This window comes from Candidatus Tisiphia endosymbiont of Ceraclea dissimilis (genome assembly GCF_964030735.1).
Lineage (GTDB): Bacteria > Pseudomonadota > Alphaproteobacteria > Rickettsiales > Rickettsiaceae > Tisiphia.
This window is the reverse complement of record NZ_OZ034917.1, coordinates 634,387-749,729: the sequence shown is the minus strand read 5'-3', so window position 1 is coordinate 749,729 and position 115,343 is coordinate 634,387. Positions and strand designations below refer to the sequence as shown.

Here is a 115,343-nt window from a genome sequence, read left to right as displayed (position 1 = left end):
ATGAGCAAATGAAGAAAGTCCGAGCAATTGACTCTCCAGTATAGATAAGCCCAAGAGATGCTAAGGACATACCAGTTAATGCAGCATAAACCCAAAACAATACTTTAGTAGTTTCTAAACTCATCTTGCCAAAGCCCATAAAGAAGTACAAAGCAATCCCCAAAGGAGAAATCATTACCAACGTTCCCAAACCAGTATTGCCTATAAATTGTCCATTTGGTGCAGTCTGAAATAAAAGCCTGGTCAATGGATCGAATGATATAGTAGCAATAGCTGTTACTCCAGTTAGCACAAGAGCTAAAGCCATATAATTATAGACTTTTAGCATGTATTCTCTCAGTCCTGCATCATATGTTTTCTGAGTGGCGGTAAAAGTTTTTGTATAATCAACCATAAGAAACCCCATGAATATGTTATTATCTCTATATAATATAGTATAGGATGCAAACCTTTTCTTTTCAAGAAGAAAATTCTAAAATAAAAATTTAGTTTTAATCAAGTAATTTATTTACATAGTACAAATATCTAGCTATTTTACTGATTAGACATATTTAGCCTCTGTGGTGGAATGGTAGACACAGTAGACTCAAAATCTACAGCCCCAAAGGCGTGCTGGTTCAAGTCCGGCCAGAGGTACCAATATAGTTCTAAAAATCTATGCTATAGTCAGTTCAGGAGAATTTGGGGCTAGGAGCGATGCCTATAAGTAATAGGCAAGCATTGAGTGCATAGGCGTCAGTTTAAGAAAATAAAGTAGAAAATCGTCATTGCGAGCCACCGTAGGTGGCGTGGCAATCCATTTTTAATCACTTTTCTAGATTGCTTCATCGACCTTACGGTCTCCTCGCAATGACGATTTCTCAATTATTGTTTTCTTAAATTGACGCTTATGAGCTTTGAACGATGCCGTCACCAACTGCTCATCAAATTGACTATAAATAATAATTTTTAAAATAATCTTGTATACTCATTGATGTTTCGTGTATAAATTAAGTTTAAAAAACTTATCAAGTTCTATGATGAAATTAGCAAAATTATTATTTTATACAATCACTACCTGCTTAATCCTATCTGGTTGTAAAACTAAGAAGACGGACGAAGACTTAATAGTTCCAGCTCCAGAATTATACAATGATGGTCTTATTTTACTGGAAAAGCAACAATATTTGAAAGCTGCCGAAGAATTTTCGAGGATTTTTTATCAAGATCCTGGTAATAAAATGACTCCTCAAGCTGAGTTGATGCAGTCATATTCTTTATTCCTCGGAGGTCAGTATGAAGAAGCAGTAGATGTACTGGATAGCTTTATTAAGCTTCATCCAATGCATGAAGATATTGCATATGCCTATTACCTAAAGGCATTATCCTATTATATGCAAATCTCGAATGTACAACTTGATCAATCAAGAACCTTTTTAGCTAAAAAGAGTTTTGAAGATGTGATAAGACTTTTCCCAAAAACAAAATATTCAATTGATGCAGCTTTAAAAATCGATTTAGTAAATGATCATTTAGCTGGCAAGGAAATGGACGTAGGTCGTTATTATCTCATGCAGAATAACCCCATAGCTGCTATCAATAGATTCCAGATTATTGTAGATGATTATCAAACTACATCACATATACCAGAAGCACTTTATCGCTTAGTGGAAAGTTATTTAATGCTAGGTCTTAGCAATGAAGCAAAGAAATATGCCGCGGTACTCGGTCATAACTATCCGGACAGTACTTGGTATAAATATTGCTACTCACTAATTAATAACTCTTTAAAAGAATGAAATATAATGTTACAAAGTCTTTCGGTTAAGAACTTTATTCTGATAGACGAATTGGAGATAGAGTTTGAAAAGGGGCTATGTGTAATTACCGGAGAAACCGGAGCTGGTAAGTCTATTTTGCTAGATGCAATTTTGTTCTCTTTAGGTAACAAATTCTCTGATAATGTAATAAAACATGGGAGTGATTACTGTTCGGTTGCTACGACCTTTACTCTCAATGATGATTTAAAAAAGCTTTTGGAGCAATTTAATATTGAGTATGACCAGGAATTATTAATAAAACGTATTCAAAAACCTAACAACCGTAAGAAATTTCTTATTAATGATCAAGTAGTAACGATAAGTACCTTGCAACAAGTAGCAGATTATTTATTTGAACTTCATGGGCAAAATAGTCATACTTCTCTTCTTAGCCCTTCCTTCTACATTAACATTTTGGACGATTATGGAGGGCTTGTAAATTTAAGATCTGAATTATCAAAACATTTTGATATTTTACAGACAACTACCAAAGAAATCAATAAAGTTATCAGAGATAAAGATGCTATAGAACAAGAAATAGATTATTTAACCTTTGTTACCAAAGAATTAGAAGCTCTTGATTATCAAACAGGAGAAGAAGAAAAGCTTGTTACTATAAGGCGTAGTTTACAAAATCGTGATAAAGAAATACAAGTGATCCAAGATATATTATCATATCTTGAAGTCCCTGAAATTAATAAGTCAATTAATAATGCTCAACGTTTGATAAACCGTAATTTACAGCAAAACGAAGAATTTGCCTCTATTTCATTAAATTTAGATGATTGCTATAATAGCTTAGAAGAAGCACGTATAAAATTACAGAATATTATTAATAACATTGATAGAAATGAATTTAACTTAGACGAAGTGGAAGAAAGGCTATTTAAAATTCGTGATATAGCACGAAAATATAATATTTCTTGCGATAAAATACCTGAATTTTTTGATAATTCTAATCAACAATTAAATGCCCTTAAAAATAAAATCAATAATGTTAAAATCCTAGATATTAATAAGCTAGCAGAACATAAAAAATATTTTGAACTAGCTGAAGCTTTATCATGCAAGCGTTCTATTAGTGCAAAAAATCTAGAATTAGCTGTACAAAAAGAGCTTGAACAACTTAAAATGGAAAAGGCGATTTTTAAAGTAGAAATAGCACCTAAAAATAATCCTTCTAACCAAACCAATAATAAAAATTTTGCAGAATTAAACATAAGCGAGGAGTTTTTAGAAGAAACTAAGCAAAATACGGAAGGTAGAACTAGTCAGATGCTATTATGCAAGATGTCTGATGGTATTGATAATATACGTTTCGTTGCCTCAACAAATCCAGGTATGCAACTTGCACCTATTGATAAAATTGCTTCTGGTGGCGAATTATCAAGGTTTATGTTAGCACTAAAAACTTGTCTCTTTGATAAATCACTGAAAGACATTATTATTTTTGATGAGATAGATACCGGGATTGGTGGTATCGTGGCCGATAAAGTTGGAGAAAAACTTAAAAAGCTTAGCTCTATTGCCCAAGTGATTGTTATTACTCACCAACCTCAAGTAGCGGGTAAGGCAGATCAGCATATTATTGTCAACAAACTACAATTGGATGAAACTACTAAAATTACGGTAAAAAGCCTGAATCTTCAGGAAAGACAAGCTGAGCTTGCTCGCATGATTTCAGGAAAATCCATTACCGATGCGAGCCTAAAAGCAGCTAAAGAGTTGCTTAAGCCTTAGGAGGTTGCCTCCTAAGTGATGCACACAAAATTAATGAGATGTATTATATCTTAAAAGTCATTGCGAGAAGGCGTAGCCGACGAAGCAATCCAGGAAAGTAATTAGAAATGGATTGCCACAACCACTACATGGTCTTGCTAAAGACGTATATGCACCTTGCGAGATAGTTGTATCCTTCTTAAGCAACAACTTTTTTCTTATTTATTTTTTTAGTGTTTACTTGAAGTTTTTCTTTAATTCTAGCTGCTTTACCACTTAGGTTTCTTAGGTAATAGAGTTTAGCACGACGTACTACACCATATTTTACAACTTCAATTGCATGTACCATCGGTGAGAAAATCATAAATCGTCTCTCTACGCCTTCACCATGACTGACCTTACGAACTACGCAAGAAGATGCAACTCCACTATTTCTTCTAGCAATTACCACACCTTCATATGCTTGCAGTCTCTCTAACAATTTTTCCTTACCATCTTTCTCAACTGTTCGGTCAATTATCTTTACAGTAACCTTTACAGTATCTCCCGCCTTAAAATCAGGAATTTTTTTATTTTCGGTTAGTTTTGCAATTTGCTGTTGTTCAAATTGCTCAATAATATTCATCGCTTTAAACTCCTATAAAATTTAATAAATCTGGTCTACGTTTTTTAGTAATCTCCATAGACTGATTACTTTTCCAATCTCTAATTAACTGATGATTACCAGACAACAAAACACTTGGAACTTCTCTGTTTTTCCATTTTACTGGTCTCGTATATAAAGGACATTCAAGCAATCCAGCAAACTCACCATTTTTCTCAAAAGACTCTGATTGCAATGTATCTTGGTTTGCTAATACATTCGGAAGTAGTCTAATCAAACAATCGAGAATAGTAAGGGCTGCTACCTCGCCACCAGATAAAATATAATCCCCTATACTAATTTCTCTAACATTATACTCTTCAATTATACGTTCGTCAATCCCTTCAAATCGCCCACATAAAATTATTATTTGTTTTTCTTGTATAATTTGATGAGCAATATTTTGGTTAAATAATTTTCCTCTTGGTGATGGGTAATATATTGGGGTATTAGGACTTGAAGACAAAACATTATCTAAACAACTACCAAGTACATCCGGACGCATTATCAGTCCGCTACCACCGCCATAAGCTTCATCGTCAACATTTTTATGTCTAGTTAACCCAAAATCTTTTATATTAACCACATTATAAGACCAAATACCTTTTTTTAAGGCTTGCCCTGCAAGGGAATATTTCAAAGATCCAGGAAACATTTCTGGAAATATGGTTAATATTGATGCGTGTAATGAAGACATTTGATAAATATGATGATTTTTAAAACAAAAAAATTGATTTGAGTTATATTATAGTCTATATAATTAAACAATATCAATCTAACTTATAGTCAATTGATAAGAAATTGGGGACGTTGTCACTCGTCGCTTGCCTATTACTTATGGGCATCATTCCTAGCCCCAAATTCTCCTGAATTGACTATAACACTTAAGTACTAGGAGATTTTCGTTATCTTCGCCTCCTAGTACTTATTTTGATTTTTATCATTTATTCGGGGCATAGCGCAGTCTGGTAGCGCATCTGGTTTGGGACCAGAGGGTCGGGAGTTCAAATCTCTCTGCCCCGACCATCACTTATCACCTTTCCAGAGTTTTTTTGCTCTTACTAAAAATCTTAAATAATTAGAGAGAAGTTTGGGAAGTTGTTATTAGTCGCTCCTGCTACCCAATTCCCCTAAATTGACTATATATATAAATGGAACTATAGTTCATTTTTGCAATGAGGCTTTAATAGCTCTTTCTTTATTGCTAATATTATTTAGTTCATTCTTAAGATGCAATTTTTTTGCTTGATGTTTAGCTTTACTACAATAATCCAGAGCTTTGTTGAAGTCTCCCTTGCTAAAATAAGCATCTGAATAAGTTAAATAAAAACCCATTTTTATTATATCATCAGCTATTTGTTCAATTAAGTTATTATATTTACTAAACTCTACTATTACTTTATCAATTTGGTTGGTCAAAATAAGTAGTTTTCCATATAATTCTATTGATTGTAAAAAGTCTCTAGTGTTATGAACTTCCTTAAATAGAGCTATTGCTTCTTGAATTGATTTAATAGACGTTTCTATTTCTAGTTTATTTCTATCAATTTTATTTGCTTTTTTATTTTTGGCTAAGACAAGATTAGCTTTATGGTAAAATAATTTCGCCTTTAAACCTCTCACATCATTATTCTTTATTGATTTACCTACTTTTATATTATTATACCTTTTAATTGCTGTATTTATTTTTTGTTCTGCCTTTTGATAATTACCAATTTTACAAAAATATGCCGAATATACATATAGAATTTTACATTTTAATATTTCTAAGCCTTCAGTTTTCTGCAAATATTTATTAACCTTATCAACTATCTTTAGAAAATTTTCATATTTTTCTTGGTGAAAATAGACCGAAGAAATCATCAAGTCCATTGCAGCAAGATCTTCATTATATTTATTCTTAAATTTAGTTTTAAATTGTCGACTAGTTTCAAGAAGTTGTTGAAAAGAATTAGTTAGCTTAAACTCATGCTCATTATCTATAAAAAACCGCAATAATGACTCAAACCATCTTAAATTTAAGGTAGAACAAATATTATCCTTACTGTCTAACGATTGACTAAGTTGATGACGTAATACTGCCTGTACTAGGCGATGAATAGCGATATTATCATTGTCATCATAATTGATCATTGAATATTGCCACAATAGAGCAATATGTTTGTTTAACGTTAATTGTGGAGATGGTAAATGAGGATAAGCTGTTTGTAACCATTTGAGTAATAGTTTACGAGAGATTTTATTTGGTGCTAGGTAAGCACATACTGTTAAAAGCTCAATAGCTATAGGTGGTCTATTATTAATTTTAGTATCTCTAACAATTGCCTCTAAACTAATATTCCAGGTTATTGCTACTGGGTAATTATAGGTATTTGTTTCATCTAAAAAAGTGTTGTCCGATAGTAATTCTGTTTCATACTTTTTATAAAGATCCAAATATTCTAGAATAGTGATATGTTTTTGTTTAACGTAAGCACCAGCTTGCACCAATGCTAAGGGTAAATATCCTAAAACTCCAACTAATTCTTTTATAGTATTTTGTTCTTCTGCTATATTTCGCTGTATTAAGGTCTTTATTGTTTTGATAGCCTCCTCTTCTGTCATGATATCAATAGGCAACACTGAAAACTTTGTTGGCCAATAACGCTGACGAGTTGTTAAAATCACATATCCGCCAGATTCTGGTAAAAATGGTTCGATTTCACGATAATTGTTTACGTTGTCATAAACTAAAAGCCACCCTGGATTTTTAGCTAGCCATTGTTTAACATAAGCGATAATGCTTTCTCTTGTATAGATGACTTCTGCATGTCCTAATAACTTAGCAAATTCAACATATTTGTTATATAAATGATCAATATTTTCTGCAAGAAACCAAACTTTAAGTGTATAAGGATGCTCTGTATAATTTATATATTGCAAGGCTAATTGTGTTTTGCCTATTCCGCCAAGTCCAGCACATGCAGTAATTGCTAAATTACTTGTTACATCAGATGTATGATTGTAATGTAATTTATTATACAAATCCCTCAATAGTTTTTCTCTACCAATAAAAACATGATCTTGTCTAGGTATATTCCAGCTAGTTAGATTTTTAGGAAATATTATTGGATATTGTAGTTTAGACCATTGCACTTCTATTTCTTTACTCTTGACTGTTTTTTTAATAGTTAAATCAAACATTAAAAGATAAGTACTACAAATAATCAGAACCAATACACCAAATATTTGTAAGTAAATATTCTTGGCTTTACTTTTAATATTCTTATCTGTCAAATGAGGTTTAGGAAAAACTGAACAGGTATTATTCGATATAATATTATTATATCTTTCACTAAACTTAAGGATCATGTTGTCTATATTCTCATTAGAAAAAACTTTTGTGATAATTTCTAAAAAAATAAAATGATATTGTTTAGATGGTAAGAGATTAATATATTCAAAATTACTTTGTTTAGGTAGAAATTTTATACATTGCTCTTCCTGCGGTATAAGAAAAAATACCTTGGATATATTCTGCTCATTAGAAATAATAACATGATTATTACCTTGCTGTTGTTTAGCTATATTAGCTTCATTTACAGATAGAACATAGATTATACATTGTCTTGACTGTTTTTTGCCTTTGTTCTTGTGCTTTCCTAAAACTATATGAGCATCAAGATTTTCTCGCAGCTCTACAAAAACTGTTATACCTATAAGTTGTAAATCACTACGTATCTTATTGATCATCAAGTTTAAATCATTGTTTTCTGATCCATTATTTCTCAGGCTTTGTAAAACAATAAAAAATGATATAGCATCAGACTTTGTTAATATAAAAATTTCCTTCAAGATTTTTCTAAATTCTTGTTGGATTAATAAACTTAAATAATAACTTTGTACTAATTTGTATTTATCAGATTCTTCTATAAAATTTATAATACCTTCTCGAGAATTTGTGGCTACTTTCCGTTTGATATTAGAAATATGACTTTCAATAGTTCTCGTCTCGATCTGTTTATCCTCATTTGATAAAAAACTAGCTATTCCTTTTGCATTTTTCCCATGTACAATGCATGCTATTACATCTATTTCTCTTGATGTAAATCTGATATTGTTAATTATTAACAAATGTTTCTCATAAATCTCTTGTGGGTACAAGATATTCTTATTTTCCATAATATATATAATTTATTTAAACTACTATCATCCTATAAATCTTAAAAGATCATTTACTAAAGATTAGAGAATTGTATTTTAAATACAAAACATAATCGCTAATTTTCTGAATTATATCCATGTATTTTTTACTTACGTATAATACTTAATACTTTTTAACAATTGAAATATTTTACAACACTTAATATATTAAAATAATTTTAATATAGGTTTTAATATATTCTTTCAGGTTAAATATTAGCTAAGCTACAACTTAAATTATTAGACTTCCCGCATAAGTCAAAGAAGTCATAAGTATTTTAAACAAGTTCACTGCATTATAGTAGAGTATAATTATGCAAGATACAAATACTAACAACTTACGTAATATCATAGGTGATATTAGTACTAAACTATATAAAAATGATATAGTAGCTGAAATACATTACAGATTAAAAGATCCTTGTTCTGTTTTAAAGAAGATATTAAGAAAAACTATTACTTTAAAAGAATTAACTGATATAATTGCTTTTAGAATTATAGTTGATAAAAAAGAAGATTGTTACAAAGTATTGGCTATTATTTACAATCTCTATTCTGTTAATATCAAGAAGTCTAAAAACTATATTGATAATCCTAAGAATAATGGCTATCGTTCTTTGCATGTTATAGCTGTAGTTGATGTTTATGAACGTAACATAGAAATACAAATACGAACCAGAGAGATGCATAATATTGCAGAATTTGGTACAGCAAACCATGATGAATATAAAAAAACACAGGAAACAGAATTAATAAAAAAGTTATTATATAATGTAAGACTTAATACAGCTGGTATTAATAGTCAGATCAATAATGCATATAATATTTTCGACCAGTTTAATTGGACTATAGCGGAACTTATTGATTACGAGCAGGCAATTGAAAATGTTTGTCGTAATTTGCATGATGTACAATTGAATAAAGTTATTGAGTAACTTTTGGGCTTTGGACAAAAGCTAAAAAATTAAAAATATATAATTACTTTAGTTATTTTTGACATGTTCATAATATGTCTACGCAAGAATGAATGCCTCCTTTGTAGCTTTATTTTCTTTGTTAACAAACCAACTCGTCCATACATGACATTTTTTTATTTAAGCAAATGGACAAATACTAATCGGGTTAGCTATATTAAACTATGAAAGATATTAAGAGGCATTTTTATTTTCCAATAATTCATTAATTCTGGTAATAGCTAGACCCGTCATTTTCGCTACTTCCTCAATAGAACTGCCATTTTCTATCATCATTTTTATTAATTCAGCTTTACCTTCTACTCTACCTCTGACTTCACCAATTTGGATACCTTCTTCTCTACCTTCTTCTTTGCCTTCCCTCCGTGCTTTCTTGAGAGTGTTAGCTTCAATACGTAGCCATTTCAGGTGTTCTTCATATGAATCACGTTCTTCTTTAGTGAAATTCATCACATCCAGAACTGTCAGGGCTTTTTTTAGGCTAGCATCATTTAACTCTTTAGGTAAATTATCTTTGTTCAGCAAATCATGTCTAGTTAAAAAAGTACTCCATCTATCAAGAGAGGTTTTTACCTTCTTTACTATGTCCGTCAGCTGCTCCTTCGGATTATTAGTAAACTTATTTAGCTCAATAGTATGCAATTCTAAATCTTTGAAATATAACAAACCACTATCTTTTTCTACTATATGAAACACATTATGATATTTATTTTCATGTAAAATAGAGGTAAAGTTTAATATATGAATACCAATGGCTTTCGATAAAGTAGCATAATCTTCTGCATTCTTTAATTGCTCAGTATATAACTTTGCCCAATAATACAGAGCTCTTTTGTCATAATCATCCGCATCAGTAATTTGCATTTCGATATTAAATCTTTTGCCATCTTTTCCTTGAGCTTTAATATCTAAAATTGATAATTTATCGCTCTTGAAATTTTTTGGATTATATGGATTGAGAAGTTGTACTTCTGTTACTTGATCTTCTCTAGATACAATCGAATTGATCAGCGAAATAAGCAAATCCTTATTCTCTTCAACTCCGAAGATTTTTTTAAAGGCAATATCAACCCTAGGACTAATATTTGACATAAATCTAACTCTATATTTATTTTAACTAGTAATCATGACTTTTATACAATCTGCTAAAGGGTATTTTTCTCTTTGCAAACGTATATTATGTTCAAAATATCTGAACATCCCACCGTAACCTTCCATGATGATTTTTCCATCCATAAAATACGAGATTAAACTGTAACATAGGCAGATATGCTCGCTAAAGCCGTTGTCACGGATTACCTCTACATATTCAATTATTTGCTCAACTAACTGAAAATTAACAAAATGTTTATCTGCGGCTAATTTTATTATTTCTTCGCCGTTCTTAGTTTTTGTTAATTTTTCAATAACCTCTTGCATATTTCTATGTTTTTTACTTGTGTACATTTGGAATTGAGCATCTAGAAAATCCACTAGGTTTCCTTCAAGAGTTTGTGGTTTAATTTCCCAGTAATATCCGTCATTATCTTCACTATAATTATAATAATCAAGATTTAGTTCATCGTTTAATCGCCTGGTAATATGCTCAACTGTTATATCTGGATACTTTATGCGTCTCTTATCGACTGCAATATTTTGCACTATGCCAACGGTTAAATATGTTCCCATAAAATTCTCCTATAAAATTCATTTATAAATTAACTAATAAAGGTATTCATTACTTACTCGCCTTACGCATAAACCCCGTGGCAATTAAAAAATTGCAGAATTAAGTACAAGACACCATTACGAGACCACGCAAGTAGGTCGTGGCAATCCACATTCATTGCTTCGTCCACCACCAGTGGCACCTCGCTAATAGTGTCAGGTTGTTTTCCCTATGACTTTTAAATGCCATGCGTAAGGTGAATTATTTTAGCTAGTTTGGTAAATTACCAGTAAACATTAAAACACTTGATACTAACACCACCCAAAATAAAGTAAAAGGTAAAAATACTTTCCAACCTAAACGCATTAACTGGTCGTAACGATATCTAGGTAATGTCGCTCTTATCCATAAGAAACAAAATAATAACAACCCAACTTTTACTATAAACCAAATAAAGCCTGGCATAAAATTCAAGAATTTAATGCCAAAAGGCGGGAAATAACCACCTAAGAAGAATGTTGTGGTCATACCGCTAGCTAAAATCATATTAGCATATTCACCAAGAAAAAATAAGGCAAAACCCATCGAAGAATATTCAACATTATAACCAGCAACCAGTTCAGATTCAGCCTCTGATAAATCAAAAGGCAATCTATTAGTTTCTACAAGTACTGATATGAAGAATATTACTGCCATAGGTAACAACATCAAATCAACCCACCAAGGCAATAATTGTTGCCTTTCTATGATTTCTGAAAGATTAAGAGTTCCCGTCGTTAAAAGTACAGTAACAATCACCAACCCTATAGATACTTCGTATGAAATCATCTGAGCCGACGAACGAATAGCCCCAAGGAAAGCATATTTCGAATTACTTGCCCAACCAGCTATGATTATACCATAAACCCCCAATGATGAGATTGCCATAATATATAAAACACCAACATTGATGTCAGCTAATACCAGTTTTTTATCAAAAGGTATCACTGCCCAACCAATTAAACTAAGCACAAAGGTAACCATAGGAGCCAAGGTGAATAATATTTTATCAGCTTGCTTTGGTATAATTGTTTCTTTAAATAATAGTTTTACTGCATCAGCAATTGGTTGCAACAACCCAAAATATCCAACGACATTTGGACCTTTTCTTAACTGCATTAAACCTATTACTCTTCGCTCAGCATAGGTCAGATATGCTACACACAGCAAAAGAGGAATAGTGATAGATAGGACTTTCAATGCCACAATAATTAACGGCAATAGATATTGTTGAAATAACGATATCATGCAACTTTTTCCCTTTCTTGTTTTGATTCCAAACACTTTGCCATAGTAATAGATGCCCTACTAATTGAATCTGTCATGTAATAATTTATCGGTTTAGTAACTATATCATAGTTAAGTAATTTATCTGTAGAGGTAAATTTTATAAAGTCACCACTCATTATTTCAGAAATATTGTCAAATACTAGAAACTCTGCTGCCAACTTATTTCTTATTTCAACTAAATTATTCATACCAAGATTTAGCCCTAAACCACTGGCTAGGTTATTTATAATAAGCCAATCTTCTTTTGCTTGTCCTACTGGATTAGTTGCCGCCCTAGCATATTGTGGTCTTCCTTCAAAATTTAGGTAAATAGCATCTTTCTCTGTATAGCTACTAGCAGGAAAAATAACATCTGCTGCATTTGCTCCATTATCACCGTGATGCCCTTGATATACAACAAAAGATGATTTGATTTTACTCATATCAATCTCATCACTACCTAGTAAATAGACAAATTTGATATCACCTATTTCTGCCTTTTGTAAAATTTCATAAACCCCATTACCATCCCCCTTAGCACTAGAATTTTTAGGGCTAAAACCTATATCTAAACTACCGACCATTGACGCATGATTATGCAATATATTAAAACCATTCCAATCCTCTCTAACTATCTTATATTTATCCACCATCTGATGAATGAGTGCCAAAATAGCATAACCATCCTCCCGAGAATATACTCCATCACCAATGATTATTATTGGATTTTTTGCGGCTGCCAACTCCTTAGAAAATTGATGGTCTCCTGATATTATTGCTTTAATTATTTCAGGGCTAGCCCCTAATTCATTGATAGAATAAGTTTGATCGCTAATATTACCAATTCGAGCTATTTTTAACTTCCCCTCTCTTTGTAATATACCAATACTAGCATTAAGAACCGGAGCTATTTGCCTAATATTTGCCCCAATTAACAAAGCAAGATCAGCTTTTTTAAGTCCAGAAATCGTTGTGTTAAATAGATAGTTTCCCCTACTAGATCGGTCTATTTTATAATTAAATTGATTACTATCAAAATTATTACATCCTAGCTTCTGTAACAATGTTTTTAATAAAAACATTGATTCGGTACAGGCGAGTGTTCCAGCGATCGCCGCCATTTGATCACCGGCAAGCGATTGTAATTTTTGTGCTACTATGGCAATAGCGTCATTCCAAGAGGCTTCAACTAATTTACCATTTTGTCTGATATACGGAGAATCTAACCTTTGATATTTCAAACCATCATAAGCAAATCGTGCTTTATCGGATATCCACTCATCATTAATGTCATCATTAACCCTAGGTAATATCCTCATTACTTCCTCCCCCCTACTATCGATCCTGATATTACAACCTTGGGCATCAAATACATCTATTGATTCAGTTTTCTTTAATTCCCAACTACGAGCTTTAAAAGAATAAGGCTTTGAATTTAATGCTCCAACTGGACAAACATCGATAATATTGCCTGACAACTCTGAAGCAAGACTACGCTCAAGGTAAGAGGTAACTTCCATATGTTCTCCTCTATAAAGAGCTCCTATTTCCTCAATTCCAGCAATATCAGTGGCAAACCTTATACATCTTGTACATTGTATGCATCTAGTCATTTGGGTTTTAATCAAAGGTCCCATATATTTATCTTTGACTGTCCTTTTATTCTCCAAAAATCTAGAACGTGCTCCACCATATTTAAATGCTTGATCCTGTAGATCACACTCACCTCCTTGGTCACAAATAGGACAATCTAGAGGATGATTGATCAATAGAAACTCCATTACCCCTTCACGAGCCTTTTTAACGCCGATAGTATTAGTATGGATCACCATACCTGGGGCAACAGGCGTAGCACAAGAGGCGATAGGTTTAGGAGATTTTTCCATCTCTACCAGGCACATACGACAATTACCAGCAATTTTCAAACGTTCATGAAAGCAGAAATGGGGGATTTCTATACCAAGCTTGCTGCAGGCACGAAATACGGTTGTACCCTCTTCTACTTCAATTTCAATATCATCTATAGTAAGTTTTATCATTGATGTTCATATTATAGTTTTACATTATGTCAAAATTATATATTCTTCTATAGTCAATTGATAAGAAGTTGGTGACGTCGTCGATCCTAGCCCCAAATTTTCCTGAATTGACTATATAATTCAAATTATTTGAAGTATACCATATTATATACTACTCACTAATCTAAATTTTTCAATTTTGCAAAAATAACTTCTATAGCTAAGTAATTTCCTGGTTACGCCTAAACTCGAAGGTGATATAATCCCTCCTATGATATTCCTATAGTCAATTGATGAGAAGTTGGTGATGGCGTCAATCATCGCTCCTGCTACCTAATTTCCCTGAATTGACTATAACTCTATGGAGCTTTATAGAACTGCCTTATAGTTTTAAGCAATTCTTGATTTTTATATGGTTTGCGGATTATGTATGTTGCTTGCTCTTGTAAAAATTCTTGTATTTCCTGATGATTGCTAGACAAACCACTTTGGAAAATTATAGGAATATGAGCAAGATTTTTATCACTTCTTATCTGTTTATGCACTTCACAACCTGTCATATCAGGAAGAGAAATATCAAGAAATATTAGGTCTATTTTGTTAGTATGTATTTTAAATAAATCAATGCCTTCTTGCCCGGTATAAGCATTGATAATTCTATATTTCTGTTCATGACGTAGCACTAAATTTATCGCGTCATGGCAGATTGGTTCATCATCAACAAAAAGTATAGTAAATACTTTTATAATATTACACTTTGCCAACATTTTATGTCTCTTTTTCATCATATACAGGAATCATGAATTCTACCCTTGTTCCTTTTCTACGGTTATTTTCGGCATAAATATAGCCATTATGAGCTAATATAATTTCCCGGCAAATAGATAAACCAATGCCAGTACCAATAATAGAATTATCATTAGTTCGTGAGCTACGAGTAAATACTTCAAAAACATTTTCAAGCTCTGAGTCTGGGATTCCTATGCCTGTATCGATTAAGCTAAAGGACCAATAAGGCTTATCATCATAATTTTTTAAATTAATTATTGCCACAATTAACCCTTCTTTAGTATATTTGAGTGCATTATTAAATAAATTATTTAATAATTGACTGATCCTAATTTCATCCCCACTAATCATTGCTTTCGTAATCTTATTATTAATAAGAATAATATTGACTTTATCGTTAAATATATTTAATTCTGTAAATTGTTGCACAATATTTTTTATAGAAGATAATAAATCCATAGCAACAAAATTAAAATTCATCCTCCCAGTACTAAATTTAGATAGGTCTAGTAGATCATTAATTAATTTTATAATATGCTGATTATTCTTAGCTATTATACCAACATATTTTATATGCTCTTGCTCATCCATTTTATCCCAATTTTCATATAAAAATTGAGATATACTACTTCCGCCATGTATTGAACTCCTTATTTCATGAGTAACATGATTTAAAATATTATCTTGTTCTGATAATTTCTGTTCTAATGCTAATATTTTAGTCTTTGAATTACTTCTTAAATTGAACCATGAAAACATCGCATACCTGCAAATATAAAAAAATACAGGAATCAAAAATATAACTAAAATAGCCCAAAGAAGTTGGAGCATATGATTATTTTACCTAAAAAAATGATATATTGCTTTGTTTTTAAGAATCACTTTCTCATTTTATCATGAATTTACATGCTCACTAATCTTATTAGTGTTTAATATGTACTCACCATTCAAAATGGAATTCAATTCTTAAGATCAAAGTAGTATAGTGAGGGAAATATAAAATAACTAAGAAAAGGTTAAACTATTTAAATAATCATTTAACAATATATGTAAACAATTTATTATAGTAACCTTGAATAATTCATTAATAGAAGTTATCAAATTATATAACCAACACTTTATGTATAATACCTAATATTTTGATAAAATAAATAACTTTTAATAAATTATTCAAAAGGCTGTCTTAATGTTATTGCAGCAGATAGAGTTCCTTCATCCAAATAGTCCAGTTCTCCGCCTATTGGAATGCCACTAGCTAGTCTTGATATTTTGATGGTGGAATTTTTGAAATATTCAGTAATGAAATAAGCGGTAGTTTGACCTTCTAAAGTAGAATTAGTTGCAATAATTATTTCATTAATGTTCTTATCCTGGCATCTAGCTAATAATTCCGGTAGTCTTAGTGCTTTGGGGTTGTGACCATTAGAAGTTGATAAATTATGCCCTAGTACATGATAATGTCCTTTAAAAATACCACTACGCTCTATTGCCCATAATTCTGTCACTGTCTCAACAATTGCTATGATAGATTCGTTGCGATCATCAGATGAACATACTCTGCAAATATGATGAGAATCTATGTTACCACAAATATTACATTTGACAACATTACTATCTACACAACAAAGAACTGAAATTAGACTTTTTAGCCTAACATCTTTTTCTTGTAAAAGATGTAAGACTATACGCCTTGCTGATCTTTGACCAAGACCAGGTAGTTTAGAGAGAAGATAAACCAACTGATCTATTTCATTTAATTTATTCATAAACATACCTTCACTACTTTAAAAGTTGTTAAAACAACTTATTAACTTACCTTACACATAAACCCCATGACAATTTAAAAATTCCGGAAAAGTACAAAACGTCATTGCCAGACCATGTAATGGGCGAAGCAATCCATTTTTGCTCACTTTCTGGATTGCTTAAACCATTGCATGGTCTTGCCAATGACATTTATGCATTTCAAGCGTCATTGCGAGCCACCGTAGGTGGCGTGGCAATCCATTTCTAATCACTTTTGTGGATTGCTTCGTCGGCTACGCCTTCTAGCAATGACGGTTTCTCAATTATTGTTTTCTTAAACTTCTCCTCAATTGACTATATTAGCAAGGAGCTATAAGTGATGTTCTTGTGGTGATCAAACTTTAACTGGCATAATCACGAAAACGTCTTTAGGATTCTGAAGCGTTTTTAATAACATTGGCGATGATGCATCCAAAAAATATAGGTCAACTTGGTTTGCTTTAGTAGCATTTAATATAGAATTGAGGGCTTCAGTAAGATATTTAGGATTAAAACCTATAGACAAAGATTCTTCATGATCAAAAACACATAAATTATTTTCATCTAGTGAATGTGGTATAGTCTCTTTGGCTGCTCCCCTTGCTTCCCCAGAAGCCGTAATTTCAAGTAAATCTTTTGATAAAGTTAATTTTATTGCTTGAAATTTATCTATAGTTATTGTTGCTACTCTATCTATAACATCAGCTAGCAATTTGGTATTAATAGTAAGCTTATAGTTGTTTTCTACTGGAATAAAACCTTGGTAATCTGGAAAGGTTCCATCAATTAGTTTTGATACCATCATAATATCATTGCAAACAAATTTAACCCTATTCACACTTAGAAAAATTTCTACCTCTAATTGAATATTTTTAGGATCTTTTAATATTTTGACAATTTCTTCGAGAGTTTTTTTAGATAAAATAACGCCAAATTCGCTAACTTCATAGGTCATTTCCACTACTGACACTGATAATCTATGACCATCAGTACTAGCCATATAACATTCTTCATCTTTTACGTAAAAATAAACACCATTAAGATTATAGCGAGTTTCATCAAGAGATACTGAAAACAAAGTACCCTCAATCATCTTAACAAAGTCACGACAAGGTATTTTAAAAGTAGCTTCAACATTAATATCATCTAATGTGGGGAATTGGTCAGCAGGTAAAGTTAGAAGATTAAAAGCACAATTCTTTCCTACAATTTCAAGCTGCTCTGTTTCATTTGACACATTGAGTACTATATCTTTATCAGGTATCTTTTTTACTATATCATTTAATGTTTTAGTAGATACTGTTATTGCCCCCTCACTTATTACTTGAGCAGCTATTTTCTGGCTTAAATATATTTCCATATTAGTAGCCATTAACTCTAGTTTACCATCCTTCGATGATAATTTAATATGACTAAGTTCGGTAACTACATTACGTTTCTCTACTACAGAATTAGCAAAAGTCAGAGCATGAGTTAGGGTTTTGGTCTCAACTATAATCTTTAATTCGTTGTTTCCCATATCTTTAATTGCCTCTTAACAAATCATTTATAGATACTTTACTCCTAGTTCCGGCATCTACCTGCTTAACGATTACGGCACAATATAAACTTGGTTTCCCTGAATCAGCAGGCAAGCTACCAGGTACTACAACTGAATAGGCTGGAACTTTACCATAAATTATTTTGCCACTTTCTCTATCTACTATCTTCGTAGAAGCACCAATAAATACTCCCATACTAATTACGCTTCCCTCTTCTACTAAAACTCCTTCTGCTATTTCTGATCTTGCACCTATAAAACAATTATCTTCGATTATTACCGGATTATTTTGGATTGGTTCTAACACACCACCAATACCTGTTCCACCGGAAATATGACAATTCTTGCCTATTTGGACACATGAGCCTATAGTAGCCCAGGTATCAACCATTGTTCCCTCTCCTATATATGCCCCTATATTAATAAAAGAAGGCATAACAACAACGTTTTTTGCTAAATAGACCCCTGTTCTAATAATTGCTCCGGGAACAATACGACAGCCATCTGTTTGAAATAATTCTGTACTATAATCTGTAGAAAATTTGGGGGCAATTTTATCATACCACCTCATGCAATCTCCAGAGTAAATTTGTGGATCAGTTACCATCATATGTAATAAAATAGCTTTTTTTACCCAATGATTAACTTGCCAATCAGCCCCTTCTTTCTTACAAACCCTGATTACCCCTTGATTCAAACCATTAATAATATCCTGCAATATTTGTTTGGCATAATTAGTTTTTTCTGAATTTTGGGTTAATTTGTCGCGTATTTGCCAAAATTCTTCTATAGTATTAATATGTTTTTGCATAACATCCTTGCTAAATTATAAAAAAAATCATAATTTACTTTATCTTTAAGTCAACCTAATATACTAAAATAATTTGAGTATCTAAATTAGAGTACGTAAATGAGTATTTCTTGCCCAAGTTGTAACACTAACTTTATAGTTTCGAAAGAACAAATAGGTATGACCGGTAGGAAGGTCAAATGTTCACAATGTAACCATATCTGGTATCAGCAAGCAGAGCTTGATGAACAACAACCACCAATTATATCAAATCATCATACAGCAAAAAATGCTAGCACTAATGAAAATAATAAAATATTTTTGACCAAAGGTGCCAATTTACCAGTTTTATTACCACCAAAAACTCCCCAACATTCAAATATTTTACCTATATTATTGTTTAGCGTAATTATTCTTTTATTATTATTGTTATTTCAAGAAAAACTTAACATACCAGCTCTGTATAAAGAAAATGATAATATCCTAACTATAGGAAACATCCATGTTGAACAAAATAAAGAAATAGGACAAATTAAAGTTTCCTACCAGATAACCAATAACTCCGACCGTGATGTGACCATACCATTAATTAGAGTTAGACTGTTAGATAAAAAATATGTAACGGTAAAATCTTATATAATGCATCACAAAAATATCAAACTCCTACCTAAACAACATATTGATATTGCTACGAATCTTGATGTAGTGCCTCGTTCCAGTGAGTTATTAAATATTATGCTTGGTAATGGTTTGGATCTTATATTACATTAGACTTCTTTCGAAAGAGAATTTATAATATAGTCAATTCAGGAGAATTTGGGGCTAGGAGTCTATCGGAAATAATTATACAATATAAGCTAGAAAAAAAAATGAATAAACAAATTATATACCCCAAACTAGTTCCTAGGCTTTTTGCTTCTTGTCTAGATTCATTTTTGTTGTCAATTTTTACAACGCCAATCACTGCCTTTATTTTATCTAGACTATCTTTATTATTTTTTAAAGCTAATATGGCTGATATACTAATAATGGGTAGCAGAAAACCGGAATTACTCCAAAACATAACTGCTAGTGGTATTTTTACATTATTTATTTTAATGCTTATCATTAACTTTGCTCTAGTATCAACATATTTTATTGGTTTTTGGATTTATTGCGGAGCCACACCTGGAAAACTTATTATGCATATGAAAATAGTAGATGCAATAACTCTTGAAAAACCTAGTAAATGCCAATTAATTAAAAGATTTTGTGGATATGTATTAGTGCTAGTTGGTATTTGGTTTATACTATTTTCTAAACAACGCCAAGCTTTACATGACAAAATTGCTGGAACTGTAGTTATTAAGAGTTAAAAAACACTATAACTAATTACTCACCTTACGCATGGAATTTAAAAGCCATATGGAAAATAGTCTGGCGTCATTGCGAGCTGATGTATCCCCACGAAATTCTTGCTATTTTACGCGAGTTGCCAATTAAGTTAGCTCATAAAACCTAGATGTCAAGCAGTTTACGAACTATTTGACACGTGAAAAGTATAATCAAAACGCTATGTATTTTAAAAAATTTCTAATTTTGAGAATTTATTGCATTTTTTGACCTGATTAAATGTTCTTCAAACCTTGTGAAGTCTAGGGTTTACTAAAATCAATTAATTGGCAACTCGTGTTATTTTGCAACAATTTCGTGGGGATACATCAGCTCGCAATGACGCCAAGCTATTTTCTATATGACTTTTAAATACCATACGTAAGGTGACTATATTAAAAAAATACAAAATATTACAAAAATAATGAAAACAGCTATTAGTGGATTAAAAAAATCTGTTATATTATAGATATCAAAGATATTGGGTTTAATGTCACAACTATTAATAAAGCCTTGGTTGGCTGCATGCTGCTGTATGGTGGTTTTTATGATTTTTTGGGGTGGTCTTACTAGGCTTACTGATGCTGGTTTATCAATTGTTGAATGGAAGCCAGTATCAGGTATTGTCCCACCACTCAATAATGCTGAGTGGCAGGATGAGTTTAGTAAATATCAGCAATCAGTCGAATATAAGCAAAAAAATATTAATATGACTCTCTCAGAGTTTAAATTTATTTTTTGGATTGAATTTATTCATCGTTTTGCTGGGAGAGTTGTTGGTTTATTATATCTGATACCGTTGGTATATTTTTTGGTGACTAGGCAAATTGCTAGCAGATCACTACCAGTATATTTGGGGATATTGTTATTATTTGCGGTTCAAGGATTTATGGGTTGGTATATGGTAAAAAGTGGGCTAATTTTGCAGCCATATGTTAGTCATTTCCGCTTAGCTGGGCATTTGATTATAGCGATTATCATCTATAATTTATTGTTCTATCAGCTGATGAATAATAGTTTTGATATTTTACTAAATGAACAAACGATAAGTTTGAGTTCAGCAAAATTATGTTGTTTAGTAACTATTAGTATAGTTTATATACAGATTTTTTTAGGGGGGTTGGTTGCAGGTCTTGATGCTGGGCAGGTATATAATAGCTTTCCATTAATGGGTAATAATTTTATACCTGAAGAACTAACGTTTAAACTACTTACTATAGATAGTTTAAGCGACCCTGTGGTTGTTCAGTTTTTTCATAGAATGGGAGCATATATAGTTTGTATTAGTGCTGGATTTTTAGTAGTGAGCTTAATAAAAACTAAACACCCTAAATTAAATAAAGCAGCTTATTACATTGTTGGTATATTGCTATTACAAATGTTAGCTGGCATAACTACTATTTTATATTCAGTACCTGTATTAATAGCTTTATTCCATCAGATTTGTGCAATTATACTGTTATCTTGTATATTGTGGAGTTATTTTTTATTAAAGAGTGCATAAGTGGCAATATTAAATGTTGATCTAGAACTGCCTTGTAGGTTGGATCGTTACTTAAAAAAATTATATCCTAGTCTTACTCAAGGAGTGATTGAACGCGCCTTAAGGTTTAAGCAGATAATGGTTAATTCTTGTAAGGTAGCAGCCAATCTGCGAATAAATGTTGGTGATCAAATTTTTATAGAGGATAGTTTAAATTTACAAACTCTGAAAACTTCTGATAGGGTTTTTACCAGTTCAGCGATTAAACTAGCTGGTAAATTGTTGAAGGATTATCTAATTTACCAAGATGAGTGGCTTATAGCAATCAATAAGCCGTCAGGTCTTGCCACCCAAGGTGGTAGCAAGATAACTCTATCTATAGATGATGCATTGCAATATTTAAATGGTCGGGGGGCAGATTTTAAGTTAGTTCATAGGTTAGACAAAGATACTTCAGGAATATTGCTAATTGCTAAAAATTATGCAAGTAGTATAAAATTAGTTAAAGCCTTTCAGGAGAAGGATATTCAAAAAACCTATATAGCGGTAGTTTTAGGTAAGCTTCCACAATCCGAGGGAGAAATTAGTGGTATGATAGGTAAGAATAGGGGGGGGGCGTATGAAACTGTGCAAAATGATGAGGAAAATGGTAAATTATCGATAACCCGCTATAAATTCCTTAAGAAGTTAAATAATGATTTGACACTGGTTGAGTTTACTCCTCTTACTGGTAGAATGCATCAACTTCGATTTCATGCGAAAATGCTAGCTTGTCCTATAATAGGGGACAGAAAATACGGCACCTTAGAAGCAATAGCTTTATCCAGGGAAATGTTATTACATGCCAAAAAAGTAATCTTACCTGAGAAAGTACTTGGTAAAGAAATAATAATTGATACGTCTTTACCAAGTTACTTTAGTATTGGTTGTACTATAGTCAATTAATGAGAAGTTGGAGACGTCGTCACTCGTCTCTCGCCTATTACTTATAGGCGTCGCTCCATCGCTCCTAGCCCCAAATTCTCCTGAATTGACTATAATATCCCGCACCGAAGCATGATTCTCCTTGATTGACTATATCTGAAATCTTGGAAATATAGCTTCTGGCTGACTAATGATGCTGCCTGGAGTTAAACTAAACTCCTTGGTTAAATGTTTAAACATTCTCTGGTCCTCTGGCACAGCAAGCTGATCAAGCATTTTACTAGCTGAATCAGGGATAAATGGTTGTAACATTACAGCAATATATCTTAGTGTTTCAAGTAGCGTATATAGCACTTCCGCCATCTTTATAGGATCAGTTTTTTTTAACTGCCAAGGGGCTTCTCGATCTATGTAAATATTTGCTTCTTCAGTTAAAGTAATAATATTTTCTAACACCGAGTTCATATCAAATCTATCCATAAATATTAAATTTTCTGATATAATTTGTTGTGACGTTTTAATTAAAAATGATTCATAAATGCTATTGATAGATTCTTGGCTAATTAACGGAATTTTTGCATCATTATTCTTATAAACAAAGGCTAGAGTTCTTTGCAACAAATTACCAATTTTATTAGATAACTCACTATTGGTTCTATTAACAAAACCACTTCGAGAATAACTTCCATCTGAGCCAAATATTATCTCTCTCATCAAATAATATCTAACTGGGTCTAAACCAAATTCTTTTATTAACTGCAGTGGGTCAATTACATTTCCTATAGATTTCGATATTTTTTGTCCCTCATTAAGCCACCATCCATGTGCCATAATACATTTTGGCAACGGCAACCTTGCTGCCATCAAAAATGCTGGCCAGTATATTGCATGAAAGCGTAATATATCTTTACCAACCACATGCACATCAGCTGGCCAAAATTTATTATATTGGCTTGTATCATTTGGGTATCCTAAAGCTGAAATATAGTTTGTTAACGCATCAAGCCATACATATATTATATGCTGTTTATCATTTGGCACTTTAATCCCCCAGTTAAAGCTAGAACGCGATATAGAAAAATCATGCAGCCCTGATTTCACAAAGCTAATAACCTCGTTACGCCTGGTATTTGGTCTGATGAAATCAGGATTGGCATCGTAAAAATCCAATAATTTATCTTGCCATTTTGATAAAGAAAAAAAGTAACTTGGTTCTTCAAGCCATTCAACAGGAGCTTGAGTTGGAGCTAATCCGTCGGCTGTTAATTCTGATTCATTATAAAATGTTTCGTCACGTACAGAATACCAACCTTTATAGCTACCTAGGTAAATATCACCATTATCAAGTAATGTCTGCCACAAACTACTTACCGCTTGCTTATGCCTAGCTTCTGTGGTTCTAATAAAATCATTATTAGAAATGTTCATTGAATGCATTAATGTCCGAAAAGTTTCAGACAGCGTATCAGTAAATATTTGCGGCTCAACATTTTTGGCAATAGCCGATTTTTCTACCTTCTGACCATGTTCATCAGTACCTGTTAAAAACATTACATCTTTACCTGATAAACGCATAAATCTTGCTATTACATCAGATGCAACACTTGTATAAGCATGCCCTATGTGAGGTATATCATTGACATAATAAATCGGTGTAGTAATGTAATATGTATTTTTCATAATGGTCAATTTATAATAACATAAATTTGTTATAATTAATTATCCAAAAATTGGATAATTGCAATTAACCCGATTAACATTACTTTCAATTCACAACGTCATTGCGAGGAGCTACTTTAGTAGCGACGAAGCAATCCATTTTGGTTACTTTTGTGGATTGCTTCGTCTATCTAAGGTCTTTCTCGCAATGATGTTGTGAATTGAAAGTAATGTTAGTCGAGTTAGTTATATATATAAAAAAATCAAGTTTTTGTATTTATTATAGTGATTTTTGCTAAACTAGTATACTATAAAAATAGTTACAATTAGGGAATAATTATATGAAGCATTATACATTGTTAGAACAAGAATTAGAGCAAATCTTTCAAATTAATAACGTGATTAGTATACTCTATTGGGATATCGCAGTAAACATTTCGCAAGGATCGATTGATAGTAGAACAAACGAAATATCACTATTATCTTCCATAGCACATTCTAGATTAAAATCACCAAAACTCGGTGAATTAATACAGGCTGTTTCTGAAAACCAAGATATGCTAGATATTTGGCAATTAGCAAATTTACGAGAAACAAAAAGACGGATCGTAGAATCTAACTGTATAGATGATGATTTAAGAAAAAAATATGTTACTGCTAGTGCAAAATGTGAGTTAATCTGGCGAAATGCTAAAAAGAATAATGACTATCTATCACTTAAACCTTATCTACAAACAGTATTAGATTGTATACGGGAAATGGCTAAATCTAAAGCCAAAACCCTAAATTGTACTGAATATGATGCTTTACTTGAAACATATGACCCTGAGCGTAAACTAGATGAAATTAAAGTAGTTTTTAATAATATTAAAAAAACCATACCGCAATTAATTAGTCAGGTAGTAGAAAAACAAAGCAAAGAACATGTCCTACCTATAGTTGACACTATTAATAAAGAACAACAAAAACTAATTGCCAAAAGGCTTATGGCAATAATGGGGTTTGATTGCACTAAAGGTAGATTAGATGAATCGGCTCATCCATTTTGTCAAGGCACTCCTGATGATATTAGATTAACTAATAGGTATGATGAACGTAATTTTATTTCAGGGATCATGGGAATTATACATGAAACAGGTCATGCTTTATATGAACAAAATCTGCCTAGCAAATATAAGAACCAACCTGTAGGAAAGGCTAAAGGTATGGCTGTCCACGAAAGTCAGTCTTTATTTATGGAAATGCAAGTAGGTAGATCACGAGAATTCTGTGAATTTTTATCAATGCTACTTAAGGACGAATTCGGATTTAAAGGACAAGAATATTCTGGGGAGAATCTTTATAAATTAATGACTAGAGTATCCCCTAGTTTTATTAGAGTAGAAGCAGATGAAGTTACTTACCCAATACATGTAATAGTTAGGCTTGAATTAGAAGAATTATTAATTAGCGGAGAGCTAACTTTGGATGATTTGCCACATTATTGGAATAATAAGATGCAAGAATATTTAGGAATTACTCCACAAACAGATACAGATGGATGCTTACAAGATATACATTGGCCAATGGGCAGCTTTGGTTATTTCCCATCTTATACTAACGGAGCAATTATTGCTTCAATGCTGATGAAAAAAGCACAAGAAGTGAATCATAACATAAAAAAAGAAATCACCAGAGGAGAATTTAAAGGTATAAATCAATTCTTGAATAATAATCTTAGAAACTATGGCTCATTAAAAAGTACTAGTGAATTAATTAAAGACGCTACGGGTGAAGATCGAATTCAATCGGAAATATTTTTAAACTATCTTAAACAAAAATATTTATATTAGTGTCATCCCTGTTCGACTTAGTGTCACCCCTGCGTAAGCAGAGGTCTAGATTCCCGCCTACGCGGGAGTGACAAATTTTGCTTTTAAAGATAGATGTTGTGACTTGGATATATTCCGAACAACCTACTATTTATAATCCCTACAAAAAACTTGATTATCGAGTAATAAACGCACATTTACTATGGCTCAAATATTAATCAAGTTAGGTTAAAAAGAAAATTTGTGCTTTGCCCCTAAATAATTAAGCTGTTTGGTTGAAGAAGTTCTAACACAAACATTATCCGGTATTTCCCTAAGAAATCTAGAAGGAGAAGACCTTATTACTTCATGAAACATAAAACGACTTTCGGCATAAGTAATATACAGCTCTTTCTTTGCTCTAGTAATACCAACATAAGCAATTCTCCGCTCTTCTTCTAAACCTTTCTCTCCATCTTCATTTAGTGATCTTTGATGTGGAAAAACCCCCTCTTCCCAACCGGGCAAAAAAACTAAATCAAATTCAAGACCTTTGGCAGCATGTAGAGTCATAATACTAATAGACCCACCAAAATTTGATTCTAACGTTTCATTTTCCATTACCAAACTCGAATGTTCGATAAATTCTTGAATATTACCAAATTCTGCAATTGCTCTCAGCATTTCATTAATATTCTCAATCCTGCCAATTGCCTCGTCAGTCTTTTCTTCTTGTAACATTGGTAGATAACCTGATTCTTTTAATAAATCTTTTGTCACATTAAGTGCTGGCTCGTTTTGATATCGCAAATTCCAATTATCTATGTTAGTAATTAACTGATTTAAACTATCTTTGACCTTATTTTTAACAACTCCTTCTTGTAACATTTGACGAATAGCAATAAGAATAGGTATGTTATGTTCAGCTGCATAATCTTTTATTTGTTTTAATGTAGTATTGCCAATGGCTCTTCTTGGAACATTTATTATACGCTCAAGAGCAAGACTATCACTATGATTTAAAGTGATACGTATGTAGGAGAGTAGGTCGCGTATTTCCATTCGTTCATAAAACTTAAGACCACCGATTATTTTATACGGTAATGCATTACTAATCAGAACTTCTTCAAATGCTCTAGTTTGAAAACCAGCTCTAACTAATATCGCAACTAAACTGGCATTATACTTACCTTCTGTAACTAATTTGTCAATTTCAGATACAACAAATCTTGCTTCTTCTTTATCGTTCCAACAAGATATAATTTTGACTTTTTGTCCATCATTTTTATCAGTCCACAAGGTTTTACCATGACGATTGTTGTTATTGTCAATTACACTGGATGCCGCTGATAAAATTTCTGAACTAGACCTATAATTTTGTTCTAATTTTATTACTGTAGCATCTGGAAAATCCTTTTCAAAACGTAATATATTACCAATTTCCGCACCGCGCCAACCATATATAGATTGATCATCATCGCCAACGCAACAAATATTCTTTGTGCTACTCGCAAGCATCCTAGCCCAAAGATATTGGACAGCGTTGGTATCTTGATATTCATCAATTAAAATATATTGATATCGTTCCTGATAATGCTTTAATATTGCAGGATTTTTTATAAATAACTCATTATTGTATAGTAGCAAATCTCCAAAATCCACCACGTTAGATGCTAATAAATTTTGCTGATACTCGTCATAGATAGATTTAGCCACTTTATGAATCGGTAACTTAATGTCAGATTCCGAAAGTTTACACGGCAATAATCCTTGATCCTTCCAACGTGAGATAATAATATGCAATACTTTAGGAACATATTTTTTGGGGTCTATATTTTCTTGCTTAACTATGTCTTTAACCAATTTAAGCTGATCATCATGACTAATAATAGTAAATCTACTGTTTAAGTTAAGATTCAAATGATCTGCTTGTTGGCGTAAAATCTTGGCTGCTATAGAATGAAAGGTACCTATGTTCAACCCATAACAATCAATCATTTTACTGATTCGCTCTTGCATTTCTCTAGCCGCTTTATTGGTAAAAGTAACTGCTAAAATATTGCTAGGTGACGCTAAACCCTGATTAATTATGTTGGCTATTCTTGTTGTTAATACTTTAGTTTTACCAGTCCCTGCTCCAGCAAGCACAAGCAGAGAACCACGCACGTGTAGAACCGCTGCTAATTGCTGATGATTTAATGAATCTAGAAAGCTTTGTTGGGTCATTATCTAATGCCAATACCAATGGAAATGTTAATATCAGTGGGTAATGGATAGGTTTAATCCACAAAAAATATTCTAACACATCAATCGCATAACATCAAATATTAATCCTTTATAGCTAAGCCGAATAGGTTGTTTTGATATTAGACCTCTTGCCTACCCTAAAGATAATTGAGGAATTTTTAGGAAAAACGAAGTCGAGTACCGCAGCGTACTAAGATGTACGTGAGGAACGGAGACGAGTTTTGACAACAAAATTACCAATTAGATTAGGTTATGCAAGAGGTCTATTGTTATTGTACGTTCAAATTAAGAATAGCATGTTCTTTAGTAATTACTGGAAAAAATTGTTTGTTAAAAGGAAATAACTCTACTGTTTTATTGCTGGCAAACTCAATTTCAATAATATCACCGGCATTAAAATTAAAAATATTTATAATTTTTCCTATAACGACTAAATTGGCATCTAGTACTAATAAACCTTTTAAGTCTTCAATGTAAAATTCCTCTTCACCTAAGGAAGGAAAATCTGACCTATGACAAAAAATCTTACATCCCTTTAATTGTTCAGCAGAGGTTCTATTATTCACTTGGTTAAATCTACATATTATATCACCTTTAGAATTTTGACTAAGTAGTTTTAGAATAATTTTTTCTCCTAATTCATCAACTAAATTCATTTTAATGATATTAGTATTTGGCATAGTAAAAGATTTTACTATAACATTGCCCTTTATTCCTTGTGCTGATAGTACTACACCAACAAAAATTAAACCTTCTTTAGACATCATTTAACCATATAATACTACCTAATTCATTAAGAGAAACCATTTTTTCTTTTTAGGATAATTTCCAGTTGTTTTCTCTAATTTTTCAAAATGCAATATGCCAAAACTATATCCAATCATGATTGGAATTGTAATAATCAGCAATCCATAATTACCTAAATATTCTGTTAAATAAATAAGCCCAAAAGATGTGATAACATACATTACCGTACGTGACATAGCATGTATAAAAGCACAATAAGTAAAACGTTTAAAGATAGGGAAATATTTGTAAAAAATTGGTGTGGCTGGAACAACATGAATTGCAAAAAATATCATAAATGACTGAAGTAAAAGAATATCAAATGGCGTTCTAACATTATTTAATAAGTATGGATAAATCAAAATAAAACCCCAGAAAATTACTAATCTGATTTTTAAAATCACTATAGGATATATATAATAACTTAAGTATACCGATACCAGAGCTCCTAATATTTCTACCACTGAAACGCAAAAATTGTGATACATGACTTGTTCAACCTTATAGCCAAAATTATTTCTAAGAATTTCTCCACAATGAATAAATGTTAAATAAAAACATACCGGCCACATACAACTCATTAAAAACAAAGATAAGGCTGTGATTTTATCAACTTTCTTTGTCCAAATAGGGTCATTTTTTAGTATATCTTGTTCTTCATTAATATCTGCAAAAATTCTTTTCATTCGACGTTTTGCATCAATAAACTCTGGTGTTTCTCTTAAAGTCGTCCTAGCTACTGAACCAATTAACGCAACTGATGCACCAAACCAAAAAGCATAACGCCAATTGAAATTGTAAGAGATGGCCATAGATGCAATGCCTAAAGCAAATGTTCCCCCTAATGCAGATAAAAAAGCCAATAGTGATACAGCTGGATATTGTTGTGGTGGTTTTATAGTTTCGCTCAAATATAGTATTGCCCCTATTATTTCTCCCATGGAACTCATACCTTGCACAATACGACATATTGATACAATCACAGCAGCAGTGATACCTATCTCAGCATAAGTTGGTAAATTAGCAATGATAAGACAAGAAATTGCCATCATGAAAGTGGTGATAATAACGGTTGATTTACGACCTACATTATCACCAATCCATCCAAAAATTAATGCCCCTATAGGTCTCAATAAATATGTAGCACAAAAAGTAAAGGATAAAAGTAATTGTGCTGCATGCGGATCATATTTTGGGAAAAAAAGTTCATTAAGAACTACCATCATATGTATATAGAGCATCAGATCAAAATATTCTAAGAATGTACCGATTGAGAGTAACAAAACGACCTTTTTTTGTTTGTTAGTTAGATTGCTTTGAATATGTCCCCCTATTGCTATGTTCTTCCTATTCATCAACGTTAAGTAATTAGTTAAGTGCTTTTAAATTACCTTAATCCTAAACTTTAGGTTATAAGAGTTATTTACTTAACATAAATTCAATATAACAAGTTATTGCAAATTCGGTTATATCTATAAATATAGCAGATTTTTATGCTCCACTAATAGCTGTTTTCATTATTTTTTGGTATTGCTTATTTTTTTCATTCCATAACTCAGTATTACTATCTCACCTTACACATAAACCCCACATAAACGTTAGTTTAAGAAAATAATAATTTAGAAACCGTCATTGCGAGGAACCCGTAAGGTCGACGAAGCAATCCAGAAAAATGATTAGAAATGGATTAGCACGCCGCCTACGGTGGCTCGCTACAACTGTTGAAAGTTAGAAGGTAAAGCAGGTTTTAGATAGGTTTTCTGTCATTGCGAGACCACGCAAGTAGGTCGTGGCAATCCACTTTTGATTACTTTTGTGGATTGCTTCGTTGACCTACGGTCTTTCTCGCTAATAGACGTTGACCACATACGACTTTTAAACTATCCGGTCTAAAACCGCTTCCTCTTCTAACTTTCAACAGTTATGGGTGGCTCGCAATGACGCTAAGCTATTTTCTATATGACTTTTTTAAATGCCATGCGTAAACTATTAACCATATCTTTAAAAGGCTTATTCTTATACCAAATTGAGGTTACTTACCCCTCCCTAACTTCGAGTCAACTTTTTTTTGTTTTTTGCTTTAATATTTGTCACAATTTTAGTTGATTTTGTTCTTTTAATATATTTTTTTGATGGAACTTTTATCAATTTATTAGCCATTGTCTTATTATTGCTCGATTTATCAAAATGCGTATCTAATAGTTTTACCATTTGCAAATTTCTGGACTCAGCAGATCTGCCGCCAGTGACAATAGCAACCAATGATTTGTTTTTTCTAGTTGCAGCAGTAATCAAGTTATAACCAGCTGGAGTGGTATAGCCGGTTTTTAACCCTTCAACTCCTTCATAAGTTTCATTCACTTTATTATGCCCTCGTATAGTTTTACCTCTAAAAACAAAGTTATTTTTAGAAAAATAACTATAATATTTGGGAAAATCTCGCTTAATAGCTATAGATAGTTTAGCAAGATCCCGAGCAGTAGCTTTTTGACAAGGATGATGCCATCCAGAAGCATTTTTAAAATAAGTATCTCTCATACCAAGCTGATGGGCACGAACAGTCATCAACCGAGCAAATTTTTCCTCACTACCTTTAATATTTTCAGCCACAACCATAGCCGCGTCATTTGCCGATTTAACAATTAGACCTAAAATAGCCTCTTTTACAGTAATAGAGTCTTTCTCTTTAAGTCCTAGTTTACTTGGTAACGTTTTTTCTGCATTTTTTGAAACATATAATTTTTGATTTATTGATAACCTACCAGATTCTACTGCTTCAAACAATAAATACAAGGTCATTAGTTTTGTTAATGAAGCCGGATATATTTTAGTAGTAGAATTTTTATCATGCAAGATTCTACCGCTATTGTAATCTACAACAAGACTTGTTGGAGTTGGGGCAGATACAGGTTTTTTTGCAGCATAAGCAGAATATGAGCTTATATTGAATGTTATTATACAGGAAAAAAATAGCAATAGTTGTAATCGCATTAGCATAATTATATGGTTTAAAAATCTTCTTGTTAAGATATAGTCAATTGATGAGAAGTTGGTGACGTCGTCGCTCAATGCTCGCCTATTACTTATAGGCGTCGCTCCATCGCTCCTGCTATCTACTTCTCCTGAATTGACTATAGAATAATATTACGAGTCGGCAAAGTTAAAATTATTGTTTTATAACTGTGGATTTTTTTTTGTTCTCTAAAGCCTTTGTTAATTCAGTTTCATCTAACGTTTTTATAGGTTCTAATATAGTACCCGATGTTTTTATTTTAAGATTTATAGGAGTATTTTGATTACTAGAGTCATTTAAATTAAGTTTTGAGTCTGCTATATAGAAAGATAATATTGAAGATAATGTCATGTCCCAATTATATACATTTACAGCTAATGATGCAGACCCACTAGTATATTTCGTATTAAATACTACATCTTTTATTGTAGCTATGCCATTTTTTAACTGAATGTTGCCACGCAAACTATCTAATTCAGTTTGCCCTTGATACATAGCATAGGCTAAATCTTCTTTTAAATATTTAAGATTATAATCTTTATTATTAACTTTTTCTATAAATGAATCAATGGAAAAGTTACTGATTTTAGCATTTTTTACGACAAACTCTGATTGAGTGCTAAGCTCATATAACAATTTTTTTAAACTATCACCATTAGTGGCGAGTGTTCCATTGATACTCATCCCCCCATAATTGTTTAGTAACCCTTTCGGAAAAATATTAGATAATTGAGCTAAATCAATAGAATTTAGGGCATAAACAAAGCTAAGAGTATATGGATCTAATAAAATATTACCTTCTGCTGCTAATTTACCAGAAAGTAAATTTGCTTCAAGGTTACTGATCTTAAATAGGGCATTGTTATTTGCTAAAGCAAATTTAATATTTTGTAATACTAGATCATTCTGCGTTATTTTTGATAACATGCCATCTAATTTTAACTCTATTTTTTCTAAATCAAATTCATTTAGTAATTTATTTCGTAGATTAAGTAAAGATTCAGCAGTTAAATAGTTAACATTAAGAGAACCATCATTTATTGTAACTTCTAATTGTGGTTTAATATTATTTGCTAACAAATTGGCACTAAGATTGATGTAATCACTATTGGTTCTTATATCAAGATTACTAATTTCAATATTACCTGGCGAAATATTTGCTAATATATATGCTTTCCCAAATGAATTATCTCCCATAATTATATCATTGATCGTGATATCAAAATTACCTAAATAATTAACTGTTCTAATGGGAATATATTTAGCTAAGTATGATTCATCTTTCATATTTTCTGACAAACTTTTGACAAATTTTACCAATGGTGAAATTATTGGATAATCCTCTCTATTTAAATCTATCGAGGAGAAGTCAAGAATAGCTATAAAATGTGGCATAGAACCAATAAATCTAGCCGTAATATTACCGGTAACTTTAGTATTCTCAGTTTTTAGCATAAGATTTTGTAAATATACATCTATTAAAGTTAGTTTTAAATCTGAGGATAAAATAAAAGCTGTAGGCTTTTTACTAACTGCCTGTTGATAACCTAAAGTATTCAATACAGAATTAAGGTCATTATGTTGCAAGTAAATTGTGCCGTCAAATATACTTCTTACTGAGTTTTGAGTTACATTACCTACAAATTGAAAATTTCCTCCGGATTTTATTGTACCAGAAAAATCATTAACCACTAATACCCCTTTGTCTAAATTAAGCAAAATTTTAGTATTATTTAACACCTCATCGTTATTTAATATTATTTGATCAACTAAAATATTGGTGATAATTGATTTATTCTCAAAGAGAAACCTTAACCCAAAAATTGAATTGCTAAATTGTTTAATATTATTTGATGAGGTAATCAGTGATTTTGTATCTATCTTAGGAAAATGTAATTTTATTATACTAGTAACATCATCACTTTTATTCAAATATATTGAACCATTACCTGCTAGTGAATTAGAATCTATAATTATATTTTCTAGTTTAAGTAATTGAGGAGTAGACAAAATGTCAAACTTGATATTTATCTTTTCATTCGGGTTAATTTTTCTAAATAAAGAATCTAAATCTGGTATAAGAATATGTAATATATCAGCTAAATGTTGTATTAGATATTCTGCTTTGCCATTTATCAGTTTAGAGTCTATATAGGTTTCTAACAGGTGAAAATTATAATCACTATTAGCGATAGTAAGGTCAAGATTTATTTGATTAGCATTTCTTTCAAAGAATCCGGATAATTTTCCTACATACCCCCCATTTCCCTTGAATGAAATTTTACTAGAAACAGGGTTGTTTTTAAATAGAGAGCAGTTATTTAAAGTAAGAATAGGTTGGTTATCTTTATTTAAAATAGTCAGATTTTTAACATCAAAATTTATATCTATTATACCATTTATTATCAATGAACTAACTATCCTATCATGGTTTATAATGTCAAAATCCTGCTCATCTGAATATATTGTGGCATTATTTATGGTTACAGCACTAATTTTTGGTCTAAGAATTAATAATGACCATGGAGCAAAGTAAATTTTTATATTTTCTAATTCCAGCCTTCCATCTTCTTTTATACGATCAATAGTCAAATAAGGTATAGGAAATTTAGTTATTTTTATGTTTTTTAGATTTTGAGGAGAAATTTTTAATTCATTGACAAAACTGTTACTGACAGAATTATAGTCAACAAAGTTTACAGCAACTAATATAGAGCATATTAACAATGAAATAGCAATGATAGTAGATATAATTATTTTTCTTATCATAAAAGATTATCCAAGATCCAATATTACTAGGAGATTGTTAGAAATAACTAAAGTAATTATCCCCGATGGTCTCTTAGGTATATATCAAAAACGTTAAAAATAGAAACTATAGTCAATTGATAGGAAGTTGGTGACGTCGTCGCTCAATGCTCGCCTATTACTTATAGGCATCGCTCCATCGTTCCTAGCCCCAAATTCCCCTGAATTGACTATATATCACTGAATTTGGGATATAGCTAATCCGATTAAGAATTTAGCCATTGCGATCTGACGAAGAAGTTATCACCAATTTGCATACGTCCTCTCAAATTGCTGTATAAGCTTTTCCATATAACCGGCAGTTTATGCTTGTTCCTAATCCATTATCTGTACCAGTCTTCAAAGCTTATTAACAGCTGGATAAGTAAAAAGTAAAATATGAGTTAAATTAAGCATAAAATGAACAAGTATACTTGCTTCAATTCTTTTCGTTACTTTATATATCCATCCATATAAAGCTCCAGCTACTGTAGCTAAAATTACGTATTTTAGCCCTCCTGGATAGTGCATCACTCCAAAGAAAAGTGCAGGTATTAGTATGGCTATATCCTTAGAATATTTATATTTTAACTGATTTAATGATTCTTGGAAAAATCCTCTAAATAATCCTTCCTCAGCAACGCATGTAAAAAATAAATTATTGATTACCCATATCCATAAATTTTGTGGTATCTTTGGTGCAAATTTGATGTACTCAAATGCAATAGATAACACTATTATTACTAATAGAATAATTGGTAATCTATAAAAAACTTGCAAGAGTAATATTTTCAGTTCGCTACAAGTAGATGCTAAATCTAAAGTTAAACCTATAATAATTAAACCAACAATTGTATTATCTAAGTTTAAATATAGTGTAAACGGTAAAGCATCTGGAGTGAGTTGTATTTTATCTAAAACTAATAAATTATCAAATCCTGGAATTAAATGCAGTTCTAACATTAATCCAAGTACGAACACTAAACTCCATAAGACATATTTCAATTTAGTAGAAGATTTATGATACGAAAATACTAAATAAAAAAACAACAAAATTGCTAAAATAGCAAACAGGCTTGCTATATTACTAACAAAAGATAAGACTAGAGAAATAGATAAAAATAATTGCCATGGTTTAAATTTGCCTTTCACAGGAAGCCATAATGATATAACACTAATTAGTAATGTTATATATGTAAGATATTTTAGCCACATATTTCATCTATAATTGATTTGGGGTAATGTTGCACAGCCTATAGCTAACCAGTTTACTGCATTTTCAATAGTTCATTGATTTTAGTAATAGATAGTCCAGTAATTTTCGCTACTTCTTCAATTGAGCTACCATTGTTTATCATCATTTTTATTAATTTAGCTTCGCCTCTAGCTTCTCCGATTCTAATACCATCCTGTACTCCGATTTTGATACCATCTTGTAGTCCGATTTGAATCCCTTCTTCTTTCCATACTTGAGCTATACTAGGCATAAGTTCTTCTCCTTTTTCTTTAGTTAAACTATTTTTTAATATTTTTTCTAACTCTATTTTATCATTTTGCTCAATAAAGGTCAAAGTATAGCTCAATAGATTTCTTATGTGGTCATGACCTATTGTTATTTTACTCAATTTAGGCAAGAGATAAGAGATTTCTTGCCATCTTTTCAGTAATTGACGTTCGTGGATGTGTTTAAGGAAAAATAACAAAATCCCAGACCATATTTTTTTCTTGAGTTCTTCATCGGGGATGTCATGTACGTTAATAAGCTGACAATCATTTGTCCAAAAGCCTCTGGCTAAATCTGGATGGCTAAATAAATTCCATATATTAAGCGATGCGTTATATTTCTTCTTGCCATTATAAATTATTAGGGGATAAATTAATGGGAGGCTTTTAGCTTTATGATTAGTAGTTAAATATAGATCACAAATATTAATCATATATTTAAATAACCTAAATGCCATCATTTTATCAACAGTACTTTGATGTTCCAATAGCAAAAAAATATAGCCATCCTGATCATTAAACTTAACAGAAAATAATACATCTGAAATAGTTTCAGAAAGGTCTTGCTCAATAAAACTATCTTTTTCTAATTTTAAAGATGTACTATCGATTAAAGCCAACACATCCTTCGGCAAATGAGTTGCCAAAAACTCTTTAGCAACTATGGGATTCTCCATAGATTTGCGAAAGATTTCGTCATGTTTTGGCTTGTCTAGAGTCATAATAAAATTTACTTATATAGCTAATCTAATAATTCATTACTTATTGTACTTTCAGTAATTCATTGATTTTAGTAATAGATAGTCCAGTAATTCTCGCTACTTCTTCAATAGAGCCGCCATTGTTTATCATCATTTTTATTAATTTAGCTTCACCTTTAGCTTCGCCTCTAGCTTCTCCCCTAGCTTCTCCGATTCTAATACCATCCTGTACTCCGATTTTAATACCATCTTGCACTCCGATTTTGATACCATCCTGTAGTCCGATTTGAATCCCTTCTTCTTTCCATACTTGAGCTATACTAGGCATAAGTTCTTCTCCTTTTTCTTTAGTTAAACTATTTTTTAATATTTTTTCTAACTCTATTTTATCACTTTGCTCAATAAAGGTCAAAGTATAGCTCAATAGATTTCTTATATGGTCATGACCTATTGTTATTTTACTCAATTTAGGCAAGAGATAAGAGATTTCTTGCCATCTTTTCAGTAATTGACGTTCGTGGATGTGCTTGAGGAAAAATAACAAAATCCCAGACCATACTTTTTCCTTAAGTTCTTCATCAGGAATATCATGTACATTAATAAGCTGACAATCATTTGTCCAAAAGCCTCTGGCTAAATCTGGATGGCTAAATAAATTCCATATATTGAGCGATGCGTTATATTTCTTCTTGCCATTATAAATTATTAGGGGATAAATTACTGGAAGGCATTTAGCTTTAGGATTAGTAGTTAAATATCGATCACAAATATTAATCATATATTTAAATAATCTAAATGCCATCATTTTATCAACAGTACTTTGATGTTCCAATAGCAAAAAAATATAGCCATCTTGATCATTAAACTTAACAGAAAATAATACATCAGAAATAGTTTCAGAAAGGTCTGGCTCAATAAAACTATCTTTTTCTAATTTTAAAGATGTGCTATCGATTAAAGCCAACACATCCTTCGGCAAATGAGTTGCCAAAAATTCTTTAGCAACTATGGGATTCTCCATAGATTTGCGAAAGATTTCGTCATGTTTTGGCTTGTCTAGAGTCATAACTTACATATAAGAAAGAATTTTAGAGAGGTAGGTAACAACATTTTCTACTGTTAACTCTTCTGTTATTCCTGTTTTACGATCTTTTAATTCGACCACATCTTTCTCAGAGTTTTTGGAACCAATAATTATTTGGTACGGTGAACCTATAAGATCATGAGTGGCAAATTTTTTACCAGCTCTCTCATTTGTATCATCGTATAATACCTCTATTTTATTCGCTACAAACTGATCATATAGATTTTGTGATAGTTCATTGCATTTACTATCAAGTATATTCAAATTTAATATTGATACCATAAAAGGAGCAATATTTGGAGGCCATATAATCCCTTTATCATCATGACTTGATTCGATTATAGCGGCTAAAAGTCTTGAAATACCTATACCATAGGAACTCATTTCCACTGGCACAAGACTCCCATCACTAGCATTTACTAGAGCCTTCATTGCTTTAGAATATTTTGTACCAAGATAAAAAATATGCCCAACCTCTATAGCCTTACTACTAGCAAGATTCTCTTCTGTTAACAAACATTTATCATGAACATGTTTTTCTTCTGCTACCGCATATAAGGATTGTAATTTTTCAATATCTAAATTTTCCTGATCTATTAAAGATAGAAATTTTTTGTCATAAAAAATAGTACTCTCACCATTAGTGGCAAGAATATGGAACTCATGGCTTAAATCCCCACCAATCTGACCATTATCAGCAAGTACTGGGATTACACGGAGTCCTATATCACGAAAAGTTTGTATATATGCTAGATACATCTGATTATAAGTTTTTATCGCACTTATTTGGTCTATATCAAAAGAATACGCATCTTTCATTAAGAACTCTCTACCACGCATCACCCCAAAGCGAGGTCTAATTTCATCCCTAAATTTCCACTGAATATGATATAAGTTTTTTGGCAAATCTTTATAGGACTTAATATTATTTTTAAAAATATCGGTAACCATATCTTCATTAGTAGGTCCAAATAATAACGTATTATCATGGCGATCCTGGAATTTTAACATTTCCTTACCGTAATTCTCAAATCTTCCAGATTCCATCCATAAAGATGCTGGTTGAATACAAGGCATTAATATTTCAATGGCACCTACTTTATTCATATTAAGTCGGACAATATTTTCAACATTTTTTAGGGCTTTTAATCCCATAGGCAACCAGCTATAAATTCCAGCAGATTGTTGTCTTATCATACCACTTCTAAGCATCAATCTGTGAGAAACTACTTGAGCCTCTACTGGCTCTTCCTTTAGCACGGGTAAAAAATATTTTGATAGTAACATAGCTCTTTCTTTGATTATTTTTTGGCAATAATATTTAGAAATTCATGACGATATTTCTGCTGCTCTAAATATATACCAGTATAATGCATAGTATTCATAATACTATCATTTTGCATAACACCTCTAAGAGTCATGCAACTATGTAATGCAGAAATCCTGACCGCAACACCCATAGGCTTAATATATTTCTGTAATGTTTCAGCAATTTGTACTGTCATTTTTTCTTGAATCTGTAGTCTTTTTGCAAAAACATCAACTATTCTGGCAAATTTACTGATACCTATTATACAATTATCTGGTATATAAGCTATATCAACCGTACCATTTATTGGTAACAAATGATGTTCACAAAAAGAATTAAACTTTATGTCTTTCAATAGAATGAAGTCCTGAAAGTTACCAGTTTCATAAAATTTAGTAGATAATATTTCTTCTACATTTTTATTGTATCCACAAAACATCTCTTGGTAAGTTTTTATTACTCTATCAGGAGTTTTCGCTAACCCCTCTCTATTTGGATCCTCACCAATAAATCGCAATAAAGTTCTAACTGCCTCTTGGGCTTCTTCTATAGTAGGTTTTTTCAAGGTCATTATTTTTATTATACTAATTATTTCAATACCATCTTTTTACCACAAATAACAACAAACATCAAGCCACCAACAATAGCAATTAGTCCTCCAGCACCCATTGCCCCCATCAGTAACTTACTGCTAATCGTCATTTCTACTCCTGGTGTTTTTCGCATCACCCCATAACCACCAGCAAAAAGAAGAGCTATAATATGTAACATTTGCCCGATAGTTAAAGTAATAATTGCTGCAGAGGAATATGAGTTTTTCTTTTGTTCATTATTACATGCATTGTCACATAAAAGAAAGCTAAATCCCATAAATGCCACACTTATTCCAACAATCGAACCATGATAGTGGGCAGGAACAGTAACGTTCATACTGGTGATTAACACGCCAATAAACCCTCCAGACAAAAATAATATGCTAGAACAAATGATGCTTGCTTTTATAAGAGAATTTACCACTAGTTTATGATTATGACTAACTAGCTCATAAAATATTAGTATCAAAGACAGAACTGGGGCTATTCCGCCACCATATTTCATTTGTTTAGTATAATATTCTTTGAATTCAGCATCTATAATATCATATGATAAGTGTCCCCAAATAGCTGCAATACTTATCAAAAAATTTAAATATAATAATATCAGATATAATTTGTTAAATCTTAGCTCTTTATTTACCCAAGTATTGGATAATACTATCATTACTAATATCATAATTTGTGTGTAAATAAATTGCAATAAATGCCCCCCACTCCAGAAAAGCAATTCATAGTAAAATTCTATATCAACTGGCACAAGCTTAATAACTTGTTGTAGTTGATAATAAGAACAAATAAAACATACCCATAGTAATATCCACATTATTGCAGTAGAAAGGATAGTAAAATTGATCAATTTTTGACTTTTTAGGTTCTTAATCGTTGCTAGGATGACGTTTGATGAAAATAACAATACCGATACGCCAAATAAACTAATTCCAAGAATAAACATTATATTCTCCAGCATTGGTATGTAATTATTCATTACAGGAAGATTTTGTCCACAAAGTGGTGATAAAGCTATTAGTGCAGTGCCAAAAAATGCTATTATTACATATGTTATACTGGAAGTCGTTGGCTGTAAATTATAGCTCCAAATACATGCTGTAACGGATATCAACCAAACTAGGATTGATAAATTAACATGAATAACCAAAGCTGATTTAAAGATTTCTGTATTGGGAAATAGGGTAACTAATATAGGAGTGCGGAGCATTACCAATATTATTGAATACACCCCAGCAAGGGCAAGCGAGATTACCCCATTTCTAAGCCAGCAAATAGCTAATTTATTACGACTTAATTGATCAATTATATTATTCTCAAGATTCATAAAGAATACTTATGATGGTGGGTTTGAGAAGACTTGAACTTCCGACCTCACGCTTATCAGGCGTGTGCTCTAACCAGCTGAGCTACAAACCCATTAGACCTCTTGCAAAACTCTACTTCTGCTGGTAATTTGGACAATGATGCGGTACTCGAATCCTCACGTACATTAGAGTACGCTGCGGTTCTGCGTTCCGTGTCTCCTTCAAATTCCTCAACATAAGCGAGTTTTGCAAGAGGTCTATTACTAGGAGGCGGTCTCCTAGTCTCCGCCTTTAAATATTGGCGGCGGTATTCATATACAACTAAGGGGGTTAACTACCCTGAAGTGGTGGGCTCGCCGGGATTCGAACCCGGGACAACCTGATTAAAAGTCAAGTGCTCTACCAGCTGAGCTACGAGCCCCAAACATAATGCTTAAAGACAAATTGTGTCCCAAAACAATATTCCAACACGCTTTACTTTATCGTTTAAAAAGGCTATCATGTCAACAATTATTTTGGTAAATATCTTTAAATGGTAACTTATGCATTCTGATGTTGCAATTATTATCCCTTCAAGACTTGATTCTGTTAGGCTTCCTAAGAAACCTTTACAATTGATAGGGGAACTGTCAATAATTGAACGCGTTCTAAGACAAGTACACTTAACCAAACTAAAAAATATTTATGTAGCAACTGACTCAGAAATTATAGCTAAAAAAGTTACTGATTGTGGTGGGCAATTGATTATGACAAACCCAGACTGCCAGACTGGTACTGACCGTGTCTATGAGGCATTTCAGGCAATACCTAACAATCATAATATTAATTATATCCTAAATGTCCAAGGTGACATGCCTTTTATAGAACCGGAATCAATTATTAAAGTTATTGAAAGCCTAAAGTCTAGTGACCATGATATTATGACCCCAGTAGTAAAAGTTGGTATAAACGCCGTAAATGGCAATAGTAATGTCAAAGTTATTACTGACCATAATGATAAGGCTCTGTATTTTTCTCGCAGTCTTATTCCTTATGGCTCTGAAGAATTTCTATATCACGTAGGAATGTATGGGTTCCGCAAAGAAGCATTAATTAAATTCATAAACTTACCTGTCTCAACTTTAGAATTAAGCGAAAAATTAGAACAACTAAGAGCCTTACAAAATAATATGTCCATAGGGGTATGTTATGTTAATAATATCCCCATTTCTGTTGATACCCCAGAAGATTTAAACAAAGCTATCAAATTTTATCAACAATTTAATATATAGTCATATAATTAACTATAGCAATAGACCTCTTGCATAACCTAATCTAATTGGTAATTTTGTTGTAAAAACTCATCTCCGTTCCTCACATACATCTTAGTCATATCTTTACCCATAAGTTTTTAATGAGTTAAAAGTTTCTAATGCCAAAGTAAAGTCCTTTAGCCTTTGGAGTCATATCCACATGGATTTAATGCTCGGAGCTTTATCACTTTTTCTATTTAAAAACCCACCGAATCGGGAAATTATCTTATTTATTTTACCAATCGAAGAGACAGTATTAGGTGGCAGCTTTTTGTAAGCAATAATATAGATCGCTTTCCACTCAACTTCTTCATAAAATAATTCACAACTAAGTGACGTATGGGATCTGCCTAAATACTTTGCATTTTTTAACTTTCAACAGTTGTGGGAGCTATGCCTCAGTACCCTACAATTTTTATTCTATAAGTATTAAGCAGCATAAAAACGTCATTGCGAGCTGATGTATCCCCACGAAATTAAGCACGACAAAGCTCCGTCTTTATAATAGATGCCAGGGGTTCTACCAATGGTTTTATGGCATGCAAATAATTAAATTCAATAATAAATTTCTCAAGGGTAAAATACGAATAAATCTTTTTATCTTTTACTGTGTTAGGTTGGAAAATTCTTTGCATACCTTGGCTATAGCCTACCACACCTATAACCCAATATGTTATAATAACAATGGCAGATAGTAACATTAAAACTCCCCATCTATTCACATCTAAAGTTCGAATATATCTTCCAGCAAGACCAAATTGATGACTTTTTATCACTCGAAACGTCTCCTCTATCTTCCATTATTAAAACATCTATAAGTTTTAATTTGACAAATTTAGAACAATCCCCGACACTTAACAAATCAGTATTGCTAAACTTGGTTGATTGGGTAAGAAAATATCATGCAAGGCATTCCTATATTGGAACCAATGAAATGGGAGAGAATCCCCAAAGAGAATCGTCATCGCCTAATAACTCTATTAGCAACATTATCATTGAAAAAATTGCCAAAATCGATAATAAATATGGAGAAGGCAAATGATAGACAAGGAGAAACAATCAACTCAGAGAATATTATCAAGTGGCAAGATTCAAGCCTATCACCACGATCGTCTGGCGATAGTGTATATAAGGCAGTCGACGCTGCAACAAGTAGAACGGCATAGTGAATCTACTAAATTGCAGTATAATTTAGTAGAGAGAGCTTATGCTCTAGGCTGGAGTGCTGATAAAGTACTTATAATAGATGATGATTTGGGGCGGTCTGGTGCAACTGCTGAAGGTCGTCCTGGATTTCAGCGTTTAGTTGCTGAAGTTGGATTAGACCATGTTGGTATAGTACTAGGAATAGAAGTATCGAGGTTAGCACGATCATGCAAAGATTGGTACCAATTACTAGAAGTATGTGTACTTTTTAGAACCATTATTGCTGATACTGATGGTATTTATGATCCGGTATCCTATAATGATCGACTATTATTAGGTCTTAAAGGTACAATGTCTGAAGCAGAGTTACATATAATTAAGCAACGCATGCTACAAGGGAAGAAAGCAAAAGCACGTCGAGGTGAGTTAGGCATGCAAGTTGCTATGGGATATGTTATACCAAATCACTATCTAATTAACAAGATACTATCCAATTCCAAGCACATATAGATTTGACAATTGCAGGATTATTTTCATAATAATTACATGCTGTGATTAGTTGATTTTCTATAGCATTCATTGAATCAAAAGCTAGGTTATAAAAGAATTTTTCCCTCATATCATCCCATATATTTTCTTGTGGGTTTAATTGTGGGCTATATGGTGGCAAGTAAGCTAGTTTAATATTATTAGGTAATAATTCTTTATCGAGTTTATGTGCAGCAACTCCATCGCATACTACTAAAAGAAAATTATCCTTATAACGCTTTGCCATTTCTTGTAGCATTAACATCATCCAATCTTGGTTCATTAAAGGCAAAATAAGGAAACAACTAGCACCGTCAAATGGACAAATTGCCCCATAAGTATAAGTATATTCACGAATAATTTGTTTCTTAAGTAAAGGCCTGATTCCAGCCGGAACCCAGCAACGCCTTAATGAATCTATACGACCAAAACGTGCCTCATCTTGGAAGAATATCTTTAATTCCTTGCCTTCAGTTGCTGCTGATACTCTTGCTTCTTTAACCATATCAGGCCACTTTTTTTAAAAGTTTCTACCGCATCCTTCTTTTGTTTAGGATGGTATGGTCTTGGTGCAATTTTACGCCACCCATGCCTATGAAGCAGCCTATAAGCTGTGTAACGTGCTATTTTACTACCAACCGTTTCCTCAAAAATCTTATGCACCTTGCTAATTTCTACTATCCCACCATTAACGGCATTCTGTTCTATCTTTTTAAGCATCTCACGTTCTTGCTCTTGAGTTAGATAACTTCTGTATCTCCCACCTTTCTTCCTGCTACATAGTGCCTTTAAGCCTTTTTTCCGACATTGACTATGGGTTCTGTGAACATGACTTTCTGATAATCCTGTAACTTTAGCAATCAATGATGTCGGCATTTTTTCACTCACTCTTAGATAGATTGATTGATAACGTCTAAATTCTTCTTTAGTCTTTGCTTCATTCATTAATTGTTTCACTTCTTCTACATTAACTTCTAATACCTTATACCCTCTAGACATCTTAATTAACACTATACTATCTTAAATAACACACTATAGCATCTATATTATTAAATAGATAGTGATTTGGTATTAGACGACCATCTGGCGAAATTGTTAAAGATCCAGATGAGCAAGCACAGGCAACTATTCAGATGGTATTTGAGTTATTTGAAAAATTTTCTACAATTAATGCAGTATTAAAATACTTAGTCAGTCATAAAATAAAAATGCCTTATAGAGAGCGTAGCGGTTTGCAAAAAGGTGAACTAACCTGGCATCGTCCTAATAGGAATACTTTAGGAAATCTATTACATAATCCCATATATGCAGGTGCTTATGTATATGGACGCAGACCAACAGAGGCACATAGAAAAAAACCTGGCAGACGATCTACGGGGCGTATTGTTGCTAAAATGTCAGATTGGCAAGTATTGTTAAAAGACAAAGTTCCTGCTTATATTAGTTGGCAACAATATGAACGTAATGGCAGACAATTATTATCTAACTCCATACAAGGAATTGGTGTAGCAAGGCATGGTAATGCACTATTAGCCGGACTTGTTGTTTGTGGTCGCTGTGGTTTACGAATGGCAACTTGCTATACAAATAATGGTAATAAATTGCGTTATAGTTGTAGCAGAATGTCTGTAGATTATGGTGAAGATGTTTGCCAATCATTGGTTGGCAATGTTTTGGATGAACTAATTGCTAAGCAGGCATTAGAAGTGTTAAAGCCAGAAGCTTTGGAAGTTAGTTTACGAGTGGCAACAGACCTTGAAACCGAACATAATAATTTACAAAAATATTGGCAAAAACAATTAGAGAGAGGACGATATGAAGTTGAGAGGGCATATCGGCAATATAATTCTTCAGAACCTGAGAATCGTCTTGTCACAAGAACTCTTGAGAAAAAGTGGGAAGAATCATTATCTGCAGAAGAAAAGTTAAAACAGGAATATGCCAAATTCTTAGCTGAACAATCAAAAATTCTGTCTGATGTTGAGCGTCAAACTATATATAAATTAGCTTCTGATATTCCTGCTTTATGGTCATCGTCAACTACTACGGTAGAAGAACGCAAAGAAATTTTACGTTTACTAATAGAATGTGTTGTTGTAAAAATAGAAGGTGTAACAGAGAAAGTCTTGGTAGAAATACATTGGGCTGGTGGATATAAAACTAATACTAATCTTGTTCGTCCTGTGGCAAAATTGGAGCAACTTAGTTATTATGGTAAACTGCTTGAACTAGTAGCCAGTCTCAAAAGCCAAGATATGACATTACAGCAAATTGCTGATATTTTAAATCAACAAGAAGGGTGGCGTCCAGCAAAGCTGTTAAATATTTTTAATGAGAACACGGTTAGTAGCCTACTTATACGTAGTGGTGTAACAGCTACTAACAAAAGAACATTATCAGGAGAAATTAATCGTAGGCAAAATGAATTTACTTTTCGTGAATTATCGCAAAAAATCAATATACCAGAACCAACTTTATATAGATGGATGCAAAGAGAGCAATTAAAAGTCAGGAAAGTTTACAACTCATCACAACGTTGGATTTGGCTAATTACAGCCGATGAGCAAGAGATTAAAAGGTTGATCTCATTAAGAGAACAACCGAAACAGTGGATTTACCATTCCAGGGTAAAAAAGGTAGAATAATAAACAAATAACTATTACAGAGGCATTATGACTGGCAAACTTCTATTTGCATACGTTTGCTATATAACCTCACTATTTCCGCTCCCTTATATTCATCAGAACTTAAGTTAGTTACCAATATCCAAGGTTCTTTTGCAGCTTTGTTATATGAACCATTTGCTGTTTTACTGCTAGTACGATTCCTGCTAACCTTCTGTACTCGCCCCTTATGGACTTTACAAGTTGTAACCATTCTGCAGGAATATTTATGAGCTTTGGTTAGCAGAATCGTACCACATTCCATCGTTTTTGAACCAATTGATAGTATGAAATTTTCAACTGATATCCAATCCTCATTCTTAGCTAATTTTAAATCTTTTCCTCGTCGTACCCGACACACCCAACTCCACCCTTGTTTTTCTATTTCCTTAAACCATTCAATATGAAAGCCAGCGTCCATAATCACAACAACCCTTTTTCCATCAGGTATTATACTCTTTAATTTATTTAGAAATTCTACCGTTCTGCCCTTTAATTCACCTTCTTCAAACACATCTTGATATAAAGGTAAACTCATCCCTCTTGTACAAAATTGAGTACTTAGCATTTGTACCATGCGATCATCTTTAAGATAACATAAATCAATCACAACACTGTCATCATTAGAATGCTTAATAAACTCAAATATGAAATATGATAAAGCACTATAGAGACTATCAACCTCGTTATATAAATGTTTGTTACCTATACATCTATCAACTTTTTTTATTTTATGTTTCACTTTACTATCACCACTCAAGTTCCTGCCAATTGCACTCAAAGACAAATTCTGACTATATCGCAAGCCTTCTGCAACATCAAGTAACGCATTTAAACGATTATTATGTATAAAAGGACAATGTTCTTTTATTACTTCATTTAATACTGTTTTTACATCCATAACCTACTATCTCCATCATCATTAAATAATGATGATATTCTATCAATTCTTGCTATTTTGCAACAATTTCGTGGGGATACATCAGCTCGCAATGACGCTTGGTGATCAGGTTTTTTTATTCATCACAAAAAAATAGCAAAAAAAAATCGTGAATGCTCACATCTAAACTACAACTGTAGTACTAGTAAGAAACATTTCTAGAACAATATTTTCAGCATAACCTAAGTTCGCGGCCGCGAACTTTTTATATTTTTTCTATAATTTTAATCAAATATTTTTTTTAGCTCTTGCCTATCAATATTTGATAGCTTTTGAATCCCCTTTTCTTGAATTTTCATTTTTCCTTGAGAATTTATTATCATTAAGACCGTATTCAAAGTATATAGTTTATCGGTCGCGATCGCGACCGATAAACTAGGAAATTATAAACAATATGTAGCCACTTTGTACCTAATTCAAGTTAATTCACTGTATTCTCAGACTTAAGATAAAATTTTTCAATGCTATCACGATTATTAAGAAGCTATTTTTTTTTGAGTGTTTTGTAAGAATAAAACTAATCATAATCTGGTTAGTTATATACTAAGTTTATTAAATAATCCGATTAACAATCCTCCGGCTATAAGTATAATAGATAGCCAGATAAGACTCATCATCGGTTTGTAATATATTTTTGCATGAATTACATCATCATCAATTTTACTTAACACCGCGTAAAGATCATAAGTTAAATAAGAATATATATTACTTTCTTGGGATAGTTGTTTTTCTATTATATAAAATCTATTTTCAGGCTTTAATATAGTGATATTATTTTGTTGATCCTGAATCCAAAATTCAGCAATTTGCCGATAATAGTTTTGGGCTGATGATACTCTAATATCTTTTAAAGTAACTTCAAATCCCTTTGCTGTCACCTTGTCTCCAACTTTGCCTATAAAATCTACTTCACTTTGTAATAATGAATTAACAGTAATAGTTAAAACAAGTAAGCCAAAGCCTAAATGTCCTAAGATCATGGCAATATTGGCTTTTAGTTTGGTTCTAAAAAAATTGCTCTTTGTTAATACATAATAACAATTTTGTATTATTAGAAAAAGAGAAAATGTTACAGCCCATGCTGAAATGAAGCCATACTGAATTTGGTATGAGCTGATAAACGTTATTGCAAAAGAACAAACTAAAATGAGTAGGTTTTTTTTTCTTATATGATTTCTTTGAGCGATACCAGCTAGTAGAACCGTTGGGATGATAAAAATTATAAAATTATTGATAAAAAATCTTTCACTAATGGTAACAGATTCTTGATATAATAAAGAATAAACTATGGGGTAAATGGTGGAACATAGTAATACTAATAGAGCCGTTAAGAAAAATATACTGCCCCAAACAATAAGCTTGTGCTTGAATTGGTGTTTGTCTAATCCTATCGAATTAGGTTGAGTGATATTTTGCCCTTTTACTAGTAGTAGAACTAAGCTTGATATAGCAATAATAGCAAATATTGCCAGCATATAGATTGCCCGCTCAGCTGATGAGGCAAAAGAGTGAATTGAGGTGATTAGCCCTGAGCGTACCAAGAACGTACTCAAAACTACCAGTAAGAAAGTGATGATTGATAAGGTTATCGTCCAATTTTTCATTCGTCCAGATTTGATTGTTACCAAGATTGAGTGATGTAGAGAGATAGCCGACAACCATGGTAGTAGGGAAATATTTTCTACTGGATCAAAAAACCAAAAGCCACCCCAGCCGAGTTCTCTATAAGCCCACCATGATCCTAGGGCTATTCCTAAGGTTAAAAAAATTATTCCTAAATTGCTAAATATTTTAATAGTTCTAAGATTAGCCGAGTCTAAGTTAGAGGTAAGCAACATAACGCAAGCCGATGTAAAAGGGGCGACATAACAGACCGAACCTAGATATAATATAGGTGGATGTATTATTAGGGCAATATCTTGAAGCATAGGGTTTAAGCCGAGACCCTGAGTGGGACGGAATGATAGGCTGTCAAATGGGTTGGAGGTAAAATAAATGAAGCTACTGAACAGTATTTGTATTAGTGCTAGTACAATTATGTGGTATACTCGAGTTGGACGGCTATTAAATAGCGCAATATAAATAACGCCTATAGTTTGCAATAAACACAGCCACAACAGAATAGACCCCTCATGACTCGCCCAACTAGCCGCGATTTTAAATCCTAAAGGCTTTAATGTACTCGAATTAAAAAAAACATTCTGTATAGAAAAATCCGATATAATAAATCCACATACTAATAGCAAAAAAGATAGTAATGTTGACAGCCAGCTACAGTAAAAAAATAAAGTACCTGTACGATATGAAGCGGTAATAACTGCTAGTATACTGAACAGCATTGCCAATATTTGTAAATAATTACCAAAATTACTAATCACTTTCAGATTCTTTATTTGGTAAAACAATAACTTTTATGCTATCAAGCCTATTGCCTACTTTTTTGCTAATAGTAATACTTAAATTAAATATTTTTATAGACTCCCCTTGATTAGGAATACGCTCAAGTTCATGGATAATTAAGCCGGCTATGGTATTTGCATTATAATCAGGTAAATTCCAATTTAGTTCTCTATTTACATCTCTTATAGTTACAGAGCCGTCAATAATAAATTCCACTTCAGATTTCTTTACAATTGTGTCAATAGGATAATCATGTTCATCAATAATAGGACCAACAATCTCTTCTAAAATGTCTTCTAAAGTAATAATACCTTGTAAATCGCCATATTCGTCAACAACACAAGCAAAATGGTTTTTTCTTTCTCTAAAAGCATGAAGTTGATGAGTGACCAAAGCGTTATCAGGTATAAACCAAGGCTGACTTATCAATTCCTCGATATTAATTTTTTTTACATCATTATTTTTTTCATAAAGAGCTCGGAGCATATCTCGTATGTGAAGTACACCAATTATGTTGTCCTGAGTGTCTTTCCATAATGGTATTCTTGTATGAGGGCTGGACAATAATGCTTTCCTTACTATCTCCTCTTTAGGCAAGTCTATATTGATGGCTACGACATTACTTCGGTGTATCATAATTTCAGATACTGTCATTTTCCTAATATCTAATATACCGCCTAACATATCACGGTCAGATTTATAAACATTACCTTCTTGATGATAATGCTCAATAACTCCCCTAACTTCTTCTGTTCCTGAGATATTTTGTTGCAGATTAATACGAAAAATAAAACAAAACCCTTTAACTATCAATTCAAAGATATAGTTAATTGGTCTCAAAATGTTTAAAAGATATATAATGGCTGGAGAAGTGAATAACGCTAACTGTTCTGCTTTTGCTACAGCAATAGCTTTTGGTATGATTTCACCAAAAACAATTATCAAGAAAGCCATAATTGCTGATGCCGCAATAGTCCCATTATCACCTAGCCAGTCGATAAATATACTGGTAGCAATCGTAGTACAAACAGTATTAAATAAGGTATTACCAATTAATAATGTACCAATTACTTTTTCTTTTTTCTTTAGAACTTGTAATACAATCGTGGCACGTTTGATGCCTTCTGCCTTAAATTTTTGTATTTTCCCAGGAGACGAGGCGGTTATAGCCGTTTCAGTGGCTGAGAGTAGTGCGGAACATCCTATCATTAGAACAATAATGATTATCAAAAAAATAGTCATTGATCTTTGTATAAATTTATTTAGTATAAAGATGATTATATTACTAACTGTAAAATTTCCCTAATACTTTTTTATTTGAAATACTGCAGAAGCTATATACTCCTGAACTCACCTTACGCAGGATCTTTTTTACTATAGTCAATTGATGAGAAGTTGGTGACGTTGTTGCTCAATGCTCGCCTATTACTTATATGCGTCGCTCCTAGCACCAAATTCCCCTGAATTGACTATATTATAAATAATTTTATTTGTTATATAGAGTTTTTTATATGCAACAATTTCATGATTTTATATTTAACTCTCCTAAATTAGGCATTTTTTATCTTGGTGGTAAGATTGAAGGATGTAACATAGAAATACATGATGTGGTTTTTGTAATTGGAAAGTCAAACATAGATATGTCTCAACAGATTAAAAGCAAATGGATTGGTACAGCTGGATCATTACATATTGATTCTTGGTTTATAGCAGATACTATTGATGGTTTTAATATTCATATTGATGAAATAAAACCTACGGTCAGTGAGAATCATCTATTTTTTGTAAATCTTGGTTCCTATAAAAATAATTCCTTTGGAGAGCGTCACTTTATGACCCTGGTAGTTGCCAAATCAAGAAGCAAAGCAATTGAAAAAGCAAGAGAAAAGGCACCGAAAAATGAAGAGATGCAACATAGTGATAATATCTATGATATAGATGAATGCATAAGAATTTCTGAAATTAGCAATTATTATATTGCTCTTGAATATACTGGTATAAAAAAAGAAAGTAGCATAATAAATGGTTACCAACAACTTAGGTAGAATTAGGAAAGATATCTTATTACTCGGTAATCAAGTTTTTTTTGCAGATAATATTGACATTGTCAGATATAAATATAAACTAGTTTAATACTAGTTTATATTTAATTTAATCAGCAAATCTTATGAAAGAAAAGCTTTCTAACCAAATTAGTGCATTTGAAGCAAAAACACATTTTTCTAATCTTATTAAAAGAGTAAAAGATGGGGAAAAATTCACTATTTTAAAACATAATACACCAATTGCAATTCTTATGCCCATTCCTTCCCAACAAAGGTTCAATATTGAAGAAGCAATAAAAAATCTTGGTGAATTTCGTCAAGGAAAAAAACTCGCTGGTTTATCTCTCAAAGAGCTAATAACAGTAGGAAGAAAATAATGACTAAATCTTTTATATTGGATTGCTCCGTTACTATGTCATGGTGCTTTGAAGATGAATTTGATAGTTATTCCGAAATAGTTCTTAACTCTCTTACTCAATCCAAAGCTTTGGTACCACCGCTTTGGAGCCTTGAAGTAATCAACGTTTTGCTTATGGCTGAAAAATGCGGTAGACTAAAAAATGCTGACTCAACTAGGTTTATAGATTTGTTAGGTTCTTTAGCAATATACATTTCTGATTTATCATTTTCTATGTCTGAGATTATAAATACCGCTCGTAGTAATAAACTGACCTCATATGACGCAAATTACTTATTATTGGCTATGCACGAAGGATTAGGTATTGCTACTAAAGACAATGATTTAATAAATGCTTGTCAGATAAATGGAGTAGAGATTTTTTTGGATAGCAGGTAAAAAGATAAAAGTAGGGTGGATTTTGATTAATTCATCAATTGACTATATACCTAGGCTCTGTGAACAAAATTTAAATTACTAGATTTCGACTCTTTTTAGCTGCAAATTATAAGATTTTTTTGAAATAGAACTAACTATTCCGGCAAAAATCTTATTAATTTTCGCTTAAAAATACTCAAAATCTAAACAATTAAAATTTTGTTCACAGAGCCTAGCAATGACGGTTAGTATATTCATTTAGAGATTTCTTGATGTTATTAAGTATGATAAGTTCATTTTTCCTCCTAGTAAATATATAATATATTATTTTGCCTATAGTGGTGCGTTTTTTAACTTGCATAACCAACTCCTGCTGAACAATTTCTTGAATTGTCGTTAAATTACCATTCTTTAGAAATTGCGATAAGAGCTGAAGCTGTTCAACACTAAAAGTTGTTAGCAATATTCTAATGATTACTGTAACATAACCTGAAGGAGTTGTTATATTAGTCCTCCTGACATATTTCTTAAAATTTAAACTAAATGTTTTATTTAAATATTTATCACTAAAAATTTCTACAAAATTTATTTCGCGTAATTGGTTTATTACTATTACCCTTTCTTGTTCAATTATCCTCAACATTTTGACTGAAGTAACATAGCTATTTATCTTATAGTCAGCTGCGATTTTACAGGTTATTATTTGTTGTATAAACTCTACATAATTTAGATCTTTTTTTAACAATGAACTAATATTGCTAAATAGTAGCTGATACCTAGTTTTTAAGGCATTTTTAGTAAAACTATCTAAAGAAATATATCGTTTAATAATTTTAGCTTCAAGTTTTGAAGAAAATTTAGATTCAATAGAAGAAATCATTAAAGAAATAGTATGACCACTTTGAATGTTTTGAGTTAACCCTTTTCTAATATAAGATAGTATATAATTAAGATCAGGGTCTACGGTTATATTAAGTATCCTGATAGCATTTATATGCTTTGTAATATTAATTAAAACTTCATGCATAAAGGTATTTCGCTGGAGTAAAAATCTTTCTACTATAGTAAATTCCGAATTTTCTATCTGATGTATCATAGTATTATAATTTTCAAATAATTCTAAAAGCTCATATCCTGAATTATTCAATTTATTGGAATTTTTTCTAAATTTCGATTCCTCATGTATTTTTATCAAAATATGGTTTATAATATTAGATTTAACACATAAATCTTTTAGCCTATTATATAAGCAAATTAACTTAGCATTAGTTAATTCTATTAATACGTTGTGATCATTTATCAGGAAATTAACAATTCTTTCAAAAGTATATTTATAATCTACGGAGTTCTCTGCTTGCAGTATTAATAATATATTGGCATGGAATAGCAATGGGACAGAGTCTTTCTTTAGATCAATAGTAGAATCAATCTGCCATAATTCTTTAATAAGCAATAATTGATCTAAAAGTAGATTTTGTTGTTCTGTTAATAAATTATAGTTAATTGATGAGAAATTGGTGACGTTGTCACTAGTTACTCGCCTATTACATATAGGCATCGCTTCATCGTTCCTAGCACCTATATCTAAATTTACAATAATTGCAGTCGCCTGTAGATTATTTATAACATCTTGATTCTTAATATCTTCAGTTATCAGTAGGCAACAATGTTGTACAAAATTTTCCGCTAAATCCATTACTGTTTTTAGTGCTTGATTATCTTTTGCCCGATGTGAATTAGAAGAGTTTTCTAAATAATCCAATAATTGCTTAAGAGAAGTAGAAAAATTTGTTATCTCTTCTGTTTGATATTTTTGTTGCTTTAACAGCTCAATAGAAAGTGTTCCGTATTGTTCCAAAATGGAATGCAAGTTCTTTTGGCTATTCGAACTAAGATAATCAAGCAAATCACTATTTTGTTGCAGGATTTTTATAATACTAAAAGTATACAAAGACCTTTTTAAAGTATTAGGATACTTACAAGACACGATATACTCAGAGCTTAAAGAGACGAAGCAGTTTTTTAATCTTTTTTCATACATAACTAATAACCTATTGTATCACTCACCTTACGCATAACCCCTAGCAATTTGAAAATTGCAAAATATCTATTAGCGAGACCACGTAGTATCCATATTAAGTCGGGGCATCAAATAGACCTCTTTCAAAACTCTACTTCTGCTGGTAATTTGTACGTCGATGCGGTACTCGAATCCTCACGTACGCTAGAGTACGCTGCGGTTCTGCGTTCCGCGTCTCCTTCAAATTCCTCAGCATAAGCGAGTTTTGAAAGAGGTCTAATGCAGGGATAACACAAAACATGGTTGCTTCGTCGACCTATAGTCAATTGATGGGAAGTTGGTGACGTCGTCACTCGTCGCTCGCCTATTACTTATAGGCGTTGCTCCATCGTTCCTAGTACCAAATTCTCCTGAATTGATTATACCAGCAATTATAAATTCAAAAATATTAGTTTTAAAACAAAATAACATTACAACTTTAGAGCTAACTATAATGTTAATTACTAATTGTTTAGAGACTTAATTACTCTAAATTTACACCTAGCAATTATAGCTATATTATAGCAATTTATATTTTGAATTTATAATTGCTATCGACCTACGGTCTTTTTTGCAATTTTTAATTACCCTGGGTTATGCGTAAGGTGAGTATATAATCTAATATCGCGATCCTAAAATATGTTTGAGAAACACTGAATTATCAATACCCGCCATTAAACTTTTAATAAATTCAACGTTAATGGTTTTATTCTTATTTAAAGGTAGTAAGAATGAAATATTTTGTAATCTACCTTTGGTTAATCCTAGATTATAACTATACTCTTGCACTGCTAATCTTATAGAGGTAGTCAGAAATAATGCCACATCAGGATCAAGTATTTTATTTGGTAATTTCTCTTCTTTTATTTTTAAAATCCAGATATTTTGACCGGAGCAAAAATCATGATGTTGGTAGAAGGTTGAACCAGTACTACCATCTAAGGCTATTGTTATAGTATTTCCATTATTTATCAAACCATTCGCAGGAATAACATAGTCAGAAACTCCGTTATTTAAACCTTTTCTACCGATAAAAGGAATCGCTTTTGGATTAAAAAGGTTAGATAATTCAATGTTTATTTTATCAATTTGTTTTGTTGGCAAAATATCAAAATATGTTATCAGTAATTCTTTAGATAAGTGATTGATAATATCTATAGAATCACCATATTTGTTCTGCGTATTATAATAATCTCTTGGCAAGAATTTAAAATACCTATTTTGCACTAAATATGCAAAATAATTATTTACTGTATTTTGTATATCGTTGATTTTTATTAAATAGTTGAATTCTTTATGTAACGTATAAACCCACTGATCTTTTGCTGTAATAATTTTTTTAAATGAAAATTTTGTTTCAGATTTTTGCTTGTATGCATCTAAGAAATTCTGGTAATTTTGTTCTGCTATGTATTTAGGAGTTCTCATTTTTTGATTTTTAATTAGTTCATAACCATCATTAAATTCAGCAAACCATGTTTCACCAATGTGTTGTGAGTGTGTTTCAAAAACCAAAATAATAGTTTCCGTACCTTTAGGATAAAACAATTGACAGGGCATTTTTATAGAGGCTAAAAGCTTATGCTTGGTAAGAATTCTTTCTTTAATTGATATTAATCCAGAGTGTTTTTTGGTTCTGCTTGATACAGCATTAACAGGGATAATTGCCACTCCGATAGAGTTAGGTAGTAAAACATCTAACATTAATTCTACAAATGAGATTTCAGAATATATCTCGTCCGAATAAGGCGGATTAATAAAGCCAACATTACATTCTTTCTCTAATAATGTATCCTTGATAGCAAAACAATCATCACAATATAGATTAGATCTCCCATCTTTATTAATAAACATATTTAATGCAACTATAGTATAGATGCTAGTTTCTTTCTCTACTCCGATAATATTTTCTTTCCTGAACTTTTCTTTTTCTGAAAATGAATATTTATCATTTAACGATATTTTTTTCCAAGCAGCAGTCAGAAATCCACCAGTTCCAACACATGGATCTAAAATTTTTGAATTAATATTAATATCTGCTAGCTCACAAAATAATTTGGTTATATGGGATGGAGTTAGAACTATCCCTAGGTCAGAACCGCCAGAAGTTGAATAAGACAAGAACACATTAAAAAACAATGCTATTAAATCTAGCTCACTTTTCTTATAATACTCAAATAAAATATTATCGACATTTCTCACTAACTCTAATAAAGTGCCATTTGGGAATTTTTGCCTTGCAGCTTCCTTATCGTTAATCCCTAAATTTTCCAATACTGGTTGTAATTCACTTTTAATGATTTCTTTTTTTCTAAGTCCAGCGTTTTTTATCTTTCTATCTAAAGTTTGATACAAAAATTGTGCAAGTTCTTTATTATTATTAAAAGAAGAATAACACATTTTAAAGGCAGGATCTTCCAAAGCAAAAAGTATTGAGCCAAGTGCGTATAACCTTTTATGTTCCAATACTCCTAAATAACTACGAAGAAATTCATTGATTAATTTAGATTTTTCACTAAGCAGCTTTAATTGCTCAGAATTATTGATAATTCGTTGTTGTTGATGGATCAGATTGCGATAATCTTCAATTTTTTTGATTTGCTTGATGTTAAAATTTGTAAATGTTTCAGCAGATTTTTTCCAACCATATGTATCAATCTTTAATGTTTCAATTGTACTACCAGAAACCCCAATGGCAATAGTATCAAATTGATTCTTTAAAAATGATGCGTACCATAACGCACCATTTACTGCATAATCTGCAACACATTGCACAATATCTTTTTCATATATATGATATTTGATATCACTTTTATTCTCTATAACAATAACTAGATTACTTTCTTGGTCATAAATAATAAACTCTGGATATCCTTGATTACCAGTTTGTTTCTTTGAAGCATTTGATAAGATGTCATTGATTATTGAATTTTCTGCTTTTCTTGCCCAAACTAATACATTTTTATTAATGTTATTAAAATTCCCATCAATATAATTTTGAGAACGTAACATGTTAATAATAATTATATCAGTAACTGCTTCAAGTTTGGACATAGTCATTAGCCTTAAAAAAATAAATCAACCAAGTTACCAATATTATACACCCAATTAGTAAATCAACCAATAACTCATTGAAATTTAATGTAATTCTTACAGATATGGGGGTAAGATAAAATATATTGCCTTAAAAATACAAGTTTTTATTGCTTAAAGGTAAGTAAAACTTTATATTTATATAACATTTGTGTTTTAATTTAATTTCAAAGAATATATCCAGACTATGCATACTATCATTATCATTCTAGTCTCATTATTGTTGATATCATGCTCAGAAGAAAGTGATACATCTAATAATAAAAACAAGTTAGCTGATAATAAGGCAGAGGTAAGTCAGGAGAAAGCACCATCGGAAGAAAATAATGATATAGTCAATTCAGGGGAATTGGGTAGCAGGAGCGATGGAGCGACGCCTATAAGTAATAGGCGAGCGACGAGTGACGACGTCACCAACTTCTCATCAATTGACTATAACCCTGCTAATGATAAATTAGACATAATAGTAGATGATCAGGAAGTAGAACAACAAGATTCTACGATTTCAACTGATACTGAGAAGCCTCTAGAAACAACAAAGAATTCTACAGTTGAATCTGTTGATGGGAAGACTGATGTGCAGGTTGTTAGCCCGAAACAGATATCTTATAAACCAACTTTCAATGTTAGTCAAAATGATATAATACTTGGTAATATTGAGGCAAATGTGGTGGTAGTTGAGTATTTTTCCCCAACTTGCCCGCATTGTGCCTATTATCATGACACAATTCTACCGAAGCTTAAAAAGAAATATATTGACACTAATAAAATTACTTACATAATTCGTGAGTTTATTGGTAATAAACAGGATTTAGATGCAGCAATTTTGCAGCGTTGTCAAAATAATAAAGATAGTTTTCTTAAATTCCAAAGTGTGATATTGTCGCAACAAGATAAATGGGGAGTCAGTAATAGATATCGTGAATTGCTAACAAATATAGCTCAAATTGGTGGAGTGTCAGCAGAAACTTATGCTAAATGTCTTAATGATAACCAAATTGTTGAAACATTACTAGCCAATACTAACCTTGCTGCTAGTGCTCCAAATTTTGTTGGTACACCTGCATTCTTTGTTAATAGTATACAAACCAACGGCTATGATTTACAAACTCTTTCTAAGGAAATTGATAAAGCATTAAGCAGCTCTACTACTCACCCTATTAAATGATAAAAAAGTATATGCTCCTATCATTTGAAGACTGGTAGACGAAGATCAAAATTAGTATGTGACTACTGCGATCTTGAATAACGACAACGCAATTATTGATTTTCTATCTGAGTATACATGGCACAAAAGAAATTAAAAGATATCCAAGAAAGGATTAATAAATTTAAAACAAATAGTCATCAGAGGCGTCCTAAGCCTAATCCAGAAAAGCAAATTGATGCGTTTGTTATTGCACTAGATTTGGTTTCTAGCGTGATGCTGGGGTTGATTGCTGGTTTTGCATTAGATAAGTTGTTTAATTCTAAACCATTTTGTGTTATAATATTCTTATTGATAGGTACGTTTGTTGGGTTTAGAATAATTTGGCAAAAATTAAATAATAAAAAATAATGTCACATAGTCCTTTAGATCAATTTGCAATAAAGAAAATAGTAGAAATTAATTTATTTGGTTTTGATATTAGTTTTACCAACTCCAGTTTGTATATGGTGCTTGCTGGGGTTATAGTTCTGTCGTATTTTTATTTAGCTTTAAAAGCAGAAAAAATTATTCCTTCTAGATTACAGCTTAGTGCTGAAATAATTTATGATATAATTACAGTGACGTTAAGTCAAAATGTTGGAGAGAAGGGGCGTAAATTTATACCATTAATTTTTACTTTGTTTATGTTTATTTTATTATGTAACTTGCTCGGAATGCTTCCTTACGGATTCACTGTTACTAGCCATATAGCGGTAACCTTCGCCTTAGCAATTATGATATTTTTTATGGTGACAATTATTGGTTTTATTAATCATGGTCTGCATTTTTTATCAATATTTTTACCTAAAGGTACGCCTATTTGGTTAGCTCCGCTTATGATCGTAATAGAATTATTTGCATATTTAGCAAGACCCATAAGTTTATCTTTAAGATTAGCGGCTAACATGATGGCAGGACATGTATTATTAAAGGTAATGGCAGGATTTATAGTATCATTGATGATTTTCCTTAAATTTTTGCCAATTCCATTAATTATTATCCTTATTGGATTTGAAATTTTTGTAGCAATACTTCAAGCTTATATCTTTACAATTCTTGCTTGTGTATATTTGAATGATGCTGTAAATTCACATTAGAAATTTTTATATTTAGGAGTTTATATAATATGGACATGACGTCTCTAAAATTTATTGGTGTAGGACTTATGGCTATTGGTATGCTAGGTGCTGCCATTGGTGTAGGTAATATATTCAGTGCATTGCTAAATTCAATTGCTCGTAACCCTTCAGCTAGTGATCAATTACAAAGAGTAGCGTTAATTGGAGCTGGGCTTACTGAAGCTATGGGCTTATTCTCGTTTGTAATTGCAATTTTGTTGATATTTACTTAATATAACTATGCCTCAGTTTGACGTTGCTTTTTATTGTTCACAAATCTTTTGGTTGGTATTTGCTTTCAGCTTCTTATACCTTCTCGTTGATAAATTCATCGTACCGTTAACTGAAAAGATTCTTAAGAATAGGAAATCCTATATAGATACTAATATTGCTAGTGCAGAAAGTCTAGCAGCAAAAGCTGATAGTCTGCACAAGCAATATGCTAGTAAGATGGAAGAAATATCAAATATCGTAGAAAATCTTAAGAAAGAAGCTACAGATGTAATGGAAGCATCTTTTATATCAAAGAAAAAGCAGCTCGATGATCAATTGAAAGTACAAATTGAAAATAATCGTCATGATATAGAGACAATTAACAAATCGTTTTGGCTTGATGAAAATGATTCATGTATCAATTTAGCAAAATTATTAATTCAAAAAATTACCAATCAACAAGTTGATTTAGAATTACTAAGAGAATCTTACAAAAAGATAAAGTAATGGGATGAAATAATGGAATTATTTGATGAAAAATTTTGGTTAGCCATTTGTTTCCTAATTTTTTTGTATTTAGTCTATAGACCGATAAAAAATATAATTTTAAAATCGTTAGATGACAAAATTATTGCTATTAAAAACCAAGTTGCAGAAGCCCAAAAGCTTAACGAAGATATGGTTTTACTATTTGAAGATGCTGTAAAGCAAATACAACAGCTTGATGGTCTAAGAGAAGAGATGCTCAAAAATGGCAAAGAAGCTGCCAATAATCTAATTGAACAACAAAACGCGGAAATTGATAAATTCTTAGAAAGCAAAAAACTTGAGACTATAGATTTAATGAATAGGCAAAAACTAGAAGCTTCTCAAATGCTGCAGTCTGAGTTTTGTGATAAAATGGTAAAATTAGTAGCTATATATATGCAGTCTACAAAAAATAATGGCATGTCAGATAGTGAAATAGCCAAAAATCTCATGGAAAATCTACCATCAAAGTCACAATAGTGCCTATAAAAAAGTCGGTTTCAAAATAGTAGATAGCTTTACTCCATCTACAGGCTACTTTAAGGATGTGCTACATTATATTTAATGATTCTGAAGTTATAGCGATCCGATTAACATTACTTCGTCTACTGTTAGGAGTGTATAAGTTCCAGACGTCATTGCGAGACCACATAGTGGTCGTGGCAATCCATTTTTGGTTGCTTTTATGGGTTGCTTCGTCGACCTAAGGTCTTTCTCGCAATGACGTTAGTCTACATGTGTGGCTAACCTTCTCGGGTTAGCTATATAGTCAATTCAGGAGGATTTGGTGCTAGGAGCGATGGAGCGATGCCTATAAGTAATAGGCGAGCATTGAGCGACGACATCACCAACTTCTCATCAATTGACTATATCTCACTGTCCGGCAAAAATCCTCTATATTGTGCATCCCAGAGAGTTTTATATAACTCTCCTCTAGCGATTAACATAGCATGAGTACCGTCTTCCACAATTTTACCACGCTTGAATACTAAAATACGATCCATGTGTAAAAGTGTTGATAAACGGTGGGCAACGACTATAGTTGTAGCATTAGTGGTTTCCAAAACTTCATCTATAGATTTTTGAATTAAAGCCTCGGTTGGCGAGTCAAGTGCCGATGTTGCTTCATCTAAAATAAGGATGGGGGCATTTTTTAAAATAGCTCTAGCGATTGCAATTCGTTGCCGTTGCCCGCCGCTTACTTTTACCCCTCGTTCACCAACTATTGAATGATAACCATTGGGCATCTGCAGAATATCATCATGTATTCTAGCTTTTTTACAGGCTTCCTGAATCTCTTGTAAAGTAGCATCATATTTAGCCAGCTGCAAATTTTCTAGGATAGAACGATGAAACATCGTAATATCCTGTGGGATTACTGAAATATTGCTTCTTAGTGACTCTTCCGTTACCTGCGAAATATCATATCCATCAACTAAAATAGTTCCGCTTTGCAAATTGAAATATCTTAGCAAACATTTGATTAAGGTAGTTTTGCCAGCCCCTGATGTCCCAACTATACCAATCCTTTCTCCAGCTTTGATATGTAATGTAAGATTGTCAAATATATTATCTCCACCACTACCATAGTTGAAGGTTACATCTTGATATTTAATATCACCTTTGACAGAAGGAAGCAACTTAGCATTTTCTGTATCGGTGACATTTGAGATAGTATTAATAAAGTTGTATGAAGATTTGATAGCAGCGATTTTAGGATTAATGGAAAATATTATATTATCTAATAATTGATCAATCGCCCATTCAATTCTAAAAGTAATCACCATACTAATGGCAAAATCACCAGCAGTGATTTGTCCAGTTTTATATAAATATGCTACCACAAATATTTGAGCTGCTGCCATTAGAGTAATTAATATGCTATCAGTCAGGTCTACATAATAAGCATCATATACCCGAGTTTTTCGATCCCAACTTTTCCATTGATCAATGGCAGGCAGGAGCTTTAGTTTCAGTTCTGTCCAAACATTGCCAATAACTTTAATACCAAAAATATTAGCAACAGAGTCATTGATAATACCTACCGCTTCTTGTCGTGCCTTAGTATATTCTTCTTGTAACTGTATTTGTTTCTGGAGTAAAACTGATAATATTGGTACATACACCACAATAAAAACAATTAACACTCCGGCTATCTTGTAATTCATTGTACACAAAAATATTATGCCACCTACAACAACTACAATATCTCTCAAAGCACGACAAAGAATAGTGATAACAGTTATAATGCCATCTTGAAAATCAGTGATTTTACTGGCAATTTCTCCCGATAAATGTGAATCAAACCAATGCAAAGAATGTTTCATAGTCTTGTTGTAGGCATATTCAACGATTTCTGCCAGCATCACTGGTTTGTATTTAATGTCAAAAAGCCTAAAGGTAAAATATACCCCGTGGTGCATCATTTTATATAATACAAATATTAAGAGAAGTAGGGTAACATTGTCATGTGGATTCTTGGCAATAGTATTAATAATTTCTCTAATTTGATAATTAACAAAAATATCAAGTAGTGCACCACAGATATATATAAGGACAATGCTAGATAGGTATAGTCGATATTTGTAAGCCAAGGAGTATAAATATGATTTTAATGGATAATTTTGCTGTTTGGTAGAGACCATAAAATATTTCTTTCTAATTATGCAAAAATGCACTTCATTATAACAGGTTATAGCTTCCCCACTAAGCACTTTTTTAGGATTTTTTAATTATTCTATATCATTGACAGAAACCAGACATCACAATATATTTAATAAAATAATTATAATGAGCAGCATAGTGCAAAAATTCCTAAAATATTCGGTGGCGTTATTTATTTTAATAATTGTTATATTGCTGATAACCCCTTTATTTATTTCTTTGGAATCATATAAAAAACTAGCCTCTGATAAGGTCAAAGAAATAACTGGTCGAGAACTACAAATCAATGGAGATATAAGCATTTCTTTGCTGCCCATTCCAACTATTATCGTTAAAGACCTAACACTTGCCTCTCTAGATGGTGCTAACTACCCTTCTTTATTGGATGTTAAGGAAGTAAGTGCTTCTATTTCTATATTATCTCTAATTAAAGGAAAGATCGACATTTCAACGATTGAAATCAACCAACCAGTAATTAATTTAGAACGGATGAGTAATGGTTTAGCCTCTTGGGAATTTGCCAAAATACCAACCAATGTTAGGACAACCCCAACTGATAAAATGAACGATAGCAAAGCTCCATTTTCTTTATATATCAACTTAATTAAAATTGTTAATGCTAAGTTAAATTATGTTGATTTTACTGATAAGACTAAAGGTAATAACGCTTCTCCAACAACCATAGATATTGACAGATTAAAAATCAAAGATCTTCATGGACCATCTGATTTATCCTGTAAGTTTTCTTCTTCTGGCAAGAATTATAATATCAAAGGTAATATACAAGACAAGCAGGGTATCATATCTTTAACAGCAGATTTAAATGCTCTGCAAGAAAAGGTTAATTTTTCAGGTAACTTTGCTTACGATAATATGACTTTTGCTGGACAACTTAAACTGGAAGGAACTGCTAAAAACCTACAAAGTATTTTTCCTGATATGTCTATCCCTAACGATTTAGATCATAAACTAACTTTTAATGTTAATAGTGATAAGAAATTATTAAAAATTAGTGATATTGATTTTACCGTAGGTAAGTTATTAGCTAAAGGTAATGCTAACTTCCACTTTCAAGATAATAAGGTAGATTTAAAAATTAAATTGTTAGATAAGGCAGTTTCTCTGGCAACAAGCTTTGCTTATTTAGATCAAAATTTATCTCTAAATAACCTTAATCTTACTGTAAATAAAGCTAATTTAACAGGTAATGTAGGGGTTAAGGATTGGGATAAAGAGCTAGTTGTTTCTTATAATGTAAAAATTAGTGAGATAGCAGCCATTGCCAGTTTATTTAGCATGACTCTACCGATTAATCTTGGAGATATTTGGCTAAAGGGAGAGACTGTTAAACAACAAAATAAACAACAGAATTCTCTTAAAACTAATATAAATAAATTTACTGTTCAGTTAAAAAAAAATCCTATAAATCTTAGTGGAGTAGTAACTATCAATTTAGCTTCTGCTAAACCAAATATTTTATCAGATATAACAATAGCTTCCTTAAATTTAGATGACTTAAGTGATACACCATCTCCTAATATGGCTGCTAATTCTGTGCAAAATGTAAATCATTCTGTTGTAGATAATTCTGTACCCTGGTCTAAAGATGTTATAGATTTATCATTTTTAAACAAGTTTGATGGAAATTTAACGTTAACTATACAGAAAATTATTAAAGGGAATCTGAACTTTGATAACGTCAAAACTAATATGTTGCTTGCCGGTGGTGTGCTGGATATTAAATCTATAAATGGTAATTTATATGGAGGAACTTTATTTGCTACTGGACAAATTTCTTCGCAAGTTAACCAACCTGTTAGCTTTAAAGCTACTCTTAAAGATGCTAAGTTAAAAAATATAGTTTCGCAAAATATAGCTTCACAGGGAAGTAAAATTAAAGTTACCCAAGGGACTGTTAATTTTGTAACAGATATCAAAACAAAAGGTCAAAGCCAATCTCAATATGTAGGTAACCTATTCGGTACAGCAACATTAACAGCATCTGACGGTATAATTAGTGGATTTGATTTACAAAAACTATTAGATAACCTTAGAAATATTAAAAACCTGGCAACTATTTTAAAAATGCTCGATGTTTTCTTGGCAAGTGGTGAAACAAATTTTCAAAAGCTTGCGGTGGATAGTGAAATAAAAGAAGGGGTAGTTAATATAATAAACGGTAAATTAGATGTTGCTTCGTCAGAAGTCACAATTACTGGAAATGTTAACCTACCTAAATATACCCTTGATATGGATAGTACTATTAATGTAAATATAAATTCAATACCACCATTGAAAGTTCACCTGTACGGCAATCTGAATAATCCACAGCATAAACTTGATGCTAAAGCATTAAAGGAATATCTTACGAAGAATTTAGTAAATAGCGTGGTTGATGGCGTTAAGAAAGGCACAAAGCCTGAAGATCTATTAAAAAATATTATTGGGGGAAGAAAAAATAAACAAGCTACAGGAGAAGAAACACAAAATAATCAACAAAGAGAGCCTTCTAATAATAAGGATCCCATCAATAAAGTAAAATCTACCATTGAAAAAGGGTTAAAAGGATTATTTAAATAATAGTCATCCTGGTACTACAGTTGTAGATTGAATGTGAGTGTTCACGGAAAAAAGGTTAAAGATGTCATTGCGAGCTGATGTATCCCCACGAAATTGTTGCAAAATAACACGAGTTGCCAATTAATTAATTTTAGTAAACCCTAGACTTCACAAGGTTTGAAGAACATTTAATCAGGTCAAAAAATGCAATAAATTCTCAAAATTAGAAATTTTTTAAAATACATAGCGTTTTGATTATACTTTTCACGTGTCAAATAGTTCGTAAACTGCTTGACATCTAGGTTTCATGTAGCAAGAATTTCGTGGGGATACATCAGCTCGCAATGACGGTGTGTTGCACAAAGTGCCTCCTCGCTAATAGCACCAGTTACTATGGATAACATACTAATCGGGTTAGCTATAGATAATTTTTGACAAAAATTTTACGGTCTCTCATGAAAAAGAAAGATTTATCAATTTTAATAGGTAATAGTCTGGATCATTTTGATACGGCTATTTATAGTTTTCTTGCTCCAATTTTATCAATAGTCTTTTTTCCTAAAGATGACCCTATAGTTGCTTTGATCTTAACCTATGGCATGTTAGCAACTTCAATAATTACCAGGCCAATTGGTTCAATAATTTTTAGTATAATTGCAAAAAAACGAGGGGCAACTTTGGCTTTATCCTATTCATTAATAGGTGTGGCTATTACCACTATGTTAATAGGAGTTATACCAACTTATCAAATGATTGGCTGGTTTTCACCATTGATGCTGCTTATTATTCGAATGATGTTAGGAATTTTTGGTGAAGGAGAACATTGTATTGCCAAATTATATATTGTAGAAAATAAGACGCAGAGTCGAGGAGTGAAAGCATCTTACCTATACGAACTATCAACAATGTTTGGGATTATTATTGCCTCTTCTGTCAGTGCAATTCTAATTAGTTCTAGTCACCATGAATATTGGCGTTTATGTTTTATATTAGGAGGTAGTACAGGGATTGTAGGGGTTTATCTTAGACGTTATTCCAATATGTCTCAAAGAGCAATAGAACAAAAATCTTACCCATCAAATGTGATATTGAATAATAAGTACAATATTCTGCGTATATCTATAATTAGTGGCTTTTCCTATATGACATATGTCATACCTTTTGTAGTGATGAATAGTTTTGTCCCTCTTATTACCTCTATATCTTTGGAAGCGATGATGAGTGTTAATACTCTTTTATTAATCGTAGATGCAGCAATGATTCCATTAATAGGGTATTTTGTTAAAAAATATCGTCCTGTGGATGTAATGATCGTAAGTACTAGCATTCTATTTATTAGCATAGTACCATTATGGTTATATATGACTGATGCTTCTATATGGTATGTTAATTTTGTCCGTTTATGGATTATTGCCTTAGGGGTAACTTTCTTATGCCCACTAAATTATTGGCTTAATAGCTTATTTCATGGTTCAGATAAATATATGCTAGTTAGTATTGGTGATGCTTTAGGTACTTCAATATTTGGACGCTCTGCTCCTGCAGTGTGCATAGCTCTTTGGCACTTTACTGACTCTTCTATATCTATAGGAGTTTATATTGCAATGATTACTTTAGCTACTATATGGGCGGTGAAGAGTCGGTAGCATTACTTGCTTAATATAGCTAATCCAGAAAGTGATCAAAAATGGATCGCTTCGACCATTACATGGTTTCGCAATGACGATTGGGGTGCATATATGTCATTACAAAAAGGCATGAGCCGACGAAGCAATCCATTTTTGGTTACTTTTATGGATTGCTTTGTCGACCTAAGGTCTTATTCGCAATGACGGCTCGACTTACGACTCCTCAAACGCATACGTCATTGCGAGCGAACGTATGTGAGCGTGGCAATCCATCAGACTTGTATATTGCTTCGTCGACCTACGGTCTTCCTTACAATGACTTTGACCATATACTACTTTTAATGACTACTTATTCAATTTGTGTTTATATTTTTTGTAAGAATTTCTGTATTATCCGAACGAAAAGTTAAGTTTGGGATATTATAGTAGTAAACTAAAAGCCTACTAACAAAAGCCCCTACAAATACTGTAATAATAGAGTATTTTATTGTACTATAATCAGGCTTATAAGCATAAGAATCTAATAATATACTAAAGATCGCACCCCACAATATTAATATTTCAAAATTAATTTCTCTAGGTATAGACTCGATATTTTTATCATGTTGACAAATTAAATTTCGGAATATTATACCAACACTAGAAGTCAAACAGGCAAAACATGGTCCCCAGAACTCTAATGGTTCAATTTTTTGTACAATTACAGTTATAACACCAATTATCATAAAAGATGATTGCCCTAAGGAATCACAAACAATAAGAGTATTATTGCGTATTTTTTGGATAAAATCATCCTCATATAATTGCTTGTTATAATAAGCTAGTAATTTAATAGCAAAGAAACCAATAAGCACCGTTATAAAAATACGGCAAGTATAATATGGAGTTAAAATAAGACTGGCATTAACACTATGTACTACAATATCAAGTAAAATACATCCTAGTAAGGATGGTAACATTGCTAATACAAAAGTAACAAACAACGTAGCATTGGTTTTAGCTGATATAATGATACCAGAAATTGCGAATGCTATACTCCCTATAACTCCAATAATATAACACCATGATGAATCGATAGATTTTAGCAGTAGGATATTATATTTATACCTTTCTACAATTTTTTTATATTCGTCGCTATTGATAAATTCATTAATTGAATTGTTAAACCTGGCGACTAAATTAGGAGATACGGTTTTCTTACTAAACATTAAATGTACAGGGGTTTTAATACCAGTATGGATCTCTTCTATTTGATCTTTTTCTATATAGTTTAAAGTAAGAGCTACCCCTGCAATCCTGTCAGCAAGAACCCCATCAATTTCATTACGTAGCAACCCCTTAAATAGCTCTGCATTACTGCCATATTTAATGATGATGTCATTATTACTAGCCTGATTTAGGTACTCAGTAGTTCTGGTATTGCCATAAACAGCTTTTCTAGTTATGCCAAGACGAAAATTTAGTAAACGTATCTGAGCTAAGAATTCATTCGTATTATTAAAATGTAGATGTTTTCTTGCTGAACGTAAAGTAAATAAGGAAATTTCTGCAAGTCGATACGGGATAGAAAAATTGGCAAAGGCTGCTCTTTCCTCGGTATAAGTAAGTCCTGGCACCATATCACTTTTACCTTGTTGGATATTGGATATTACTTGTTCCCAGGCAGAATCAGTATATTGTATGCCAATGTTAATTTTACTACTAATAGCATTGATTAATTCAATATCTAAACCGGTAATATTATGGTGTCCACTTTTAGTTACATGGCTAAATTGGTAGGGTTCCAATGAATAGCAATCAACAAGCAAATGATCTTTATCATTTACCCCTTCAGTACATTGAGTAAAATATGTGTCAAGGGGATTAGATAGTTGATTATTATTCTCCTTATGATTTGCATAGGAAAAAAAGTTTTGTAAGATAATAATAATCGGGATGATACTCTTAAGTATTTGCATGGTGTACAGATCTCCTCATTAAATTCTACTTCAAGCTAATTAGAGTATATAGTCAATTGATGAGAATTTGGGGCTAGGAGCGAAAGTAATAGGCGAGCGACGAGTGACAACGTCCCCAACTTCTCATCAATTGACTATACACTATTTTATAGTGTGGACTAATATATCACCATCAAAAAATTTAATATTAAATTCTTGTTTTTTGCTTGCCATAACTTTTGATGTTATAAATTCTCCATCGGCGGATTTGATTACCGTAAAGCCACGTTTTAGTACGGTTTTGTAGTCTAAACTGGTAAGTAGTAGATTATTTAAATTTAATTGATGATCATAATTTTTTAACTTAGTGCTAATAGATTTTAGTGTATAATTAAATTGATGATCTAATTCTAAAGACTTATAATCAACTATTTTCATAGGATTTAATATTTCTACATTCAGTGAATCAAGTTTTGCCTCTTTGAATTTAAGTAAATTGGGCAAAGACTCTGTTAATCTAAAACTTAGTTCATCAAGAAGCTGTTGATTATAGTCTATATAAGTAGTTAGACTTTTGGAAATATTAGTATTGGAGTTAACGGCTTGCTGTTGATATTTAACTAGCTGAATAATACGGTTAAGTAATGTCTCATAATACGAACTTATTGTGTAATTAAGGCTAGAAAGTACAGGTACGGCAAATTCAGCTGCCGCAGTGGGAGTAGGAGCTCTCTTGTCAGCTACTAAATCAATTAAAGTATTATCTACTTCATGTCCAACTGCCGAAATAATAGGAATATCTGAACTAAATACGCTACGTACTACTACTTCTTCATTGAATGCCCATAAATCTTCTATAGACCCCCCACCTCTTGCAACAATTATAACATCAGGTTTTATATTTTGTTCTAATTTATTAAACCCTTCAATTGCCCCAGCAATTTCACTTGCAGCATTGCCACCTTGAACAGTGACTGGCCATATTAGTATATGAGACGGACAGCGATCATTAATACGGTGTATAATGTCCCTAATTACCGCCCCAGTCATTGAGGTAACTACCCCAATCTTATTAGGCAAGAAAGGTAATGGTTTTTTTGGTTTATCAAAGATACCTTCTTTTTCTAATTTAGCTTGCAGCTCCTTGAGAATTTGCATAATAGCCCCAAGACCTGCAGGCTCAAGAGCCTCTACCGATAGCTGATATCGTGAATTTCCTGCATACCCAGAGAGTTTGCCGATAGCTACCACTTCCATGCCATCAACTGGGGTAAATTGCATTTTGGCAAGTACCGGACGCCAGCAAGTGCAAGCTAGAATCGCTGTATTTTCCTTAAGATTAAAATAACCATGACCAGAAGTTGCTATCTTAAGACCAGAAATTTCTCCCTTTACTCTAATATAACCAAAGTTATTTTCAAGCAATTCCTTAATCTTGCTAGAAATTTCAGTGACTGAGAATTCCTGATTTACTAAATTAGTAATAAAATTATTTTCTATCATACACCTTCTAATATAGTTTTCTAACGTAAATGGTCAACACAATAATAGTATAGTCAATTGATGAGAAGTTGACTATACTGTAAGATTTTCTTTGCAGCCTCACTAGCAGAAAGGTTTGTAACATCAAACTCAAATAAATTAGGATGAGAAATTTGAATTAATGGATATTCTGGATAAACATCTTGTACGTCGATTGATTTATAACGAACTAGCCTATCTAAATGTTGAATTCGCTTAATATTTTCTTCCTGTGAAATTAGTAATTTTACAGGAAGAAACACTGATTTACGATTTATTGCTAGCTGTTGTACTTGGTTAAAAAGCTTACGATCACCATCAACTTCATAGAGACAGTTGGTAAGAACATAATTATTACTAATTTCTTGGCTTAGAAAATTAAAAATACCATCTCGTATAAGCCCAATTGCATCCCAAGCAAATTCTGGAATAGGAGTCAATCCATCATAATTTAGCAGTGAAAAAATAGGATTATTGATATGTTGGTTATCACATATTCTATAACCAGCCCTTGCTATTTCTTTTGCTATAGTATATTTTCCGGTTCCTGGGGTTCCTATTAGGTAAATAATAATAGTCATTTTATGATCTCACTTCTTCAAATTTTCTGCAGTGCATATAAGAACATTACCATCAATTTGTACTATGCGAAGTGTGTCTCCTTTATATGCTGATTTTACAGAATCTTTGCTGAGTTTGGCATTCATAATAGTTCCTGACCACAATACCTGTCCCTTTTCTCCTATTAGCAGTTCATTACTATATAGCTGCACTTCCTGACCTAACATATCAGAATATTCGTACTTATCATGTTTTTTGCCAACATAGAATTTTAGTGGGTACCATAAAATAACCAGCCATAAAAAAGAAATAAACCCAAAAATTATATATTGGTATTTTAAAAGGTCTGAATAATTATTTAATATTATTGCATTAGATATTCCACCTAAACCCAAAAATAAAAAACCAACATTTGGAATGTTAGAAAATTCTATAATTATACAAATAATGCCAGCGATCAGCCACCATTCTACTATTGAAATATTAAATATGGTCATATGATGTCTTCAATTAATCTACAAACTGTAGTATTAAGATTACTTTGTATAGTCAATTAACCTGAATTAGTGCCGAATAAGCACCTATCGTGCTGTCTATTAGCGAGGAGGCGTAAGTTCTCCGAAGCAATCCATTTTAATCGTTTTTTGGATTGCTTTGTCGCCACTAAAGTGGCTCATCGCAATGACGGTTTTTCAATTATTGTTTTCTTAAACTGACACTTATCAAGTTAATTCACTATATAATTTCTACTATAATATTAGATCAAACAATTGTAAACAACCATATAGTCAATTGATGGGAAGTTGGTGACGTCGGCACTCGTCGCTCGCCTATTACTTATAGGCGTCGCTCCATCGTTCCTGCTACCCAATTCCCCTGAATTGACTATATCTTAAACTCCTAGACTTATCGTTTCTATATTTCTATTGTGACAAAGCTTGTTACAAAGAAAAAGATTGTCCTAAATATACCTCCTTTACTTGGCAACTTGTAGCTATTTCTTGTGGTGTTCCTTCTAATAGGACTTTTCCGTTGTAAATAACGTATGCTCTGTCAACTATATTGAGTGTATCTCTCACATTATGATCAGTGATTAAGATGCCAATATTACGGTTACGTAAGTGGACAATTAAATTTTTAATATCCTCGATCGCTAGTGGATCAATACCTGCAAGTGGTTCGTCAAGCATAATAAATTTGGGGTCTAATGCTATTGCTCTTGCAATTTCTAGCCTACGTCTTTCTCCACCGGATAATCCCATTGCCGGCATATCTTTTAGATGGAGAATAGAAAATTCTTTAAGTAAATCTAATATTTTTTGTTCAATAATTTCTTGATCATTTTCTAAAACCTCTAACATTAATCTAATATTATCTCCGACAGATAATCCACGAAAAATTGATGGTTCTTGAGGAAGATAGCTAAAGCCAAACCTAGCTCTTAAATAAATTGGCAAATTGGTAATATCATGATCATTAAAAAATAATGCTCCACTATCTGGCTTGGTAAGCCCTATAATAATACTAAAACAGGTAGTTTTGCCGGCACCGTTTGGACCAAAAAGACCAACTATTTCTCCTGTTTTTAATTGAAGAGATACGTCGTTCAATATCACTCTCTTATTATAAGATTTTGAAATACTATTTACTTGTAATCTATCTATTATTAAATGCGACATACTTCTTTGTTCCAATTAATTCTTGGATTTACTATAATTTACATTATTGAGTTCTGTATAATATACTAACTTGTCGGTTCTTATAATACCGTCCTTATTTTGTACTATTACGTCACCAAGTAGGATTAACTCCTTTCTTTCCACAAAATATTTTGCAGAAGTAGCAATTAATACTTCCTGACCATCATTCCTTTTAGCAGTCAATTTTGACGGTATGGATATGTAATTAATAGTTTTTTTATTATCAACTATTTTATAAAAAATTTCTAAATTAGTCGTTTTTACCATTATATCATCAAACCATAAAGTCACCTCCTCGCCTGTAAAACAAGCTTGCTGTTTTATCTGATCAATTACTAAATTATCAGAATTAATATATAATTTATCCATACTAGAATGTTTTGAGTATGGATGTTCTCCATAAGCTATTGCTGAATTCATTATTAAAAAAAACAGCATATAGCAAATTGTGCTAAAAATCTGATACATCAATAATCGTTGATACGCTACCTTTGAAATTTATAATATTATTATCATTTGTGGAACTAAATTTATTAGAAGTAATTTCACAATTTTTATAGAACAATATCACGCCCATTTTACCAAATGCTTCTTTATTTAGTAAATTTAGTTGGGCTTTTTGTGCTTTTAATATGCCTTCCCCTAAAAAAAATTGGACATCCTCTGTTAATTCTAACATATGACTATTCTCATTCAATATACCATTTTTTGCATTGATTACTAATAGGTTATTACCATTTATTTTATATTTAGCGTTAATTTCTTCTAATGCATATTTATTATCTAAAGTCCTAAATGCTTGCACAGCATTAACTTGGTAAGGATTTAAGTCTTTATTTAAACCCTTGAAAGTTGAATTTAAAATTTTTATTTCATAATTTGTTTTATCATTTGGAGCAAAAGCACTATTTTCGGTATTATTTTCAATTGATTCTAAATTATTATTAATGGGATTAAAATTGATATAAATTAAGTATAAGGTTAGTGCTAGACCTAAAAAAGACAAGATTTTTGATAGATTAATTAAACGTCTATAAGATAAAATGATAGCACTACTACTTTTATCTATGAAGGGAATTTTAACCATAATACTACCAACATTATCATGGACATTCATCAACTAATTCCTGCCCGAAGTAAGTCATGGATATGAACAATACCAATAACTATATTATTTTCAGTTACCGGTATACTAGTAATTGATTTACTATTCATCATCCCTAAAGCCTCTCCCGCTAATTTCGAGGAAGAAATTTGTTGTGGGTTAGCAGTCATTACATCACGTGCATATTTCATATTTATTTGATCATTAATATGTCTACGCAAATCTCCATCTGTTATAATACCAACCAAACTCAAATCTTTATTTACTACTATCGCACATCCAAGGCTTTTTTGGTTCATAACTAATATAGTATCCGTAAATGAAGTATCGACATATACTAATGGCAACTGATCTTTTACCCTCATTAAACTTTCCACCTTGATAAGATTAGCTCCAATCTTTCCTCCAGGATGATATAGTCGAAAATCATCTTCAGAAAAACCTCGAGCTTCATGTACAGAAGTGGTGAGTGCATCTCCAAGGGATAACATCATTATTGCAGAGGTTGTCGGAGCGGCTATATAAGACGCTTCATTAATTCGTGGTATTAATAATAAAAAATCGCTATTGGTTGCTATAGTAGAGTTGACGTTCATAGTCATGGCAACTATCTTTATAGAAAATCGCTTACAATATTTCATTATATCAAATAATTCTTTGGTCTCTCCTGAATTAGATAACATGAAAACTAAGTCACTTTCAGTTACCATTCCAAGATCGCCATGGCTAGCCTCAGCTGGGTGCAAATAAAAAGCAGCCGTACCAGTAGAAGCAAAACTCGCTGCTATCTTATGGGCTATATAACCACTTTTTCCTATACCAGTTAAAATAATTCTACCTTTACAATTAATTATATGATCTACTACATTATCAAAGCTACTTGGAATGTTATTAGATAATTCAATTAGTGCGGCAGATTCTTTTAATATAACTCTTTTAGCAACGTCACGATGATAGTGCATTTTCAATTTAACTCCAACAAATTATATAACTAACCCGATTGTATTTATTCACAGCAAACTGGTGTCTATTAGCGAAGATGTTATAAGACCACAATTGTTGAAAATTAGAATATAGTTAATTGATGAGAAGTTGGTGACGTCGTTGCTCAATCCTTGCCTATTACTTACCTTACGCATAACTCCGTGGCAATTTAAAAATTACAGAAAAGTACAAGAGGTCATTGCGAGATCACGTAGTGGTCGTGGCAATCCACATTTTTGGATTGCTTCGTCGCCACTAAAGTGGCTCCTCGCAATCTGATGTATCCCCACGAAATTAAGCACGACAAAGCTCCGTCTTTATAATAGATGCCAGGGGTTCTAGCAATGGTTTTATGGTATGCAAATAATTAAATTCAATAATAAATTTCCCAAGGATAAAATACGAATAAATCTTTTTATCTTTTACTGTCAAGCCTCCTGCAACATCAAGTAACGCATTTAAACGATTATTATGTATAAAAGGACAATGTTCTTTTATTACTTCGATTTAATATTGTTTTTACATCCATAACCTACTATCTCTATCATCATTAAATAATGATGATATTCTATCAATTCTTGCTATTTTGCAACAATTTCGTGGGGATACATCAGCTCGCAATGACGTTTTTATGCTGTTTATAATACTTAGGTACTATAAACTATAGCTCTATCTTTTCTATAATAATAGCCGAATCTGCTTGCTTAGTGATTTTTTCAATCTTCAATCTAGCCGCCTGTAGCTTTTTTTCACAGTGTTCTTTTAGTAACACCCCTCTTTCAAAGCTACTAATCGATGAATCTAAGCTTTCCTCACCAGTATCAATTTTTTTTACAATTTCTTTTAATTCTGCTAAGGCAGCTTCAAAGCTCATATTTTCAATAGATGTCAAGTCTGGCATCGCCCCTCTATTATTATTTGTTGTTTCAATTTTATCTAGTTCCTAACATATTTCCTATCTAGTTCATTATATAATCTATAAATTGCCATCTCACGATCTTTAATTTTTTTACTAGCAATTTTTAGTAATCGCTCTGACGACTCTTCTGTTAACTGAATTGATGAATGTAGTTGTTCAGCAAGCTTTTTCAGTGATTCCTGAATTTCTATAAATGATTTTTGTAATTGCACTTTAATCGATATAGAAGAATTTTCAAGCTCGTTAAGTTTTACATATATTCTTTCTCCCAACTGATTAATTTTATCTTGCAGTAAACTTAATTGTTGCTTTCTTCCCTCTATTAGGTATTTACTAGTCTCATTCACTTTCGCTTGTATCCTAACTTCAGGAGTAACTTCTAAATTCCAAGCCAGCCCTAATTTACTCATCACATATATTATCCATTTATGGACATCAAAATGATACCATTTAGCACCATTACGGTAATCTGATGGGAATGCATGATGGAAATTATGCCAGTTTTCACCTAATAAGAATAATGCCATCCACCAAATATCCCCGGCAGTACCTTTGTAATATTTCTTGCTACCAACAAAATGACATAGAGAATTAACGCAAAAAGTCGCATGTTGTTGTAATGCTCTACCCATACCAATAAACAAGAACCCAGCATAAGCAGAGATGATAGTACCACCAATCAAATAACCTATTAATGCGGGTACTATAGTGTTCATAAATAGAGAAATTTGCCAATAATGCTTTAATTGCCATCTCAGCAATTTATTTTTACCAAGTTTAACCATAGTAACTCGGTCAATGGACTTATAGCTTCCATCAATGATCATCCATCCAACATGTGACCATAAAAACCCTAAAATTCTATTCTCAAACTTTAATGGGCTATGCGGATCTTGATCTTTATCAGTATAAGTATGATGCTTATAATGATTTGATGCCCAAGATAAGACTGGTCCTTGGAAAGTAGCGGCTGACATCATAACAAGAATAAACTCCACCACCTTATTTGTTTTAAAGGCATGATGCGACCATAGACGATGCAATCCAACACCAACAGCAATATTAGAGCCGTAATAGCCAGCTATGAACAAACTTATCTCAAATAGACCTATCTTATAGCTAGCATAGTATTTTACAACCAAGCATGAAAGTATAATTGGGTATATAATTAGAACAAAGAAAATACTCCAAACGATTCTTTTTAGCATATATCTAATCTTTTAATTAAATAAAATTCTTAGGCAGTATTGTAGCATATTATGTCACAATATACAAATAATATGTTGCATTACATTTTACGTTTCCATAATTTATTAAACATACGCTGTCCGAAATAGAAGCTAATAATGCCAGCAAAAATAGCCTGATCGTCTATATTCCATAAAACATCAAGATATTCCACAAGGATTGCCGTACTTTGTATAGTTTTATATTGCACATATTTGACATAGGCATACATAATAAAAAAACTATATGCCAGAACAGGACGAACTGAACCATTTAAGGCATCAACCCAATTAATGCCTGATTTATATGTTGAATATAAAGTATTATTCTCCGCAATGTCTTTGGAAGTGTTAAGCTCTGAGAGCAGTTTGGTATTCCCTAATTTATGGCTTTCAATTTGCCGATCTAAAAGATTAAGCTCATGTTTTTTATCATTTTGATCCTTTAGAATTTTTAAAATTTCTGGAATAATTGAGCTAATAAAGCCCGTTATTGAAGCAAGTAGTGTAATCATAAAAATCTCATTAATTCTTGTATGATTATTATACTAAAAATTTTCTTTGCACTAATAGCTGTTAGTAATTTTTTTTAATTTTTATTGCAAATATTAGTTGATCCTGTTTTATGTCATACCTGCTTGACTTAATGACACCCCTGCGAAAGCAGGGGTCTAGATTCACGCCTACGCGAGAATAACAATAGTGGGCGAGAATGACAATTTACCTTCTAACTAAGTAATAGAAAATACCTGAATAAAAATAATAAAAATATTTTTCATAAAATACTTAGTGCATATCATAATTAGTATATACTAATTATCTAAGGATAAGAGTATAGTTAATTCATAGCACCAATGTTTAGGCTTTCTTTAGAATAGCATATTTTATCATTTTTTGCATCTCTGCAAAGCTTGATAATTATAAAAAATATTCTTTGCTAAATCTATTCCAATTGTGTTACATTTCAGCTATAGCTTTTCAGAATTTAGGAAAACCATTGATGGGATTATAGTCAATTCAGGAAAATTTGGGGCTAGGAGCGATGAGGGACGACGTCCCCAATTTCTCATCAATTGACTATATTTCTTAATAATCTAAAATTATAGTATAACTTACAAAAAATTTAAGTGAATATGTTTAATATTACTGCAAAAAATAAACAACTAGATAGAGCCAAGGTATCTAGTATTTTTTGCAAACTAGGACAAAAAGAAAAGAAAAAAAAGACAAAAATCAGTGAATTGTTAATTGACTTTCATGAAAATGGTCTTCTATTAATGATGCTTTTCTTTGCCATACCAATTGCCATTCCTCTACCGTATCCTCCGGGTTTTACTACTATAGTAGGGATACCATTAATCATTTTATCTATGCAGATGTTGCTTGGTTTTAGACAGGTTTTTTTACCATCTAAAATTAACAATTATCAAATTAGCAATGATATACTTATCAATATAAGTAACAAGATTGTGCCAAAAATTAAATTGGTAGAAAAATATATACGACCAAGATATAGTTTTGCATCTTCTATATATTGCGAACAATTTATTGGTTTAATATCGTTGATTTGTGCTATTACCATATCAATACCTTTACCTTTAACCAATGCTGTGCCTGCACTTGGTATTACTATAATGACATTAGGTCTTTTAAATCGAGATGGATTAACTATATTTTTGGGGTTTATAGTCTCTATAGTTGGTCTTATTATAGCTGTTATAGCAATTGCTGCTAGCTGGATTAGCATAAAATATTTATTTAATCTCTTTTTTTGACATTATTTTTCCAATGAAACAAAAATTATATCAAGGTTCAAGTAAAGCGCTTTATCAGTCACAAGAAGATTTTGCTTTTATTATGTCCTTTACTGACAAAATTACCTTAGAAAATGGTGAGATTTTTGATATTTCAGGTAAAGGAGTACTGAATAATAATATTTCATCCTTTATAATGAGTAAGCTCGATATGGTGGGGATAGAGAATCACCTAATTGAAAAAATGAATATGCGTGAACAATTAATACAATCTGTGGATATTTTTCCCATTCAAATATCGATTTCTACAGTAGCATGTGGCAGGTTTGTAAAAGATTTCTCTATGGAAGAAGGATATGTATTCGATCACCCAATTATCGATTTTAGAGTTAGAAGCAGAGAATTAAAGCATCCTATAATTAATGAGCATCAAATACTGAATTTTGGTTGGTTAAATAAGCAAGAAATTGATGAAGTGAAGCATCAAGCCATCAGAACCCATGATTTTTTAAGTGGACTATTTGCAGGTATTGGTATAAGACTTGTTGAATGCAGGCTCGAATTTGGTAGAGTGTTTAATGGTGAAGACTTTATGGTAATGTTGGCAGATGAAATCAGCCCTGATAATTGTCGTTTATGGAATATGAATAATAATGAGAAACTTGGGGCAGAAATGATTGCCAGCGATCCAGAAAAAGCTATTAAATCTTATCAGGTAATAGCTGATTTATTAAAAGATAGAGCTTATAGCTCGCAATAACGCATAGGCATCAGTTTAACTCACCTTACGCATGGCATTTAAAAGTCATATAGAAAATAGCTTGGCGTCATTGCGAGAAGCTACTTTAGTAGCGACGAAGCAATCTAATGAATGTGGATTGCTTCGTCGACCTTACGGTCTCCTCGCAATGACGATTTCTCAATTATTGTTTTCTTAAACTAACGCTTATGTGCAATAATATCAGTTTGCTATGGGTTAAATCCGGTTAGCTATAACATATTTTGCTAGGTAAATATGCTCAAAATAAAACGTCGCTTTAATTTATTACTTATATTTATTTGGTTTTATCAATTTTTTATATCTCCCCTAATTGGGGTCAATTGTCGTTTTTATCCGTCATGTTCAGAATATGCTAAGTCAGCAATAATGATACATGGTAATATTAAAGGATTATGGTTATTTATTAAGAGAATAGTCAGATGCAATCCTTTTTGTCATGGCGGATGTGATCCTGTGCCTATAGATATTTTATCTCCAGACAAAGGTAAAAATCTATAGCTAATCCGAATAGCGTCTATCCATTTGTCTCGCGAACAGGATGGCGTTCTTGCTTGACTTGTTTCACCCCTGCGAAAGTAGAGGTCTAGATTCCCGCCTATGCGGGAATGATAATAGTGTGCGGGAATGATAAACTTTACGTTTAAAGATAGATGTTGTGACTCGGATATATTCAAATTTCCTTCGAGCAATCTCCTAGATTTTCAGGCAATTTTTAATTTATGTACTGAGATAGTTGAAATCCTAAAAAAAATTGATATATTAACTATTCAACATATACTTTATTTAGTAAAGTATGGGGCTGTTTTAATTGTCAAGATAAAGATTTGTTAGATAGAAATAGTCATCTAAATTTTTTTGACAGAGCCTAAGTTTAATAAAGAAGTTGTATATATTATTTATTGTATATATAATTTGAGTTTAGTAAATATTGCAAAAAATATAATTTTTACTAACTATATAGTAAAATAATATGATATAATAATGGTAATATGAAAAATAATAGTGCATTAGCAACTCAAGTAGCAAACCCTCTAAATAGTGCTCTTGAAAAGTGCAAGATTGCTTTTTGGATAGTTTTTGGTTTCGCGTTTGTTATTAACTTATTAATGTTGATAACCCCTCTTTATTCATTACAAGTTCTTGATCGAGTTATAGGAAGTGGTAACATATGGACATTAATGTGGTTGTCCATTATTATTGGTACAATCTATTTTATTTATGGGTTATTACAAATTGCTAGATCATTCACTTTAATTAAAGTTGGGGAATGGCTGGATAAAACAGTTGCTCCTGTAATTTTTGGTCACTCTATTTCAGCTGCTGCAACTCGTACTAATACTGGTGCTAGCCAATTACTTCGTGATTTTCAAACAATAAAAACTTTTGTAACTAGTACTGGTATTAACACTTTATTTGATGCCCCTTGGAGTGTTGTCTATATAGTAGTAATTTTCTTAATTCACCCATATATTGGGATTTTAACATTAGTTGGTGCTATTATTATCGTATCTACAGCTTTCTTTAATGCTGCCGCAACTAATAGAACTCTTGGTGAGGCTACTGAATTCTCGATAAAGGGTATGACCCAAGCTGATATTGCTAATAGGAATTCAGAAGTTGTAGAAGCTATGGGGATGATGAAAAATGTCACGGCAAATTGGCATCAATTTAATATTGCTGCTTTGGAGAAACAATCCATTGCTAGTTATCGTAATGGTGCTATCTCTAACTTTTCCAGATTTATTCGTAATATTATGCAAATGCTTGTAACTGGTATTGGTGCTTATGTGGTTGTTAGTACTTCAGGAAGAGATATGACTACTGGTGGTATGATTATGAGTTCTATTATAGTTGGGAGGGCTCTAGCTCCTTTCGATAATGCTATTGAGTTATGGAAAAGTATGAGTAGTGCCATAAAATCTTATAAAAATATCAATCAGTTATTTGCTTCTTATAAATCAAGAGAAGAAGCAATGCCAATTCCAAATGTTGAAGGACATTTAACTGTAGAAAATATTTATTATTCATTTCCAGTCCCTCCATATATGCCACAACCTCCAGTACCAAGATATATTTTAAAGGGTGTATCTTTTGCTGTTCAGCCTGGAGAAGTATTAGCAGTTATCGGACCTTCTGCTGCAGGTAAGTCAACTTTAGCTAAAGTTCTAGTTGGGGTATGGAAAGCCGCATCAGGAACTGTTAGACTTGATAGCGGGGAAATTTATCGCTGGAATAGAGAAGATTTTGGTAAGCATGTAGGATATTTGCCACAAGGGATAGAATTATTTAGTGGTAGCATAAAACAGAATATAGCTAGGATGGCTGAAAATGCTGATCCAGAAAAAGTAATTGAGGCAGCTAAAATTGCTGGAGCTCATGAAATGGTCTTAAGATTACCAGATGGTTATGATTCGGATATTGGAACAGCTGGCTCTAATCTCTCTGGTGGACAAAAACAACGTGTTGGTCTTGCTAGAGCATTTTATGGTAATCCTAAATTAATTATTTTAGACGAGCCCAATGCTAATCTTGATGAGGCGGGTGAAATAGCCTTATCAAATTCTTTAAAGCAAGCAAAAGCTAGGGGTATTGCTGTAGTTGTTATCTCTCATAGACCTTCTGTATTATCAGTGGTAGATAAGATATTGGTATTACAAGATGGAGCCGTAGCTCTTTATGGTACTCAAGAAGAGCTGCAAAATCGAGTTAAACTGTTACAAAATGGTGCAATTCACATTAACAAATAAAGTTTTAAGTATTATGGAAGAAAAGCCAACTAATAAGCCGACATTTACAGCAGAGCAACTTAAACAGATCTTATCGCTACAAAATGATTTGATACACTCGAAAAAAACAAAGGGGGGTGTTCTATCACAAAAGATAGTAGTAGGTATTTCTAAGACAATTCAGAATACATTATATTATCTTGATCGTTTTGTTAATTTTGTTACCAAAAATAATGATGTTGATCGCAATGATGTAGTACAAACTGCTAGAGCTCCAATTCTCTTTGGAGTAGCTATAATAATCTGCTTTGTGTTAGTTGGAGGAATATGGGGAAGTTTTGCTCCTCTTGATAGTGCGGCTGGGGCATCGGGCGTTCTGGTAACATATAGTAATAAGCAAATAATTAATCACCAGGAGGGTGGAATTATAGCTAATATTTTTGTTAAACAAGGCGATAAAGTCAAGGCGGGTGATAAATTAATAAAGTTGGAAGATACAAAAATTAAATCGCAGTACGAAATTACTTTAAGCCAATATAGGCACGCTTTAGCAGCAGAAAGTCGCTTGGTGGCTGAGAGAGATAATCAAGACAAAATTGAGTTTCCCAAATTATTAACAGATGCCATGGATCTACCTGAAGTAGCAAGGGTTATACATACTCAAGAAAGCTTATTTTATTCCAAAAAGGAAATGTATAAAAGTGAGAAAAATGCTTTGCATCAAAAGATCGAGCAATTAAATAAAAAAATTGAAGGTATGCAAGCTAGAAAGATTGCCAATGTCAAAAGTCTAGAAGTTATTAGGGATCGTTTAAAAGCAATAAATACATTACATGATAAAGGTTTTTCTAATAAAGCTGCTTTATTGGAAATTGAAGCTAAGGAAGCTAACTTTAAAAGTGAAATAGCTATGACAGAAAGTGACATTGCGGCTACTAAACATACTATTATAGAGTGTGAGATTAGTATTATTAACCTACAGAATAAATATACAAAGGATACTCTGACTGAATTAAAAGATGCTCAAGGACAAGTATCTCATCTAAAAGAGCAGTTTACTGCTTATAAGGACTCATTAAGTCGTACAGTTATTACGTCTCCTGTTGATGGTATTATCAATGTATTGCACTTTCATACAATAGGCGGAGTAATTCCTAACAACACTACTCCGATTGTAGAAATTTCTCCAACTAATGATACTTTGATAATAGAGGCAAAAGTTCCACAAAAAAACATAGATTCAGTACATGAAGGTTTGTTAGCAAAGATTCGCTTTAGTGCTTTTAAATCTAGAACAACACCATTATTTACTGGTAAAGTCGTTAGAATATCTCCTGACACTGTCCAAGACAGAACTCAAGCACAACAAACTCCAGAGACTTTTTACGTTGCTATAATTGAGATTGATATGGAGGAATTTAATAAGATTGCAAAAGCTAGAAAGTTAGAACTCCATCCTGGCATGCAGGTGGAAGTTCAAATTGTCACTGGCACAAGAACTCTTCTAAGATATCTACTTGATCCTATTACTGACACTATGTTTAGAGCATTTAAAGAAAAATGATAACCTTATATTACAGCCATTGTAAATAATCTTGAGTCCGAGTACTGGTCTTGCTAATTTACTATGGCTGAAATTTTTAAAAAAAAATATTCTAAAAACACTTAGTGCTTCTAACTTTTTACTATATTATTTAGATTTATAGTCAATTGATGAGAAGTTGGGGACGTCGTCACTCGTCGCTCGCCTATTACTTATAGGCGTCGCTCCATCGTTCCTAGCCCCAAATTCTCCTGAATTGACTATATTCGGAAACTTAACCATAATTATGTGTAATTATATATGACCATTATGTCTGATAATTGGATAAGAAAAATGTCTGTAGAACGTAATATGATTGCACCTTTTACCGATACGCAAGTTAAATTAAATAACTCAGAGAGGATTATTTCTTATGGTTTATCGTCGTATGGTTATGATGCAAGAGTCTCAAAAGAATTCAAAATATTTACTAATATCAATTCGGCAATAGTTGATCCCAAAAATTTCACTGAATGCAGCTTGGTAGATAGAGAGGTTGATGTTTGTATTATTCCACCAAACAGTTTTGCTTTAGCAAGAACAATTGAATATTTTAAGATTCCAAGAGATGTATTAGTTATTTGTGTTGGTAAATCAACCTATGCAAGATGCGGTATAATTGTTAACGTAACACCATTAGAACCTGAATGGGAAGGACATGTAACATTAGAATTTTCTAATACTACTCCATTACCGGCAAAAATTTATGCTAATGAAGGAGCGTGTCAATTTTTATTTTTAAAAGGCGATCAAATTTGTAATACATCTTATGCTGATCGTCATGGGAAATATATGAAACAGCAAGGTGTTACCTTGCCAATAACTTAAAAATTTTAATATAAAAGGACTATTTGTTATGAACTCTAATCAACAAGAGATGCCACATATCGCTATTAACGCCCAATACATAAAGGATTTATCTTTTGAAAATCCAGATGCTCCAAAATCTTTAGTATCTTTGGAACGTAATCCACAAATTGATTTGTTCCTAGACCTTAATATTTCTAATTTACCTGAAGAAAACTTTTATGAGGTAGAATTAAGTATAGAAGCTAAAGCAATGAGTGAAAAACATAAGCTATTTATAGTAGACCTAAAATATGCAGGGGTTTTTAACCTGATTAATATAGCGAAAGATCAACACCAGATGATATTAGCAATTCACTGTCCAGCAATGATTTTCCCATTTGCCAGAAAAATTATTTCGGATGTAACGCAGGATGGAGGGTTCCAGCCATTGATGATTGATCCGATTGATTTTGGTGCTTTATATCACAAGAAAATGCGAGAAAGTGAAAATTAACTATAGCTATGTCAATACTATAAGTTTTCCTATATTGCTTTAGGTTAGCAAAAGCGGCTCCCCGCTAATAAGATTTTGTTGGAGAGCCGCTAGAGCTAAAACGATACTGTGGATAACGCTTTTTTATCTATTTAGCAATCTCTGTGATACCACATGTTGCATCAGTTGACCCAGCTACCATATTTATAATGTCAGGAGCTTTAAACAATATTATAACCCCAGTCACAATAACCAGTGCAACTTCCCATTTTAATTGTCCTCTGAGAGTTTGAATTCCTAGTACAACTATACCAATAACTGCTATACCACGAGCCGTATTTCCACGAAATATTTTAATCATATTACACAACACTGTACCTACTGGATCGGCACTAGCAGTCGCAAAAGCATCTGATGCCGCAATAATTACAGCAACGCTGCAAAGAACAAGCAGTAACCGCCAGGCAAAGTTACTATCAGATTGTTCCAAATATGGTCTATAAATATTCATATTTTACCTCGTTAAATGAATTATTTAAACATGCAGCTGATTCTATACTGTAGCCTTTTAAAATTCAAGGATTTAATATAAAGCGGAATATCTAATTAAAGAATTACTGAGGAATAAAGGTTTATGTGCTGTTTTAGCCATATATGGAGAGTAGTTTGTATAATTCTAAACGAGACTTATAGCCCATACCCTACAATTTTTATTCTATAAGTATTAAGCAGCATAAAAACGTCATTGCGAGGAGGCGTGAGCCTACGAAGCAATCCATATAAGTCTTGATGTATCTATACTAATTCTCATGGATTGCTTCGTCGCTACTAAAGTAGCTACTCGCAATGACTCTTAGCAGTCAGCTTTTTTACTCATCATAAGGAAATAAATAAAAAATTGTAGGGTACTATGGTCATCCCTGCGAAAGCAGGGATCTAAAAATACCCTGAGGTATTATAGATTCCCGCCTACGCAGGAATGACAATAGTATGTAGGAATGACAACCTATGGATTGCTTCGTCGTGCTTTAGCACTCCTCGCAATGACGTTTGGGGTGCATATACGTCATTGCAAGACCATGTAATGGTCGAAGCAATCCATATAGTCTTGATGTATCTTAATTCTCATGGATTGCTTCGTCGTTCTTCACTATTGCTCGCAATGACGTTTTTATGCTGTACCACTTGCTACTATTATACACATTTTTCTGCCTCAGTGGCTGTACCAGCTACCATATTTATAATGTCAGGAGCTTTAAACAATATTATAACCCCAGTCACAATAACCAGTGCAACTTCCCATTTTAATTGTCCTCTGAGAGTTTGAATTCCTAGTACAACTATACCAATAACTGCTATACCACGAGCCGTATTTCCACGAAATATTCTAATCATATTACACAACACAGCCCCTACAGGATCAGAAGTAGTATTAGCAGCATTATTAGCAGCATTATTAGCACCATTCGCAAAAGCATCTGATGCGGCAATAATCAGAGCAACGCTGCAAAGAACAAACAACAAACGCCAGACAAAGTTACTATCAAATTGTTCCAAATATGGTCTATAAACATTCATATTTTACCTCATTAACGAATTATTAGACATGTCGTTGATTCTATATGCTAGCTTTTTACAATTCAAGGATTAATCTACGGATGGGGCTAATCTAGCTAAAGAATAGCCAAAAAATAAAGCCTTGCGTGCTGTTTTAGTCGTAATTTTTACAAATTAGTTAATTTTAAAATTTATTTTCCAAGAACATATATAAAAGTGAATAAAAACAACCATACCACATCGACAAAATGCCAGTACCAAGCGGCAAATTCAAAACCTAAATGACCATTGCCTTTAACAAAATCACCTCTTCGTGCTCTATAATAACAAACAGTTAAGAATATAGTGCCAATTATTACATGAACACCATGAAAACCGGTTGCTAAATAAAAATTAGAAGAATAGATACCGTCTTTAAATTTAAAAGTTGCATGATGATATTCGTAAGCTTGCATTAAACTAAAAAATATCCCCAATATTATGGTCAAACCAAGAGCTGTTACACAATCTTTCTGATTATTTTCCTCAACAGCATAATGTGCCCATGTTACTGTTGTACCAGATAATAAAAGAATCAATGTATTAATAAAAGGGATGTCAAAAGGATCAAATGTTTGAATAGATGCAGGAGGCCATATACCAGGCTTTACTACCCATACACCATCTAGCAATCCTACAGGAAAAAGACTTGCGTTAAAAAAGGATCCAAAAAATGCTGCAAAAAACATTATCTCTGACAAGATAAATAATGCCATACCTATCCTTAAGCCAATTCTTACTGGCTCAGTATGATGTTTTCCAATTAATCCCTCTTTAATTACATCTCTCCACCAGGAAGATAAACAAAAAATCACCGAAAGAATACCGACTCCAAAAACATATGTTCCAAATCGATATTGATGCATAAACATTATGCTACCAATAGCTAAAAGCAATAAGGCAAATGCAGTCAGAATGGGCCAAGGGCTGGGATCGACAAGATGGAATGGATGCTGTTTTCCTGGTATAGAAACAAAACTATTATTTTTAATAGACCCATGTAACATAAATTAAAGACTCATAAACAATTTATTGCTTGGTATATTCTATGCTATCTTCTATAAATATCAACAATAGTCTTTTGGTACTTAGCGATTCTATAGTGAATTAACTTGAATTAGCAACGTTATAAATCCGATTATAGTCAATTCAGGGGAATTTGGGGCTAGGAGCTATACCTATAAGTAATAGGCGAGCATTGAGCGACAACGTCCCCAACTTCTCATCAATTGACTATATCGTTATGCAGCGAGTTTATCCTTCAATACTTCAATTAATTTATTAATTGCCTCATCAGGATTTATGTTTTCAAGAATAGCAAGTTCCCCAGCGAGTCTATTTAATGCTGATTCATAAATTGTTCTTTCGCTATAAGACCTATCACTATCAACGTTTTTGTAGAGATCTCGCACCACTTCTGCCACAGCTACTATATTGCCAGAATTTATTTTACTTTCATATTCTTGTGCTCTTCTACTCCACATCCTATTACCTTGCTTAGCTTTACCCTGAAGTGTTGAGTATATTATAGTCAGGTCAGTTTTGCTAACAAGTTTTCTAAGACCCGAAATAGTTGCTCTATTTACAGGTACTTTTAGAATCATTTTGTCTTGGGGAAACGATATTACATAAACTCTAATATCAGTACCAGCTATCACTTGCTGTTCTACATTTATTATCTCTCCAACTCCATGAGATGGATATACAATTCTTTCTCCTACTTTAAATTCAGATGATGTTGACATGCTTACTCCTTATCCATTATAAAAACTTAGATTATAGTCAACTGAATTAACTATTAGTTCTTTTGCAAACTCACTATACTAAAGATGATAACACAACATTGATTATAACATATTTTGGAAAAATAATAAAGTAGAAGTTATAAAATTTAAAGATGCCGCCATTGAATATAGTTTATTATATTTTCTTAACTATTAAACTTGCATTAGTTCCACCAAAGCCAAATGAGTTAGAAAGTACGTAATTAATTTTTGCCTTTCTAGCTTCTAAAGGAACTAAGTCTATTTTTACTTCTGGTATCGGTTTATGTAAATTTAGAGTTGGTGGAGCAATTTGATCCTGTATGGCAAGAATTGAGTATATTAACTCTACGCTACCAGTTGCTCCGAGCAAATGACCTATAGATGATTTCGTTGACGACATAAGAACTTTCGGGTTGGCATCCAAAAATAATCTTTGGACAGCTAGCAACTCAATAGTATCACCAACCTGGGTAGAAGTCCCGTGGGCATTGATATAATCAATAATACTTGCATCAATTTTTGCATCTTTAAGAGCATTAAACATAGCTTTATAAGCACCTCTTCCATCAGGGTGAGGGGAAGTCATATGATAAGCATCTCCAGTAGAACCATATCCAACAATTTCAGCATAAATCTTAGCATTTCTACTAATAGCATGCTCATATTCTTCCAGTACTACAACTCCAGCTCCTTCCCCCATTATAAATCCATCACGTTCTTGATCCCAGGGTCTTGATGCAGTTTCAGGGGTAGAATTATATTTAGTAGATAACGCCCTTGCAGCAACGAATCCCGCCACTCCAACCGGAGTAACCGGCGCTTCAGCTCCGCCAGCAATCATAACATCCACATTACCATATTGAATCATCCGCATAGCATCTCCTATGGCATGAGCCCCAGTGGAGCAGGCTGTTGCTACTGCTTGATTTGGCCCAGTAAATCCGTATTTAGTGGAAACATGACCTGAAAGGAGATTAATTAATGAGGCTGGAATAAAAAATGGGCTAACTTTGCCATTATTTTCTTTATGAAACTTTACTGACGTCTCTTCGATCATCTTAAGTCCACCGATTCCTGAACCGAGTATTAAACCTGTTCTATCTCCTGATAATTCATCTTGTACTTGCCACCCACTATCCTCGATTGCTTCAGTAGCTGCTGCGATACCATACTGGATGAATAAATCCATCTTATGTACATTACGAGGGTCAATAGATTTTTCCGGATTAAAGCCGCTATCAGTTGAATGATCCACAATACCAGCTATTTTACAAGCAAGGTTAGAAGTATCAAACCCGGTAATTGCCTTAATACCGCTACGCCCCTCTATGATACCATTCCAAGATGGTTTCACCCCAACTCCCAGTGGGGTGACTAATCCAATACCAGTTATAACGACTCTTCTAGTTGACATAATTATAGCTTATGATTAATTTGTTTTTATGATGTATTACGTATTGTATAAGGTCAGCAACGGTTAGAATTTTACTAGCATCATCATCTGGTATATCGCATTTATACTTTGCTTCTATTGCCATCATTAATTCAACTATATCTAAACTATCTGCTTTGAGATCCTCAACAAATCTAGATTCAGGGGTGATTAAATCTTTTTTTACTTTTAATGTATTAGCAACAATTTCAATAATATCTTGTTCGATAGTATCTTGATCGACAGTATTTTGTGCAATATTTTCATCCATAGTTAGAACCTCATAACATAAATTAAATTTCGAATAAATCGATACAACAATTTCAAACTTCTAGCATAAAAATATATTTTATGCCAGTGGAAAATAAACAAGATTTTAGCATTGCCTATAAATCTCCGCATTTAAAGGGATATAATATTATTAATTTTATTCTTTACAATATTAATAAACCAAATTACATACGCCTTTTCTTAATAATAGAGATAATAATGCCAAGAGACAAAAGAATAATTGTCATAGCCAGTGTAGTATAAGATGGAATATCAATAACATGTTCAGCGAATATTTTTATACCAATAAATATTAATATTAATGCTAGCGAATATTTTATATAACTAAATTGCTTAACAACATTAGCTAAGCATAAGAATAAGGCACGCAGACCTAATATGGCAAAAATATTAGAAGTATAAATTATATAAGGATCCTTAGTGATAGCAAATATTGCTGGTATACTATCAATGGCAAACACAATATCCATAACTTCTATCATTATTAATGATGCAAAAAGAGGAGTAATGCTGATACCTTTGCTAGTTTTAACAAAAAATTTGTAACCCGAGATTTTGGGGGTAATGCTAAAGTATTTTTGTAGAATTCTATAAATAGACGATTCTTGCACTTTTAAATTTTTATTTGATAGATAAAAAGTTTTTATACCTGTAGTTATAAGAATAATTGCAAAAACATATAATAACCAAGAAAATTTTGAGATAACAATGACCCCTAAATATATAATTATAGCTCTAGACACTATGACACCTAGAATTCCCAAAAATAATATTCGATGTTGATAGATCAAGGGAATAGAAAAAAACTGGAAAATCATTAAAATAATAAAAATATTATCCAATGACATGGCTTTTTCTATAAAAAAACAAGTGTAATATTCTTGGGCTTTTTCTCTTCCCATATCAAAGAAAATAAAAACACCAAAAAGGCATGCTATAATTAAGTAAAAAAGGCTAAAATAAATGGTTTGGCGAAAGGTTAATACCTTATTTTCTTTGTTAGCAAAACCAAGATCATAGATTAATAAACCTACAATCACTATACAAAAAACAATCCACGTCAAAGTCTCCTCCTATAAGCTATTATAGTTATTCCAAATTTGGTTATATCTATAATATAACAGATTTTTTTGCTCCACTAATAGCTGTTTTCATTATTTTTACGGTATTGCTTATTTTTTCATTTCCTAACTTAGTAACTCACCTTACGCATAAACCCCATGACAATTTAAAAATTTCGGAAAAGTACAAAGCGTCATTGCGAGCGAACGTACGTGAGCGTGGCAATTCACATATAGATTGCTTCGTCGCCACTAAAGTGGCTTCTCGCAATGACGCTGATGCAATGACGCCAAGCTATTTTCTATATGACTTTTAAATGCCATGCGTAAGGTGAGTATAATATTAAGCATTACCCATTCGTGAAGTAAAGTGCGATTCTTTGATGCCAAGATTTTGCAAGGCATTATGCCACTTATGCTCTGGACGACCAGAAAAAATAAAATCTTTATCACAATCTGTTATTATCCACAAATTATCCTTAATCTCTGCTTCAAGCTGTCCTGCTTTCCAAGAAGTATAGCCAATAATAAATAAACTATTTTTAGGACCATTACCAGAAGCAATATCATGAGGGATTTGAGGATTAGAACTAACTGCTAAATGATTTTGAAACTTCAATAATAAATTCTCATTATAGTCATCAGAATGTAAGAAAAAACCACGATCATGCTCAACTGGTCCTCCCAAATAGATAGGCATCATAATATTACCTACCTGATCATCAGATATTTTAAAGAACGATTTTATTTCTATATGATTCACTAAATTATTGAAAATTAAGCCCATCGCTCCCTCTGCTGTATGAGATAGCATATAAACAAGTGATTTATTAAATATACCATCAAGCATATAAGGAGTAGCTATCAAAACCTTACCAGACAAATTATCAAAAATTTTATTGTTTTCATTCATAATATTTATTGTATTGTTAAATTTATTTAGTCTATATATTATATTAATATACTAGCTTTTAGATACATATAGTGTTAAATTATACCTATTCAATAAAATTTTTAAAAGACTTTCGATTGACTTATCTAGGAAGTCTAATTAAATATACTCTATACCTGTGCTAAACCTAAAGTAATTTTTTAAAAAGTCTAATGTTTACTTGGTTTGATATAACAATACTGGCAATTATTACTGCTTCCTCAATGCTCGGAGCTTATAGGGGATTAGCAAAAGTTACTATTAGCTTACTTGGCTTTATATTTTCAATTATTCTTGCCTATTACTTATCTTCATATATTAATGAGGTCATTAGTCGATATTTTATTAACCATATTGCGTTAGTAATTAGCTCTGGGAGTATCTCCTATATTATATCTTGGAGTGTATGCTCTTTCTTAACCCATAAATTTCTTTTGATGATTGCCTTTATAAGTGGCGGAGTCGTTGATAGAACTCTGGGTCTAGGCGTTGGCGTATTTAGAGGTATGATTATTTGTTTATTCCTCTTTCTAGTCCTAACAATTTTCTTTTCTGGCAGTTATCTACAAGCAAAAACGCTAAAAGATGTTATACAAAATACTACTATTGATAAATATCCAGAATGGCTTAAAGAATCCACGACTACTCCCTATCTAGATCAGTTAAGTAAGAATTTTATAAAAACTCTACCACAAAATAGTTTAGAATCCATTAAATTACCCATAAAATCAGAGATTATTGATACTACAAATGTCTTAAAAAAGTCACAACCTAATGAATATCCTGATAAAGTAGAAAAACTTCCTGAAGAACTCAGGCAAGAACTTGATGAAGTATTGTCGCAAGAATTAGAAAAAGATGACTAATTAATTGTATTTTTGCAACCAAAAAGAGCCGAATATAGAGTTACTTTAGTTATTGCAGGTGGTCTCCCAGGAGGCTATAGTCAATACAGGAGGATTGGATAGTAGGAGCGATGGAGCGACGCATAAGCGTTAGTTTAAGAAAATAATAATTGAAAAACCGTCATTGCGAGGAGACCGTAAGGTCGACGAAGCAATCCAGAAAAGTGATTAAAAATGGATTGCCACGCCACCTACGGTGGCTCGCAATTACGACTTTTCTACTTTATTTTCTTAAACTGACTCCTATAAGTAATAGGTGAGCATTGAGCGATGACGTCACCAATTTCTCCTCAATTGACTATACCTACGATAGCGAAACTTTTACAGCAATATATTAATTTATGAAATCATATACCTTTAAAGAACATTTTTTAGAGCTAAAAGCTAGATTTTTACGAGTGTTTGCTGCATTCATTATTGGTTTTATTATTTGTTATTATTTTAGCAGTGAGATATATAATATTTTATTAGAACCCCTTGCAGAATTAAGTCATGCTAATATAAGAAGAGTGATCTATACTGGTCTTACTGAGGCATTCTTTACTTACATAAAACTTGCGGCTTTTGTTTCTTTTATCATGATTATACCAATTATTAGCATAGAATGTTTTTTGTTTATAAAACCTGGACTATATTCACATGAGAAAAAATATGCGGCTTTTATCCTCTTTATGGCACCTATTTTGTTTTGGTGTGGGGGTGTCTTTGTTTTTTACTTTGTTATGCCGCGTGCATGGCAATTTTTTTTGAGCTTTGAAGATCATAATGTCGTTATTCCACTAATTCTAGAAGCTAGAGTTAGCGAATATTTAAATTTAGTAATTCAGCTAATTATTGCTTTTGGTATAGCCTTTCAATTGCCTATTATTATGCTAATATTAAATTTATTAAAAATATTAACAGCAAAAGACTTAGTGAACAAGAGAAGATGGTCTATAATAATTATTTTTGTTATTGCTGGTATTTTGACTCCACCAGATGTACTTAGCCAATTTGCCCTTGCAATACCAATGCTTTTATTATATGAAACTTCAGTTATTATGTGTAAATTTGTAGAAAACCGAGGAAATTAGATGTTAGATATAAAATGGATTAGGGAAAATAAACAGGAATTTGATGATTTACTTATCAAAAGAGGGATTGCCCCAATGTCCGATAAAATTACTAAACTAGATGAAAACAAGCGTCAGTTAACTAATCTCATTCAACAATTCCAGCATGCAAGAAAGAAAAAATCTAAATCTTTAGGTAATATGCCTAACAAGACTAGTAAGGAATTTGAAGAACTAAAGCGTGATGTGGATCATATAAATGAAAAATTAGAAGAACTGACTCTAAAATTAAATAGTAATCATCAGCTCAACGATATGCTGGAAGTACTGCCAAATCTTCCTGAGGATGACGTACCATACGGTACTGATGGAAGTATGAATAAACTGATTAGAACAGTTGGAGATATTACCACCAAAGCATCCCCAGTAATAGCTAAGCAGCATTTTGAGCTTGGTGAGAGTTTAGGGATGATGGATTTTGTACGTACTGCGAAAATGTCTGGTAGTAGATTTGTCACTCTCAAAGGAGATTTAGCAAAGCTAGAGCGAGCATTGATTAATTTTATGATTGATACTCATACTGAGGAATTTGGTTTTATTGAATTATCTCCTCCATCTTTAGTACGACCAATTGCTATGTATAATAGTGGTCAATTGCCAAAATTTGCAGAAGATTCGTTTGAAACGGTGAATAATTACAGGCTAATTCCAACAGGCGAAGTACCTCTTGTTAATATGGTATCTGATACTATAATAGCTAGGGAAGAATTACCTATACGTTATGTTGCTTATACCCCCTGTTACAGATCAGAATCTGGGAGTAGTGGTAAGGATACTAGAGGTATGATACGTATGCATCAATTTGGTAAAGTTGAATTGGTCACAATAACTACTGTAGAAGAGTCTAAATGTGAACATGAGTATATCACTAATGCTGCTGAGACTATTCTAAAAAAACTTGATTTACCATATAGAGTTATGTTGCTTTGTACTGGGGATATGGGGTTTACTGCTCAGAAAACCTATGATTTGGAAGTATGGTTGCCAGGTCAGAATTTATATCGTGAAATTTCAAGCTGTTCTAATTGTGGAGATTTCCAAGCTAGAAGGATGAAAGCTAGATATAAAGAATTTGGTAGCAACGACACTACTTTTGCTCATACGTTAAATGGTTCTGGTTTACCAATTGGTAGAACAATAATTGCAATTCTAGAAAATTACCAGAATGCAGATGGCTCAATAACGGTTCCAGATGTTTTAGTGAGTTATATGGGTGGGTTAGAGCGAATTCATGCTACTAAATGTTAAGTATGAGAGATTAAGATAGTTATGTTACTCACCTTACGCATGACATTTGAAAGTCATATAGAAAATAGCTTGGCGTCATTACGAGAAGCTACTTTAGTAGCGACGAAGCAATCTAATGAATGTGGATTGCTTCGTCCACTACGTGGTCTCGCAATGACGTTCCGAAACTTTTAAATTGTCATGGGGTTTATGCGTAAGGTAAGTTATGTTAAAAACAAAAGAATATAAGTAATATATGTTTATTTAATAGGTATCATTGGTGTTCAAAATAACTAGCAATTCGAGGAAAATTGATAAGGATTTGTATAATAATTCTGCAGAGAATTTCATTCCAATTGCTTGTCATTATAATGAAAATACTTTGTTAACTAAGAATGGGGAATTGCTTCAAACTATCCAAATAAATGGTATTAATGCAGAAAATATCAGTGATAAGTTATTCAATTTACGGGAGGTAGTGCGTAATGCTATCAAGAAAAATGTTCATAATAAAAGTTTTGCATTCTGGATACATACGGTACGGCGTAAGACAAATTTAGATGACACAACTCCGTACAATAAATTGTTACCAGCTAATATTCACAATCTATGGCAACAAAAGAATTATTGGGATGATAAATTTGTTAATACTTTATATATTTCAATAATTTATGATTCTGATAACATTAAAGTTAAAGACTTAAACTCTTTAATAACTTCTTTGTCTTTCGATAAACTTATCAATTACCAAAATAACTACTTAGATAGTGTTTTTAAAATACTAAATAGTACTGTTGATACAATACTTTTGGATTTGCAAGGTTTTGGTGCAGTAAAGTTAGGAATAAGATTTGAAAGAGAGGAATCTTACTCTGATCTGATGTTTTTATATCGCAGAATAGTCCATCTTAACGAGGAATATTGTTTAGTGCCGATTGCCAATTTATCTAATGCTTTAGCCTCTAATCAATATGCAGTTGGTAATGATAAGATTGAAGTAATAAGTCAACATGGTAAAAAATTTGCATCCATTATTTCAATAAAGGAATATCAAGAAGTATCATCGGATGCCCTTGATGGATTCCTACAATTACCTGTAGAATTAATAGCAACAGAAATATTTTATTTCGTTGATAAAAAAGAAGTATCTAAAGCATTTGAAGAACAGGCCTATATTTTACAAGTTAGTAAGGATGCTAAGCTTGCTGAGATTACAGGAATAGATAAGATAATGAATCTTGATGCTTCAATTCCAAACCAATTTTGTAAACAACAAATTTCCATTGCTATTATAGGATCGGACTTGAACAAATTGGATCAATCAATTGCCCAGGCATCTAGGGAACTTGCTAAAATTGGAATTGTTCATGTACGAGAAGATATAAACTTAGAATCGACATTTTGGGCACAACTTCCAGGCAACTTTTCCTATATTAGAAGGTTAGCCCCAACAATTATTGAAAATACAGCTGCCTTAGCTTCATTACATAATTTTCCAACTGGAAGCCAAAATAACATATGGGGTAAAGCGGTAACTTTGCTTAGAACGGAAAAAGGAACGCCTTACTTTATGAATTTTCATGCTAAAAGTAATAATAGAGGAAATGTTTGTATTTTTGGTACAGCTAACACTGGCAAGACCGTATTAACAAATTTTTTGATTTCTGAAGCTACTAAGTATAAGCCAACAATATTGTATCTTTCCAACAATAATGATTCAAAGATTTTTGTTGAATCAATTGAAGGGCAGTGGATTGAAAAGGAAAAAAATCTAATAAATCCATTTATACTAGATGATACTCTAGAATCAAGAAATTTTATTGTTGAATTTCTTAAAATAATTTGTAATCATTCTTTTTATCCTCTAACCGAAATTGAATTAGCTTTTCTAGAAATCTTTGCCGATAAAATTCATAGTTTAGATAATAAGGATCGTAATTTTTCATCCATTTTAAAAGTAATCGATTTTTCAATAGAAGGTGGAGAGTTAATTAAACTAAAATTAACAGATTATGCAGAAGGCGGATTATATGATAGTATATTTGATAGTGATAAATTTCCTTTATCCGAAGGTAATATAATAGGATTTAATTTATATTCTTTTTCTGAAAAATCCTTTATTAAACGTTTTTATCCAACAGATAGAAAACTTTTAGAAGCATTCTCAATGAATTTAACTAAGCATAATAGTTTATGTGTAGGGTTAATATATGCTTTTAATTATCATTTAACTATTACAGGGAAGAGTCCAAAAATATTAGTAATAGATAGTCTTGATTCCTTGTATAGACCAGAAAATTTTGATAACATATCAGAAATGATTTCTGATAGATTAATGAAAAATAATGGGATCATGGTTAGTAATTTTAATTTTAGTTATTTGCAATCGATAAAAACTAGGGTGTTACAAAATTGGTTAGACTTAACAGACACTAAAATTATTTTACCATCAGAAATAAAATTGCAATATTTAGACCAAATTTTAGGATTAAATGAATCAGAAATAAAGAAATTATCGAAATTTACAATTACTTCTAGAATGTTCTTAATAAACCAAGACGATCAATCTATTGCTGTGGAATTAAGTATAGGAAGCTTAATTGGTATTATCAAGATTTTATCCTGTAGAGCTGAGGAATTAAAAATATATCAAAAAATATTACAACAATATCCAGGACATCCTGATAATTGGATTAATCCTTTGTATATGGCATTAAATCGTATTTAGTTAAAAGAGGAATTTGGTGCTAAAAAAATATTATCTAGTATTTTTCTTGTTGATTTACTCAAGCAATAGTTGTGCGTCTTGGGAAGCAGTTGGGGAATGTCTAAAGAATCCTTGCAATTGTGGCTACACTACGATAGATGAAATATGGAATAAAACAATCAAAAGAACAATAAAGCCAAACCCTCTATGTCCACCATGGAATAGACGGGATGGACGTGATGTAGATAATTGCTTGGTTCAATTTGATCCTCCTGAAAATTGGATTGGATTTTATCTGCAGCATTGTGCAGAACGTACAAAAGAAAGCTCTTATTTTTCCCCAAAGATTCGTATAAGAACTCAAAGTTGTAATGCATTTGCCTGCTGGAATCAATCCACTACTTTAAATTGGGATGGTGAATGTGTAGTATGGCCCGGGGCTTATGCCTTACCTTTACTCAGAATTTGTGCTAGAATTGCCGTTCCGGAAGTAGCACCAACTCATCTTAACAAAAAAGGAACGCCAGCAGATCCTGGTTATACTCGTGGAAAACACTTGAATGATGTTGGTTTTACAGAAGATGACGAATTATTTATGGGAGATGATGGAAAACCACTTAAATTTGATAGACCAAAGTTATGTGCATATAGTGATCCTGGTTTAGTAAATCTGGTTTCAGCTACCGGAGTTCACTTAGATCCGTTGGACTGGAACCCAGTAAGACAACCTCTTCATAAAACAGATGAGTTACACCCTCTGGCAAAAGTTCTAAAATTTTTAATAGACATTAAGTCTAATCTAACTATGTCAGCACTATTAGGTAAGTTATTAGATATAATGGGTGCTGAAAATACCCCTGGTCTTGATGTTATAAAAGAAATGGTTAAATGGATAGGATATATTCTTGAGCAAGGATGGATATATACAGCGGCAGGAACTATAGTAGAAGCATTGGGCAAACTAAATAACACTGTTGATAACTATCAATTTGGTTGTATTGAATTACCATTTGGTCCTTTCCCGCCACCATATTGCCCTAAATTAGCCCCATTAGTTATTACCCCCACTACCCAATCTGTATGCAGTAAGAAGAATGAAAACGGTTTATTTGTTCAATCTTCAGATGCCCCATGTGTAGTATCTAAATTAAGGAATAATCTTATTCATAATGTCGTGCGTATTAGTTTAGACAATATGGTACCTCTTTGTAAAAAGGAAGGAAATCTTACAAAAACCGATAAATGTGTAGTAATAAACAATCTTGGTGAATTTTCTTCAGCCAAAAGGATGCATATTGCTACCGCTCAACGTGATGCAATAAAAAAATGTTCAGTTGGTGATACAACACCTTGCATTAACACAAAAATTGACTTTAAATGTAGCATTACTGAAAATGGTTGTGAAGATGGCTTTAGAATAGTTTACGCACAAAAAATAGGCAATCACTCTACACCAAGTAGTTACTATGTTGATGATTTACCTGATTGTAACAGCACGAAGGCAGAGGATAAAGATAAAACTACTTGTCAAGAAATATGGGGGATCAATATTGGTGAGTTTATCGATGCTAATATTGAATTTCCTAAGCTACAAAATCAGGATGATAACAATTTATTAAAACTACAAAAACTCTTTGATCTCAACGATAATAATGACAAGAAGTGGTCTTTTGCTGTGTCAATTGTTAGAAATACTTTTTTAGATACTGATTTAGAACCTAGTTTTCGTCGTGACCCAAAATCTATTTGTGTAATAGAAGGAGATCAGCTAATTGGCTGTGAAAAAAGAGTAACAGATGGCTACCAAATCTTAACCCAAAAATGTGGGGTAATTCCTGAGGTGATTTGCCCTAATAATAGCTATTATACCCCTCAATTTGTTGCGTCAATCCAAGTGTTAGACAAAGAAGGGAAAGTGGTTGATTTAACTAGCACTGTTGTTACTCCATTGTCGATATATTCAACTGAGAAACAAAAGACAGAAGAAATAATAAATTTAGCAGGATATAATTTTACTTCCTTCATGGCATATATTTCTAATACCCCACCAGTTACATATACTGCTATGCCGTTTTCTGGAAAAAAATCTATGAATCCTTTAACAATATATGGTGAATACAAAAACGACAAGGCTCCTTACGATACTGAAGGAAAACTTATTACAGATGCGGTATATTTGAAAGGTCTTGAATATATAAATGGTAAATATCTGCAAGGAGCAACGCATGGTTGTTTACAATTAAAAGATATAGAAAAATGTATTCCTGGAGTAAATAATACTAATTGCGTGCTAGCAAAACTACTTGAATCAGATACCATTGATTGCTTAAAATTCAAGGAAAAAAGCACCCAATATCAAAACTTTCTTCCTCTATGTAAAAATATTACTAATTGTAACTCTATAGAAAATATTGAAGGTATCACAATTTATAAATGCAATACCATGTATTGTTATACAAATAATCGTAAACAAGGTGTTGAAGTATGTAAAGTCTCTGTAGATACTGATAATAGAATTGATCCGGCTCCATCACAAGGAGACAAGATAAATACTGGACAGTATTACAATTTTACCCTTGATCAGAAGAATGAGAAAGCCCTATATAATCAGAAAACTAATACAATCCGAGATAAAACATCCCAGGAATTGGGTCTTTGCACCACAATTGATGCCCCTAAATGCAAAGCAATTTCTACCCCGACTGATATTAGTGGTAATGCAACATGGAAGTCTAATAACATAAGTGATCCAGATACAGAAATAGGTCACTTGGCACAAGGTACTTGCAAGGATGGTTGGGTATTAATTGATCCGAATAAACCACTGCAGCGTTATTGCCTATTAAATATAGCTACTAAAAGCGTTGGTTTTGAAGCCTTATCGGAGGGAGTTGGTTGTAAAGAGAATAATGGTCTTAGTTTCAAATATACAAATGACTTTAAAAGTAATTTTCCTGTAAAAAATAGCTATGATACTTCAACTAAAATTGGCACTTTGGTACTTGGTGGTTCATACAATTCTACAGCCTATCTAATAAATACATTAAATTGGGCAAATTATGAGATTGATGTTCCCAATACTAATATGCTAACCTCTTTTACAATAGGTGGGGCTGATTCGTATTATGATGATTACTTAATGATTAAAGTCAATGATAAAATTATTTATACTGGTCCCCCTAATCATGAGTTTAAGGATATAGAATGTAGAGATTATCAAGCTGACAAATGTGTTGTTTACATTTCTAAAACTGGTAAAAAAGAAGATTTTGCGGAAGCTCCTGATATATATAAATCTACTAAGTTGCCGCAACTTGATCTGATGCCACATTTACGGAATGGTAAGAATAATATTAAGATTTATGTTGGAGTTGTTGGTGGAGGGGTTTTGAATCTTACTATTAAATACCAATTTAAAAAATTACAATAGCAAATTTTGAGAGTATATAGCCAATTCAGGAGGACTGGGTAGTATAGTCAATTGATGAGAAGTTGGGGACGTCGTCACTCGTCGCTCGCTTATTACTTATAGGCGTCGCTCCATCGCTCCTAGCCCCAAATTCTTCTGAATTGACTATATTTAAAGCTCTGCAAGAACCTTGATTATCTAGTACTACAGTTGTAGATTGAATGTGAGTGTTCACGATTTTTTTGCTATTTTTTTGTGATGAATAAAAAAACCTGATCACCAAGCGTCATTGCGAGGAGACCGTAAGGTCAACGAAGCAATCCATTTCTAATCACTTTTCTGGATTGCTTCGTCGGTCTGGCAACCTCCTCGCAATGACATCTTATACTTTAACCTTTTTTCCGTGAACACTCACATTCAATCTACAACTGTAGTACTAGTATAAGTGTAATATTTTGTAACATAATGTAACTTGCATATAATCTGTTAAGGTATTAAAATAGCTTGAATTTCTAAAATAGAAGTAGAACTTATCAATGCAAGTATCAATACTAAACCCTGTAAGTTGTTATGGGGTAGGCGTTCATTCAGGTAACATTACTCAGTTGACTTTAAGACCAGCTGCAGAAAATACTGGCATTGTTTTTGTCAGGACTGATGTGCGGCAAGAAATAAATTTTATTCAAGCTAGTTGTTTGAATGTCTCAGAGACTTCTTTCTCTACTACCATAAAAAATGAACATAATATTTCCGTTTCAACTATAGAGCATTTAATGGCAGCTCTTTGGGGATGTGGAATTGATAATTTAATAATTGAAATCGATGGTTCTGAAGTACCAATAATGGATGGTAGCAGTAAAGCTTTTGTTTTTATGATAGAATGTGCTGGGCGACAATTACAAAATGCTCCAAAAAAATACCTAAAAATCTTAAAAGAAATTAGGGCAATTCACAAAGATTGCGAGTTAGTGTGTAGCCCTGCTCATAGCATGACAGTTGATATGACAATAGATTTTGCTAGTAAAGCTATTGGTAAGCAAAATTTACTCTTCTCAGAAAATGAATCTTTTAAAAATAATATTGCTGATGCTAGAACTTTTGGATTTATCCATGAACTTGAATATTTAAAAAGTAAAGGGCTGGCACGTGGGGCATCTCTCGATAACGCTATAGGTATAGATCAAGATATTATAATAAATCATGATGGACTTAGATATACTGATGAATTCGTGCGGCATAAACTTCTTGATCTATTCGGAGATTTATATACTACAGGAGGGCATCTAATAGCTAACATCACTGGTTATAAAACCAGCCATGCTCTGAACAATCAATTCTTACGACAAGTATTTAGTGATCCTACTGCCTATCAATGGGTTAGTAATAGAGAAATTTAGGCTTGCAGCAGTTCAGGTTTAATATATGGCTAGTAAAGAAAATATAAAGCTCAAGGGATTAGAGAAACAAATTCAACAATTAAAGAAGCAAGTTCAACCGGTAATAGATGCACATAGTGCAACATCTTTTAAAACTGGCTTGGTATCTACTACAGTTGTAGTTTAGATGTGAGCATTCACGATTTTTTTGCTATTTTTTTGTGATGAATAAAAAAACCTGATCACCAAGCGTCATTGCGAGGAGACCGTAAGGTCAACGAAGCAATCCATTTCTAATCACTTTCCTGGATTGCTTCGTCGGTCTGGCAACCTCCTCGCAATGACATCTTATACTTTAACCTTTTTTCCGTGAACACTCACATTCAATCTACAACTGTAGTACTAGAATAACTACTGGTAAGTATTCTTGATATCACGATAAGAACTAATAATACGCAAAATTTGTAGCGGTTTGGTTCGTAAGAAGATGAGTTAAATATTAACTTGGGTTAGCTATAAAAAAATAATTATTTTTCTAAAAACTATTAGTGTTGGTATGTTTATGGTTTATAATGCTATTATTATGGAGGAAAATATATGAAAGAATTTGATTTAATAGTGATTGGTGGTGGTCCGGCTGGTTATACAGGAGCAATAAGAGCAGCCCAGTTGGGTATGAAGGTTGCCTGTATAGAGAAAAGGGTGACGCTTGGTGGTACTTGCCTAAATGTTGGCTGTATTCCTTCCAAAGTATTACTAAATTTTTCGGAGAAATATCATGAAGTATTGAACCATTGTGCCGATATTGGCATTACGACCTCAGCCAAACTTGATTTACAGAAAATGATGACTAAAAAAAGTCAGGTAGTATCAGACTTATGCAAAGGCATAGAAGGTTTGTTTATAAAAAATAAAATCACTAAATTTACAGGAAGTGCCAAGTTTATTTCAGCCAATCTTGTAGAAATTACTAACGATGCATCAGTTGAACAAATATCGGCTAAGAATATTTTAATTGCTACTGGCTCTGATATTATTGAAATGCCCAATATTACTGTTGATGAGGAATATATAGTGTCATCAACAGGAGCCTTGAGTCTTGCTAAAGTTCCGGAAACTATGGTGGTAATTGGTGGGGGGTATATCGGTTTAGAGCTTGGTTCGGTATGGAACAGGCTTGGCTCCAAAGTAACGGTTATTGAATATGCTGAAAGTATTGTGCCAGCTTTAGATAAAGAAATTATCAGTCAATTTACCAAAATCCTACAAAAACAATCTATTGAATTGCGATTAAACACTAAGGTGATATCTGCTGAGAAAAAAGCAGGAAAAGTTATTTTAAATATACAACAAGCAACTGACAATTCAGCACAACAGGTAATAGCAGATATAGTGCTAGTAGCCGTTGGTAGAAAAGCCCATACAACAAATTTAGGTCTAGATAAATTAGCCATTAAAACGGACAAACAAAATAGGATTACGGTTAATGATCAGTTCCAAACAATAATGCCTAATATTTATGCTGTCGGTGATGTAATTGCTGGACCTATGCTCGCTCATAAAGCAGAAGAAGAAGCTGTTGCTGCCGTTGAAATTATGGCAGGTTTAGCAGGTCATGTTAATTACAACCTTATTCCAAGTGTCATCTACACTTATCCAGAAGTGGCAAGTGTTGGCTTAACAGAGGAGCAATTAAAAGAAGCTAAGATTGAGTACAAGGTTGGCAAATTTCCATTTTTGGCAAATAGTCGAGCGAGAAGCACAGGTTGTACTGATGGGATGGTAAAAATATTGGCTGATAGCGTAACGGATAAAGTACTTGGAGCACATATTATAGGCCCTTCAGCTGGTACTATGATTGCAGAGCTTGTAGCATTTATGGAATTTGGTGCTTCTTCAGAAGATATAGCAAGAACTTGTCATGCCCATCCTACCTTAAGTGAAGCCATAAAGGAAGCAGCTTTGGCTGTAGATAGGAGGGCTATTAATTTTTAGGAAGTTTTATATATATAATTATATTTTGAGCTATTTTCGCAACCAAAAAGAGCCAAATATAGAATTACTTTAGTTATTGCAGGTAGCCTCCTAAACTTACCTGCTTGTTGAGGATTAGAGCCAAGGTATTTTTAAAGCATAATTCTTTAATTTTAGGTATCCGCTCCTGCAACTTATTCATCATGCGATATATGGTGTCTAAATCATGGTTTTTGTTAAATTGTTCGCTTAAATATTGTGCTAGACCACGCTTGCTATCGGGCTTTGCCGTAAGGGCTAATACCACAACTGTTGAAAGTTAGAAGAGGAAGAGGTTTTAGACCAAATAGTTTAAAAGTCGTATGTGGTCAACGTCATTGCGAGAAAGACCGCAGGTCGACGAAGCAATCCATTATTTTGAATTGCTTCAATGCTACTAAAATAGCTCTTTGCAATGATGTTTTGTATTTTAACTTTTTTTCGTGAACGCTCATGAGTCTATTATGCCTTTGAAAATATCCTGTATAATTCGCTTAGTAAAGTTGCAAAATCAATTTGATCAAAACCTTTCTTAGGAATAATTATTATTGCCCAGCTATTGGGTTTAATTTGTGTTTCTTTACTTAGAAGCCTAATTAAATGTCTGATACGTCTCTTGATTTTATTGCGAATAACAGCATTTCCTAATTTTCTTCCGGCTTTTATGCCAAAAAGCAATAAAACTTCACCAGATTTTTTACATAGCCGTGTTTGATTGGTAGTCTTGCCAGCAGCGTTATTCCCTGCATTTAATTTTGCAAGAAGCTTAGTAAAATCTTTTGCTATTACTGTGATAAAATAAGGACTATGGAACTTTTTGCCTAACTTATTAACTAGGTCAAATTCTTTTTGATTTTTTAGAGATAAAATAAGCACTGCCTATGCTGATAACTTCTTTCTGCCTTTTGCCCGACGCTTCCTTAAAATCTCTCTACCACCAACAGTTGCCATTCTTGCCTTAAACCCATGTCTTCTTTTTCTTACTAAATTGCTAGGTTGAAATGTGCGTTTCATAAATTCATATCCAATACAAAGGAACAGATTTACTTATACAATAATGACACTAAACTGTCAATAAAATATAAATTTATCTTTTAAGGAACTGATAGATTGGTGTATTATATTTCTTGATAGAATAAATTTTAATAACATTATTTAAATGAACTAGGGCGTATGGCAAGACCAGACTTTACCAATTCAAGAAATATCATCAAAGAAATTATTAGAGTGGATCACGCCGGAGAATACGGTGCAAAACGAATTTATGAGGGGCAATTAAATTATTGCAGAAACCATCAAACCTATCCTACAATAAAACATATGATGCAGCAAGAAGAAGTGCATTTAAGCTACTTTACTAACTTGTTATTACAAGGTAATGTTAGACCAACTATCTTAATGCCATTTTGGCATATTATTGGTTATGTACTTGGTAGTGGATCAATATTAATAGGAACAAAAACTGCCATGCTACTAACCCAAAGTGTAGAAGAAGTGATTGAACAACATTATCAGAAGCAAATAGACTATCTCGAAGAATATAATTTAGAAAAAGAATTGTTAGATAGTATAAAGCAATTTCAGTCTGATGAAACGGAGCATAAAGATATAGCTCTAGTGCAAGGTAGTAATGAAGTAGTATTTGCCCCCCTAATTAATAAAATTATCAAGTTAATGTGTAATATAGCTATTAGTTTGAGTAAAAAAATTTAATGATATCATCAATCAGAATCTATAATGGGCTAGGTACATCGAAGGAAAGCTTGTATCATACCTTTAATAGTTTTGTTCATTATGCTTCAACAAAATATCATATAAGTTATATTTCTGCAGAAGAAATTATAAGAGGCGATTGGATTGATAATACTAGTTTACTTATTATTCCAGGAGGGGCGGATAGGTATTATACACAATATCTTAACGGTAAAGGCAATAAGCAAATACAGAAATATTTAATGCAAGGTGGTAGTTTTCTTGGAATATGTGCAGGAGCATATTATAGCGGTACCTACCTAGAATTTGCTAAATCTTCACCAATAGAAGTAATAGGAACTCGAGAACTTGCCATATACCAGGGGGGTGTTATAGGTCCAGCCTTATGTAAGTATTACTATAATTCAAATAAAGGAGCAAGAGCCGCTAGGATAATCTTAAATACTCCTAATCTTCCTGAAGATTCTATGGTTTTTTATAATGGAGGAGGCTATTTTTTAGATGCCCAAAATGTAGCTAATACAAAAATTATTGCTAATTATGAAGATTGTAAGGCAGCTATTATAATTTGTAAATTCGGTAGTGGTAGGGCTATTTTAAGTGGGGTGCATTTTGAGTACGATCCTTATCTAATGCGACATTCTAAATTACTCAATCCTATTATAGGGTCATTAATTAAACATAATAAGTCAAGAATTATGTTAGTTAAACATATTTTAAATATGTTGAGTATTGAAGCAAATGAAAAAAATAAGCAATCTTGCAAAAATAATGTAAACAGCTATTAGTGTAACATAAAAATCTGCTATATTTTATGGATATAACCTAACTTACTAATAAAATGTCAGGTTAATATAGGAGTAATTTTTGATATTAAAAATAATGGATGATTAAAAATCGGGATAAATTATAAATCCTATTGTAATTTATCTATAAAGTTATTATAATGTGTTGCTTCGTTTATCGAGTTGGCAAGATGTATTTACTATAACATAAATTTACTATAAATGCAATGAATAATAGAATAAGTAATCCATCTACAATAGTAGTTGCAATGTCTGGTGGGGTTGATAGCTCAGTAGTGGCTGCTATGCTTTGTGAACAAGGACATAAAGTCATTGGTATAACACTACAATTATACGATCACGGCATAGCCACCAAGAAAAAGAATGCTTGTTGTGCTGGGCAAGACATTTATGACGCAAAAATGGTGGCGGATATGCTAAATATTCCGCATTATGTATTGGATTACGAGTCTAAATTTAAAGAATCAGTAATTTATAACTTTGCCGATAGTTATATTAGAGGCGAAACACCTTCGCCATGTGTACAATGTAACCAGTCAGTTAAATTTAAGGACTTACTAAAAGTAGCAAAAGATTTAGGAGCTGACTGTCTTGCTACTGGTCATTATGTTCGGAAAGTCGAAGGTATAGATGGAGCAGAATTACATACTGGTATTGATATTGCCAAAGACCAAAGTTATTTTTTGTTTGCAACTACTTTAGAACAACTAAATTATCTATCTTTTCCTTTGGGAGAATTAAGCAAAGAGCAAACAAGAAATATTGCTACTAGATTTAACTTAGGCGTTGCAGATAAGCCTGATAGCCAAGATATTTGTTTTGTACCAGATGGTGATTATAGGAAGGTAATTAGTAATATCCGAACCGATGTTAATGAAAAAGGTAAAATAATCCATGTAGACGGCTTTGAACTCGGGACACATAATGGTATTATCAACTATACTATAGGTCAACGTCGTGGACTTGGCATAGCTTTTCATGAACCACTTTATGTAGTAAGAATTGACCCTAATACAAAAATTGTCTATGTTGGTCCAGATTCGGCATTAGATTCTACCGAATTTACCATTAAGAATGTTAACTGGCTTGGTAAAGAAATGGTTGTCCAAGAGGAAGTTGAGGTGCAAGTTAAGATTCGTTCGACTCGTCCTGCTACCTTTGCCAAGATTAGTAGGATAAGTAATACAGAAATTAGGGTAAAGTTAATGTCTGCAGAGAAAGCTGTAACTCCTGGTCAGGCTTGTGTCATATATGATAATGCTCGAGTTCTTGGTGGAGGATGGATTACTAGAGAAATTGCATAAATACTTTTATAGTATCCCGATTAGTATTTATCGTCAACGTCATTGCGAGGAGCCACTTTAGTGGGCGAAGCAATCCAAATTTTATGTCACCCCTGCGTAGGTAGTGGGTTAGATTCCAGCCTACGCGGGAATGACAAGAGTATTTTCTATTATTAAAATTGGAGAGATTAATGAGTTTTTTAACAAGAAAAAGTTTTGAATCAATAAAAGAGCTAGGGAAGACTAGTGGTCTCGCTAAAACCTTAGGAGCATTTGATTTAATATTATTGGGTCTTGGGGCTATAATAGGTACGGGTGTATTTGTAATAACAGGTCTAGTTGCGGCTAAATATTCTGGTCCTGCAGTTATGCTATCATATGCTATTGCTGGTGGAACATGTATTTTTGTTGCTCTTGCCTATACAGAGCTTGCTACCATGTTACCGACTTCTGGCAGTATTTATACTTACTCTTATGTAGCATTTGGTGAGGTATTTGCTTGGTTAATGGGTAGTGTTATCATATTAGAACTTGGTTTTGCTGCTGGAACTGTTGCAGCTTCTTGGTCTGGATATGTTCAGGCAATATTGTCAGCTGGTGGAATAGGTTTGCCTAAAGCTTTAACTACCGTGCCTAGCAATGGTGGAATAATAAATTTACCAGCTTTTCTTATTGTAGTGTTTGTCTCTTTTATTTTGTACTTAGGAACGAAAGATAGTAAAAAACTAAATGCCATTTTAGTATTTATAAAAATGGCAGCTATATTTGCTTTTATTGTGTTTGCCACACCGTATTTTGATGCAACAAATTGGCAAAACTTTTTACCTTTTGGCTTCAATAATATGTTAGTTGGGGCATCTATCCTATTTTTTGCTATGACCGGTTTTGGGACAATAGCCACTACAGCTGAAGAATGCAAAAATCCTAACCGAGATTTAATGATTGGTATTATTGGATCACTAGTAATTGCAACGATAGTATATGTTATAATAGCTGGGCTAGTCACTGGTATAGCCCCTTTTGATCAACTTAATAACGATCAACCACTTGCCTATGCTCTTAGCTTGAACAATAGTAATGTTGGGTCTGCCATAGTTGCTACTGGAGCAGTATGTGGTATGACTACGGTACTAATGATGAATATTTACGCTACATCCCGTATTTTTTATGTAATTGCTCGAGATGGGTTATTGCCAAAAAGTTTTGCAAAACTTCATACAAAATATGATAGTCCTTATATTACTATCTTAATATTTTCTGCACTTGCTGCATTATTAGGAGGATTTTGCCCAACTGAAATTCTTGTTCAGTTATCATCTATGGGATCATTAATAGATTATACAGTGGTTGCTATAATAGTCATATTGTTTAGAATAAAAATGCCAAATGTTCCAAGACCATTTAAATGTCCTGCTGCATGTATCATTATACCATTTGTTTTAATAGCTTGCCTATATTTACTATTTATACAAATATTTGATAGTAACTTTAATTTGATGATTGCAGGGCAATTATTAATATATTGGTTTGCACTAATGTTTGTTCTGTATATTCTTAGATTGTTCTTTATGAAACGACAAGTTTAATTTGTATGAGTAATGCACTACAACCATTACGTGGTACTAAAGACCTACTACCTGCGGATTATATAATTCACGATTATATAATTAACACAGCAAAACATATTGGTGAACTTTATGGTTATCAAGCCATGAGTACGCCGATAATTGAATATACTAAAGTTTTTGACCGTACACTTGGAGAGACTTCTGATGTAATAAGCAAGGAAATGTACAATTTCCTTGATAAGAGTGATAATAATATTTCTCTTAGACCTGAGTTTACAGCCGGTATTATTAGGGCTTTTATCTCTAATAACCTGCAACAAACATTACCTATTAAGTTCTTTTCAAGCGGTCCAGTATTTCGTTATGACCGACCACAGGCTGGTAGACAAAGGCAATTTCATCAAATAAATTTTGAGTATATTGGTGGAGAAGAAGGATCGAGTAACGATGCTGAAACAATTAGGCTTGCCTTAGATATTCTTCAGGCTTTAGAAATAGATAAAGATACAACTTTAGAAATAAACTCAATTGGTTGTGCTGCAACTCGTACCATCTACCAACAAAAGCTGGTAGAGTATTTCAATGATTATAAGTCAGAATTATCAGAAGATAGCCAAAAGCGACTCGTCAAAAATCCGATGCGGATCTTAGATTCAAAAGATGAAAATGATAGAAAAATAGTTGCGAATAGCCCGTTAATGTCTCAATACTATAATAGTGATACTGCAAGATATTTTGACGATGTGTTAAGATACTTAGATTTACTGAATGTAAAATATATCATTAACCCAAGGCTAGTAAGGGGGCTTGATTATTATTGCCATACAACTTTTGAGTTTACTACTAGCAAACTTGGCAGTCAGTCGACAATTCTTGCTGGTGGAAGATATGATGGGTTGAGCAAAATTATGGGCGGGTCAGAGACAAAAGCCATTGGCTTTGCTGCTGGAATCGAAAGGCTTGCTTTAATGAGAGAATACAACATATCTAAAGCCAGACCAGTATTTATCTTTCCTATTAGTGACAATAATTTAGAATATTGTTTAATCTTAGCCAATCAATTACGCCAAAAAAATATTTCTGTTACCTTAGACGCCAAAGGCAAAATAGCCAAGAGAATGATTCGGGCTAATCTACAGAAAGCTAAATATGTTATTTTTGTTGGTGATGATGAACAAATGAGTAATAGCCTTAAATTAAAAGATCTTGATAAAGAACAAGAATATTTATTACAATTTGAGCAAATTGTAGAATTACTTTAGTTATTAGACCTCTTGCATAACCTAAAGATAATTGAGGAATTTTTAAAAAATATAACAAAATTATTGGCAATATTAATTTAATGTACAATTAAATTAATTAGAGAGGTACTTTTATGGAAGATATTGACAATTGGCGGGTAAAGTTCGAATCTTGTAAATATTCTACTAAGCTACTTAATAAATTGATTTTACTAAATGAAAAAGTAAATGATCCAGTAGATATCGACGAAATTACTAAAGCTATCTATTACGCTAAGAAATATCATGGTAGTCAAATGCGACAATCTGGCGACCCCTATTATTCTCATCCAATAGAAGTATCATACATGGTTGCCCAGTACACAGCCCAAGAAATTCCCACATTATTTAAAACTGAAATGATAGTTACCAGCTTACTGCATGATACGATCGAAGATACAATACTTACTGAAGAGATGATAGCTCGAATTTTTGGTAGTCAAGTTGCTAGCCAAGTGGAAGCTCTAACAAGGAACAAGTCTTACGGTAAGATTAGCTCCAAAGATACTTTGGATTTATTATCTCAACAAAAGAGATTTGACGTGGCATTGATTAAATTATTTGACCGCATTCACAACCTACAAACAATAAGGGCTAAATCCCCAGAAAAGGCACTGAAAATAGTTAAGGAAACTATAAGATATTTTGTAACTATTTGTGCATACTTGGAACTACCAATAGCCGAGCAGCAGTTAATAAATCTATGTTACCAAAACTTATCTATTGACCCTGAGCCTCCTAAACTATAAATTTATTTGATTAAGTGATTTTAGTTAGTTTTTCCAGCTTTTTAAAATTATAGTGAATTAACTTGAATTGGCAACGTTATAAATCCGATTAGTATTTAGCCTTAGCGTTATTGAGATGAATGTGTAAGCTTTAGTCGTCATTGCGAGCTAATATATCCCCACGAAATTAAGCATGACAAAGCTCCGTCTTTATAATAGATGCAAGGGGTTCTACCAATGGTTTTATGGCATGCAAATAATTAAATTCAATAATAAATTTCCCAAGAGTACAATACAAATAAATTTTTTTATCTTTTACTGTGTTAGGTTGGAAAATTCTTTGCATACCTTGGCTATAGCCTACCACACCTATAACCCAATCATTTAATACTGTTTTTACATCCATAACCTACTATCTCCATCATCATTAAATAATGATGATATTCTATCAATTCTTGATATTTTGCAACAATTTCGTGGGGATATATCAGATTGCGAGGAGACCGTAAGGTCGACAAAGCAATCCATTTCTAATCATTTTCCTGGATTGCTTCGTCGACCTTACGGTCTCCTTGCAATGACATCTTGTACTTTGTAAAATATAGATTTACAAGACGGGCAAGTATCTATAATATCATTATAATTATATAAAAGTTAAAAAATATTAAGTATTACTTGTGCGTAAACAAACGACATATCAATATTTACTGATAGTAGATTAGTTTACATAGAAATAAACCTATTTTAATTTAATTGTTGCCTTTCTAGGTTATATAATATATGACAGTAATCTTTGCATTTATTAATAAGTATATTTGCAAAAATTTAATAATTCATTCATAAAGGAGTTAACTATGGCACGAAAGAATGACTTTATAGAAAAAGCTGACAAATTTATAGGTGAAAAGATCTATTCTTTAAGGCTTGCTAAGGGGTTGTCACGTCAACAACTTGCAAAGGTAATAGTAGTAACACATCAACAGTTACAAAAATATGAAAAGGGCATTAATAGAATACCAATGGGTAGGCTGATTCTTATTGCTAAAGCACTAGAAAAAAATATCGATTATTTTTATGATGGTTTAGAAGGAGCAGATAATGTCGAGCCTGTACATACTCAACATCAGCGTATGTGCATAGAAGTATCAAGAAACTTTATGAAGATTCGTAACCCTGCACATCAACAAGCTGTTAATGCATTGATACGTTCTTTGATTAAAGAAGATTAGGTGAGATAAAACATATATAAAATTTTATTTATGTTACGCAATTTGTGAGTTATGGTAGATTTGTTGAGTTGAGCAACCAATCTGCTAATAACTCACAATCCGATTGTTTATTTCGTAGTGAATAAATATATACATTTTATCACAAAAATTCATTACGCTAATAGATATATGCAAATTATTTAAAAAATTTGACTATATTTAGTTTGTCTCATTAATTTGTGATTTAGATTT

At 32.4% G+C, this 115,343-nt stretch carries 109 protein-coding genes, 4 tRNA genes and 3 pseudogenes (2 of these 116 only partly in view); 48 read left to right on the top strand and 68 right to left on the bottom strand.

The window, feature by feature from the left end; all coding sequences use genetic code 11:
* Positions 1–394: the 5' portion of a Bax inhibitor-1/YccA family protein gene (locus tag ACQH1V_RS03640; RefSeq protein WP_094649008.1), read on the bottom strand. 341 nt of this gene lie to the left of the window's left edge; only the first 394 of its 735 coding nucleotides appear in the window; it begins with the start codon at positions 392–394; the stop codon falls past the left edge of the window.
* 160 nt (positions 395–554) lie between these two features.
* Between ACQH1V_RS03640 and ACQH1V_RS03635 the strand changes: the two genes are divergently transcribed.
* From ACQH1V_RS03635 to recN, 3 genes are all read left to right on the top strand, one after another.
* Positions 555–639: transfer RNA gene (locus ACQH1V_RS03635), tRNA-Leu, on the top strand.
* Between the two features lie 380 nt (positions 640–1,019).
* Positions 1,020–1,778, top strand: coding sequence for an outer membrane protein assembly factor BamD (locus tag ACQH1V_RS03630; RefSeq protein WP_341749447.1), 759 nt, complete (start codon positions 1,020–1,022; stop codon positions 1,776–1,778).
* Between the two features lie 6 nt (positions 1,779–1,784).
* The gene (gene recN, locus ACQH1V_RS03625) at positions 1,785–3,539 is read left to right on the top strand and encodes a DNA repair protein RecN (protein WP_425360804.1); all 1,755 of its coding nucleotides are present in this window, start codon (positions 1,785–1,787) and stop codon (positions 3,537–3,539) included.
* A 178-nt stretch (positions 3,540–3,717) separates the two neighbouring features.
* Here recN and rplS read toward each other — a convergent pair whose 3' ends face one another.
* Both rplS and trmD read right to left on the bottom strand, forming a co-directional pair.
* Positions 3,718–4,143, bottom strand: coding sequence for a 50S ribosomal protein L19 (gene rplS / locus ACQH1V_RS03620; protein ID WP_341758947.1), 426 nt, complete (start codon positions 4,141–4,143; stop codon positions 3,718–3,720).
* Between the two features lie 4 nt (positions 4,144–4,147).
* The gene (gene trmD, locus ACQH1V_RS03615; RefSeq protein WP_094648993.1) at positions 4,148–4,858 is read right to left on the bottom strand and encodes a tRNA (guanosine(37)-N1)-methyltransferase TrmD; all 711 of its coding nucleotides are present in this window, start codon (positions 4,856–4,858) and stop codon (positions 4,148–4,150) included.
* A 252-nt stretch (positions 4,859–5,110) separates the two neighbouring features.
* On the opposite strand from trmD, the gene ACQH1V_RS03610 reads away from it, so the two are divergent.
* Positions 5,111–5,187: transfer RNA gene (locus ACQH1V_RS03610), tRNA-Pro, on the top strand.
* Between the two features lie 138 nt (positions 5,188–5,325).
* On the opposite strand, the gene ACQH1V_RS03605 is transcribed toward ACQH1V_RS03610, so the two are convergent.
* The gene (locus tag ACQH1V_RS03605; protein ID WP_425360803.1) at positions 5,326–8,322 is read right to left on the bottom strand and encodes a LuxR C-terminal-related transcriptional regulator; all 2,997 of its coding nucleotides are present in this window, start codon (positions 8,320–8,322) and stop codon (positions 5,326–5,328) included.
* Positions 8,323–8,657: 335 nt separating this feature from the next.
* Between ACQH1V_RS03605 and ACQH1V_RS03600 the strand changes: the two genes are divergently transcribed.
* Complete coding sequence (locus ACQH1V_RS03600) at positions 8,658–9,278, top strand: bifunctional (p)ppGpp synthetase/guanosine-3',5'-bis(diphosphate) 3'-pyrophosphohydrolase (protein ID WP_425360802.1); 621 nt, start codon at positions 8,658–8,660, stop codon at positions 9,276–9,278.
* Between the two features lie 213 nt (positions 9,279–9,491).
* On the opposite strand, the gene ACQH1V_RS03595 is transcribed toward ACQH1V_RS03600, so the two are convergent.
* From ACQH1V_RS03595 to dapD, 10 genes are all read right to left on the bottom strand, one after another.
* The gene (locus tag ACQH1V_RS03595; RefSeq protein ID WP_425360801.1) at positions 9,492–10,409 is read right to left on the bottom strand and encodes an Rpn family recombination-promoting nuclease/putative transposase; all 918 of its coding nucleotides are present in this window, start codon (positions 10,407–10,409) and stop codon (positions 9,492–9,494) included.
* Positions 10,410–10,430: 21 nt separating this feature from the next.
* Positions 10,431–10,985 carry a hypothetical protein gene (locus ACQH1V_RS03590; protein ID WP_425360800.1) on the bottom strand — a complete coding sequence of 185 codons (555 nt, stop codon included), beginning with the start codon at positions 10,983–10,985 and terminating at the stop codon, positions 10,431–10,433.
* Positions 10,986–11,235: 250 nt separating this feature from the next.
* Positions 11,236–12,252 carry an NADH-quinone oxidoreductase subunit NuoH gene (nuoH, locus tag ACQH1V_RS03585; protein WP_425360799.1) on the bottom strand — a complete coding sequence of 339 codons (1,017 nt, stop codon included), beginning with the start codon at positions 12,250–12,252 and terminating at the stop codon, positions 11,236–11,238.
* Positions 12,249–14,312, bottom strand: a complete 2,064-nt coding sequence (gene nuoG, locus ACQH1V_RS03580) for an NADH-quinone oxidoreductase subunit NuoG (RefSeq protein WP_425360798.1) — start codon at positions 14,310–14,312, stop codon at positions 12,249–12,251. Before nuoG ends, nuoH begins: the two co-directional genes overlap by 4 nt.
* 144 nt (positions 14,313–14,456) lie before the next feature.
* Positions 14,457–14,612 (bottom strand): hypothetical protein, encoded by a 156-nt coding sequence (locus tag ACQH1V_RS03575; RefSeq protein ID WP_425360797.1) that lies wholly within the window; start codon positions 14,610–14,612, stop codon positions 14,457–14,459.
* Between the two features lie 38 nt (positions 14,613–14,650).
* Complete coding sequence (locus tag ACQH1V_RS03570; protein ID WP_094649102.1) at positions 14,651–15,079, bottom strand: response regulator; 429 nt, start codon at positions 15,077–15,079, stop codon at positions 14,651–14,653.
* A complete protein-coding gene (locus ACQH1V_RS03565) occupies positions 15,060–15,839 on the bottom strand; it encodes a sensor histidine kinase (RefSeq protein ID WP_341748582.1) in 780 nt (259 codons plus the stop codon). The genes ACQH1V_RS03570 and ACQH1V_RS03565 overlap by 20 nt, the downstream gene beginning before the upstream one ends.
* A gap of 407 nt (positions 15,840–16,246) precedes the next feature.
* Positions 16,247–16,846 carry a recombination mediator RecR gene (gene recR, locus ACQH1V_RS03560; RefSeq protein WP_094649100.1) on the bottom strand — a complete coding sequence of 200 codons (600 nt, stop codon included), beginning with the start codon at positions 16,844–16,846 and terminating at the stop codon, positions 16,247–16,249.
* 374 nt (positions 16,847–17,220) lie between these two features.
* Entirely contained in the window at positions 17,221–18,384 is a 1,164-nt protein-coding gene (dnaN, locus tag ACQH1V_RS03555) for a DNA polymerase III subunit beta (protein WP_094649099.1), read from the bottom strand.
* Between the two features lie 4 nt (positions 18,385–18,388).
* The gene (dapD, locus tag ACQH1V_RS03550; protein WP_425360796.1) at positions 18,389–19,216 is read right to left on the bottom strand and encodes a 2,3,4,5-tetrahydropyridine-2,6-dicarboxylate N-succinyltransferase; all 828 of its coding nucleotides are present in this window, start codon (positions 19,214–19,216) and stop codon (positions 18,389–18,391) included.
* 99 nt (positions 19,217–19,315) lie between these two features.
* Between dapD and ACQH1V_RS03545 the strand changes: the two genes are divergently transcribed.
* From ACQH1V_RS03545 to ACQH1V_RS03530, 4 genes are all read left to right on the top strand, one after another.
* Positions 19,316–19,966, top strand: coding sequence for an MJ0042-type zinc finger domain-containing protein (locus ACQH1V_RS03545; RefSeq protein ID WP_341748580.1), 651 nt, complete (start codon positions 19,316–19,318; stop codon positions 19,964–19,966).
* 98 nt (positions 19,967–20,064) lie between these two features.
* The gene (locus tag ACQH1V_RS03540) at positions 20,065–20,550 is read left to right on the top strand and encodes an RDD family protein (RefSeq protein ID WP_425360795.1); all 486 of its coding nucleotides are present in this window, start codon (positions 20,065–20,067) and stop codon (positions 20,548–20,550) included.
* 506 nt (positions 20,551–21,056) lie between these two features.
* On the top strand, positions 21,057–22,070 hold the full coding sequence (locus ACQH1V_RS03535) for a COX15/CtaA family protein (RefSeq protein WP_425360794.1): 1,014 nt from the start codon (positions 21,057–21,059) through the stop codon (positions 22,068–22,070).
* 6 nt (positions 22,071–22,076) lie between these two features.
* Entirely contained in the window at positions 22,077–22,994 is a 918-nt protein-coding gene (locus ACQH1V_RS03530) for an RluA family pseudouridine synthase (RefSeq protein ID WP_425360872.1), read from the top strand.
* Here ACQH1V_RS03530 and ACQH1V_RS03525 read toward each other — a convergent pair.
* Together ACQH1V_RS03525 and metG are read right to left on the bottom strand one after the other, a co-directional pair.
* Positions 22,953–23,099: a palindromic element RPE2 domain-containing protein gene (locus tag ACQH1V_RS03525; RefSeq protein WP_425360793.1), complete on the bottom strand. Its 147-nt coding sequence runs from the start codon at positions 23,097–23,099 to the stop codon at positions 22,953–22,955. The genes ACQH1V_RS03530 and ACQH1V_RS03525 overlap by 42 nt on opposite strands.
* A 24-nt stretch (positions 23,100–23,123) precedes the next feature.
* Positions 23,124–24,653, bottom strand: coding sequence for a methionine--tRNA ligase (metG, locus tag ACQH1V_RS03520; RefSeq protein WP_425360792.1), 1,530 nt, complete (start codon positions 24,651–24,653; stop codon positions 23,124–23,126).
* Between the two features lie 320 nt (positions 24,654–24,973).
* On the opposite strand from metG, the gene ACQH1V_RS03515 reads away from it, so the two are divergent.
* A complete protein-coding gene (locus tag ACQH1V_RS03515) occupies positions 24,974–26,464 on the top strand; it encodes a carboxypeptidase M32 (protein ID WP_425360791.1) in 1,491 nt (496 codons plus the stop codon).
* Between the two features lie 207 nt (positions 26,465–26,671).
* Here the strand turns inward: ACQH1V_RS03515 and ACQH1V_RS03510 are convergent, their stop codons facing one another.
* The 13 genes from ACQH1V_RS03510 to ACQH1V_RS03450 form a co-directional block, all read right to left on the bottom strand.
* Positions 26,672–28,648, bottom strand: coding sequence for a UvrD-helicase domain-containing protein (locus ACQH1V_RS03510; RefSeq protein ID WP_425360790.1), 1,977 nt, complete (start codon positions 28,646–28,648; stop codon positions 26,672–26,674).
* 290 nt (positions 28,649–28,938) lie between these two features.
* The gene (gene rimM, locus ACQH1V_RS03505; protein ID WP_341748574.1) at positions 28,939–29,436 is read right to left on the bottom strand and encodes a ribosome maturation factor RimM; all 498 of its coding nucleotides are present in this window, start codon (positions 29,434–29,436) and stop codon (positions 28,939–28,941) included.
* An 18-nt stretch (positions 29,437–29,454) separates the two neighbouring features.
* Positions 29,455–30,810, bottom strand: coding sequence for an MFS transporter (locus ACQH1V_RS03500; RefSeq protein WP_425360789.1), 1,356 nt, complete (start codon positions 30,808–30,810; stop codon positions 29,455–29,457).
* A gap of 691 nt (positions 30,811–31,501) precedes the next feature.
* The gene (locus tag ACQH1V_RS03495; RefSeq protein ID WP_425360871.1) at positions 31,502–32,452 is read right to left on the bottom strand and encodes a D-alanyl-D-alanine carboxypeptidase family protein; all 951 of its coding nucleotides are present in this window, start codon (positions 32,450–32,452) and stop codon (positions 31,502–31,504) included.
* A gap of 169 nt (positions 32,453–32,621) precedes the next feature.
* Complete coding sequence (locus ACQH1V_RS03490; RefSeq protein ID WP_425360788.1) at positions 32,622–35,237, bottom strand: AsmA-like C-terminal region-containing protein; 2,616 nt, start codon at positions 35,235–35,237, stop codon at positions 32,622–32,624.
* 378 nt (positions 35,238–35,615) lie between these two features.
* Positions 35,616–36,470, bottom strand: a complete 855-nt coding sequence (locus ACQH1V_RS03485) for a CPBP family intramembrane glutamic endopeptidase (RefSeq protein ID WP_425360787.1) — start codon at positions 36,468–36,470, stop codon at positions 35,616–35,618.
* 53 nt (positions 36,471–36,523) lie between these two features.
* On the bottom strand, positions 36,524–37,480 hold the full coding sequence (locus ACQH1V_RS03480) for an Rpn family recombination-promoting nuclease/putative transposase (protein WP_425360786.1): 957 nt from the start codon (positions 37,478–37,480) through the stop codon (positions 36,524–36,526).
* 40 nt (positions 37,481–37,520) lie between these two features.
* Complete coding sequence (locus ACQH1V_RS03475) at positions 37,521–38,525, bottom strand: Rpn family recombination-promoting nuclease/putative transposase (RefSeq protein WP_425360785.1); 1,005 nt, start codon at positions 38,523–38,525, stop codon at positions 37,521–37,523.
* A 3-nt stretch (positions 38,526–38,528) separates the two neighbouring features.
* On the bottom strand, positions 38,529–39,830 hold the full coding sequence (proS, locus tag ACQH1V_RS03470) for a proline--tRNA ligase (RefSeq protein WP_425360784.1): 1,302 nt from the start codon (positions 39,828–39,830) through the stop codon (positions 38,529–38,531).
* A gap of 14 nt (positions 39,831–39,844) precedes the next feature.
* Entirely contained in the window at positions 39,845–40,423 is a 579-nt protein-coding gene (folE, locus tag ACQH1V_RS03465; protein ID WP_192866950.1) for a GTP cyclohydrolase I FolE, read from the bottom strand.
* A 17-nt stretch (positions 40,424–40,440) separates the two neighbouring features.
* On the bottom strand, positions 40,441–41,781 hold the full coding sequence (locus tag ACQH1V_RS03460; RefSeq protein ID WP_425360783.1) for a cbb3-type cytochrome c oxidase subunit I: 1,341 nt from the start codon (positions 41,779–41,781) through the stop codon (positions 40,441–40,443).
* A gap of 15 nt (positions 41,782–41,796) precedes the next feature.
* A tRNA-Ile gene (locus ACQH1V_RS03455) sits at positions 41,797–41,873 on the bottom strand.
* A 233-nt stretch (positions 41,874–42,106) separates the two neighbouring features.
* A tRNA-Lys gene (locus ACQH1V_RS03450) sits at positions 42,107–42,182 on the bottom strand.
* Between the two features lie 121 nt (positions 42,183–42,303).
* Here ACQH1V_RS03450 and ACQH1V_RS03445 point away from each other — a divergent pair.
* Complete coding sequence (locus ACQH1V_RS03445; protein WP_341748562.1) at positions 42,304–43,032, top strand: 3-deoxy-manno-octulosonate cytidylyltransferase; 729 nt, start codon at positions 42,304–42,306, stop codon at positions 43,030–43,032.
* A 171-nt stretch (positions 43,033–43,203) separates the two neighbouring features.
* On the opposite strand, the pseudogene ACQH1V_RS03440 reads toward ACQH1V_RS03445, so the two are convergent.
* Positions 43,204–43,350 (bottom strand): annotated as a pseudogene (locus ACQH1V_RS03440) (IS4 family transposase); the annotation flags it as partial.
* A gap of 179 nt (positions 43,351–43,529) precedes the next feature.
* The gene (locus ACQH1V_RS03435; protein WP_425360782.1) at positions 43,530–43,829 is read right to left on the bottom strand and encodes a hypothetical protein; all 300 of its coding nucleotides are present in this window, start codon (positions 43,827–43,829) and stop codon (positions 43,530–43,532) included.
* A 50-nt stretch (positions 43,830–43,879) separates the two neighbouring features.
* On the opposite strand from ACQH1V_RS03435, the gene ACQH1V_RS03430 reads away from it, so the two are divergent.
* Together ACQH1V_RS03430 and ACQH1V_RS03425 are read left to right on the top strand one after the other, a co-directional pair.
* Positions 43,880–44,095, top strand: coding sequence for a hypothetical protein (locus ACQH1V_RS03430; protein ID WP_425360492.1), 216 nt, complete (start codon positions 43,880–43,882; stop codon positions 44,093–44,095).
* On the top strand, positions 44,092–44,709 hold the full coding sequence (locus ACQH1V_RS03425; protein ID WP_425360781.1) for a recombinase family protein: 618 nt from the start codon (positions 44,092–44,094) through the stop codon (positions 44,707–44,709). The genes ACQH1V_RS03430 and ACQH1V_RS03425 overlap by 4 nt, the downstream gene beginning before the upstream one ends.
* Here ACQH1V_RS03425 and ACQH1V_RS03420 read toward each other — a convergent pair.
* Positions 44,675–45,232: an IS630 family transposase gene (locus ACQH1V_RS03420; protein ID WP_425360780.1), complete on the bottom strand. Its 558-nt coding sequence runs from the start codon at positions 45,230–45,232 to the stop codon at positions 44,675–44,677. The genes ACQH1V_RS03425 and ACQH1V_RS03420 overlap by 35 nt on opposite strands.
* Positions 45,184–45,726 (bottom strand): helix-turn-helix domain-containing protein, encoded by a 543-nt coding sequence (locus tag ACQH1V_RS03415; protein WP_425360100.1) that lies wholly within the window; start codon positions 45,724–45,726, stop codon positions 45,184–45,186. The genes ACQH1V_RS03420 and ACQH1V_RS03415 overlap by 49 nt, the downstream gene beginning before the upstream one ends.
* Before the next feature lie 134 nt (positions 45,727–45,860).
* Here ACQH1V_RS03415 and ACQH1V_RS03410 point away from each other — a divergent pair, with 134 nt between their 5' ends.
* Positions 45,861–47,372, top strand: coding sequence for a recombinase family protein (locus ACQH1V_RS03410; RefSeq protein ID WP_425360779.1), 1,512 nt, complete (start codon positions 45,861–45,863; stop codon positions 47,370–47,372).
* Between the two features lie 25 nt (positions 47,373–47,397).
* On the opposite strand, the gene ACQH1V_RS03405 is transcribed toward ACQH1V_RS03410, so the two are convergent.
* The 3 genes from ACQH1V_RS03405 to ACQH1V_RS03395 form a co-directional block, all read right to left on the bottom strand.
* Positions 47,398–48,291, bottom strand: a complete 894-nt coding sequence (locus ACQH1V_RS03405) for a transposase (protein ID WP_425360778.1) — start codon at positions 48,289–48,291, stop codon at positions 47,398–47,400.
* A 575-nt stretch (positions 48,292–48,866) separates the two neighbouring features.
* Complete coding sequence (locus ACQH1V_RS03400; RefSeq protein WP_425360870.1) at positions 48,867–50,705, bottom strand: heme lyase CcmF/NrfE family subunit; 1,839 nt, start codon at positions 50,703–50,705, stop codon at positions 48,867–48,869.
* On the bottom strand, positions 50,701–51,972 hold the full coding sequence (locus ACQH1V_RS03395; protein WP_425360777.1) for an HlyC/CorC family transporter: 1,272 nt from the start codon (positions 51,970–51,972) through the stop codon (positions 50,701–50,703). Before ACQH1V_RS03395 ends, ACQH1V_RS03400 begins: the two co-directional genes overlap by 5 nt.
* A gap of 269 nt (positions 51,973–52,241) precedes the next feature.
* Between ACQH1V_RS03395 and ACQH1V_RS03390 the strand changes: the two genes are divergently transcribed.
* The 3 genes from ACQH1V_RS03390 to ACQH1V_RS03380 all read left to right on the top strand — a co-directional run bounded on the left by ACQH1V_RS03390 (position 52,242) and on the right by ACQH1V_RS03380 (position 53,571).
* Positions 52,242–52,775, top strand: a complete 534-nt coding sequence (locus ACQH1V_RS03390) for a DUF1543 domain-containing protein (RefSeq protein ID WP_425360776.1) — start codon at positions 52,242–52,244, stop codon at positions 52,773–52,775.
* A gap of 122 nt (positions 52,776–52,897) precedes the next feature.
* On the top strand, positions 52,898–53,152 hold the full coding sequence (locus tag ACQH1V_RS03385) for a type II toxin-antitoxin system Phd/YefM family antitoxin (protein ID WP_425360775.1): 255 nt from the start codon (positions 52,898–52,900) through the stop codon (positions 53,150–53,152).
* The gene (locus ACQH1V_RS03380; RefSeq protein ID WP_425360774.1) at positions 53,152–53,571 is read left to right on the top strand and encodes a type II toxin-antitoxin system VapC family toxin; all 420 of its coding nucleotides are present in this window, start codon (positions 53,152–53,154) and stop codon (positions 53,569–53,571) included. The genes ACQH1V_RS03385 and ACQH1V_RS03380 overlap by 1 nt, the downstream gene beginning before the upstream one ends.
* Before the next feature lie 211 nt (positions 53,572–53,782).
* Here the strand turns inward: ACQH1V_RS03380 and ACQH1V_RS03375 are convergent, their stop codons facing one another.
* The 3 genes from ACQH1V_RS03375 to ACQH1V_RS03365 form a co-directional block, all read right to left on the bottom strand.
* Positions 53,783–55,537: a hypothetical protein gene (locus ACQH1V_RS03375; protein WP_425360773.1), complete on the bottom strand. Its 1,755-nt coding sequence runs from the start codon at positions 55,535–55,537 to the stop codon at positions 53,783–53,785.
* Between the two features lie 309 nt (positions 55,538–55,846).
* Entirely contained in the window at positions 55,847–56,041 is a 195-nt protein-coding gene (locus tag ACQH1V_RS03370; protein ID WP_341748554.1) for a palindromic element RPE2 domain-containing protein, read from the bottom strand.
* Between the two features lie 186 nt (positions 56,042–56,227).
* The gene (locus ACQH1V_RS03365; RefSeq protein WP_425360772.1) at positions 56,228–58,669 is read right to left on the bottom strand and encodes an N-6 DNA methylase; all 2,442 of its coding nucleotides are present in this window, start codon (positions 58,667–58,669) and stop codon (positions 56,228–56,230) included.
* Positions 58,670–58,889: 220 nt separating this feature from the next.
* On the opposite strand from ACQH1V_RS03365, the gene ACQH1V_RS03360 reads away from it, so the two are divergent.
* The 6 genes from ACQH1V_RS03360 (at position 58,890) to ACQH1V_RS03335 (ending at position 62,230) form a co-directional block, all read left to right on the top strand.
* Entirely contained in the window at positions 58,890–59,870 is a 981-nt protein-coding gene (locus ACQH1V_RS03360; RefSeq protein WP_425360771.1) for a thioredoxin domain-containing protein, read from the top strand.
* 117 nt (positions 59,871–59,987) lie between these two features.
* Entirely contained in the window at positions 59,988–60,260 is a 273-nt protein-coding gene (locus ACQH1V_RS03355; protein WP_341748551.1) for an AtpZ/AtpI family protein, read from the top strand.
* Positions 60,260–60,988, top strand: coding sequence for a F0F1 ATP synthase subunit A (locus ACQH1V_RS03350; protein ID WP_094649517.1), 729 nt, complete (start codon positions 60,260–60,262; stop codon positions 60,986–60,988). Before ACQH1V_RS03355 ends, ACQH1V_RS03350 begins: the two co-directional genes overlap by 1 nt.
* Before the next feature lie 29 nt (positions 60,989–61,017).
* The gene (locus ACQH1V_RS03345) at positions 61,018–61,242 is read left to right on the top strand and encodes a F0F1 ATP synthase subunit C (RefSeq protein WP_094649518.1); all 225 of its coding nucleotides are present in this window, start codon (positions 61,018–61,020) and stop codon (positions 61,240–61,242) included.
* Positions 61,243–61,249: 7 nt separating this feature from the next.
* A complete protein-coding gene (locus ACQH1V_RS03340; protein ID WP_250311916.1) occupies positions 61,250–61,729 on the top strand; it encodes an ATP F0F1 synthase subunit B' in 480 nt (159 codons plus the stop codon).
* Positions 61,730–61,741: 12 nt separating this feature from the next.
* The gene (locus ACQH1V_RS03335; RefSeq protein WP_094649520.1) at positions 61,742–62,230 is read left to right on the top strand and encodes an ATP F0F1 synthase subunit B; all 489 of its coding nucleotides are present in this window, start codon (positions 61,742–61,744) and stop codon (positions 62,228–62,230) included.
* 386 nt (positions 62,231–62,616) lie between these two features.
* On the opposite strand, the gene ACQH1V_RS03330 is transcribed toward ACQH1V_RS03335, so the two are convergent.
* Positions 62,617–64,395 (bottom strand): ABC transporter ATP-binding protein, encoded by a 1,779-nt coding sequence (locus ACQH1V_RS03330; protein WP_425360770.1) that lies wholly within the window; start codon positions 64,393–64,395, stop codon positions 62,617–62,619.
* Positions 64,396–64,540: 145 nt separating this feature from the next.
* Here ACQH1V_RS03330 and ACQH1V_RS03325 point away from each other — a divergent pair, with 145 nt between their 5' ends.
* Positions 64,541–66,994, top strand: coding sequence for an AsmA family protein (locus ACQH1V_RS03325; RefSeq protein WP_425360769.1), 2,454 nt, complete (start codon positions 64,541–64,543; stop codon positions 66,992–66,994).
* A gap of 434 nt (positions 66,995–67,428) precedes the next feature.
* Entirely contained in the window at positions 67,429–68,619 is a 1,191-nt protein-coding gene (locus ACQH1V_RS03320) for an MFS transporter (protein ID WP_425360768.1), read from the top strand.
* Between the two features lie 335 nt (positions 68,620–68,954).
* Here ACQH1V_RS03320 and ACQH1V_RS03315 read toward each other — a convergent pair whose 3' ends face one another.
* The 13 genes from ACQH1V_RS03315 to ACQH1V_RS03255 form a co-directional block, all read right to left on the bottom strand.
* On the bottom strand, positions 68,955–70,559 hold the full coding sequence (locus ACQH1V_RS03315; RefSeq protein WP_425360767.1) for a transporter substrate-binding domain-containing protein: 1,605 nt from the start codon (positions 70,557–70,559) through the stop codon (positions 68,955–68,957).
* 141 nt (positions 70,560–70,700) lie between these two features.
* Positions 70,701–72,038 carry an exodeoxyribonuclease VII large subunit gene (gene xseA / locus ACQH1V_RS03310; RefSeq protein ID WP_425360869.1) on the bottom strand — a complete coding sequence of 446 codons (1,338 nt, stop codon included), beginning with the start codon at positions 72,036–72,038 and terminating at the stop codon, positions 70,701–70,703.
* 56 nt (positions 72,039–72,094) lie between these two features.
* A complete protein-coding gene (locus tag ACQH1V_RS03305; RefSeq protein ID WP_239832658.1) occupies positions 72,095–72,640 on the bottom strand; it encodes a hypothetical protein in 546 nt (181 codons plus the stop codon).
* A gap of 9 nt (positions 72,641–72,649) precedes the next feature.
* Entirely contained in the window at positions 72,650–73,117 is a 468-nt protein-coding gene (locus ACQH1V_RS03300) for an NfeD family protein (protein WP_250311689.1), read from the bottom strand.
* A 260-nt stretch (positions 73,118–73,377) separates the two neighbouring features.
* Positions 73,378–73,491, bottom strand: coding sequence for a palindromic element RPE2 domain-containing protein (locus ACQH1V_RS03295; RefSeq protein WP_239832656.1), 114 nt, complete (start codon positions 73,489–73,491; stop codon positions 73,378–73,380).
* A gap of 70 nt (positions 73,492–73,561) precedes the next feature.
* Entirely contained in the window at positions 73,562–74,284 is a 723-nt protein-coding gene (gene lptB, locus ACQH1V_RS03290; RefSeq protein ID WP_094649294.1) for an LPS export ABC transporter ATP-binding protein, read from the bottom strand.
* A gap of 30 nt (positions 74,285–74,314) precedes the next feature.
* Positions 74,315–74,740, bottom strand: a complete 426-nt coding sequence (locus tag ACQH1V_RS03285) for an LptA/OstA family protein (protein WP_157905667.1) — start codon at positions 74,738–74,740, stop codon at positions 74,315–74,317.
* 31 nt (positions 74,741–74,771) lie between these two features.
* Positions 74,772–75,437, bottom strand: coding sequence for an LPS export ABC transporter periplasmic protein LptC (lptC, locus tag ACQH1V_RS03280; RefSeq protein WP_425360766.1), 666 nt, complete (start codon positions 75,435–75,437; stop codon positions 74,772–74,774).
* Positions 75,437–76,387 carry a KpsF/GutQ family sugar-phosphate isomerase gene (locus tag ACQH1V_RS03275; protein ID WP_094649287.1) on the bottom strand — a complete coding sequence of 317 codons (951 nt, stop codon included), beginning with the start codon at positions 76,385–76,387 and terminating at the stop codon, positions 75,437–75,439. Before ACQH1V_RS03275 ends, lptC begins: the two co-directional genes overlap by 1 nt.
* Positions 76,388–76,435: 48 nt before the next feature.
* Positions 76,436–76,564, bottom strand: a complete 129-nt coding sequence (locus tag ACQH1V_RS03270; protein WP_275656733.1) for a hypothetical protein — start codon at positions 76,562–76,564, stop codon at positions 76,436–76,438.
* Positions 76,565–77,070: 506 nt separating this feature from the next.
* Positions 77,071–77,310, bottom strand: a complete 240-nt coding sequence (locus ACQH1V_RS03265; protein WP_094649286.1) for an exodeoxyribonuclease VII small subunit — start codon at positions 77,308–77,310, stop codon at positions 77,071–77,073.
* Between the two features lie 35 nt (positions 77,311–77,345).
* Positions 77,346–78,536, bottom strand: coding sequence for a fatty acid desaturase (locus ACQH1V_RS03260; protein WP_425360765.1), 1,191 nt, complete (start codon positions 78,534–78,536; stop codon positions 77,346–77,348).
* Positions 78,537–78,616: 80 nt separating this feature from the next.
* Positions 78,617–79,069 carry a hypothetical protein gene (locus ACQH1V_RS03255; RefSeq protein ID WP_250311086.1) on the bottom strand — a complete coding sequence of 151 codons (453 nt, stop codon included), beginning with the start codon at positions 79,067–79,069 and terminating at the stop codon, positions 78,617–78,619.
* A 618-nt stretch (positions 79,070–79,687) separates the two neighbouring features.
* Here ACQH1V_RS03255 and ACQH1V_RS03250 point away from each other — a divergent pair.
* The 5 genes from ACQH1V_RS03250 to ACQH1V_RS03230 all read left to right on the top strand — a co-directional run bounded on the left by ACQH1V_RS03250 (position 79,688) and on the right by ACQH1V_RS03230 (position 85,379).
* On the top strand, positions 79,688–80,329 hold the full coding sequence (locus ACQH1V_RS03250; protein ID WP_094648855.1) for an exopolysaccharide biosynthesis protein: 642 nt from the start codon (positions 79,688–79,690) through the stop codon (positions 80,327–80,329).
* A 13-nt stretch (positions 80,330–80,342) separates the two neighbouring features.
* Entirely contained in the window at positions 80,343–81,068 is a 726-nt protein-coding gene (locus ACQH1V_RS03245) for a phosphoribosylaminoimidazolesuccinocarboxamide synthase (RefSeq protein ID WP_094648856.1), read from the top strand.
* A gap of 255 nt (positions 81,069–81,323) precedes the next feature.
* Positions 81,324–81,587: a membrane protein insertion efficiency factor YidD gene (gene yidD / locus ACQH1V_RS03240; RefSeq protein ID WP_425360764.1), complete on the top strand. Its 264-nt coding sequence runs from the start codon at positions 81,324–81,326 to the stop codon at positions 81,585–81,587.
* A 491-nt stretch (positions 81,588–82,078) separates the two neighbouring features.
* Positions 82,079–83,836, top strand: coding sequence for a type I secretion system permease/ATPase (locus tag ACQH1V_RS03235; protein ID WP_425360763.1), 1,758 nt, complete (start codon positions 82,079–82,081; stop codon positions 83,834–83,836).
* Between the two features lie 13 nt (positions 83,837–83,849).
* The gene (locus tag ACQH1V_RS03230) at positions 83,850–85,379 is read left to right on the top strand and encodes an HlyD family type I secretion periplasmic adaptor subunit (RefSeq protein WP_425360762.1); all 1,530 of its coding nucleotides are present in this window, start codon (positions 83,850–83,852) and stop codon (positions 85,377–85,379) included.
* 126 nt (positions 85,380–85,505) lie between these two features.
* On the opposite strand, the gene ACQH1V_RS03225 is transcribed toward ACQH1V_RS03230, so the two are convergent.
* Positions 85,506–85,640: a palindromic element RPE2 domain-containing protein gene (locus ACQH1V_RS03225; protein WP_341748539.1), complete on the bottom strand. Its 135-nt coding sequence runs from the start codon at positions 85,638–85,640 to the stop codon at positions 85,506–85,508.
* 18 nt (positions 85,641–85,658) lie between these two features.
* Here ACQH1V_RS03225 and dcd point away from each other — a divergent pair, with 18 nt between their 5' ends.
* Together dcd and secB are read left to right on the top strand one after the other, a co-directional pair.
* The gene (gene dcd, locus ACQH1V_RS03220) at positions 85,659–86,225 is read left to right on the top strand and encodes a dCTP deaminase (protein WP_425360761.1); all 567 of its coding nucleotides are present in this window, start codon (positions 85,659–85,661) and stop codon (positions 86,223–86,225) included.
* Between the two features lie 28 nt (positions 86,226–86,253).
* Complete coding sequence (secB, locus tag ACQH1V_RS03215; protein WP_341748538.1) at positions 86,254–86,700, top strand: protein-export chaperone SecB; 447 nt, start codon at positions 86,254–86,256, stop codon at positions 86,698–86,700.
* Between the two features lie 127 nt (positions 86,701–86,827).
* Here secB and ACQH1V_RS03210 read toward each other — a convergent pair whose 3' ends face one another.
* The 3 genes from ACQH1V_RS03210 to ACQH1V_RS03200 all read right to left on the bottom strand — a co-directional run bounded on the left by ACQH1V_RS03210 (position 86,828) and on the right by ACQH1V_RS03200 (position 89,282).
* Positions 86,828–87,190 (bottom strand): TrbC/VirB2 family protein, encoded by a 363-nt coding sequence (locus ACQH1V_RS03210; RefSeq protein ID WP_425360760.1) that lies wholly within the window; start codon positions 87,188–87,190, stop codon positions 86,828–86,830.
* Positions 87,191–87,873: 683 nt separating this feature from the next.
* Entirely contained in the window at positions 87,874–88,257 is a 384-nt protein-coding gene (locus ACQH1V_RS03205) for a TrbC/VirB2 family protein (RefSeq protein WP_425360759.1), read from the bottom strand.
* Positions 88,258–88,427: 170 nt separating this feature from the next.
* Entirely contained in the window at positions 88,428–89,282 is an 855-nt protein-coding gene (locus tag ACQH1V_RS03200; RefSeq protein ID WP_425360758.1) for a cytochrome c oxidase subunit 3, read from the bottom strand.
* 152 nt (positions 89,283–89,434) lie between these two features.
* On the opposite strand from ACQH1V_RS03200, the gene ACQH1V_RS03195 reads away from it, so the two are divergent.
* Positions 89,435–89,560 (top strand): hypothetical protein, encoded by a 126-nt coding sequence (locus tag ACQH1V_RS03195; RefSeq protein ID WP_275656722.1) that lies wholly within the window; start codon positions 89,435–89,437, stop codon positions 89,558–89,560.
* On the opposite strand, the gene ACQH1V_RS03190 is transcribed toward ACQH1V_RS03195, so the two are convergent.
* The 5 genes from ACQH1V_RS03190 to ACQH1V_RS03170 form a co-directional block, all read right to left on the bottom strand.
* A complete protein-coding gene (locus ACQH1V_RS03190; protein WP_094648864.1) occupies positions 89,517–90,020 on the bottom strand; it encodes a CarD family transcriptional regulator in 504 nt (167 codons plus the stop codon). The genes ACQH1V_RS03195 and ACQH1V_RS03190 overlap by 44 nt on opposite strands.
* A gap of 175 nt (positions 90,021–90,195) precedes the next feature.
* Positions 90,196–91,455: a beta-ketoacyl-ACP synthase II gene (gene fabF / locus ACQH1V_RS03185; RefSeq protein ID WP_425360757.1), complete on the bottom strand. Its 1,260-nt coding sequence runs from the start codon at positions 91,453–91,455 to the stop codon at positions 90,196–90,198.
* Entirely contained in the window at positions 91,445–91,744 is a 300-nt protein-coding gene (gene acpP, locus ACQH1V_RS03180) for an acyl carrier protein (RefSeq protein WP_425360756.1), read from the bottom strand. Before acpP ends, fabF begins: the two co-directional genes overlap by 11 nt.
* 184 nt (positions 91,745–91,928) lie before the next feature.
* The gene (locus ACQH1V_RS03175; RefSeq protein WP_341748534.1) at positions 91,929–92,828 is read right to left on the bottom strand and encodes a TerC/Alx family metal homeostasis membrane protein; all 900 of its coding nucleotides are present in this window, start codon (positions 92,826–92,828) and stop codon (positions 91,929–91,931) included.
* 340 nt (positions 92,829–93,168) lie between these two features.
* Positions 93,169–93,738 carry a YqgE/AlgH family protein gene (locus ACQH1V_RS03170; RefSeq protein WP_341748533.1) on the bottom strand — a complete coding sequence of 190 codons (570 nt, stop codon included), beginning with the start codon at positions 93,736–93,738 and terminating at the stop codon, positions 93,169–93,171.
* A 191-nt stretch (positions 93,739–93,929) separates the two neighbouring features.
* Between ACQH1V_RS03170 and ACQH1V_RS03165 the strand changes: the two genes are divergently transcribed.
* From ACQH1V_RS03165 to ACQH1V_RS03145, 5 genes and pseudogenes are all read left to right on the top strand, one after another.
* The gene (locus tag ACQH1V_RS03165) at positions 93,930–94,622 is read left to right on the top strand and encodes a CvpA family protein (protein ID WP_425360755.1); all 693 of its coding nucleotides are present in this window, start codon (positions 93,930–93,932) and stop codon (positions 94,620–94,622) included.
* Positions 94,623–95,002: 380 nt separating this feature from the next.
* Positions 95,003–95,757, top strand: a pseudogene (gene tatC / locus ACQH1V_RS03160) (twin-arginine translocase subunit TatC).
* Positions 95,735–97,021, top strand: a complete 1,287-nt coding sequence (serS, locus tag ACQH1V_RS03155) for a serine--tRNA ligase (RefSeq protein WP_341748532.1) — start codon at positions 95,735–95,737, stop codon at positions 97,019–97,021. Before tatC ends, serS begins: the two are co-directional and overlap by 23 nt.
* 268 nt (positions 97,022–97,289) lie before the next feature.
* Positions 97,290–99,728, top strand: coding sequence for a VirB4 family type IV secretion/conjugal transfer ATPase (locus tag ACQH1V_RS03150; RefSeq protein ID WP_425360868.1), 2,439 nt, complete (start codon positions 97,290–97,292; stop codon positions 99,726–99,728).
* A gap of 16 nt (positions 99,729–99,744) precedes the next feature.
* On the top strand, positions 99,745–103,137 hold the full coding sequence (locus ACQH1V_RS03145) for a hypothetical protein (RefSeq protein ID WP_425360754.1): 3,393 nt from the start codon (positions 99,745–99,747) through the stop codon (positions 103,135–103,137).
* Positions 103,138–103,162: 25 nt separating this feature from the next.
* Here the strand turns inward: ACQH1V_RS03145 and ACQH1V_RS03140 are convergent, their stop codons facing one another.
* Positions 103,163–103,351, bottom strand: a complete 189-nt coding sequence (locus tag ACQH1V_RS03140; protein ID WP_425360753.1) for a palindromic element RPE2 domain-containing protein — start codon at positions 103,349–103,351, stop codon at positions 103,163–103,165.
* A gap of 301 nt (positions 103,352–103,652) precedes the next feature.
* Between ACQH1V_RS03140 and lpxC the strand changes: the two genes are divergently transcribed.
* From lpxC to lpdA, 3 genes are all read left to right on the top strand, one after another.
* The gene (lpxC, locus tag ACQH1V_RS03135; RefSeq protein ID WP_094648872.1) at positions 103,653–104,513 is read left to right on the top strand and encodes a UDP-3-O-acyl-N-acetylglucosamine deacetylase; all 861 of its coding nucleotides are present in this window, start codon (positions 103,653–103,655) and stop codon (positions 104,511–104,513) included.
* 25 nt (positions 104,514–104,538) lie between these two features.
* Positions 104,539–104,679: a hypothetical protein gene (locus tag ACQH1V_RS03130; protein WP_425360752.1), complete on the top strand. Its 141-nt coding sequence runs from the start codon at positions 104,539–104,541 to the stop codon at positions 104,677–104,679.
* A gap of 410 nt (positions 104,680–105,089) precedes the next feature.
* Positions 105,090–106,487 carry a dihydrolipoyl dehydrogenase gene (gene lpdA, locus ACQH1V_RS03125; protein ID WP_425360751.1) on the top strand — a complete coding sequence of 466 codons (1,398 nt, stop codon included), beginning with the start codon at positions 105,090–105,092 and terminating at the stop codon, positions 106,485–106,487.
* A 91-nt stretch (positions 106,488–106,578) separates the two neighbouring features.
* Here lpdA and ACQH1V_RS03120 read toward each other — a convergent pair.
* The 3 genes and pseudogenes from ACQH1V_RS03120 to rpmH form a co-directional block, all read right to left on the bottom strand.
* A pseudogene (locus tag ACQH1V_RS03120) lies at positions 106,579–106,773 on the bottom strand (IS1634 family transposase); the annotation flags it as partial.
* Positions 106,774–106,967: 194 nt separating this feature from the next.
* Positions 106,968–107,381, bottom strand: coding sequence for a ribonuclease P protein component (gene rnpA / locus ACQH1V_RS03115; RefSeq protein ID WP_341748528.1), 414 nt, complete (start codon positions 107,379–107,381; stop codon positions 106,968–106,970).
* 3 nt (positions 107,382–107,384) lie between these two features.
* Positions 107,385–107,519, bottom strand: coding sequence for a 50S ribosomal protein L34 (gene rpmH, locus ACQH1V_RS03110; protein WP_094648876.1), 135 nt, complete (start codon positions 107,517–107,519; stop codon positions 107,385–107,387).
* 159 nt (positions 107,520–107,678) lie between these two features.
* Here rpmH and ACQH1V_RS03105 point away from each other — a divergent pair, with 159 nt between their 5' ends.
* From ACQH1V_RS03105 to ACQH1V_RS03080, 6 genes are all read left to right on the top strand, one after another.
* Complete coding sequence (locus ACQH1V_RS03105; RefSeq protein ID WP_425360750.1) at positions 107,679–108,218, top strand: demethoxyubiquinone hydroxylase family protein; 540 nt, start codon at positions 107,679–107,681, stop codon at positions 108,216–108,218.
* Positions 108,218–109,006: a BPL-N domain-containing protein gene (locus tag ACQH1V_RS03100; protein ID WP_425360749.1), complete on the top strand. Its 789-nt coding sequence runs from the start codon at positions 108,218–108,220 to the stop codon at positions 109,004–109,006. Before ACQH1V_RS03105 ends, ACQH1V_RS03100 begins: the two co-directional genes overlap by 1 nt.
* 224 nt (positions 109,007–109,230) lie before the next feature.
* Entirely contained in the window at positions 109,231–110,328 is a 1,098-nt protein-coding gene (mnmA, locus tag ACQH1V_RS03095; protein WP_094649639.1) for a tRNA 2-thiouridine(34) synthase MnmA, read from the top strand.
* 170 nt (positions 110,329–110,498) lie between these two features.
* On the top strand, positions 110,499–111,893 hold the full coding sequence (locus ACQH1V_RS03090) for an amino acid permease (protein WP_425360748.1): 1,395 nt from the start codon (positions 110,499–110,501) through the stop codon (positions 111,891–111,893).
* 5 nt (positions 111,894–111,898) lie between these two features.
* A complete protein-coding gene (gene hisS / locus ACQH1V_RS03085; RefSeq protein WP_425360747.1) occupies positions 111,899–113,137 on the top strand; it encodes a histidine--tRNA ligase in 1,239 nt (412 codons plus the stop codon).
* 113 nt (positions 113,138–113,250) lie between these two features.
* Entirely contained in the window at positions 113,251–113,904 is a 654-nt protein-coding gene (locus ACQH1V_RS03080; protein ID WP_425360746.1) for an HD domain-containing protein, read from the top strand.
* Between the two features lie 166 nt (positions 113,905–114,070).
* Here the strand turns inward: ACQH1V_RS03080 and ACQH1V_RS03075 are convergent, their stop codons facing one another.
* On the bottom strand, positions 114,071–114,289 hold the full coding sequence (locus ACQH1V_RS03075) for a hypothetical protein (protein ID WP_425360745.1): 219 nt from the start codon (positions 114,287–114,289) through the stop codon (positions 114,071–114,073).
* A gap of 448 nt (positions 114,290–114,737) precedes the next feature.
* On the opposite strand from ACQH1V_RS03075, the gene ACQH1V_RS03070 reads away from it, so the two are divergent.
* Positions 114,738–115,112, top strand: a complete 375-nt coding sequence (locus tag ACQH1V_RS03070) for a helix-turn-helix domain-containing protein (protein WP_094649399.1) — start codon at positions 114,738–114,740, stop codon at positions 115,110–115,112.
* Between the two features lie 198 nt (positions 115,113–115,310).
* On the opposite strand, the gene ACQH1V_RS03065 is transcribed toward ACQH1V_RS03070, so the two are convergent.
* A protein-coding gene (locus ACQH1V_RS03065; protein ID WP_425360744.1) for an N-acetylmuramoyl-L-alanine amidase crosses the window boundary here: on the bottom strand, positions 115,311–115,343 show its 3' end. The gene runs 1,500 nt beyond the window's last position; only the last 33 of its 1,533 coding nucleotides appear in the window; its start codon lies off the right edge, out of view; its stop codon occupies positions 115,311–115,313.

Bases quoted from the DNA above. Each gene is read 5' to 3' on its own strand.
- ACQH1V_RS03630 (WP_341749447.1), top strand. From the start codon at position 1,020: ATGAAATTAGCAAAATTATTATTTTATACAATCACTACCTGCTTAATC.
- recN (WP_425360804.1), top strand. From the start codon at position 1,785: ATGTTACAAAGTCTTTCGGTTAAGAACTTTATTCTGATAGACGAATTG.
- rplS (WP_341758947.1), bottom strand. From the start codon at position 4,143: ATGAATATTATTGAGCAATTTGAACAACAGCAAATTGCAAAACTAACC.
- trmD (WP_094648993.1), bottom strand. From the start codon at position 4,858: ATGTCTTCATTACACGCATCAATATTAACCATATTTCCAGAAATGTTT.
- ACQH1V_RS03605 (WP_425360803.1), bottom strand. From the start codon at position 8,322: ATGGAAAATAAGAATATCTTGTACCCACAAGAGATTTATGAGAAACAT.
- ACQH1V_RS03600 (WP_425360802.1), top strand. From the start codon at position 8,658: ATGCAAGATACAAATACTAACAACTTACGTAATATCATAGGTGATATT.
- ACQH1V_RS03595 (WP_425360801.1), bottom strand. From the start codon at position 10,409: ATGTCAAATATTAGTCCTAGGGTTGATATTGCCTTTAAAAAAATCTTC.
- ACQH1V_RS03590 (WP_425360800.1), bottom strand. From the start codon at position 10,985: ATGGGAACATATTTAACCGTTGGCATAGTGCAAAATATTGCAGTCGAT.
- nuoH (WP_425360799.1), bottom strand. From the start codon at position 12,252: ATGATATCGTTATTTCAACAATATCTATTGCCGTTAATTATTGTGGCA.
- nuoG (WP_425360798.1), bottom strand. From the start codon at position 14,312: ATGATAAAACTTACTATAGATGATATTGAAATTGAAGTAGAAGAGGGT.
- ACQH1V_RS03575 (WP_425360797.1), bottom strand. From the start codon at position 14,612: ATGATTGACGCCATCACCAACTTCTCATCAATTGACTATAGGAATATC.
- ACQH1V_RS03570 (WP_094649102.1), bottom strand. From the start codon at position 15,079: ATGATGAAAAAGAGACATAAAATGTTGGCAAAGTGTAATATTATAAAA.
- ACQH1V_RS03565 (WP_341748582.1), bottom strand. From the start codon at position 15,839: ATGTTTTCATGGTTCAATTTAAGAAGTAATTCAAAGACTAAAATATTA.
- recR (WP_094649100.1), bottom strand. From the start codon at position 16,846: ATGAATAAATTAAATGAAATAGATCAGTTGGTTTATCTTCTCTCTAAA.
- dnaN (WP_094649099.1), bottom strand. From the start codon at position 18,384: ATGGGAAACAACGAATTAAAGATTATAGTTGAGACCAAAACCCTAACT.
- dapD (WP_425360796.1), bottom strand. From the start codon at position 19,216: ATGCAAAAACATATTAATACTATAGAAGAATTTTGGCAAATACGCGAC.
- ACQH1V_RS03545 (WP_341748580.1), top strand. From the start codon at position 19,316: ATGAGTATTTCTTGCCCAAGTTGTAACACTAACTTTATAGTTTCGAAA.
- ACQH1V_RS03540 (WP_425360795.1), top strand. From the start codon at position 20,065: ATGAATAAACAAATTATATACCCCAAACTAGTTCCTAGGCTTTTTGCT.
- ACQH1V_RS03535 (WP_425360794.1), top strand. From the start codon at position 21,057: ATGTCACAACTATTAATAAAGCCTTGGTTGGCTGCATGCTGCTGTATG.
- metG (WP_425360792.1), bottom strand. From the start codon at position 24,653: ATGAAAAATACATATTACATTACTACACCGATTTATTATGTCAATGAT.
- ACQH1V_RS03515 (WP_425360791.1), top strand. From the start codon at position 24,974: ATGAAGCATTATACATTGTTAGAACAAGAATTAGAGCAAATCTTTCAA.
- ACQH1V_RS03510 (WP_425360790.1), bottom strand. From the start codon at position 28,648: ATGACCCAACAAAGCTTTCTAGATTCATTAAATCATCAGCAATTAGCA.
- rimM (WP_341748574.1), bottom strand. From the start codon at position 29,436: ATGATGTCTAAAGAAGGTTTAATTTTTGTTGGTGTAGTACTATCAGCA.
- ACQH1V_RS03500 (WP_425360789.1), bottom strand. From the start codon at position 30,810: ATGAATAGGAAGAACATAGCAATAGGGGGACATATTCAAAGCAATCTA.
- ACQH1V_RS03495 (WP_425360871.1), bottom strand. From the start codon at position 32,452: ATGCTAATGCGATTACAACTATTGCTATTTTTTTCCTGTATAATAACA.
- ACQH1V_RS03490 (WP_425360788.1), bottom strand. From the start codon at position 35,237: ATGATAAGAAAAATAATTATATCTACTATCATTGCTATTTCATTGTTA.
- ACQH1V_RS03485 (WP_425360787.1), bottom strand. From the start codon at position 36,470: ATGTGGCTAAAATATCTTACATATATAACATTACTAATTAGTGTTATA.
- ACQH1V_RS03480 (WP_425360786.1), bottom strand. From the start codon at position 37,480: ATGACTCTAGACAAGCCAAAACATGACGAAATCTTTCGCAAATCTATG.
- ACQH1V_RS03475 (WP_425360785.1), bottom strand. From the start codon at position 38,525: ATGACTCTAGACAAGCCAAAACATGACGAAATCTTTCGCAAATCTATG.
- proS (WP_425360784.1), bottom strand. From the start codon at position 39,830: ATGTTACTATCAAAATATTTTTTACCCGTGCTAAAGGAAGAGCCAGTA.
- folE (WP_192866950.1), bottom strand. From the start codon at position 40,423: ATGACCTTGAAAAAACCTACTATAGAAGAAGCCCAAGAGGCAGTTAGA.
- ACQH1V_RS03460 (WP_425360783.1), bottom strand. From the start codon at position 41,781: ATGAATCTTGAGAATAATATAATTGATCAATTAAGTCGTAATAAATTA.
- ACQH1V_RS03445 (WP_341748562.1), top strand. From the start codon at position 42,304: ATGCATTCTGATGTTGCAATTATTATCCCTTCAAGACTTGATTCTGTT.
- ACQH1V_RS03425 (WP_425360781.1), top strand. From the start codon at position 44,092: ATGATAGACAAGGAGAAACAATCAACTCAGAGAATATTATCAAGTGGC.
- ACQH1V_RS03420 (WP_425360780.1), bottom strand. From the start codon at position 45,232: ATGGTTAAAGAAGCAAGAGTATCAGCAGCAACTGAAGGCAAGGAATTA.
- ACQH1V_RS03415 (WP_425360100.1), bottom strand. From the start codon at position 45,726: ATGTCTAGAGGGTATAAGGTATTAGAAGTTAATGTAGAAGAAGTGAAA.
- ACQH1V_RS03410 (WP_425360779.1), top strand. From the start codon at position 45,861: ATGGTATTTGAGTTATTTGAAAAATTTTCTACAATTAATGCAGTATTA.
- ACQH1V_RS03405 (WP_425360778.1), bottom strand. From the start codon at position 48,291: ATGGATGTAAAAACAGTATTAAATGAAGTAATAAAAGAACATTGTCCT.
- ACQH1V_RS03395 (WP_425360777.1), bottom strand. From the start codon at position 51,972: ATGACTATTTTTTTGATAATCATTATTGTTCTAATGATAGGATGTTCC.
- ACQH1V_RS03390 (WP_425360776.1), top strand. From the start codon at position 52,242: ATGCAACAATTTCATGATTTTATATTTAACTCTCCTAAATTAGGCATT.
- ACQH1V_RS03385 (WP_425360775.1), top strand. From the start codon at position 52,898: ATGAAAGAAAAGCTTTCTAACCAAATTAGTGCATTTGAAGCAAAAACA.
- ACQH1V_RS03380 (WP_425360774.1), top strand. From the start codon at position 53,152: ATGACTAAATCTTTTATATTGGATTGCTCCGTTACTATGTCATGGTGC.
- ACQH1V_RS03370 (WP_341748554.1), bottom strand. From the start codon at position 56,041: ATGTTATTTTGTTTTAAAACTAATATTTTTGAATTTATAATTGCTGGT.
- ACQH1V_RS03365 (WP_425360772.1), bottom strand. From the start codon at position 58,669: ATGACTATGTCCAAACTTGAAGCAGTTACTGATATAATTATTATTAAC.
- ACQH1V_RS03360 (WP_425360771.1), top strand. From the start codon at position 58,890: ATGCATACTATCATTATCATTCTAGTCTCATTATTGTTGATATCATGC.
- ACQH1V_RS03355 (WP_341748551.1), top strand. From the start codon at position 59,988: ATGGCACAAAAGAAATTAAAAGATATCCAAGAAAGGATTAATAAATTT.
- ACQH1V_RS03350 (WP_094649517.1), top strand. From the start codon at position 60,260: ATGTCACATAGTCCTTTAGATCAATTTGCAATAAAGAAAATAGTAGAA.
- ACQH1V_RS03345 (WP_094649518.1), top strand. From the start codon at position 61,018: ATGGACATGACGTCTCTAAAATTTATTGGTGTAGGACTTATGGCTATT.
- ACQH1V_RS03340 (WP_250311916.1), top strand. From the start codon at position 61,250: ATGCCTCAGTTTGACGTTGCTTTTTATTGTTCACAAATCTTTTGGTTG.
- ACQH1V_RS03335 (WP_094649520.1), top strand. From the start codon at position 61,742: ATGGAATTATTTGATGAAAAATTTTGGTTAGCCATTTGTTTCCTAATT.
- ACQH1V_RS03330 (WP_425360770.1), bottom strand. From the start codon at position 64,395: ATGGTCTCTACCAAACAGCAAAATTATCCATTAAAATCATATTTATAC.
- ACQH1V_RS03325 (WP_425360769.1), top strand. From the start codon at position 64,541: ATGAGCAGCATAGTGCAAAAATTCCTAAAATATTCGGTGGCGTTATTT.
- ACQH1V_RS03320 (WP_425360768.1), top strand. From the start codon at position 67,429: ATGAAAAAGAAAGATTTATCAATTTTAATAGGTAATAGTCTGGATCAT.
- ACQH1V_RS03315 (WP_425360767.1), bottom strand. From the start codon at position 70,559: ATGCAAATACTTAAGAGTATCATCCCGATTATTATTATCTTACAAAAC.
- ACQH1V_RS03305 (WP_239832658.1), bottom strand. From the start codon at position 72,640: ATGACTATTATTATTTACCTAATAGGAACCCCAGGAACCGGAAAATAT.
- ACQH1V_RS03300 (WP_250311689.1), bottom strand. From the start codon at position 73,117: ATGACCATATTTAATATTTCAATAGTAGAATGGTGGCTGATCGCTGGC.
- ACQH1V_RS03285 (WP_157905667.1), bottom strand. From the start codon at position 74,740: ATGAATTCAGCAATAGCTTATGGAGAACATCCATACTCAAAACATTCT.
- lptC (WP_425360766.1), bottom strand. From the start codon at position 75,437: ATGAATGTCCATGATAATGTTGGTAGTATTATGGTTAAAATTCCCTTC.
- ACQH1V_RS03275 (WP_094649287.1), bottom strand. From the start codon at position 76,387: ATGCACTATCATCGTGACGTTGCTAAAAGAGTTATATTAAAAGAATCT.
- ACQH1V_RS03270 (WP_275656733.1), bottom strand. From the start codon at position 76,564: ATGCGTAAGGTAAGTAATAGGCAAGGATTGAGCAACGACGTCACCAAC.
- ACQH1V_RS03265 (WP_094649286.1), bottom strand. From the start codon at position 77,310: ATGCCAGACTTGACATCTATTGAAAATATGAGCTTTGAAGCTGCCTTA.
- ACQH1V_RS03260 (WP_425360765.1), bottom strand. From the start codon at position 78,536: ATGCTAAAAAGAATCGTTTGGAGTATTTTCTTTGTTCTAATTATATAC.
- ACQH1V_RS03255 (WP_250311086.1), bottom strand. From the start codon at position 79,069: ATGATTACACTACTTGCTTCAATAACGGGCTTTATTAGCTCAATTATT.
- ACQH1V_RS03250 (WP_094648855.1), top strand. From the start codon at position 79,688: ATGTTTAATATTACTGCAAAAAATAAACAACTAGATAGAGCCAAGGTA.
- ACQH1V_RS03245 (WP_094648856.1), top strand. From the start codon at position 80,343: ATGAAACAAAAATTATATCAAGGTTCAAGTAAAGCGCTTTATCAGTCA.
- yidD (WP_425360764.1), top strand. From the start codon at position 81,324: ATGCTCAAAATAAAACGTCGCTTTAATTTATTACTTATATTTATTTGG.
- ACQH1V_RS03235 (WP_425360763.1), top strand. From the start codon at position 82,079: ATGAAAAATAATAGTGCATTAGCAACTCAAGTAGCAAACCCTCTAAAT.
- ACQH1V_RS03230 (WP_425360762.1), top strand. From the start codon at position 83,850: ATGGAAGAAAAGCCAACTAATAAGCCGACATTTACAGCAGAGCAACTT.
- ACQH1V_RS03225 (WP_341748539.1), bottom strand. From the start codon at position 85,640: ATGGTTAAGTTTCCGAATATAGTCAATTCAGGAGAATTTGGGGCTAGG.
- dcd (WP_425360761.1), top strand. From the start codon at position 85,659: ATGACCATTATGTCTGATAATTGGATAAGAAAAATGTCTGTAGAACGT.
- secB (WP_341748538.1), top strand. From the start codon at position 86,254: ATGAACTCTAATCAACAAGAGATGCCACATATCGCTATTAACGCCCAA.
- ACQH1V_RS03210 (WP_425360760.1), bottom strand. From the start codon at position 87,190: ATGAATATTTATAGACCATATTTGGAACAATCTGATAGTAACTTTGCC.
- ACQH1V_RS03205 (WP_425360759.1), bottom strand. From the start codon at position 88,257: ATGAATGTTTATAGACCATATTTGGAACAATTTGATAGTAACTTTGTC.
- ACQH1V_RS03200 (WP_425360758.1), bottom strand. From the start codon at position 89,282: ATGTTACATGGGTCTATTAAAAATAATAGTTTTGTTTCTATACCAGGA.
- ACQH1V_RS03190 (WP_094648864.1), bottom strand. From the start codon at position 90,020: ATGTCAACATCATCTGAATTTAAAGTAGGAGAAAGAATTGTATATCCA.
- fabF (WP_425360757.1), bottom strand. From the start codon at position 91,455: ATGTCAACTAGAAGAGTCGTTATAACTGGTATTGGATTAGTCACCCCA.
- acpP (WP_425360756.1), bottom strand. From the start codon at position 91,744: ATGGATGAAAATATTGCACAAAATACTGTCGATCAAGATACTATCGAA.
- ACQH1V_RS03170 (WP_341748533.1), bottom strand. From the start codon at position 93,738: ATGAATGAAAACAATAAAATTTTTGATAATTTGTCTGGTAAGGTTTTG.
- ACQH1V_RS03165 (WP_425360755.1), top strand. From the start codon at position 93,930: ATGTTTACTTGGTTTGATATAACAATACTGGCAATTATTACTGCTTCC.
- serS (WP_341748532.1), top strand. From the start codon at position 95,735: ATGTTAGATATAAAATGGATTAGGGAAAATAAACAGGAATTTGATGAT.
- lpxC (WP_094648872.1), top strand. From the start codon at position 103,653: ATGCAAGTATCAATACTAAACCCTGTAAGTTGTTATGGGGTAGGCGTT.
- ACQH1V_RS03130 (WP_425360752.1), top strand. From the start codon at position 104,539: ATGGCTAGTAAAGAAAATATAAAGCTCAAGGGATTAGAGAAACAAATT.
- lpdA (WP_425360751.1), top strand. From the start codon at position 105,090: ATGAAAGAATTTGATTTAATAGTGATTGGTGGTGGTCCGGCTGGTTAT.
- rpmH (WP_094648876.1), bottom strand. From the start codon at position 107,519: ATGAAACGCACATTTCAACCTAGCAATTTAGTAAGAAAAAGAAGACAT.
- ACQH1V_RS03105 (WP_425360750.1), top strand. From the start codon at position 107,679: ATGGCAAGACCAGACTTTACCAATTCAAGAAATATCATCAAAGAAATT.
- ACQH1V_RS03100 (WP_425360749.1), top strand. From the start codon at position 108,218: ATGATATCATCAATCAGAATCTATAATGGGCTAGGTACATCGAAGGAA.
- mnmA (WP_094649639.1), top strand. From the start codon at position 109,231: ATGAATAATAGAATAAGTAATCCATCTACAATAGTAGTTGCAATGTCT.
- ACQH1V_RS03090 (WP_425360748.1), top strand. From the start codon at position 110,499: ATGAGTTTTTTAACAAGAAAAAGTTTTGAATCAATAAAAGAGCTAGGG.
- hisS (WP_425360747.1), top strand. From the start codon at position 111,899: ATGAGTAATGCACTACAACCATTACGTGGTACTAAAGACCTACTACCT.
- ACQH1V_RS03080 (WP_425360746.1), top strand. From the start codon at position 113,251: ATGGAAGATATTGACAATTGGCGGGTAAAGTTCGAATCTTGTAAATAT.
- ACQH1V_RS03075 (WP_425360745.1), bottom strand. From the start codon at position 114,289: ATGGATGTAAAAACAGTATTAAATGATTGGGTTATAGGTGTGGTAGGC.
- ACQH1V_RS03070 (WP_094649399.1), top strand. From the start codon at position 114,738: ATGGCACGAAAGAATGACTTTATAGAAAAAGCTGACAAATTTATAGGT.